We start from the raw sequence: 115,343 nt of genomic DNA, 5'->3' as shown, positions 1-115,343 counted from the left end.
AGTTAGCGGCCAGCCCCACACCCAAGACGGCGGGTACCAATAGTCAATACCCCAGTCCATGAGGAATTTCGAATGTGCTTCGAAGTCGGGGTGTGATGCAAGGCGCTGCTCGTGAGGAACGCGTGCTAAGCGGTTGCAGAAATCGGCCTGCTGCTTGATGAACTTTTCATTTCTGCGCAAAAATTCCCACGCCCATCTGTCACCGCTTACGGACGCTGGTGGGTATGCGGACGGGTTACGCCAATCTGGGATTTGAAACCAACTCCGAACGCGTCGCCGCGCTTGGACGGAACCAAGTCGTCTACCGTTAACGACAAACAATGAGAGTTCTCCCTACGCCCTTCAGAACCGGCGTCGAGCCGGCCGGAGAAGGCGTCCGGTTTTCGGGGGCCACCCTAGGCTCGGCGATCTGCATTTTCGCACGAGCAAGAGGGCATGGGCATCGCCAGGCAGCGATGCACGCAATTGAAAATTTGCGAGATGTTGAAGGACGATGAACGCGGAGGGGAATACTCCCTCCGCGTAGCCGGATAGCGCAAAACTACCTTGCGATATTGAGTCGTTGAGAGATCGGGTTTGCAGTCCAGTTCGATGTGGCAAGCGCTCGAATGCCGTCCGCATAAACAGGCAAACCGTCTTCGAGTGCGCGTAGCGTCACCAAAATGACGGCACGCTGCGGCTCGGGGGGGATCAACTCACCGAAGCGTCGAGTTATGCTCGCTTGCAACGCCCAATTCGCGGCAGTAATACCGTTTCGGAAGCGCTCGCGATACACCTTAACCGGCGACCACTTATAGCCGTTTTCGATTCGAGCGGTTTCGTACAGATCGGCGAGGTTTTCGTCCTGTTCCAATGGAACAAGCCCTTTTATGCTTAGGCGGCCATCCACCACTGATGCGCGGCCAAAGCTAATGTCGACGTTTGCTCGCACGTATTCAGCCCCTTGACTTGCGTCGAGCGGAGGGCTGTATACGAGGGTGACGAATGTTTCTCCACGGAACTTGTCAGGTTCAGGGCGCAGGCATGCGGGTATCGGGTAGTTCAGTCTTGTCCATTTGCGTCGATCAGCAACATCGACTTCGAACAACAACGTAAATGAGTCATCGTCGCAAAAGAGCGTGTCCAGCAACGTGGACGGCACCCCTGCACCGTAAAATCTCCGTGCGCTTGCATCGCGCTCTGGTGAGCGTACTGCGGCGCTATGAATGAGCAGCGCCTTCACGAGGGCAGGATAGGCGGCGGTGCCGCGTTGCTCAAGTTCCTGCCAGAGCTGCGCCGCTTGTGCGGCGACCATCGGAGCTGAGAAGCTTGTCCCGAGGGTCATGCCTAGGCGATCGCCCGGTAATACCGTATGGACTCCAGCTCCGACAACCTGAGCCATTTGATTGCAATTGCCACCATAGTGAACAACGTCAGGTTTGGGCGTCCGTACCGGCCCCGGCCCGCGTCGACTGAACGGTGAAGGCTCTTCTTCGTGAACCAACGTATGAGGAGCATTCTCCCGGTGGGCGAGGGCGCCGACTGTCAGGCTTCTTACCGAATCGCCGGGGCTACTGATGCGATGGCGAGGATTGTCTGCACCGGGAGGCCAACCGCGTAGATTGGGCGGCCCTTCGTTGCCCGCGGACACGACAAACAAAACATTGAATTCGTCAGAGATTCTATCGAGTTGCTGTGCAAGCCACCCGAACTCATCTTCAGGAGCCGGATCTACGGTGCCGAGCGACAGGTTCCAAACTTTGACTGCCGGATGGGCTTGAACTGCTGCGCGGAGGCGCTCGATGATGTCATCAGCATTCGCATTGGCGACTTCCATTCCTGCGACATCGAGTATTCGAGCGCGAGCATCAGGCAAGCGAATGTCGTTACCGTTTAGGGGACGCGCCGCACAAACTATCGACGACACCATTGTGCCATGTACATAGTCTGTATCCGGAGGAAGGACATAAGTTTCACGTCCAGCTACCCACGGGCCCAGTGCGACAGAATTTGGAAACATGCCCGTGTCGAAGACTCCGACGATTGGCAAATTTTCAGCTTCGTTCGGAATGTCAACTAGAGCACCCGGAAGTGGGCCATGATCCTCTGCCATTGGAGCGACATCTAGGACAGGAGCAATCATTGGGGCCGCAAAAATGCGTCTGATTCCGCTGAACAAACTAAGAGCGTGCAAACTGTCGAGATTCGCATTCCGCACCCGATAGCTTCGCCCAACTAATCCGGGGTGGCGCTCCGAAATATCTAACCCGAGTTGGTTTGATACTCTCTGGAACAATTCTTCCGCCACTTGCTGCAAGTGAGCGTTGGGCTGATGAAAAAGCTCGATGAGTATCGGTATATCGGCGTTTCGCCAAGCTTGTAGACGTTCAAGAGCGGCTGGGTTGCGAAGCTCTGCGTCTAGCACGCGATCGATACCCCACGCCTCAAATCCACTGATCGCCGAAAGATTCGCTTTGATTTGCCTTGTGGTGCGTGTGGCAATGACTCGGTCCATCGCATCGAAGCTACCGAGGCTAGTCGCCAACAATACTTCGCCAAGTGCGGCGTTTCCGATCGGTATGGTTTGTCCCTCTTGTGCGAGGGTGGCCGGGCGGTGGCTTTTTGCAATAGCGGTGTCCCGCAGATGCATCACCATAACGGCCGGCAGTTGAGGATATCGTCGGAGCGTCTCGCTGAGAGCCTGTCTCACTCCGGCGAGAGAGGCTCTTAATTCGTTACGCAACTGCGGAGTTATTGGCACAAGCTCCTTGGGCCCTCCTCCTCCGCCGCCCGCGTCGCGATAGTCATGCTCCGATAAATCGACCCGCAGTATCGGGTTCTCCATTTGCGCCATCAAACGCCCCCGTAATATTTCGAATTTGTCGTGTGGATACCTTGTACAGATTCGCTAGTGCCCGTTGCGAAAACAATGACGGCTGCCACTGACGCAGCCATCGAATTTCATCCTGTACATTTGATAAGGTAACACGTTGAGTAGCGGCTATGGTAAGTCCGAGACGACGCAGCAACTCTGCTTCAGTCACGAAATCCTCTCCACTGAGAACCGCATTGCGCATGGCATCTTGAGCCACAAAATCGATTGCTGCGCCCGACATCCCATCAGAGAGCGTTACCAACCGCGACCAATTTATGTCCTTCGGAGCAAACGTCTTGAGCCGGCGACGCCACAAACCTTCTCGCAAGGTGGCATCAGGTAGTTGAAAGTGAATGCGAAACGCGAAGCGCCGCCAGACCGCCGAGTCGAGAAGTTGGTCATGGTTGGTTGCGGCGATAACCACCGTGTTCGGCGGCAGAGAGTCGATATTCTGCAGTAGAGAAATTACAACTCGCTGTAGTTCGCCGATCTCCCGCTCGTCGGCACGCGATTTTGCGAGCGCATCAAACTCATCCAAAAACAGGACGCAGGGTTGAGTCTGAATGTGATCAAACACCCTTCTCAGGTTTTTGGATGTCTGCCCAAGAAGCGACGAAATCAGCGTGTCGCAACGGACGGTGAATAAGGGTAGCTCAAGGTTCGCGGCAATCCATTGCGCGGATAGTGTTTTTCCGCACCCGGGGGGGCCATGCAACAGTAGGCGCGTCGGTAATGCTACGCCAGCGGCGGCTAGCTTCTCGAACGATCGGACCGACTGGATAAATTCTCTCAAGCGGCCTTCGACGGCGTCGGGAAGGACCAAATCCAGATCCTCGATGCGCGGATATAGAACATCGACAGTCGACAGGCGTGAGTCTTGATCAACCGGTAGCGTTCCAACCAATGCACCCTGTGGCGTGACGAACTGCTGAGGGGCACGAGCCAATCGGTCACGAATTCGTCGAGCTTGGTCGCGCGATCCCTCATCTTCCAGTTTCTGCGCCAGCAGCCCGGCATAGTCCAGCGCCATCCGGACGTTCGCACGGAGCGCGCCGTCGAGAATCTTGAGGACCTCGGACATATGTTCCATCTGTACCCCTTTTTATGATGCGGCAATATGTATCTCTGATCCGAATGTGGGCGGAATTGATTCGCTTTTTCGGAAATTCGATCCGAATTTTAGCCTAGACGGTACGACCTTGGGTTGGGTGTACGAAACCGATCCCTTACGGACATAGTGTTCAGGGCTGTACGAAAATAAGGCTTTCTCGTATACGGACATAGGGTATGATTCGGACATCCTTTTCGAACATTCTTGAAGAGAGCAGCATGTCCCGAACCTTCGCATATGCCCGCGTCAGCACGACCGACCAATCGACAACTAATCAACTTCGCGAGATCGAAGCGGCCGGTTTCTCCGTCGACAAGCGCCGGGTTATTACGGAAAGCATTTCCGGTAGCGTCAGCGCGAACCAGCGACCGGGGTTTGCGGAACTGCTCCTCAAAATGGAAGAAGGTGACGTCCTGATCGTTACGAAGCTCGACCGACTTGGTCGGAACGCGATGGATGTGCGCGCAACCGTCGACGCTTTGGCCCTTCGCGGTATCCGAATTCATTGCCTTGCCCTTGGCGGTGTCGATCTGACCAGTGCAGCCGGCCGGATGACGATGCAGGTTTTGAATGCCGTTGCCGAGTTTGAGCGCGACCTGTTGATCGAGCGGACGCAGGCTGGTATTGCGCGTGCAAGAGCGGAAGGGAAATCGATGGGCCGTCCGTGTGCACTAACCAAACAACAGCAGAACGAGGTGCGACAGCACCTGAACGAAGGGGCGAGCGTAGCGGGTCTCGCAAAGCGCTACGGCACGAGCCGTCAGACGATCATGCGGGTGCGTGACGTGGCCTAAATCCCGTATCGCTCAAAGTTACTTTTCGCGAACCTCGACAATCCGAGGCTACGTGCCACACGGCAGCGGCGGGCGGGTATCGCCAGGCCAACAATCTGAGGCAAAGGTACAGCCGCGACAACAAAGGCTCGCGTCGATCATGCGTATCTGACAACGGGGCTCTCGGCGGTCCATGACATCGCGGTGGGCGCAATGGTGAGGCGTTTCGTCGATGAAAAGGGCCCGCGGGACCGACAATGCAGGCTTAGAGACCGCAGATGGCCCTGCCGCCAGGCGAGCGAAATTGCAAACACTCCATTTATGGAACCGGCAGTCCACATCGGGGACAGTTTTGACAAAGTGAGTCGCTTGGCCAGTGACGATGATCCAATTATCGCGCTCTCTGGGATTCGAATGCGCGAGCGCCCGTGTGACTGACGGCTTGTTCATCGGCTTGTGCGGGAACCCAGGAAAATCGACAATCGGCGCGGGGCGAAGCTCAATATCGAGCTGTGCTGCTGTTCGTGCCAGGAGCGTTGCGGCGCCGGCAGCAAGTTTTTCGACGTGCGGACCTAGAGAGAGTTCGTCCGTTGTCTCGTCCTTCGTGTACTCGAGCAACGATTCCTCAGATTCTTCGAGCACCGTCAGGAGCATGTTGTCCGCTCCACGCAGTACCAGCGCGGGATAGACCAATACGCGCGGCTTTCGCCCGAAGATTGGCGTTCCAGTTGCTTCATAGCTCACATGAACCGCGTGAAAACATGCGACGACCAAGTCCTTTGTGAGGTAGTTCAAGACCTGAGTAGGTCGCACGTTAAAGGGTGTCTCTGCGGCGAGAGCGTTCTTCGATATCAGTCGAAATATTTCGCTGGCTTGAGCCTTGAAATTCTGCTTATGAAAGATCTTGATCTTGACGTCTTCGACGGTGCCCTCGATGAAGGCCTGCACTGGGTCAACGAACACGACGATCCATTGCCCACTTGTGATCACGGCTCTGGGCAGCGTGTGTTCATGTTTGTCTTTCAGACCTTTAACGTAGCCGCCCACCTGATCGATGTAGGCATGCCATTGTCCCGCCAGCGGAGAGTTTTTCGCCTCCCCACCGTTTCTCCAGTGATTGATTCCCTCACCCAATAGGGTTGTGGCTTCAAAAGCTACCTTCCCTCGTGGTTCCAGAAACGCCTTGTCCCACGCTTTCGCCTCAATGAGTAAGGCTGGTGAATTGGTGTCTACCCTGACGCCGAGATAGTCCATGAACGTGGTCGTTTCGCCCTTGAGACGGACCTCTTCTGCCATGTCCCCACCCAATCCGAGGGACCAACCAAGCAGTTCGATGAGTTCATCGAGAAAGTGAACGCGAGTCGTGTGTTCGTGAGGATCGCCTACCTCCGCGCCGGCAAATTCCGGGCGCGCGTCTGCGGCGATCGACGCGTCGAAGCGATCGATCAGATTAGCAAATCGTTCGATGAAATCTGCCTCAGTCACTTCGCGAATCACTGGAGCAGCTCCGGCAGGCGGTAGAGCAGCTTTCTTGCCGACGGCCACCCTGCTTCCATGAAGATCTCAAGGCAGTCCACGAGCGCCTGGCGCCGTTCTTCAGCCCCAAAGATTTCCTTGCTATCCGCTAGGAAGCTGCTTATCAGGCGGACCATCAGTTCGGTACCCAACGGTTCGTATTGGTAACCGCCCTTCGCCCCGCCTCCGCGAATGGCACGCGCGGTCAGATCGAAGGCCCGTTCCGGGTCCTGCGGGGCTAGAATCTCCACCAATTGGAGAAGTTGGTAAATTGTATGCGGCTGTGCTTGATCGGCGATCAGCTCGAGGGTCGACGCTACTTCGCCCAAGTAAATTTCACACCCCGCATCGTCGATTCCCGTACCGCCGTTGGCTCGACCGGTCGCGAAATAGAGCTGCATGGCTGCCTTGTCGATGAGCTCGATGCACGCTTTCAACCTCGGCACCTGGTCATCCGGAACAGCGACTCTCGGGTTGTACGTTGCAAGTGGTCTGCTGGCAGCAACGACGATTCGGTGAAGGAGGGCTTGAGCCCGATGCCTAAGCACACTGTCCTCTGACTGACCAGGATACAGGCCCAGCACGACTGCATCACGGAGCGTGAGCAGAATCGTTCCGAGCGGTCCGCTGTGCAACGATGGGTTGTCCAGCCATCTCGAGAGTACGGCGTCCGCTGAGGCTTTCTGATGGGTCACCGAAAGGATCGCAACGATGTCAGCCACGGACTCTTCAAGATCGGCTTGCCTTGCCGTACCGCTGTACCGCGCAAGGAGTGCGAGAATCAGCCGTTCGCTGCGGTCGGGCTCGACGTGAATGACCCTTCGTAGCACATTGACGGCGGAGCCCAAGACCGCAAAGTTTCTCTCTCGTTCAAGACGAAGTTCGAGGCGTCGCCAGAAACCGGCCCGATCGAGTTCCCACAATCGAATAAGATGCTCAACCGACTGAGACCGCGCTGCAGGATGGCGATCATCTAGCAGGCGATCAATATCCTCGGTAAGTCGCGGGTACAGATCGGCCCGCTGCAGACAAACGTCCAGCACTGCCGTTGCGGCTTCAATGCGAGCGGCCGGGCCGCCCCAGGACTGGGACTGTTCGTATTGAGACTCCGTTTCGTCGCTAACCTCCGGGTTGTCAGAGGTGGCTGCTATCCGAACAAGCGTGAGATATCGATCAGTCGGATCGAAGTCCTCCCTGACAACTAAGCGCTCGCCCTGCGCAAGTTCTCCACACCCCTGGCCGATGACCCCTTCGCCATGGCTACGCAGCGTTTCGTCCAAGTCGGGAGCAACTAGGCCGCGAGCGATTACCTCGAGCAAGTCCAGCGTGTGTGCTGTATCGATTTCGTCAGCCGATGGGCGACCAGGCTTGGCCTGGATGTAGTCCCGGGCCGCCTCGATGGCTTCCATGACGGTGATATTCGACGGCTTATCTCGGTCCAGGCCTTCGATCCAGAAGAAGGGCTTGGACTCGCCAAATCCGCTCGTGATCCGAAATGGGCGCTCGTTTTGACGGGCGCGCTCGACTAATTCTGCCGGGGTGTTCGCAAGAATCGCACGCGCACTCTCGGTGACGAGCTGATCATGTCCGATGACGCTATACAAGCGCTGGATCAGGCGCTCCCTAGCTGCCTCCGGTGCAGTGTACGCTTCCATCGTGAAGGTCGTCACCGAGGTTTCGAGAGCCGCCCGCTCAGTAATGCTGCGTCGCCCGTACCCGTGGGCGACGAGGTCGATCGCATCCTTCTGAGTATCGATATTGGAGAGCCAGGCTTCATCCGCTGCGATCGGCCAAAGCAGATCAATCAAGCTATCGTTGCGCCGCACTGCTGCGACGAAGAGTCTCGCCCATGTCAATGCCCATGGCGATGAGGTCAACATCTGCTCTGCGACCAAGCGAGCATCGGACTCCGGCAATGCAACAAATGCAGGAAGGAACTTCGCAATCAGGGCGTCGCCATCTTGGCCATACGTGTTATCAGGGTCGCGAGCCCAGATGTGACTTAGGTCTGTGTCAAGTCGGACAGTCCGGCCAGCGATCGTTCGGGTGATAACTTCGCACTCTGCTGGCTTGTGCTCCTGTCGTATGTAGTGGTCTACCGATTCCACAAATGCTCGAGTAGCCGCTGGAGGGTGATTCTGTAAAAACGTCGGGAAGAACTCGCACAGCGAGAACAGCGCCATGCGATAGTCCTGCCTGGAGTTCGACGTCAGAGATAGAATCTGACTTCGACCGCCCACGCTGGTAGTGACATCGTCCTTGACCGTGCCTGCGTACGTTCTCGAATACACGGTTGCGGCGAAATCAGGATCGGCGTCGGTCAGTTTGGAAATCTCACGGCAGAGCGCTGGAACGTCCTCCCAGTTGTGTGCGTCAGCGCGCTGAGGCTCAAAGATTCGTTCTAGGAGCTCTCGAGACTCCGAAGGCGCGGTCGCGTAAGTGGCGACGACAGCGGGAATGACTTGAGCAGCATCGATTCTCGACTCAGGATTGTCGAACACGAATTCCAACAGCGCTCTTGCTGCAAGACCGACGGCCTGGCCTGTCTGGGACGGACGCGCCGTGTTGATCAAGAGGTAAAGCAGCGTCCTCAACGGGAAAGGAACTCGCTCGACGTTGGCAGCGAGTTTGCCGGCGAGCGAGACCCACGGTGTGAGACTCACATTCGGATGGTCTTCTAGCCGTAACGCCAGCGCAGACACCACATGCCAAAGTGCCGTAGGCGTCGTGTCTCGACCGTCGGCGACATGCTTTGCGATGGCATGAGTGTCTGCAGCATTCTCCGGCAGCTCTGCGCTGAGTCTCCCAGCTACGCTGCGAAGGATTGGGTCTCCTTCCGGATTGCCGACCATTCGTTCGACGGCGATCCAATAGCGCTCATGATCCGGCTGTGCTCCCCAGAGCTCCTGCAGCAAGAAGCCCATCGCCGGCGCAAGCATCAGGCCAAGCGTCTGAGCTTTCAGGTACTGCACCTCGCCTGAAACGAGCCCATCAACGTCCATAAGAAGTCGCGAGGCGGCATAGTCGAACAGAAGATGGTGACGGAATTGGATAAAGCGCTCGTTCTCAACCTTGGCTAACACGCCTTTGAGGAGAAGCGCATCCAGTGCATCGGGCGACTTGGCAGCGATGACATGCGTCTGGGTCCGCAGCGCTCGGCTATTGACCATCGTCTCAACAACGAGGCGCAAGCAGGCATCGGCGCGCGAGCCCAACGGCGTCACCCGGTGCTCCCAGTACAGCTTTAGCAGGCCCGCTTGGTTGGCCAGTTCGCGAAGGGCTGCGGCGCCCATCCCCGTACGGAGCAACTCGCCGATGAGACGCGTGTTGAAAGGCACAAGCGCAAGTTGTTGAAGCTTCGTTGGCGTGCCATCGAGGGCGGTACGGAGTTCTGGCGCTTGGTTCAGTACCTGCTCGAACTCCTCCTCTGACCAATGAGGCACAACGAGATGCCTCACCGTTGGGAATGCGGCATCCCGGTAGTCCGGGTTGGCAGGACGGCCCGCGAACAACTCACGGAATCGGACGCCCATACGCAGGTCGAACGTTCGTATCGAGGCGATGACTTTCCAGCGGCCCTTCAATGCAAGAACGCGCTCAATTAGCGTTCGAAACGCGCCTTCTCCCTGGCCGCCGCGAGTAGCGTCGAGAGCATCGACCACTAACCATCCCCCGGATGGACCGTCCCAGGCTTCAAGCACTTTGACCAGATCGTGTTCGAGATTCAGTTCGTTCTTCAGTCCAACGAGGTCTTGGACGCTATAGCGGTCGACTGCGAGTTCGACAACATCGCCATGGTTCCTCAGCTCACGGGCCAGCGCGTTAATGACTGCGCTCTTGCCGGCACCGGGCTCGCCAATCAAGAGGAGCGAGCCATCCTGAGCCGCGGCTAAGGCGGCTGCCTGGCATTCCCGGGTGATTCGGATGACACCCTCGGATCGCTCGATCTGTTCATAGGGGCGCAAGTCGGCGGCAATTTGCGCCGAGTGTTCCCTTAGCTTGCGGATATCGTCTTCGAAGCGCGGCGGCGCAGACAGCTGCACTTGCGCATGCATGACGGCTTGCCGCAGTGTAGGTAAGTCGCCGCCGCTCCGCTCGGTCATCCAGCGCTGGCTTATCTGGGTCAGCGCAGTAATCAAAGGTCGAGCCTGATCCGTTGTCGTAGCTGTCCCCGCTAGCCCTTCCATGACATTGGCGTACGCCCCTGCCGGGTCAAACGTCATCACTCTCACAAGCTGCGCAACGCTTCGAAGCACGGTCGGGCTCCATGGTTCGGCCGTGGTGTTGCTCCAAGCCTCACGCATGCATTCTTCGAACACCTCGAGTGCCTTTTGCTGATCCTGCGTCAGCGCACTTGGTGATGGTTGCGAGTGAGACCTTAGCGCTGCGGGGAGATCCAAGCGAATCGAAGCGGGCGTGGTTGGCCCTACTGCCAGCACGAGTCGATCCTTGCTCGGATCAAGGCAGCGATTCCAAAGTTGTTCGCCCTGACCATCGCGGCAGACAAGCCAGTGTCGTACGAACTGCTGGACGGTCTTTGCCAAGCCGCCATTAGGCCCGGACGAGAGGTTCACGGTCGTCTTCGCTTGCACCGCTATGAACCCACCTTCCGAGGTTGCCACCAGGATGTCGTCCACCGGTGCCTCGGTCTCGAAGCGAATCCAGACAGGAACGGCTGCCCCCAATTCCAGTACATAGTCGACAGGAACTTGGGCAAGCAACTCCAGGCCGAAAAGCGCCCCAAGCTGGGCCTGAAACCCAATACCCCCTGCGGCTGCAGCGCCACCGCTGGAGATACCTCGGGAACTAGTCGGATGCTGTGAAGTTGCCAAGTTGACTCGCTTAAGTTGACTTCGGGGTATAGCCACCATGATTGTACAAGGCGAACTGCCCTCAGGCGGTTAGATGGGCGTGCCCCGTCCAAATGAGGTGTCCACCAAACCGGCGACAGCGTAGCGGAAAAGCTTTCGACCACTACGAACGCCGCGCGGTGATAAGTAGGGGGGGGGCTGCGGCACGGGAGTTTCTTTGCGCGCAGCGTTCCAGACGGCAGGGTCCTTCTCCACACGGCTGGCGTCATGCGACGTATTTGCCGGCTATCTCCAACTTTGTCTCCAAGTAAATGAGTGTTTTGGAGATACACTTGGAGATAGGCGGGCCCTTGACCAATAAGGCTTCCGGGGTGAATTGAGGATATATCTCCAAATCTCCAGAAGTTTTCTGTTCGGGCGGCCGACGATCGGCGACTTACGCCACAATTTTTCGCTCGGTGGCCTCATTCACATGGGTTCAACCGATTGGGGGTATGTTTGGGGGTTCAGATTCCAATCGCCGATTCCATTTTCGTTTTGAACCAATATATTGGATAAGGATTGTTGATCCTGCAGCCGCACCAATGCTGAAGCGGGTCCCAGAGATGGGGCCCGCTTTTTTTTGTTCTACAAAATCGCATACGTTCTACAAAACGACAGAAGGCATGTCGGGATGGCATACTCCCCATGTAAGTGACCGACCAACAATTGATAAGCGTCATCGACATGGCAGAGACCTACAACATCGGGGAAATCGCGACGCGCGTATCCGAAGATATCTTCGAGTACTTCAGGTGGAACATTCACCCCGCCACCAACCACAATTTTGACTGCCTGAACGGCGACCATAAGACCGCGGGTGGATCAAAGAAGCAGACGCACCCAACCGATGTCGTCTTCTATTATGACGATCCGTATCTGGGCCGAAAGGTCTATTTGAACACCGATCTCAAAAGCTACGGACAGTCATCTATCAACCAGAGCACTTTGCGCAATGCGCTGCGTTCCTTAGCGATTTCCGTCCAGTGTGCGTGTGCTTCGGACGAGTGGCGAACGAGGCATGTGGTTGACGTCTCAGAGCCCTATGAGGTTCGTGGGTTGCTCTTTCTGCATAACCACGATCATGACTTCAAGCATGACCTTGCGGAAACCATGCGCAAGATCGATGTTTCCGCCCTGCCCATCGCGGAAAACACGTACCTGCATGTGCTTGGTCCACTTGATATCAATCGACTGTACTCAGTTGCAAACGACCTAAGTCGACTATTGCAGCGCAAAGAAATATCCGACGACTACACGTTCTATTACCCAGACCTTGTTTTATGGCGTCGGCACGGCGAAGTTTGGGGGCAAGCTGCGACAGTCGAGACCCTGAACGCGCCGTACTGCGTGATTAAGCACAATGGCACGGAAAAGGGAAAGCCAGGCTATGTGATCTATTACAACCGGCCAGGTGATTCGGCCATGGAGTTCGAGTATTTTCTCGATAGTCTGTCTCGACTGCAATTGCTGGACAAAGATGCACAGGTGCGCGTTCGCGTGAGCCATAAGCAGCCGAGCGATCAGATTCAAAGTAATTTTTTGGTAGCCAAGCACCGATACAGTAAGGCATGGGGTTTCGAGGCGACGAGGGCGGCAACACTGGACGCCATTAAGCTCGAACACGTTGTTGCGGTCACGGACAATTATTCTCCTGCAAAGCTCGGTTGGCGCGATGGAGAAAATGAATGAAAAAGCCTCTTCATGGACCCTCAATTTATTACGCAACGGACAAGAATGTGTTCGATGCTTTGAATCAGCATCGGGTTGATCAAGCGACGATACGGCAATTGTTTGCCGACAGAAATGTTTTGGTTTCCAAGCATACGGATAAGTCGGAGCTCGCGAAATACTTTAGTAGGCTTGTGCATGATTATCAGGATCATCAGCGAATAGCGGCTCGCCTTGGCGTCGCTAATCGCCGTGAAAAGGTGACTGCGGTAGAAATCACAACGCCCATTGATGTGAATCAGATTGAAGTGGCCATTTCCACAATTAAGGTCGAACTTGAGAAGGACGGTGACGTTGTGTTGGTCACCAGAGACGGAGACGATATCGCGTTGGTTGTCCAGTATTCTGAGGTGGATTATGCCAAAACTGAATTCAAGCAGGTTCAGCATAAGGACGGTGTAATTCAGTTCAAGAAGGAAGGTGGTGTATATGTTGTTAGAAATTCACAAAATGAATATATAAATAAGGTTCGTGAGGCTGTCTTTTCTTCGGTCGAAAAGAGAAATTCCATAAAACTGGATCGTCGTGTTGTTTCATTGTATGACGTGGTGCTTCCTGGCTTGAGAAGTGAGTTTTTCTATAATCTGATTCACGGCATCGAAGGGATGGGTAAGTACGATGTGACCGAGCTCTACGTATACCGCAGTACTCCAGATGAGTCAGACGAAGACGATGAGCAGGAGCTTTCCGACGATGACGTTGGCAACAATGAGGTGCAGGACAGCCGAATCGAGCGGATTGCGTTGCGCGGGAAAGGTGTGGAGCAGTCGCAGGAGCTGAAGGACATCATTAGCAAGTCCGCAGATTTCTACACGATTCGAGCCGTGTGGAAGGTCAGGGAAGCAATGGGCGAGGGGCACGTCTTCGAACTCGATGCACATTTTGCAAATGCGCGAGACTGCACTGGATTCTCATATCTTGTTCGTGGCGTTTACCCGTGCGAAGACGGGATGGTCAGCAAAAAACGCCGCACTCCGAGATCAGACGAGGTTGAGCGGTTGTCGACACTCATCGAGAAAGCATCCAAGAAATGCGCGGAAGACATTTGGACTAAATCGACCCCTCCCAAGGCTTGATATCATGACCCTGCGATTCAAATGGTATAGGCTCACGCTTCCTTCCGGAGTGTCGAACTTGGTTCGTGAGCTTCTCAATTTTCCGCTCACATTCGAATCGGATTGCGGATTTCGCCCGAAACAATCAGACGAGACCGGTGATTGCCTTCGTTTCGCATGGCGCTCGACAGTATCTGCGGTTGCATTCGATGAGGATGGCAATCCTCGGACCGAGTCTGTATCTACGATTAACTTTGTCGATCTCAAATTTTTTTCGAGAGGTGATGTGGTGTTTCTGCGGGTGGACAATCCGGGGAAGTCGGTGAAGATGCTTATGAACGAATTGGGACGAATCGCGGGATATGGATTTTCAATTCAACCGATAGTCTTCGGCGATTCCACGACTCCGCCATTCTTTAATAAGTTTGACCAAATTCGCTTAGTGGGTTTGAAGCTAATCAACGTAGTATTCGACCGGCATGTGGTCGGGCGAGTCGAGCTTGCCTCCAAGGAGGGAATCGACCTCAAGGCAATTTGGGAAACAACGGGCAAGACCTATGTGGTCGACACGGCGACCTACGAAGTGACGGCGCGTATGATCAAAGGTCAATTGTCATTTAGCAAAGGCGGGTTGGTAAAAGTGACCGAACGGCTTGCCCCGCAATTCCTCGACTTCTTTGAAGGCGCGATAGAGGAAATCGCCGAGTCCCGCTAAAGCGTCGAGCCAGCTGGTCTCACCGGCAGCCGAGCTTGCAAGTAGTTCACCTCGTTGGCGTGACTTTAGCGCTGCGCTTTCGTACATAGTGCTCGGTCATCCCGTCGTAGCCAGCAGCGCGCAACCCCTCGTACATCTGTGTTGCTGTCCGTCGATCCCGTTTCGGACGGCGTGAGTCAGCAATCAACCACTGACGCAGTTGTTCTGCCCAAGCGCCGATAACGCTCTTGCTGGCACGTTTCGGATACTTTGGCTCGCCAGTGGATGGCTCTCGGAGCCATCGCCGGATCGTGTTTCTGGACAGCCCAGTACGTCAAGAAATGTCCCGGAGAGGGACGCCGTCGCGGAAGTGCATCCGCCGGATTTTGGCCAACATACTCACCGTAATCACTCCGGTTCTCCTGCTCGGCATCCCAAGCCGGCATTCGAAAATGTGGGTCAATTTTCGATGAGAAAACTTGCCGCAAACGGGTCAGTTTTGCTCGGCAATCAACATATACGCAACACGAATGCGGCCCTTTTTTATTCTCTGTGTATCCCAGGTCGCTTCCGAACGCCCGGACGACACTCCTAAGCGCCTTTCCAGTCTCACTAACGCCATGGTTGAAACTATAACTTCCGACTACTACGATAGGAAATTGCCGCTAGTGTGGTGATCTATCTCTGTTTGAAATTGCCAATGTATTTCGCGAAGTCAAACTAACTCAAGGAGACCGGGAATGGCATATTACAAAAATGGAAACTATCTGTCGCAGCAGCAGGGTGCTGAATTCGATGTTTTGCACGCCCCGGGCGGGCAGACACCGCATTCCGGGATTTATCGGTGCGAGGGCTGTGGGGGAAGCGCGGTATCGACGCTCGGGAATGCGCTGCCACCTCAAAATCATCACCAACACCAATATGGCCAAGGCCCAGTTCAATGGCGCCTCGTTGTCAAGGCACATTGGCGTTGATGCCCAATTTTTGTTCTACAACCCAAACCGGAGCCTTGAAGGCATTAAGTTTCAGCCTTGCGCTTACAACGTCCTTGTAGAACGAATTTTGATCTAACACGTTGATTTTCCGTGATTCTTCCGAAGCATTGTAATCATCAGGTGGCGGGTTCAACTCCTGCAGCCGGCACCAAATCCGAAAAGGGGTTACGGAATTTTCCGTAACCCCTTTTTCGTTCATGGGTCGCGCGCCGCGATGTCGCGAGCGCCGTCGTTACCCCTTTTTCTTGTCACGCCCGCGTCACGCCGCACCTCTAACGTTGCACATTCCCATCGCGGCAGCGTTTTCACGAGCCGAGTGTGCGTGACCGCATCCGACGCCGTGCCCGCGTCGCGCAGGCTCACCCGGGATCTCACTCCCGGCAGCGCATCGGCTTCCGCCTCGCATCCATTCCATTCAAAAACGCGATCGACGCCGATCGAACTGCATCGCGGACGATCAGGAGACACGAACCATGCTGAGCCCGCACGAATTCTCGATGCTGCTGCGCATTGCGCGTGCGCCCGACAGTGTCGATCTCGCGAACCCGGCCTTTGCCGTGCTCGTCGAAAAGCGGCTGGTCGACGACACGCAGCTACGCGTGAACAAGGTAGCGGCACGCCCGGCGCTGACGCCGATCGGCCAGATGCTGCTTGCCCGTTTCGACGACGCGGCCTGACGGAAAAGGCAAAGGGGGAAGGCTGCAACCGCGCGTCACGCCTTCGCCGCAGCGAAAACGTGACGCATCGAACGCGCGGCGAACCGCTTACTGCGCGACCGGCACCGTCACGTCGCTGCCGAACCAGTGCATCGAGATCTTCTTCAGCGTGCCGTCCTTGCGCAGCGAATCGAGCGCGTCGTTGATCGCCTTCTCGAACTTCGGGTTGCCCTTGCGGAACGGGATCGCCATCTCCTGCTTGCCGCCGTTCAGCACCGCACCCGAGCGCAGCGGCAGGTTCGACGTCTTGATCATGTACGGCAGCATCAACCGGTCGTCGAGCGTCGCCTCGATCCGCCCCGCGGCGAGGTCGCGCAGTTTCTCCGGCGCGCCCGGATACGTCTGCACCTCGATGCCCGGCACGCTGCGCGCCATCTGGTCGTAGTTGGTGCCGAGCGTTACGCCGAGCTTCTTGCCCTTGAAATCCTCGAGCGACTTGAAGTTGCGCGTATCGTCCTTGCGCTGGATCAACTGCGCGGCCGAGTACGTGTACGGCTGGCTGAAGTCGAGCGCTTCCTTGCGCTGCGGCGTGATCGTGACCTGGTTGACAATCACGTCGAACTTGCCGGCCTGCAGGCCCGCGATGATGCCGCTCCATTCGGTCGGAATGAATTGCGTCTTCACGCCGAGCTTGCCGGCGACCGCGTTCGCGACGTCGACGTCGAAACCCTCGAGCTGGCCGGACGTGCCGCGCGAGTTGAACGGCGGATACGTGCCTTCGAGGCCGACGCGCAGCACGCCGGCTTTCTTCACGGAATCGAGCAGGTCTTCCGCATGCGCGGCGACGGCCGTGAAGCCGAGGGCCGACGCGAGCAGCAGGCCCGACAGCAGGAACTTCGAACGTTTCATCGCGGATCTCCAGTGGTCAGTAGGGTGTTGTGGTGAGCGACGGGCACCGGGCGCTGGCTGGCCTCGATGGGCCGCAATACGGGCACGTAGACACTACTCGCAACCGCGCCGCACCGGAAGTCGAATTGGCCCTGATTGCAATCGATTTCAGCGGATTGAAGGCGGCAATCCAGCGCGACGGCATGGGCTGTGCACGGCGACTGCCTGGTCGAACCGTTCGCCGCGGGCATTCTGGATCCACTTAAAAATACTCTTTTAAATCAGGTCATTTTTCCGATTCGGGCCGTAATTTGTCTGTAAAATCGCGCGAGCGAAACCGCTCAGCGCGCCATCCGAGGGCGCGTCAAAAGAAGAAAAGGCCGTAGCCATGAACATGCAGAACACGATCGCCGCATTGCGCGGCGGGTTGCTTCAGCAGGACCGGTTGCTGAAGCTCGAGACGCCATTGGGGAGCAACGTCCTGACCGTACAGCGGGCAGTCGGCCGCTCACGCATCGGGCGCGCGTACGAGTTCACGCTCGACGTGCTGTCGACCGACAGCGATCTGGAACTCAAAAAACTGATCGCGCAGCCGGTCACGTTGTGGATCCAGCAAGGCGACCGCAGCTACCGGCCGGTGAATGGCTACGTGCACACCGCGCGTCGCCTGGGCGCCGACGGCGGGCTCACGACCTATCAGCTGACGTTTGCCGATTTCACCCATTTCCTGAAGTTCCGTCGCGACCAGCGGATCTGGAACGATACGACCGTCGATCAGATCATCAGCGACGTGCTGGACCAGCATCCGCAGGCGAAGGGCCATTTCCGCTTTGCGCTGTCGAAGCCGCTGCCGAGCCGTTCGTACACGCGTCAGCACGATACCGACTGGCATTTCGTGCACCGGCTGATGGAGAGCGAAGGCCTTTACACCACGTGGCAGCAGGCCGACGACGGCAAGTCGCATACGCTCGTGATCACCGACAACCTGCAGGCGTTCGCGCCGCTGTCGCCGCAGGCCGTGCGCTTCTATCACGGCGGCGCGGCGAGCGAAACTGACGCGCTCACGCAATGGTCCGGCACGCGCACGCTGCAGAGCGTGACCCGAACGACACGCACGTTCGACTACAAGAATCCGTCTCAACCGTCGAATCCGAAAGGCACGTCGCTGCCGACGATGGCCGGCCAGGGCGAATTGCCCGACCAGCTCGAAGTGTACGAGTACACCGGTGCGTACACGTATCTGGATCAGACGCGCGGCGATCATCTGACGAAGATCCGGATGGAGCAGTGGGAGTCGGAGGCGAAGCGCTTCCACGGCGCGGGCGGCGTGCGTGCAATGGATGCTGGCCGGCGCTTCACGCTGGCGGACCATCCCGAACACGATCGCGATCCGGCCGACCAGCGCGAATTCGCGGCGATCGGCGTCGAATGGTGGATCGAGAACAACCTGCCCGTTGCCAGCAGCAGCGCCGATTTCCCGTACAGCCTGCGCGAAGCATTGACGCAGGCGCAGGACGGCTATGGCGCCGACCCCGCGTTTCGCGTGCCGCACGACGACGGCTCGGTCGGCTTCTATCTCGTCGAGGTCGAAGCACAGCGCGTGAGCGTGCCGTATCGCAGCCCGTTCGAACACGAGAAGCCGAAGATGCATCTCGAGACGGCGATCGTCGTCGGGCCGCAGGGCGAGGAAGTCTATACCGACGAGCTGAACCGGATCCGCGTGCAGTTCGTGTGGGACCGCCTGAACCCGGGTAACGAGAACGCGTCGTGCTGGGTGCGCGTCGTGCAATCGGATACCGGCGGCGGCTACGGCGGCGTGCACGTGCCGCGCATCGGCGAGGAAGTGCTGATCGACCATGTGGGCGGCGACTGCGACCGGCCGCTCGCCGTCGGGCGCGTGTACAACGGCGCGAACCAGCCGCAGTGGCATAGCGACGGGATCCTGTCCGGGTATCGGTCGAAGGAGTATTCGGGCGGCGGCTACAACCAGCTCGTGATGGACGACGCGACCGGGCAGAACCGCGTGCAACTGATGAGCAGCAGCGCGAACAGCCTGCTGCATCTCGGCTACATCATCGACCAGAACGGCAATGCGCGCGGGTCGTATCTCGGTAGCGGCTTCGATCTGCGCTCGGATGCGTACGGCGCGGTGCGGGCGAGCCAGGGCTTGTACGTGACGACCCATCCGAAGGCGGCGAACAGCCAGCCGCTCGACGTGAAGGAAGCGCAGCAGCAGCTCGTGACGGGCGAGAGCCTGATCGAAGCGATGTCGGGCGTGAGCGAGCAGCATCAGGCGGAAAGCCTGAAGGAGGCGCACGAAACGATGCGCGCGTTCACCGACGCGACGCAGGACAGCAAGTCGGGCAACGCGTCCGGTGGACGTACGGCGGGCGGCGGCACGGGCAGTGCGAATGCGTTCAAGGAGCCGGTGATGCTGTTCGGCAGCCCGTCGGGGATCGGGATGTCGACGCAGCAGTCGCTGCACGTTGTCGCGAACGATCACGTGAACGTGGCGAGCGGACAGAGCGTGCACGTGGCCGCGGGCAAGTCGCTGATCGGGAGCATCGGGCAGAAGCTGAGCCTGTTCGTGCAGAACGCAGGGATGAAGCTGTTCGCGGGCAAGGGCAAGGTCGAGATCCAGGCGCAGTCGGACAACGTCGAGGTGACCGCGCAGAAGGCGGTGAAGGTTGTGTCCGCCACCGACCGGATCGAGATCGCGGCCGATCAGGGGATTCTGCTGACGAGCGGCGGCGGGTATATCCGCATCAAGGACGGCAACATCGAGATTCATGCGCCGGGCGCCGTCGATGTGAAGGGGGCGTCGCACACGTTCGCCGGGCCGGCGAGCATGGGGTATCCGTTGCCGAGCCCCCGGCCGGATCAGCCGGGGCAGCTCGAACTGTTTCACAAGTACGTGAACGGCGAGGCGGTGAAAGGCGGACTGTTCACGGTGAAGGACGTGAACGGCGCCGTGCTGAAGAAAGGCGCACTCGACGACAGCGGTCATACGGTTGTGAGCGGGTTGCCGCCGGGCGCGGTGCGCGTCGAGTTCGGGAAGGATCCGCGCGAGTCGGATCAGCCGGCGAACTATTTCAAGCGGGCGAAGTGGCCGGCGGAGCCCGTGCAACCGTCGCCGGAAGCCGCGCAGGCCGCGGCAAGCGGACAGCTCGCGAGCCAGCTGCAGGGGATGGCGCCGGCCGCGACGACAGCGGCGATGGGGCTGGTGAGTGGCGGCAACGCGGGCGCGGCCCTCGGCGGGCTCGCGAGCGCCGCATTGCCGGCCGCTGCGACTGCGTTGGGTGGTGCCGGCGTTGCGTCGGCGTTGCAGACGGCCTCCAGCTTGAGCGGTGCGGCGAAGCAGGTGGCCGGGATGGTTCAGGCCGCACGTCAGGGCGGGCTTGCCGCGCTGGCCGCGCCGGCTGCGAATGCGGCGTCTGGCGCATTGCAGGGCGCATTGCCGGGCGTCGCCGGTATCGCGGGCAAGGGCGCCACGACCGTGGCGTCGGCCACGGGCGCGACGGGCATGAAGCTGCCGACGAGCGGGTTTGGCGGGCCGTTGAAATCCTGAGAGAGCGCGGCTTGTCAGCCGTCTTGAAAAAAAACGAATTGAACGAAGAACGACATGGCACAACAACTTCCACCGGGCGCTGAGAAGGAACAGGCTGTTACCTGGCTCAGCGATGTTTCCGCCAAGGATGTCGCCGCGGTCGGCAACCGCTTCGATGCGTGGTTGCGACGGATCAGCGGCAACCACATCACGTTCGAGGACGTGAAGACGTTTGCCGGTGCGGTGCCGATCATCGGCAACATCATGGCGATGGTCGACGCGCTCGGGGATATTGCCGAGATCATCGAGAAGCGCGGCGGCCAGGTACTCGATTACATGAGCCTCGCGATCAACCTGCTCGGCATCATTCCGATTCCGCCGACACTCGCGCCGTTCCGGATGTCGGCGCGCCCGCTGCTCGCGCTCGTCCGTCACGAATTGCTGGCGACCCGCAACAATCTCGGCGCGGCGATCATCTCCGTGCTGGTCACGCATATCAACGCGACGTGTGCGACCGAGATCGAGGATTTTCTGAACAAGCTGAAGGCTGGCCTCGTCGAGCTGCTCGACGGATGTGCATCGACATGCCAGGAAATTATGCTCGCGCTGGCGACGGGCATGGACAAGGCGCTGCACGGTCAGCTCTTCGACGCCAACGCGAATCTGAAGCGACAGCAGCAGCTCGCAGAGAAGATGGCCGACGACCGGCCGTGGTACAGCCCGAGCCGCGTCGGTGACGGCATTCAATTCGCGTACGAAGGAACCAAGGCGCTCGGAAAGAAGGTCATCAACAAGACTGCGGGCACCGTGGCGACGCTCGCGCCGGATGCATGGCTCGAGCCGTTTCGAAGCACGGTGACTTTCCTTCGGACCGAAGCGCCGAAGATTGCGTCATCGATTCGCTCGCTTGCAGGCAGTGAAGAAGGCAAGATGATGTGGCTGGTCTTGCAACTGATCGAGGCAGTCGGGCGCGTCAAGGCACGCGCAAAGCTTCATGAGCAGACTGCGGACGTCAAGGCAAGCGGGAAGAGCCAGGCGAAGAAGACGCGCGGGCAGGAGGGGCTCGAGAAAACCGACGGGCAAGCGCCGGCCGAAGGACCGGGGAAGAGCGCGTGCAAGGCATGCGGGCTCGGGGCATCACCGGCATCCATCGATTTCGCGTTCGGCGACGAAACGTTTTCGCACGTGGATTTCGACCTGCCGGGCGCCATGCCCGTCGTATGGGAGCGTACCTATCGTTCCCGGCTGTCAGCCTATGACAACGGTGAACTCGGTGCACGATGGATCACGCCGTATACGACGCGAATCGACGTCAAGAACGGTCAGTGGATCTATCGCGATGCGGAAGGGCGCAGCATCGAGTACCCGGCGCTTGCGGCCGGTGCGGTGCACGACGATCTGTCCGAGAACCTGACGCTGTCGCGGCTCGACGATACCTGGGTGACGATCGCATACGGCCATGACGTGCTGCATGTGTACGAGCGCCGCGGCGACGCGTTCCGGCTTGCGATGCAGAAGGACCGCGCCGGCAACACGATCACGCTCGACTACGATGCGCTCGATCGCGTTGCGCGCCTGATCGATGCGAGTGGCAATGTGCTCGCGTTCGAACACGACAGGCACGGCCGTATCGTGCAGATCGAGCACGTGCTCAAGGACGGTGCGCGTCGCACACTGGCGAGCTACGAATACGATGCGGACGGGGACCTCGTGCGCGCGGTCGATCGTCATGGCAATGCGCGGACGTATCAATATCACCGCCACCTCGTGACGCGTTACACGGACCGAACCGGCCGCGGAATGACGCTCGAATGGGACGGCGCGGATGCTGAAGACAATGCCGACGCGAAATGCATTCGCGAATACGCCGACGACGGCAGTCTGGATCTCCGGCTCGCGTGGAATCCGAACATCCGTCTGACCTACGTGACCGACGCGCTCGGTCAGATGACGCGGTACTACTTCAACATCCACGGCTACGTGTATCGGATCGTGTATCCGGATGGTAACCAGGAGTGGTTCCGGCGCGACGCCCATCACAATCTGGTGCTGCATATCCGGCAGGACGGCAGCATCGAGCGTCGCGAATACGACACGCGCGGCAACCTGATTCGGCACGAGCGGGCGGACGGCAGCGTTGTCGAGATGGCGTATGACGACAAGGATCAGATGATCCGGCTCGTCGATCCGAATGGTCATGTATGGCAGCGCAAGTACGACGACGCGGGCAACGTCGTCGAGGAAATCGATCCGCTCGAACATTCCACGAAGTACGAATACAACGACAAGGGTTTGCCGACGCAGATCACCGATGCGAAGGGCGGCTCGAAGACGCTCGAGTACAACGATGCCGGGCAGATGACGAGGTATACGGACTGCTCCGGAAAGACGACGGAGTGGCGGTACGACGATATCGGGCGTGTGATCGAGACGAAAGATGCGGCCGGAGGCGTGGTTGCCTATCGTTACGGCCCGAACGGACAACCGACGGAAGTGCGTTCGCCTGCCGGTGTCGAGCAAGTCCAATACGACGCGGAAGGCCGTTTGCTGCGGCATACCGATCAACTCGATCGTTCGACGCGATATGGCTACGATGCGGCCGGCCGCATTGCGAGTCGCGCCGATGCGCTCGGGCAGACGGTTGCGTATCGCTATGACCGTCTCGGCCGCTTGTCCGCGCTGACCGATGCGAACTTTGCGACGTACCTGTTTCACTACGATCCTGCGGGACGGCTGATCGAGGAGGTGGGCTTCGACGGCAAGTCGACGCGCTATCAGTACGACAGCGTGAGCGGCAGTCTCGTTTCGATCGATGAAGCGGGTTGCGTGACTTCGGTCGAAGTCGATGCAAACGGCCGGCTGCTGAAGCGCGCCGCGGGGGAAAGCGAAGAGCGGTTTGCCTACGATCGGAGCGGCAGATTGATCGACGCGGTGAATCGGTACAGCCGCGTGCAATTCTTCTTCGATCCGGTTGGCAATCTGGTGCGTGAACATCACGCCTACGATCTGTTCGGCGACCGGCGCAGCTACGTATGGCATCACGAATACGACGAACTCGGCAATCGGCGGCGTACCGTTCGGCCGGACGGGCATGTGGTCGACTGGTTGATGTATGGCTCGGGGCATGTGCACGGAATGCTGCTCGATGGCGAGGAGCGCGTGCAGTTCGAGCGTGACGATCTTCATCGCGAGACGGTGCGCGTGTTGTCGAGCAAGGTTGGGCAGCGCACGCACTATGATCCGGCCGGACGTGTGTTGCAGCAGACGATCCAGCGGTCGACGTCACCTGCGCCGCTTGCGGAGCGGCGGTATCGCTATGACGCGGCGGGGCAGTTGTCGCGGATCGAGGACAGCCGCAAGGGCGGGACCGACTATCGATACGATCCGGTCGGACGGTTGATCGAGGCAATCAGTCCGGTCGCGAAGGAACGGTTTGCGTTCGATCCGGCAAGCAACATCATCGATCCGGTGCGAACGGCGGAGACGCCTGCATCGCGTCCGAGCCCGGTGCGGCCGGAAAGCACGTTGCCGGTCGAGGTGCCGAAGGTGCTCGGGAACCTGCTGAAGGCGTATGCGGGGATGCACTTCGAGTACGACGCGCGCGGGAATCTGGTGCGCAAGCGTACGCCCGCGGGTGAGCAGGAATACGAGTGGGATGAGTTCAATCGCTTGCTGCGCGCGCGGGTTGCCGAGACGTCGCGGCAGAGTCAGGCGCGGTATTTCTATGATGCGTTCGGGCGACGTATCGCGAAGGAGGTGAACGGCGCGCGGACGGTGTTCGGGTGGGACGGTGACACGCTGGCGTACGAGAGTGATGGCGAGCGTGGCACGCATTATCTCTACGAGCCGGGGACGTTCGTGCCGCTGGCGCAGTATGTGGCGGAGCCCGTCGATGGGATCGCGACGCCGGAGTGGAAGAGTACCGACCGCTATGTGCCGGAGGAGGATCCGCTGCAGAAGGTGCCGGAGCGGCGGAGTGACGCGGCGGTGTTCTATTACCACTGCGATCAGATCGGTACGCCGCAGTTGCTGACGGACGACGACGGCGACGTTGTGTGGGAAGCGTCGTACAAGGCGTGGGGCGAAGCGCGGGAGGTGATTGCGCGGGCGTCGAAGGCGGCGGGGATCGCGCCTAAGAATCCGTTGCGGTTTCAGGGGCAGCAGGTCGATGACGAAACAGGGCTGCATTACAACCGGTATCGGTACTACGATTCCGGAAGTGGGCGCTTCGTTGGCAAAGATCCGATTGGGCTCGCTGGCGGGATCAACGCGTATCAATATGCTGACAACCCAACAGGGTGGATCGACCCGCTCGGCCTTGCTCGCTGTCCTTGCGATCCGTGTGGTAAGTCTCGTCGGTCAAGTCTGAGAGATATTCGTCGGCAGCTCGGCATCCCCTTGTCTCAGCAGCCCATCAGCCAGAAAATGGTCCCGTTGACGGATTCCAGCGGAAATTGGCTTCTTGGCGACAACAACAAGCCCGTCATGACGCGGGAATTGACCTATCAGGTCGGTGGTAAAAACGTGGTCATCCAAGACCATTCCGCAGGCCACGTATTCGGAGAAGGGGGGATCGGCGATCAACCGTCACACCACAACGTACGCCCCGAAGAAAACACCCGCACAGGAAAGATTCAGGGAATGGATGATCACTATTACTTCGACTGCCGGAACAAGAAATGAACCCGATACAGCGGATCATGAATCCACAAGCCCTTACGGCGCTTTATGGGAGCGAAGCACCACTTGATGGTGCCGAGATCCTTGAGGTCCAACTCAAGCGGGACGAACCTCGACTGTCGGTGAGAATCATGACCACTCAGAAGCCTGTTTCGCAGCCGAACCGATGGCCGAAAGACTATGACGTCGTCTATCTGAGCTTGTCATTTATCGGTGTTTCCGGCCTCTCCATCGGAGGGTGGGGGTACGATAACATTGTTGCGTCGTTTGTATCGACCGTCGCCGATAATGTTGCTGCGATAACGATTAATTGCAAGGAAGGCGCGTCGATTGCGTTGAAGTACGACTGGGTTCGCGTAGAGGGAATCACGTACGGCAATCTAGGTAGCGCCTAACTTTTCCAGTCCGCGCATAACTCGATGCGCTGAATCGACCCACTTGGGCTGGCTCGTTGCTCTTGCGAGCGCTGCTCAAAATGGGACGTTGGTCAGTACGACGAGCTCAAGAGGCGTTCAGCTTCAGGTGCCAATCGCGCAAGCGTACATTTACGACGCCGTTCCTGAGGACCAGCGTTCTCCATTTACTTATGGCTATTGTGGGGAACCCGATGCGCTCAGTCACATTGCCGCGAGCAATAATGTCAAATCGGTCGATGAGTTGAGGGGTATTACTCAAGGCGCAACATCAACAACTATCAGAAATGACGGAAAGCATTTGAAGTTCTGTCCCTCTTGTGCTCAAGTGATGCGGAAATTGGGAGTGTGTGACGGAGTGAAGGAATGATTGATCATCGGGAAGTGAGCGAAGTCGAATCGCTTGAGGTAAGGCTGCTCGAAAAGAATGCTTCATTCAGCGAAATCACGAATCATTATGCAAAATTTCTGCTTGATCTTGTTCAAGGAGAGGTGCTGGGAAATTTAATTCGTGATCGAGAGAAGCGGATTGCTGCGGCGTATTTAAAAATGGTTCCAATCATTGATGATATAAAGTCGCCGCGGTTAACAAGAAGGCAGGTGCTTGCGAGGCTATGGCACCTGGAAAAGGTGGCGCGGAAATCAAATACCGCATTTTCTGCTCTGGTTCGATGTGTAATTTGCTGCTTTGGAAGTGAGGGGCAATGGCTGCAAGATGATATCCGGGATGAGACACCGCTCTATGTCTATTTGTTCTTTTTGAAAATAGTTGGGCCGGAGTTGGCAAAATATTTTATTGAATATTTTGGCCGAGTGGGAGGACATCTGATGGCATGCGAGTGTGACACTTGAGCGGGTGTGCCGATTTGCGACCAGATCGATACACCGCGATGACTGACGAACAATTGCGATGATGTGGTGTGGGATGCGTCGTACAAAGTTTGGGTGAAGCGCGAACGGTGATTTCGCAGGCGTCGAAGGCGGCCGGGCTTGTGCCGAAGAATGTGTTCGGTTTCAGGGGCAACAAGTCGACGAGAAGACGTTACGAATGGGAAACGTCAATGAGACGAAACATGGGCACGATACTGTGTAAATCGCATGGCGCGACCGATCTGATACACGTTTCAAGCGATATCGCGGCCGACATAAAAACGGATGCGGGGCGCCTGGAAATGCTCCGTTATGACATCGACTGGCTGGGAGACGGACGCCCCGACATTTCGTACTTCGTCTCGACGGAGGTGGCGAAACAGTTCAGTCTGCCAGAGCCTGGTGATGCGCCATTTGGGCCGGATTTCGAGGAGCGGCATGCGGCTGTCTTCGGCAAGCTTGCCGCTGTTTGCGCCAAGTGTTTTGGCGAGTATCAGAGCAGAGTTGCCTGACCGGTTTGGGAAATAGGTATTGCGATATCGTGAATCTCTGGCAGCCGATATAGCCGGCATGGGCTCGTCAGACGGTTGACCCGACGGTATTTTTCGATCCACATGCAGCGCGCACCCCCACCCGCCTGCAACGGAAACCTGCCGATCGCGCTCGCTTGAAATTGGCATAATCACGGCCTGCCGTGAGGTTCTCGCGGCCGATGCAACGCAATCATCCGGATACCACCGCAATACCCATGTCGATCGACTCCCCGACCGAAGTGTCGCTACAACATATTCTCGAACGCCCCGGCGATTTCTCCGGGTGGCTTTACCTGCCGCCGATGCCGTGGGCGCTCGATACCGAGGGGGCGTTTTTCGAAGACGTCGATGACGCGGCAGCCGACGTTGCGCCTGCCATGGCGGCCCAGCCCGGCTGGAAAGTCACGCTGGACAGCGCGACGATCGAGGACATCGTGATCAACGCACACGATCAGGTGGACGAGCCGAGCGTCGCGCAATTGCTCGACGCGTTTGTCTTCTATGTCGAGAACGATGCATTTATCCTGTTTTGACGCCACGCATAGCGAATGCGAACGACGACAGTGATCGAGGAAACAACCATCGGCAATCGTTCACACGTGACGGAAGCGCCGTGCGACGACCCTGCGCAAGCGATCGCGGCCGTCGAACGACTGAACGGCCGCGATCGCTCGACCGTCGCCTTCGACGCGAGCGATGCAACGGTGATGACGATTGGCGGCGGCCACGACGCCGATACGTCGTCTTCATCGCATCGGAGATCGATGCCGCATTACTGAACCTGACGACGCCCGGAGTGTCGGCGGACGAAACGGTCGAACTCGTGGCGGGCGGCCAGAGAGGCCGCTATCCGGCGCGACAGTGCGTCGACCTCGCGACGGCGACGCGGGCGGCAGCCTATTTTGTATCGACTGGCGGCGCCGATCCGCGGTTATGCTGGCAAGCCGGCTGACCCTCCGCGCGAGGGGAAGGACATGAACATGGCGGACGATTTGGCAGCGCTGCGCGCACAACAGGACGCCGTTTGCGCACGCTACGGCCTGCATGCCGTCGAACCTGAAGACATGGTTGCCGTCGCGATGTCGACGCTCGGGCGCATGCCCGTCTACGGCACGCGCGTCGCACTGTCCGAAGGCGACAACGTCGGATGGTTCTTTCATTGCGGCGAATATTCCGACGCCGCCGACTTCTATCAGCCGTTGCATGCGGCGCACCTGTCGACCTATCTGCCATCGGTTCTGCCATATCTATGGTTGCCGGCCGGCGCACGCTTCATCATCGACGATGCCGGCTATGAAGACGTGTGGATGGAGTGAGGCACCGACACGCCGCCGATCTTTTTCAGTTGTTTGGACAAAGCGGGCAGAAGCGAAAAAGGACCGCAAGCGGTCCTTTCACCATGAAGCGTTGCTGAAAAACGCGCGCCTGTTACGGCAACGAAATCGTCAAATTAGCCGATTCCGGCCCAACCTTGATGACTTGCGAATAAGGCGCCAACGCCTGCAGCGTCTTGTCCTTGAGATAAGTATTGAGCCCGAGATACCCGAGTAGCGCCACGAGCGCGAACACGGCCCCGATCGCCCAGACCGGCACCTCGCGCTTGAGTCGATGCGCGATCTGGTCGGGCAGCGGCCAATGCGGCGCGAACGGCGCGCGTTTGCCCTTCATGTGCGCGATCTCGTCGCCGAGCCGCGCGGTGAGATAAGCCAGCTTCTCCGGCCCTTCGAGCAGATACTTGCCCTGGAACCCGAGCAGCAGGCACATATGGAACACCTCGAGCGACTGCAGCCGCGCCGCGCCCTGCGCGCGACATTCCTCGAGATACTGGAAGAATTTCTCGCCCGCGAGCTGTTCGCCGAACAGCACGAGCTGCAGCGGCCGGCGCTCCCAATCCGCGCGGATCTTGAACTGCGACGACAGCACCATTTCGTCGATCGCCGCGCAGAACGCGAACTTCGCGCCGTACACGTCCTCGGCGGCGATGTTCAGCTTCTTCGCGCCGCGCTCGAAATCGGACAGGAATTCCTGGATCCGCGTGCTGAACTCGCTGGCGCTGTCCGGCTCCCGCCCGTTCTTGAGCAGGAACAGCATGAAGAACCCGTCGTACAGCAAATCGAGCAGCGAGCGGGCCTGGAACGCGGAATCCGTCGACGCCGGGCTGTGCAGGGGCGGCGGCACGTTGTCGCCGAACAGGGAAGGCGCGTAGCTCATGATGTGACCGCGATCAGTTCGAATTTCAGGTCATTGATGCCAGTCGGCGCGTAGATCATCGCGGACTGGGCCTGCAGCATGCGCTCGTACAGCGGGCTGCGCGAATCGAGCGCGAAGTAGCACGCGCCGGGGCGCACCGGAATCGCGGGCGGCACCTGCGGCGTGTACGACAGCCGCACGCCGGGCATCGCCGACAGCACGAGCTTGTCGACGTCGTCGGGCGCGCCGACCTTGAAGCGGGCCGGCACCGCATCGACGAGCTCGACGCTCGGCATGTCCGCGGACACCGCCAGATAGAACTCGGTCTTGTCGTCGATCTTGCCGGAATCGAGGCGGCCGAGGTGGAACGACGGGCGCACCTCGTCGAGCGTGATCGCGAAATAGCGCGTCGAGATCACGGTGTCGAGCAGTTCGCGCAGCATCAGGTCGAGACGCGCGAAGCTCGGGCCCGGATCGTCGTGGCGGTACACGGGCAGGTCGGCGAGCGTGTAGCCCTTCGAGAACGTCATCAGCTGGCCCGCGAGGCGCAGCAGCTCTTGGAACAGCCGCTCCGGATGCAGCGCCGCGTGCTGGTGCAGGTGCGCGAGCGTCGCGAACGCGGCATTCGCGGTGTGCAGCAGCCAGAACGATGCGATGTCGCCCGAGCGGAACTCGATGATGTTCTTCGACGGCTCGCGGTGGAAGCCGTACAGCGCGTTCACCTTCGCCTGCAGCGCGTCGACGAGCTGGCGCAGCCGCTGGTGCAGGATCGGCGACGCCTCGATCGCGAGGCACGGCGGCACGAAGCTGTCGTCGATCTCGAAGCCGGACGTCGCGGTGCGGCGCACGCGCACGAGCGGCACGGACAGCAGCTGGTCGCGCGGCTCGCTGTGCGCGATCAGCTTGACCTGCGTCTTCAGGAACGTGATGTCGGCTTCGGCGGCGTCGGTGAAATTGTCGGCGACGCTCGTCTGCTCGCTGACGAACCGCGTCATGAAGCCGGCGGCCGGATCGTCGCTGTAGTTGGTGCCGTTCTCGCGCAGCGGATGCAGCGCGAGATAGAACACGAATTCGTTGATGCCGTCGGGCAACGTATCCAGCGCGATCGGCGGCGGCAGGTCGTCGGCCTGCGGCGCGGCATACAGCGCGCCGTCCGGAAACACGAGCGCGAGGTCGGCTACCCGCAGCACGTTGCTGCCGAGCGCGTCGCGGTCGATGCGCACCGAGCGCACGCCCCAGTTGTACGGCTGGATCGCCTGGATGGACTCGAACAGGCGCGCCTCGTGGTACGCGTCCTGCCGCTGAAAGTGTTGAGGCCGGAGGAACAGCCCTTCCCCCCACAGCACCTTGGCCGAATAACTCATGTCAAATCCGGTTAATGTGGCGTTGCGATGTAATCGATTTGTTCGTGCCCGAATTAAATCGCCAATTGTTAACTCTTGTTAATTGACATTCGTGCGTCATGTTTAACCGCAGGACACCGAAGACAGCATATTCAGCGGCTGCGAAGGCGCACCCTGTTGCGGTGCGATGACCGTGCCGCCGGTGACCGTCATCGCGCAGTTATGCAGGCCGATGATTATGCCGGATTTCTCCGACTTCGCCGGATCGAACGTCAGTTTCCATCGTTGCAGCGCGGGATCGCGGAACAGCGCGACGATACCGAATGCCTGCGCTTCGCGCGACACCTTCTCGGTCGCCGTATAGCGCTGGCCCGGAATCAGCGTGATTTCGCGCACGTTCAGCAGGTCGGCGCCGAGTGCGGCTTTTTCCTTGGTCGGATCGGTAAATGCGTCGAACGGCGCTTGCTGGAACGAGGTCGGGTCTTTCAGCGCATAGAGCCGGACGACGAGCGCGAGCGGCTTGTTGTCGGTCGCGGCGTTCAGGTTCGGCGCGGCGGCCAGCGTCAGCCCGATGTTGCGCGGCGGCTTCTGCGCATCGGGCACCTCGGGCTTGCCGATGCCGGCCGCGGACATCACGGCGCTCGCGGCCGAGCCGAGCAGCGGGGCGGCCGCGCATCCGGCCAGAAGGGCGCAGGCGACCAGCGGCAGCGCGTAGCGAATCATGGACGATCTCATCGTGTTTCCGGCGTGCCGCCTTTATCCCTGTCAAAACTGCCGGGTATTACCACGTTCGCTGCGGGTCCCCGACACTGCACCGTTCAACTATTAAGCACGCTCGCGTCAAGGCGAGCGCTCGGAAATTTTTTCCGCCGCTGGGGCGGCGCGCCGTGCGACCAGTAAAACTTGCGCTTCCCGGCCCGACGAAAAACCGCCGCGAGCCCGCCACGAGCGGTCATTCGAGGGGGTAGCGCCCGGTTTTAAAAGGAATTACTCTTCACACGACGATTGAATTATGAAAAATTGATCGGTACTATACCCGCGCGCTTCTTGCAAAGCAAAAGAACCAGATTCTCAACGATTTAAAACTCACGCGCCGGTGGATATAACGATGAAAGACCGTCTGTTCGCAAAACTGTCTGGGGTAGTGGTGGCTTGCGGCGTGATCGCCGGCTGTGCGAGCCAGCCTCCCGCGCCGCCGACTGCGGAAGTGTTCAACAAGTCGCTGGCCGATGCGGACGCCGTCGCGAAGGCGGGGGACCAGGACAAGGCGCTCGGCCTGTACCAGCAGCTCGCGAAGTCGGATCCGACGCGCGAGGAGCCGTGGTCGCGCATCGCCCAAATCCAGTTCGCGCAAAACCATTACGGCCAGGCGATCGTCGCCGCGCAGGAAGCGCTGCAGCGCGACGCGACCGATCGCCAGGCGAAGAGCGTGCTGGCCGTCGCCGGCCTGCGGATCGCCACGCAGTCGCTCGGCGAGCTGCGTCAGGATGCGTCGCTCGCGGGCGACGCGAAGTCCGACGCGCAGGCGCTCGCGAAGCAGCTGCGCGACACGCTCGGCGAGTCGGCGCTGTTCCCGCCGGAGCAGCGGGCGCAGACGAGGAAGTACAGCGGCCGCCGTACGGTGCATCGTGCGAAGGCCGGAGCCGCACCGGCCGCGGACACGGCCGCGAGCGCCGCCCCGACTCCGACGCCCCCCGCGGCGCAAAAGGGCAGCGCGGATCCGTTCGGCGCACTGCGCAACTGAAACCGCAACTGACGCGATAACCACAACTAACCTGGGAGCCGTCGAGATGGCCAAGAAAGAAAGCATTCAGAAAAGCTTGCAGAAAATACGGCCGCCGCGCGTCCAGCTGACCTACGAGGTCGAGAAGGGCGATGCGATCGAGGTGAAGGAACTGCCGTTCGTCGTCGGGGTCGTCGGCGATCTGGCGGGCCAGTCCGAAATCGAGCAGCCGAAGCTGCGCGACCGCAAGTTCGTCAATATCGACCGCGACAATTTCGACGACGTGATGAAGGCGATCGAGCCGCGCGCCGCGTTCCAGGTGGAAAACCGCCTGAGCCCGGAAGGCGGCAAGTTCGCGGTCGACCTGAAGTTCCGCTCGCTGTCGGATTTCAGCCCGGACGAAGTCGTCGAACAGGTCGAGCCGCTGCGCCGCCTGCTCGAGGCGCGCTCGAAGCTCGCCGACCTGCGCAACAAGCTCGCCGGCAACGACAAGCTCGAGGATCTGCTGTCCGAGGTGCTGAAGAACACGCAGCAGCTGCAGGAGCTCGCGAAGGGCACCGGCAGCGACAAAGACGGCGAATGACGACGGAGTGTTGAGATGAACCAGCAAACGGCTGCGGCCCAAGCGAGCGGCGCGGAATACGCCGCCGGGACTTCGCTGCTCGACGACATCGTCGAGAAGAGCAAGGTCGCGAAATCCGATTCCGAGCATGCGCGTGCGAAGGACCTGATCGGCGAACTCGTGCACCAGGTGCTCGACGGCACGGTGATCGTGTCGGACAACCTGTCGGCCACGATCGACGCGCGCGTCGCGGAACTCGACCGCCTGATTTCCACGCAGCTTTCCGCCGTGATGCACGCGCCGGAATTCCAGCGCCTCGAAAGCACGTGGCGCGGGCTGGACTATCTGGTCAAGGAAAGCAACACGGGCCAGACGATCAAGATCAAGGCGCTGCACGCGCCGAAGCGCGACCTCGTGCGCGACTTCAAGGGCGCGAGCGAGTTCGACCAGAGCGCGCTGTTCAAGAAGGTCTACGAAGAGGAATTCGGCACGTTCGGCGGCTCGCCGTTCGGTGCGCTGATCGGCGATTACGAGATCTCGCGCCAGCCGGAAGACATGTACTTCATCGAGCAGATGTCGCACGTCGCGGCGGCCGCGCATGCGCCGTTCATCGCGTCGGCGTCGCCGGAGCTGCTCGGCCTGGAGTCGTTCTCCGATCTCGGCAAGCCGCGCGACCTCGGCAAGGTGTTCGACACGGTCGAGTACGCGAAGTGGAAGTCGTTCCGCGACGCCGAGGATTCGCGCTACGTCGGCCTGACGCTGCCGCGCTTTCTCGGCCGGCTGCCGTTCAATCCGAAGGACGGCCAGACCGCGGAGAATTTCAACTTCGTCGAGGACGTCGACGGCACCGATCACGACAAGTACCTGTGGTGCAACGCGGCATGGGCCTTCGCGGCCCGCCTGACGGCCGCGTTCGACGACTTCGGCTGGTGCGCGGCGATCCGCGGCGTCGAAGGCGGCGGCCTCGTCGAGGATCTGCCGACCCACACGTTCAAGACCGACGACGGTGAAGTCGCGCTGAAGTGCCCGACAGAAATCGCGATCACCGATCGCCGCGAGAAGGAGCTGAGCGACCTCGGCTTCATCCCGCTCGTCCATTGCAAGAACTCAGATTACGCCGCGTTCTTCGCCGCGCAGTCGGTGCAAAAGCCGAAAAAGTACAGCACCGACAGCGCGAATGCGAACGCCGTCCTGTCCGCCCAGCTTCAGTACATCTTCTCGGTATCGCGCGTCGCGCATTACCTGAAGGCGATGATGCGGGACAAGATCGGCAGCTTCGCATCGGCGCAGAACGTGGAGACTTTCCTCAACCGGTGGATTTCGCAGTACGTCCTGCTCGACGACAACGCCTCGCAGGAACAGAAAGCGCAATTTCCGCTGCGCGAGGCATCCATACAAGTGTCGGAGATTCCGGGCAAGCCGGGCTCGTATCGTTCGGTCGCGTTCCTGCGCCCGCACTTTCAGCTCGACGAACTCTCGATTTCTCTGCGACTTGTCGCTGATCTGCCCAAACCGGCAAATTCATAAGCGAGTAAATCGCCCGGGCGGGCCGCCTGGGTAGGACGTTAAAACCACCTCTTTGGGGAGTCGAAGGGCCATGTTACATATGCACTTGCAGTTTGGTAGTCCCGCGGTGAAGGGCGAGTCCGCGGACAAGGACCACCAGGGCTGGATCGAACTGAAATCGTGGGATCACTCGATCGTTCAGCCGCGTTCGGCAACCGCATCGACCGCTGGCGGTCACACGATGACGCGTTGCGAGCACGGCGACATGATCTTCACGAAGGAAATCGATTCGTCGAGCCCGCTGCTGTACCAGCACGCTTCGGGCGGTACCACGTTCGACGAAGTGACGGTCCATTTCTCGCGCGCGGACGGTGAAGGCAAGCGCGTGCAGTATCTGGAAGTCAAGCTCAAGTACGTGATCATCTCGAGCATCGCCCCGAGCGTTCGCGAGGAAGGTCTGCCGATCGAGACGTTCTCGCTGAAGTACGCAGCCGTGCAGTGGAAGCAAACCCAGCAGAAGATCGGCGGCAACCAGGGCGGCAACACGCAGGGCGCCTGGAGCCTGACGAAGAACGACAAGACCTACGCGGTCTAAGGTCGGTTGCGGCAACGGGGCGCTCGCGTCCCGTTGCCGTTTTCGCTGTCAACACCGGCCGATGAAACGATTCGAACCCAGTTTTCTCGACAAGCTGTTCGACGACGAACCGCATCTGCCGGCCTCGGCCGCGATGCGGCAATTGTCGCTGGACGAGCTCAAGACCACGGTCGCCCGCGACGTCGAGGCGATCCTCAACACCCGTATCGCGCACACCGAGAACGAGCTGGCCGCGCTGCCGGAATGCCAGAAATCGGTGCTGACCTACGGGCTGAACGATTTCGCGGGGCTGAGCCTCGCGAGCCACTACGATCGCGCGTTCATCTGCAAGTCGATCCAGCAGGCGATCGCGCGCCACGAGCCGCGCCTGCAGCAGGTGCAGGTGACGTTCGAGCTGAACGAGCAGGCCACCAACGCGCTCTATTTCGCGATCCAGGCGTTGCTCGTGGTGCACCCGGCCGAGGAGCCGGTGAATTTCGACGCGATGCTGCAACCGTCGACGCTGCAGTATTCGGTCACGCGCGCACGCGCGGCACGCATGCAGTAAATCAAGCCGCCGAGCGGGCCGGACCGCCCGGTGGTGAATCAGGTCCGGCAGGAAATATTGAGGTTCGGGGTCGTCGATGGAAGAATTGCTGCCGTATTACGAACGCGAATTATCGTTTTTGCGGCGCTATTCGCGAGATTTCGCCGAACGCTATCCGAAGATCGCCGCGCGCCTCGCGCTGTCCGGCGAGCATTGCGAGGATCCGCACGTCGAGCGGATGATCGAGTCGTTCGCGCTGCTCGGCGCGCGCATCAACAAGAAGCTCGACGACGACTACCCGGAATTCACCGAAGCGCTGCTGGAAGTGCTGTATCCGCACTACCTGCGGCCGTTTCCGTCGTGCTCGATCGCGCAGTTCACGCCGGCTTCGCCCGGCCAGCAGACCGAACCGGTCGTGATCGATCGCGGCACCGAGCTGAAGAGCCGCCCGATCCGCGGCGTGCAATGCCGGTTCCGCACCGCCTACGACGTGACGCTCGCGCCGATCCGCATCTCGGAGGCGCGCTACACGCCGGTCGCGCTCGCGCCGAGCGCGACGGTGCTGCCGTCGAATGCGACGGGCGTGATCTCGATCACGTTCGAATCGCTCGCCGCGCAGCTCGATCTCGGCGCGCTGAAGCTGCCCACGCTGCGCGCGCACCTGCACGGCGAGCAGTCGTTCGTCGCCGCGCTGACCGACTGCCTGTTCATCAACGTGCTCGGTGCGTATGTCGAGCCCGAACGCAACGGCCGCTGGACTGCGCTGCGCAAGCTGCCGATCGCGCAGGCCGGCTTCGCCGAGGACGACGCGCTGATCGACTATCCGGCGAAGTCGCATCCCGCGTACCGTCTGCTCACCGAGTACTTCGCGTTCCCCGACAAGTTCGATTTCGTCGATTTCGACCTCGCGGCGATCGCACGCGCGTCGGGTCGCTGCCAGCGCGCGACGCTGCATCTCGTGCTGCAGGACGTGCGCGGCGATTCGCACGTCGCGCGCCTGCTCGAGCTGCTGACGGCGAGCCATTTCCGGCTGTTCTGCACGCCGATCGTCAACCTGTTCCGCCAGCACGGCGAGCCGATTCGCATCACGCACCGCGCGGTGTCGTATCCGGTGATCGCCGAGGCGCGGCGCGCGTTCGCATACGAGGTGTATTCGATCGACTCGGTGAAGCTCGTCCGGCAACAGGCGCACGAGGAATCGGTGATCGAGTTCCGGCCGTTCTATTCGCTGCATCACGGCGAAGCGGCGCGCATCGGCCACTACTGGTTCGCGCGCCGCAATGACTGGGTCGCGCAGAAGAGCCCCGGCTACGAAACCGAGATCTCGATCGTCGACATCGACTTCGAGCCGACGTCGCCGCAGACCGACACGCTGAGCCTCGACCTCACCTGCACGAACCGCGACCTGCCTTCGATGCTCGCGTTCGGCCTCGAAGGCGGCGACCTGTTCCAGGAGGGCGGCGCGCAGACGAGCGGCATCTCGCTGCTGCGCCGGCCGACACAAAGCGTGCGCTTCGAGCGCGGCCGCGCCGCGCACTGGCGGCTCGTGTCGCATCTCGCGCTCAACCACGTGTCGCTCGTCGCGCACGGCCTCGCGCCGCTGAAGGAAATGCTGACGCTGTACGACCTGCGGCGCACGGCCGTGTCGATGCGCCAGATCGACGGCCTGGCCGGCGTCGAACAGCGCGGCGCGGTGCAGTGGCTGCCCGGCAAGCCGTTCGCGACCTTCGTGCGCGGCATCGAGATCCGGCTGACGATCGACGAGGAGCACTTCGTCGGCGCGAGCCTCGCGTCGTTCGTGCGGGTGCTCGACAGCTTCTTCGGGCTGTACGTCCACCTCAACAGTTTCGTTCAATTGGTCGTCGTGTCGAAGCGCACCGGCGAGGAGATCATCCGATGCAAGCCCCGAACCGGCGAATCGATCCTGGCGTAGTCGACGCGCTGCTCGACGAGCCGCACCGCTTCGAGTTCTTCCAGGCGGTGCGCGTGCTCGAAGGGCTGTTCGCGCGGCAGGCGTCGGATGCCCCCGGCGCGTGGCGGCAGGGCGACGTGGTCGCGCAGCGCATCGAATTCCGCAACACGCTGTCGCTCGGCTTCCCGCCGAGCGAGATCGAAGGCGCGCGCTCGTTCGACGACGGCGGCGCGCCGCTGAACTCGGGCGAGCAGCGCGGCGCCGCGCTGGCCGCCGGCGAGCTTGGCCGCGTCGAGCTGACGCCCGCGTTCTTCGGGCTGCTCGGCGGGCAGGGCGCGCTGCCGCTGCACTACACCGAGCAGATCGTCGCGCGCGAGCATCTGCGGCGCGACCACGCGGCGCGCGCGTTCTTCGACGTGTTCTCGAACCGCGCGACCGCGCTGTTCTACGCGGCGTGGAAGAAATACCGGCTGCCGTTCCATTACGAACTCGACCGCGACGAGCGCTACCTGCCGCTGTTGCTCGCGATCGCGGGCGTGCCGAGCGACGAGGTGCGCGACAGCCTCGCGGCCGGCCCGGGCGGCGTGCTCGACGAGGCCGTGGCCGGCTACGCGCTCGCCGCGCGGCACCGGCCGATGTCGGCCGCCTACCTGCAGCGCACGCTGTCCGACTACTTCCGCGTGCCGGTGAAGATCGACCAGTTCGTCGGCAAGTGGTACGACGTGCCGCCCGATCAGCTGAGCGTGCTCGGCGAAGTCAACGCGGTGCTCGGCGCGACGGCGCTCGTCGGCGAGCGCGTGTGGCAGCGCGACATGCGCGCGCGGATCGTCGTCGGCCCGCTGTCCAAGCGCGACTACGAGGCGTTCCTGCCCGGCGGCGCGCACGCCGTCGCGCTCGAGCGAATGCTGACGCTGCTCGCCGGCGTCACGCTCGAGTACGAGGTGAAGCTCGTGCTGAAACGCACGGAAGTCGGCGCGAGCGTGCTCGGCGCGGGCTCGCGGCTGGGCTGGGACGCGTTCCTCTGCACGCGCGACGCGGCCGAGGACCGGTCCGATGCCCGCTACGAACTGCACGTGATTCACTGATCCCGAACGACAACAAACACGCAAACGAACCTGAGACCGACGCCATGAGCACGCCTCTGAAGACCCTGATCACGAAACTGAACCCGCTGTGCCGGCACGCGACCGAGCGCGCGGCGAGCGCGTGCCTGGCGCGCGGCCACTACGAGGTCGATCTGGAGCACCTGTTCCTCGCGCTGCTCGACGAGGCGACGGGCGACCTGCCGCTCGCGCTGCGCGCGAGCCGCGTCGATCCGCACGCACTGCACGCCGATCTCGAACGCGAACTCACGCGCCTGAAAACGGGCAACACGCGCACGCCGGTGTTCTCCGTCCATCTGATCGCGCTGTTCGAGCAGGCATGGCTGATCGCGTCGCTCGATTCGCAGCTCGGCCGCATCCGCTCGGGGCACCTGCTGCTCGCGCTGCTGACCGCGCCGGATCTCGCGCAGTTCGCGCAACGGATGTCGTCGCGGTTCGCGGAAATGAACGTGACGGACCTGAAGCACAAGTTCGACGAAATCATGGCCGGCTCGAGCGAAGCCGAGCCGCGCCAGGCGGACGACGACGACAGCGACGTCGCGCCGGCCGCCGACGGCATGGCGCCCGCGGCCGGCCCGTCGAAGACGCCCGCGCTCGACACGTACACGACCAACCTCACGCAGCGCGCGCGCGACGGCAAGATCGATCCGGTGATCGGCCGCGAAGCGGAGATTCGCCAGGCGATCGACATCCTCATGCGCCGCCGCCAGAACAACCCGATCATGACCGGCGAGGCCGGCGTCGGCAAAACGGCGGTCGTCGAAGGGCTCGCGCTGCGCATCGCGGCCGACGACGTGCCGCCGCCGTTGCGCGGCGTCGCGCTGCACGTGCTCGACATGGGGCTGCTGCAGGCCGGCGCGAGCGTGAAGGGCGAGTTCGAGAACCGGCTGAAGAGCGTGATCGACGAGGTGAAGAAGAGCGCGCACCCGATCATCCTGTTCATCGACGAGGCGCACACGATCATCGGCGCGGGCGGCCAGGCCGGCCAGAACGATGCGGCGAACCTGCTGAAGCCGGCGCTCGCGCGCGGCGAGCTGCGCACGATCGCCGCGACGACGTGGAGCGAATACAAGAAGTACTTCGAGAAGGATGCGGCGCTCGCGCGGCGCTTCCAGGTGGTGAAGGTCGAGGAGCCGAGCGAGCCGCTCGCAGCCGCGATGCTGCGCGGGATGTCGGGCCTGATGGAGAAGCATTTCAACGTGCGGATCCTCGACGATGCGATCACCGAGGCCGTGCGCCTGTCGCACCGCTACATCAGCGGCCGCCAGTTGCCGGACAAGGCGATCAGCGTGCTCGACACCGCATGCGCGAAGGTCGCGCTCGCGCACAGCGCGACGCCGGCCGCGATCGACGACACGAAGAAGCGCATCGAGCGCATCGATGCGGAAATCGCGTCGCTGGCGCGCGAGGCGGCGGGCGGCGCGGCGCACGACGAGCGGCTCGGCGAGCTGCGCGCCGCGCGCGACACGGCGCTCGAACAACTGGCGAAGGATGAAGAACGCTACGAAGCCGAGCGCGTGATCGTCGCCGAGATCACCGAGCTGCGCGACACGCTCGACAAGGCGCGCGGCCCGTCGGAAGACGGCGAACCCGTCGATGTGCACGCCACGCGCGAGAAGCTGGCCGAACGCGTCGCCGCGCTGCACGCGCTGCAGGGCGGCGAGCCGATGGTGCCGCTGCAAGTGGACGGCCATGTCGTCGCCGAGATCGTCGCCGCGTGGACGGGCATCCCGCTCGGCCGGATGGTGAAGGACGAGATCGACACCGTGCTGAACCTGCAGCCGCTGCTCGCCGCGCGCGTGATCGGGCAGGACCATGCATTGGAGGCGATCGCGCAGCGCGTGCGCACCGCGACCGCGAACCTCGAGGATCCGAACAAGCCGCGCGGCGTGTTCATGTTCGTCGGGCCGTCGGGCGTCGGCAAGACCGAGACGGCGCTGGCGCTGGCAGACATCCTGTACGGCGGCGAGCGCAAGATGGTCACGATCAACATGAGCGAGTACCAGGAAGCGCACAGCGTGTCGGGCCTGAAGGGCTCGCCGCCGGGCTACGTCGGTTACGGCGAGGGCGGCGTGCTGACCGAGGCCGTGCGCCGCAACCCGTATTCCGTCGTGCTGCTCGACGAGGTCGAGAAGGCGCACCCCGACGTGCTCGAGATGTTCTTCCAGGTGTTCGACAAGGGCACGATGGACGACGCGGAAGGGCGCGAGATCGACTTCCGCAACACGCTGATCATCCTGACGTCGAACGTCGGCTCGGCCGCGGTGATGCAGGCGTGCCTGAACAAGCCGGCCGAGGAGCTGCCCGATCCGGACGCGCTCGCCGAGACGCTGCGTCCGCAGCTGTACAAGACGTTCAAGCCGGCGTTCCTCGGCCGGATGAAGGTCGTGCCGTACTATCCGATCTCCGACGACGTGCTGGCCGAGATCATCGAGCTGAAGCTCGAACGCATCCGGCGCCGGATCGACGCGAACCACAAGGCCGCGTTCGAATGGGACGAGTCGCTCGTCGACGCGGTGCTCGCGCGCTGCACCGAGGTCGATTCGGGCGCCCGCAACGTCGACCACATCCTGAACGGCACGCTGCTGCCGGAGATCGCGGGCCACGTGCTCGGCCGGATCGCCGACGGCGCGGCCATCGCGCGCATCGCGGTGCGCGCGGACGAGGCCGGCGAATTCGCGTACACCGTCGAATGAGCGCGGCCGCGCCCAGTCAAGCATTGATGAACTGACCGAACCATGCCGATCAATCTCCCCGAGCTGCTGACGCCGATCAGCGATGCGTCGCCCAGCGGCGACGACCTGCTGTTTTCGAACGAATTCGACGCGATCCAGGACGCGCGGCGCTATGACGACCCGACGCTCGACCAGGGCGAATGGGTGACCGAGATCAAGGAGGCCGACTGGGGCTTCGTCGTCGACCATGCGGGCGAACTGCTGCGCACGCGCACGAAGGACCTGCGGCTCGCCGTGTGGCTGACCGAGGCGCTCGCGCTCGAGGACGGCATCACGGGCCTCACCGAAGGCTATGCGCTGCTCGAGGGCCTGTGCCGCGACTTCTGGGACACCTTCCACCCGCTGCCCGAGGACGACGACATCGAGCACCGGCTCGGCAACGTCGCGTGGCTGTCCGGCCGCACGGCCGAGCTGCTGCGCGCGGTGCCGCTGACGGACGGCGCGTCGAACGCGTTCAGCACGCTCGACTGGGAAGTCGCGCAGCACGTCGCGCAGGCGATCAGGCGCGACCCCGAACACGCGGACGACATCGCGCGCGGCAAACCGTCGATCGAGCAGATCGATGCATCGCGGCGCGTGACGTCGATCGCGTTCTACACGGCGCTGCTGGCGAACCTGAAGGCGTTCGAATTCGCGCTCGATGCATTCGAGGAGCGGCTCGTCGAGCGTGCGGGCGATTCGGCGCCGAGCTTCCGGCAGGCGCGCGATGCGTTCGAGACCGTGTACCGGCTCGCCGAGCGCTTCGCGCGCGAACAGGGTTATACGGGCAGCGCGCCGCACACGCAGGCGGCGCCGCAGGCGCAGCCCGAACGCATCGAGCCGGTGTTCGGCCAGCCGATCCAGACCGAGGAGACTCACGTGCAGCAGCAGACCGCTTCGCGTCCTCCGGTGACGCAGACGATCGCCGGCATCCAGAACCGCGCGCAGGCCGTCGACCAGTTGCGCGCGGTGGCGCGCTATTTCCGCCAGACCGAGCCGCACAGCCCGGTCGCGTATCTCGCCGACAAGGCGGCCGAATGGGCCGACATGCCGCTGCACAAGTGGCTCGAGAGCGTCGTGAAGGACGACGGCTCGCTGTCGCATATTCGTGAGCTGCTGGGGGTGCGGCCCGACGAGCAGTCGTGAAGGACCGTTGTTTGACCTGAGAGCGCGGGCCCGGCGGGCTCGTGATGAACGAGAAGAAGGGTGACGCATGAACGTGACCGAACTGGCACAGGCGATTCGTGGTGGCCTGATCCAGCAGGATCGGCTGCTGAAGACGGACATCCCGTCGCTGCCGAACAATGCGCTCGTGCCGCGCCGGGCCGTAACCCGTTCGAAACTCGGCCGTGATTTCAGCGTAACGCTCGATTTGGTGTCCACCGCGAGCGACGTCGAGCTCAAGACGCTGATCGCGCAGCCGATCACGCTGTGGATCCAGCGGGCGGACAAGTCGTATCTGCCGATCAACGGTTATATCCACACGGCGCGGCGGCTCGGCGCCGACGGCAGCCTGTCGAGTTACCAGCTGAGCTTCGCGTCGTGGATGCACTTCCTCAAGTTCCGCAGCGACATGCGGTACTGGCAGGACCAGCCGGTCGACGCGATCCTCGCCGACGTGTTCGACATGCATCCGCAGGCCAGGGGGCGATACCAGTTCGCGTTGTCGAAACCGTTGCCGTCCCGTTCGTACTGCCGCCAGAGCGAAACCGACTGGAACTTCGTGCATCGGCTGATGGAGGACGAAGGGCTGTTTGGCTTCTGGCGGCACAGTGAAGACGGGAAGGCGCACACGTTCGTCATCACCGACGACCTGCATACGGTCGACGCGCTGTCGCCGAATACCGTCAGGTTCGATCGTTCGGGCAGTGGCACCGAGACTGCCGGTTTCACCCAATGGACCGCGTCGCGGACGTTGCAAAGCACACTGCACACGACGCGCACGTTCGACTACAAGTCGCCGTCTGCGGCGGCCAATCCGAACGGCACGTCGCTGCCGACGAAGGCTGATCAGGGCGACCTGCCGGGTCAGGCGGAAATCTACGAATACACCGGCGCGTACACGTATTCGGGCCAGGACCGCGGCGAACATCTGTCGAAGATCCGCCTCGAGGAATGGGAGTCGCGGGCGAAGCGTTTCTTCGGCGTGGGCGGCGTGCGTTCGATTGACGCCGGCCGGCGTTTCACCCTCGTCGACCATCCGGAGCACGATCGCGATGCGGCGAGCGACCGCGAGTTCGCGGCCATCGGCGTCACGCGTTACATCGAGAACAATCTGCCGGTCTCGGATCACGAAGCGAGCTTCCCTCATAGCTTGCAGGCCGAGCTGGCGCAGGTGAAGGCTGGTCGCGGGGAAGTGGCGGCGTTCGAGGTCGGGCATGACGACGGCTCGGCCGGTTTCTATCTCGTCGAGGTCGAGGCGCAGCGCGCGAGCGTGCCGTATCGGAGCCCGTTCGAGCATCGGAAGCCCGAGATGCAACTCGAGACGGCGATCGTCGTGGGCCCGAAGGGCGAAGAGGTCTATACGGATGAACTGAACCGGATCAAGGTCATGTTCGTGTGGGACCGGCAGAGCGAAGGCCGAGAGACGGCATCGTGCTGGATGCGCGTCGTGCAGTCGGATACCGGTGGCGGTTACGGCGGTGTGCATATTCCACGCGTCGGCGAGGAAGTGCTGATCGGCTATATCGGTGGCGACTGCGACCGGCCGATCGTCATGCATCGCGTCTACAACGGTGTTGCCAAGCCGCAATGGCATAGCGACGGGATCCTGTCGGGCTTCCGGTCGAAGGAATATGCGGGATCGGGGCACAACGAGATGGTGCTCGACGACGCGACCGGGCAGAACCGCGCGCGCCTGTTCAGCAGCAGCGGGAATTCGCTGCTTCATCTCGGCTATCTGATCGAGCAAAACGGGAATACGCGCGGTGCGTATCTTGGCTCCGGTTTCGATCTGCGCACGGATGCGTACGGTGCGATGCGTGCCGGGCAAGGCCTGTACGTGACGACGCATCCGAAGCGGGCGAACAGTCAGCCGCTGGACGTGAGTGAAGCGAAGCAGCAGCTTGCCAATGCGGAAGGATTGATCGAGTCGATGTCGCAGGTCGGCGAGATGCATCAGGCGGAGAGTCTCGGCGCGGGGCACGACGCGCTGAAGCAATTTACTGACGCGACACAGAGTAGCGTGGCGGGTGCGACGACCGGCGGCGGCAGGACCGCAGGCGGCGGGACGGGCAACGCGAATGCGTTCAAGGAGCCGGTGATGCTGTTCGCGAGCCCGGCGGGGATCGGGGTGGCGTCGCAGCAGTCGGTGCATGTGGCCAGCGACCGGCAGACCAATATCGTCAGTGGCGAAAGCACGTTCATTACCAGCGGGAAATCGCTGATCGCCGGCGTCCGGGATCGCATCAGCCTGTTCGCGCAGAACGCCGGGATGAAGCTGTTCGCCGGGAAGGGCAAGGTCGAGGTCCAGGCGCACGTGGACAACGTCGAACTCACGGCGCAGAAGACCGTGAAGGTGATGGCGGCGACAGAGGCTGTCGACGTGGCTGCGAAGCGGGAGATATTGCTGACGTCGGGTGGCGCTTACATCCGGATCAAGGGCGGCAAAATCGAGCTTCACGCGCCAGGGAAAGTCGATTTCAAGGGGGCGCAGCACCAGTTCAGCGGACCGACGAGCATGCAGTATCCGTTGCCCGCGATGCCGGGCGGCACGTGCAAGCAATGCGTGCTGAACGCGCACAGCGGTCGTGAGTCGATGGTCGAGGCGGATTGATGGACGAAGTCAACGATACGGGCGACCGGAACGACTCGGTCGGCGCGAGCGAAGCGGCTGACGCGGAACCGAATCCACGCGAGCTGGAGTGGCCGGCGTTTCTCGAGACGCTGAAGGCTTCGGTCGCGCGTACGGACGACGCTGGGAATTCGATGCGGCTTTACGTACTCGTCGATACGCGCGGTTATCAGGAGTTGGATGTGCAGCTCGCGGCAGTGCCCCGCCTGCGCTATGCGTCGCTTTGGACGGATACCGGGCTCGATGCTTATACGGATATCGCGCCGTACCTGATCGCGTTCGATCGCGACGCGATCAACGACGAGAACGCCGAGCAGTATCGGCTGCTGCGCCAGCTGTGGTTGGAGGCGGTCGACCTGCATGCGGTGACGTGGCTGTGGTCGACGTGGTCGTTCGATGCGCTCGATCAGCATTTGCGCCAGTACGTGCAGTACAGGCTGCCCAACGGCCGCGCGTACTACCTCTTCTTTTTCGACAACCATGTACTGGGGCGACTTCGACAGGTGTGGCGCGATACGCAGGCGCAGCGGTTCGTCGCGCCGTTCGGCGAGATCCGGTATCGCGACCGGCGGCTGGGCGAAGTCGTGTGGCGCAATGACATGCACGCGAATGAAGGTGCGGTACCGGTGGGTGATGCGCCGGGTCTCGACGAGCAGCAGCATGCGCGACTGATCGAGCTCGGGTATCCGGACAAGCTCGTGCTGAAGTTCCGCGAGACGATGGGGGCGATGGTTGATCACATGTCCGATGCGGAACTGCATGATCGAGTAGTCGAGCAACTCGATCGCGCTGCCGCGCACGGGATTGCCGAAGAAGCGGGGTTGCAGTGCTACGTGATGTCGGGAGTGCTGGTTGCGCCGCGGTTCGACGAGCATCCGGTCGTGAAGTCGCGTCTCGAGGCCGCTTCGCGCGGAGAAACGAGCGTGGATGCGGCACTGGCCTCGATCGACGATGCGACGTGGGACGCGATTCGCGATGCGCACGAGCGGGGATTGCTGGAGGCGCGTAGTGACGTGGCGTAGGTTCGGGCTCGTGGCGATGCTTGACGACGCGCGACTGCCTATTGTCGATGTCGTCAGGTGGGCGAAACGGTATCAGACGCAACTGGACAAGCGATATGCCGAGCGCGAGGATCAGCGGTTTCGTCGTATCGCTCGTGTTGTCGCGTCGGCGTGGTTGAAATACCGTCTGACCGATCGGGATGATATCGAGCAGTATGCGTATTACGCGGTGCTCGTGAACAGCCGGTTCGATGTACCTCCTGAGGTGCAGCGCATCGTGCAAACGGCCGCCGGCAAGCCGGGGATGTTCGCGAAATCGATGCGATCGCTGCCGAAGCGTGTGTTGTTCTCGCTGTCGAACAACGCGTTCGAAGCAGCGGCGGTGCCGGTGATATTCGATGGTTTGCCGCCACCGCCGCGTGCAAAGGATGCGCTGCATGGGGGATCGTACCGGGTACGTATTGGACGCGATTTGCGACACAGACGACCGGATTCTTCTGGAGGAACTCAGCGGTGCGGCGTAAGTCTGCGCTTGCCGTTTGCGACGGCAAGGTCGACACACTCTCGGAGTGAATGCTGCAGAAACCGCTGTTCGAACCGACGAACGAAAATATCAAGCTGGTCGCCGTGCAGGCCCGTTCCCGACGTCATGCTGCGGCGGCCATATGAAGAGAGTGCTTATGCCTGATTTCATGCAATACGCTGCGCCGAAAGTCCGCACGATCGTTCCAGACCGTCACGGCGCACGCGCAACTCGCGGACGGTTCCTCGCCGCGTTGCGACTCGCCGCCGCAGGCTTGCTATTCGTGTCGATGGCGGCGTGCAGCAAGTCCGATCCGACCTACACTAGCATTTCAACGGAGGCGCTGAACTACCTGCCATACAACCTCGTTCGGTTCACGATCACCGACCAGTTCGGCAACAAGGCACGCGGCGGCGGCGACCTGGAACCCGGGGCCGGGGAGGGCAGCATCTCCTGCTGTTACTTGCTGAAGGGCAACGATTTCAAGGTTCAGTGGACGTATTACGATGCGGACAACTGGCGGCCGGGTGAGCAGGTGAAGAAACAGCAGGCGGAGACGAACGTTTCGTTGCCGCCAACCAAGGAGCCGGATTCGATTGGCTCGCGCATTCTCGAGGTCCACTTCTACCCCGATCATCATGTCGAACTGGTATTTCCTGGAGAGATGCTGGGCAGTACCAGGTTGCCGATCGTGGACGTGTCGCGTGACTTGACGAAACGGTACGGCAAGCGCCTCGACAAGAAGTACGAGGACAATGACGCCCAGTCGCACCGCAGGATTTCGAGAACCGTTGCGGAGGCTTGGATCAAGTACCGCTTCACAGATCGCAGCGACCTTGAGCAATACGCCTATTACGCGCTTCTGGTGAATCCCCGGTTCGACGCGCACCCGGCGGTGCAGAAGATCATCCAGTCGAGCAAGGGGAAACCGGGAGCATTCGCGAAGGCGGCGGCCGCCCTGTCACCGACCGTTGTGAAGGAGCTTGGGCAGAACCGATTTCAGGCGGTTGCGGTACCGTCCATTCCCGCGGGCCTGGTGCCACCGCCACGTGAGGAGAATAGCCATGGCGGCAGCTAACGATCGAAACGCCATTCGACTCGATCCGGACGACGCTACGCCACAGAGCGTGCGAATGGCAGTCGACAAGATGGCGACAGCCAACTATCCAAAGGGAGATTGTCTGCCGTGCGGAGCAACGATCCGTATCGGCGTATTCTTCGATGCGTTCGGTCGAAGCAGGGACGAAGACGATCCGGACAGCGGACTGTACTCGAACATCTCGCGTCTTTTCGATGCGCACCGCACCAACCTAGACGTCGATCGTCCGGTGAATCAGTTCTGGTTCCGCCTTTACTATTCGGGCCTCGGGACGGATCTCAACGCGGATGCCAAGTCGAACGACTGGCTCAATGCTGGCCTGGCCGCGGGGAAAATGGTCGGCAAGAAGGTGCTCGCCGCAACGAAGGGCGTTGTGGAGTCAGTCGCACGTGTGAACCAGCCGATCAAGCAACTGGACGTAAAAGGTCGCGTGACGACGGCAGCCAAGCAGTCCGCCTCGGAGTTCTCGTTTCGGCCGATGCTGAATGCTTTCAACGACTTTAAGAAGGATATCCAGAACATCCCCCGAACCGCACGCCGCATCGCGAACGTATTGGACGCGTCGCCGGAGCGGATCTGGGAGCGCACGAAAGCAGGCGGCATCGCGGTATTCCGGAACGCAAAAAACGACGCGAAGCGCAATCCGCTCAAGATCGTGCAATCGACAGTCCGTCAGGTCATTACGGGAATCGCGATCGAAAACGTACCGATCGTGCGCGATGCGCAGGTGATGAGCGCGTACTTCGGCACCGGCGTCGATTCACGGCTCGTTGCCGCGAAGGACCAGCTGGAAAAAGCGGTTGAGGCGGTCAAGGGACAGGTGTCGAAGATTCGAAAGATCGAAGTATCGGTGTTTGGCGCCGATCGCGGTTGCGTGCTGGCACGCGCGTTCGTCAACGATCTGGCGACCAAGTACAAGCGTCGCGACGATCAGGACCTTGCACTCAACGGCATTTCGCTCGAAATAAAGTTCGTCGGTCTGCTGGATGCGGTGTCGTCGATTATGTCGGAAGAGGCCGGCGAGATTATCGGCATCCTGCCGTTTCTCGGGACCATCAAGCCGAATTACAAGGACCGGTCGCTTGCCGTGCCCGCAAGCGTGCAGCGGTGCGTGCATTTCGCTGCCGCTCACGAGATGCGCATGTACCAGCGACTCGACAGCCTGGAAAAGACTCGTGCCGAGCAACGGCTCTATCCGGGAACGAGCAGCGACATCGCCGGCGGTTCGTTGCATGGTTCGCTGGGCTTCAATGCAGAGCTGATGCGTATCCCGCTACGGGACATGCTGTTCGAAGCGCTCAAGGCTGGTAGTGCGCTTCTCGACATGGAAACGCTAGCCAAGCGGCGGCCTGACGTATTCAGTCGCTTCTCGATTGCGACGCCGATCACCTACGAAGGCAAGCAATACAGGATCAGGGCGCTAGTCGATGCGTACCGCAAGGTTGTTCCGGACACGCAGGGCGTGAACTTTCTGCCGCATGCGGAGGTATTCCTGCGCTGGATCGCCGTGCGATACCAGGATCCGGAATTCCGTCATTCCGTGACCGACCCGGCAACCGAGTGGCGCAAGGACGTCGAAAAAGCCGACTACGACCGGCGCGACGCAAAGGCGAAGCTCGACTGGGCGATGATGGGCAGCCAGCGGATGGACTCGCCCGAGATCCAGAAGCTGAAGCTCGCGAAGCAGGCGGCGGACAAGCGTTACAACGATTTATGGAAGGATGTCCCGCCGAGCAATTACACGACGGTCTGGCAGCGTCTCGACAAGGAAGCGAGGGAGATGACTGGCAAGTGGGAGAAGATGCGGCCGGAATACGAGGCCGAGCAACGGCGCCGCTTCACGCAGTCGTTCAACAACAAGCCGACTTATACGCCGCTGTTCCTTGCGCCCGCGTTTGCACGCCGTGTTGAGCTGAACGAGGACGAGGTTGCGCTGGTCAAGGCCTGGGAGCAGGGGTATGCGGGGAAGAACCCGCTTCCGCCCGAGGTGATGGCGATGTTCGACATGCTCGTCCACGATACGTTGCTGACGAGTTGGCAGGATCACGTGCTCGCGCCTTCGCTGTACTTCAGGACGCGGGACAAGGACGTGTTCGGAAAGACGGACTATGCGAAGGAAGACAAGCAGCGCAAGAGCGACGATCTCACTGCGAAACGGGTCGACCAGGCGAGCAAGCAGAGCCAGCAATGGACGAGAGGTTACCAGGGCACGCCACCGACACATTGACGTCCTTCTGTGGCACGCAACCGCCTACCGCTGACACTCGGTGGCACCGGGGGCGGATCATCCGAAGCCGCCCCCCGCCAACTCACTGCCCCACCCGGAACTCGATCCGCCGATTCCTCGCCCTGCCATCCGCCGTATCGTTCGGCGCGATCGGCTGATCCGGGCCCACCCCCGTCGTCGTCATCTGCTGCGGCGGAATGCTCTTCGTGATCAGATAACCCTTCACCGCATCCGCGCGCGCCTGGCTCAGCGCGATGTTCGACGTGCGGTTCCCCGAGTTGTCGGTGTGGCCGATGATGTCGACCGTGCGGTTCTGCATCTTCGCGAGCGCGGCCGCCATCTGGTCGAGGATCAGCTTGCCCTGCGGCGTCAGCGTCGCGCTGCCGGTCTCGAACTCGATCGTCCGGTTCGCGAGCGTCTGGTCGAGCACGCCCTGTTCGGACGCCGACACGCGCAGCCCGTTCTTGATCGTGTACGTCGGGTTCAGCGTGTTCGCCATGTCGCTCGCGAGTTGCTGGCGCTGCGCCTCGTTGTGCACCTCGCCCTTCATCTCGATCTGCGTGCCGTTGATCTTCAACTGGCCCTTGCTGATCTGCTTGAGCTGCGCGCCGAGCAGCTTCTGCACGTTCGCGCTCCAGTTCGGCGGCGTCGCGACGTCGCCCACCTCGATCTGGTCGACGACGTTCGTCGCGCCGTACGTGTCGCGCAGCTTCTGCAGCACGGCCGCCTTGGTCGCCTCGTCGGGCACCTTGCCGCCCACCACCACCTGGCCGGGCGTCGCGTTCGCGGGCGGCGGCGCGATCGTGGCGGCGGTGCCGTGCACCACCGTGCCGGACGCGCCGCCGGCGTTCGGACTGGCCTGCGGCAGCGCGGTCGTCGCGACCGTGCCGTTGCCGACCGGCGTGACGGTCGCGCCGGTGTTCTGCGCGAAGGCCGCGCCGCTCGCGACGAGGCCGGCGGCGAACAGTGCGGCGAGGGCGGGCGAGACGGCGGCCGAAAGACGCGCGCGCCGGGCCTGAATCGTGCGATGCATGCCGTCAGCCTCCGATGAACGCTTCGCGGAACGCGTCGATGGCGACGCGCAGCGAGAGTTGCGGTTGGTCGAGGTAGCTGACGAGCTTGCTGATCTGGTGATCGTTTTGCGCATGGGCGTCGATCCATTCGGGATCGTCGATGTCGATGTTGTGGGCGGCGTAGGTCTGCGGGTCGACGACGCTCAGCAGCGTCTTCGCCGACGCGCCGTTGAAGCCGATGATCAGCCGTTCGCGTTCGGCGATCGTGCCGATGAAGATCGCGAGCTCGAAGTCGGCCTGCGCGACGAACGGCGCGATCAGCTCGAGCCAGAACGCGGCGACGAGGCTGCGGTAGAACGGATCGACCGGCAGCGGCAGCGTGAGGCCGCGTTCGATGTGCGACGAGCCGCTCTGCATCACCGGCCGCAGCAGCGAGCCGAGCGCGAGCATCGCGCCGCGCAGCCGCACCGGGTGACCGCTTTCGAGCAGCATCTGCTGCAGGCCGTACAGCGACTGGTGTTCGACGAAATCGTTGAAGGTGCCGTCATGCGACGTGCCGGGCCCGCCGATGTCGATCGGCACCTGCGTGTCGCCGAGCGCCTGCAGCGCGCCGGGCGGCTCGTCCTTGCCGAGCAGCGGCGGGATCTGCGCGGCGACGCGCGACCACAGCCGCGCGAACGCGAGCGGGCTGCGCGCGAGGAACGCGAGCGGCCGGTCGACCTCCAGCGCGGTGGCGCCGAGGAACGGGAAGCGGCGCATCGACACGTCGTGGCTCGCGACCATGTGGCCCGCGATCGCGAGCTTGCTGCGCGAGCCGAGGAACGCGAAATGCATCGGCTTCGCGTCCTCGTAGACGATCTTCCAGCGCGGATCTTCCGCGAGCAGCTCCAGCGCCTGCGCGATCCAGCGATCGAGCGTCTGCAGCAACTGCGGATTGTGCGCGCTCTTCACGAAGTCGCCGCGCGACGGAATCTTGCCGAAGTAGGCGATTTGCGCCTGTACGGTTTGCGTCATTGCGCCCTCTGTGCATTCGTTGCGTTGGCGGCCGCGACGGCCGGCGCGGCGCCCGGCGTGCCGGTGCCGGCTTGCGTCGCGTTCTGCGCGGCGCCCGCGCTCGCGTCGGCGACCGACGACGGCAGCTGCAGGCCGCGCAGGCTCTGCTGCTGCGGCTGGTCACCGCTGCCGGTCGACGGTTGCGACGTGCTGATGATGCGCATCGTCACCGACACGTTCACGCTGCCCTGCGCCCACGTCAGGTCGAACGTGCCGTCCGGACGGCGCTTGCGCTGTGCCGAGTTGATCAGCTTCTCGAGACCGTAGCGGCCCGGCTCGTTGACGAGCTGCACCGTGCGGCCGTCGAAGGTCGTCGCGGACAGCGTCGCGCCCGGCGAGCCCTGCGGGTTCGGCCACACGAAGTTGGTCCACTGCGGCGGCGTGTTGCGGTAGCGCAGTTGCTGGCCGTCGATCGCGATCGTGTATTCCGTCGTGCCCGTGCTCGGTTGCGGCAGGATCTGGAACACGGTCTGCGGCTCGGACGACGCGGCCGCGCTGCCGGCGGCGCCGCCCGCGAGCGGCGCGACCCAGCGTGCGAAGCCGTTCGTGAAGTCCGGCGTGAGCCCGATGCCCATGTCGCCCCACGTGCGGGCGGCGAGCGTGTCGCCGCGGCGCACCGCGAGCGGCCCGAGCGTCGTGCCGACGAACTTCGCGATCGAGCCGTCCGGGCCGAACACCTGCGCGATCTCGCCGGCGCCGGCCTCGACCTTCGCGTTCGCCGCGAACGGGTACTTCGTTGCAAGCGAGTTCTGGAACGGCTGGTAGACCTGCGCGTTCCACACCTTGTTGACTTCGGCGCTGGCCGGCTGGATCACGACCGCGAACGCCTGCATCAGCGGCCGCACCAGCAGCGGGCGCAGCGACTTGCGTTGCGAATCGGTCAGGCCCGTCAGCATCTGCTCGTCGACGAGCTTCAGCGAATCGGCGAGTTCCGAACCGCTGCCGTCGAGCGTTTGCTGCATCAGCTGACGCGCGCCCGGCCCCGGGTCACCCTGGTTCTTGATCACGTTGAAGCGCGTGCGGACCTTCGACAGCGACTCCATGTAGCCCTTCAGCATCGACGTGCCGTCATGCGTCGCGACGATCCGCGCGAGCCCGACGAACTCCTGGCCGATCGGGCCCATCGGCACCTCGGCCGGATTGCCGTTGATGTCGATGTTGGCCGCCGCCATCTGGCCGGCCTGCGAGCGCGTGAACAGTTGCTTGACCCAGTTCACGACGCCCGTCTGCGCCTTCTTGATCGCGACGTTTGCGAGCGACGGGTTGTCCCACGACGTCTGGTCGTACGCGGTCTCGAGGATCTTGCGGATCGGCGAATCCTGCGGGTCGCCCAGGCGGTTCATGCCGTCGACGGCCTGGCCGAAGCTGGTGAAGCCCTGGACCGCGATGCCCTGCATGAACTTCTGCCAGTGCTGCGCGTACTCGGTCTTGTACATGCCGACGAGCGTCTTCTGGATCTGTTCGGGGCTGCCCTCGAGCGTCAGGTCGTCCTGCGTCGACGTGTTGAGCACCCAATCCTTCGCCTGCAGTTCCTTGGTCGCCGCATCGCGGATCGCCGGCTGCACGTAGTCGAACCACGCTTCGCGCGTGAACGTGCCCGGAATCGCGTAGCTGCCTGCCACGAGACCCTGGTTGCCGTCGCCGACGATGCGCGCGATCGTCATCGGCGCGAAGCGGGTCGACGCGCGCGCCTTGATTTCCTCGTACACGCGCTGGCGGGCCGGCATGCCGCGCACCACGCGGCGCAGGTTCTCGCGGGTCTGGTCGACGAGCGCGAGGTTCGCGTCGATCATCGGCCAGTCGTTGTCGTTCACGCGCGACAGGTAGAACGAGATCATGCGCTCGGCGCTCCGGATCATCTCGTCGCGCGGCATGTTGCCGCGATTCGTCTCGAGCCAGCCGCGCCAGAAGCGGGCGAGCTGGTCGGTCAGGTGCGCCTGTTCGACGTGGCGCTTGTCGGACAGCATCAGGTACGTCTTGAGCGCGTTGTACGCATCCTGCACGTTGGTCGGCGACGCGTCGCTGTAGAGGCCGCCCTGCGGCGCGGCTGCCTGTTGCGGGGCGGCGGCCGGCGCGGTGCCGGACGCGGCCAGCGCGGCGCCCGCCTGCGGCGCGGCGCCTGCCGCGTTTGTCGAGACCGGCATCGTACCGCCCTGCACGGCGCCCGATTCGGGCGGGCGCGTCATCGGCACGAGCTGCTCGGGGTGCGCGTTCACGTCCTTCATGAACGACGCGAGGTTCTGCGACACGGGGGCCAGCAGGATCTGGCGCACGCCGCCGTAGTACTCGGTCAGCAGGTGCTGCTCGAGACGGTCGCCCTGGTACAGGCCGAGCGACACCGACAGCGGCTTGTCGCGGCGGAACTGTTCGAGCTGCTCGATCCGGTCCTCGAGGATGTCCATCGCCTGCAGGCGCGACTGCAGGTCGTTGCGGCCCTGCTGCAGGCGCGTGACGTTGTCGAGGTCGGCCTGCACGTTCGCGACGAGCTGCTGGTTGCCGATCGTCGACCAGGTCCAGCCGCCCAGCGCGAGCGCGAGCGCCGCGACGAAGCCGAAGAAGGTCGCGTAGCGCAGCCGCGTCTTGGTCGGGCTCGCGAACTGGCGCACCGTCTGGCGGTCGGCGAAGATCACCTTCGAGAACAGGTCGCGCAGGAAGAAGCCGTTCTTCGAGAACGCGCTGTGCGGTTTCGGCAGCGCGCTCGCGTCGAGGCCGAAGCGGTGCGCGATGCGCTGCGCGGCCGCGCTGTTGGTTTCGCCTTCCTGCAGCGCGCTGGTGAAGTAGAAGCCGCGGAAGATCGGCTTGTACTGGAACGGGTTGTTCTCGAACAGCGTCGCGAGGAACGCGCGCAGCGACGGCTTGATCGTCGAGAATTCGAGCGGGAAGCTCAACTGGCCCGGCGACAGCTGGTTGCCGCGCGACAGCGACAGCTGCGCGACGCTGATTTCCTTCAGCCCTTCGTAGAGTTCCTCGAAGTGCGTGTCGAACTGCGCGACGACGTCGCGCTTGTCGTCGGGCTCGTAGGGCAGGGTGGCGCCCCACACGCGGTCATACTCGTGCTTGTCGCTGCTGCTGAAGAATTCGGTGAAGCCGGTGATCAGGTCGGCCTTCGTGAACATCACGTAGACCGGCGCGAACACTTCCAGTTTTTCCGTCAGCTCCTGAACGCGCTGGCGGAGATTCTTCGCGAGGTTGATCGCGAATTCGGGGCGGTTGCCGGTGAGCTCGGCGATGCTGGCCGTGACGATGATGCCGTTGATCGGCGCCTTCGGGCGGTAGCGCTTGAGCAGTCCGAGGAAGCCGAGCCACTCGCTGCGGTCTTCCTCGTGCACCGAATAGCGGCCGGCCGTGTCGAGCAGGATCCCTTCGGTCGTGAAGAACCAGTCGCAGTTGCGCGTGCCGCCGATGCCGTGGATCACGGCGCTGTTCTTGTCCGCGAACGGGAATTGCAGGCCGGAATTGAGCACGGCGCTGCTCTTGCCGGCGGCCGGGTTGCCGATCACGATGTACCACGGCAGTTCGTACAGCGCGGAGCCGCCCGACACCTGGCCGATCTTCGACGTCTTGATCGTCTTCACCGCATCCGACAGGCGCGTGCGCAGCACGTCGAGGTCGGCCGTCTTCGCGTCCGGCGCGAGCGCGGCGGCGGCCGGCGCGGCGATCTTGCCGGTTTCCGCCTGCTCTTCCAGCACCTGGCCCAGCTGCTGGTTCGCGCGCTTCACGCGCCAGCGGCGCCACAGCGCGACGGCGAGCCACAGCGCGAGAACCGCCGCGAACGCGATCGCCGCCCACAGGAGCGGCAACTGCAGCATGTCGGCGACGATGAACAGGATGGCCGCTAGCGCGACGATCCCGACGATCGAGAGCGTACGCGGATGAGTCAGCACGTTGAGGATGCGTTGCATAGGACGTTCAGGTTCCGGTGCGATTCGGTGAGGCGACGCAGGCGCGTCGAGCGGCAAGGGTGGCGCCGCGATGTGTCGCCATGCTGTCAAACGGGATGAAGGAGGCTGGCATCAATACGCTCGCGGCATCGGAGAAGGCGCGCGCATTAACGAAAGGACGCTGTGAGATTTAAAACGGAAGCGGCGGCCGGAAAAAATCGCGCACCGGAATGCCCGATTGTTTGCGCCGCCCAAATCGTTTCCTGCCGGGTGATTAAAAAGCCCCATGCCGCCCTCATTATTTCTTGTCCGGCAGCCCTGACTAGCTGCCGCGTCCCAGTTTAAAACCGGGTTTATGGTATTCCACGTGCCCGAGATCCATCATTTTCCATCGGCCGCCCCAGGTCAGGCCGACTTGTTCGGCGACCTGGCCGTACAACTGGTAGCCGCGCATCGCCCACGGGTCTTTCTCGGAAATGACCAGCTTGCCGTCGCGCAGGAATGCGTTGTCCGCCGCCAGCCCGAACTGGTGATAACTCTGGAAGGCTGCCGCGTTGGTCACGTTGCTGCCCATCTGCGCCAGCCGGTTCTGCCGTTCCGGGCTCCGGTAACCTTCCAGCAGCGCCATTTCATAACCGTGCTGTTCGTGCATGATCTTGTAGACCAGCAGCAAACGCGTGCGGAAATCCGGGTCCAGCAGGTTCCAGTCGCGGCTCGCATCCTTCAGCGCCGGGCGGACCTGCTCGACTTCCTTCGTGGCGAAGACTTCCGGCGGCAGCGGCGGCGGCGGCACGAGCTGCTCGCCCTGCAGCAGCGCGGCGATTTTCTCGTCGGGCACGCGCGCCGTGTCGTCGTACTGGAACAATTGCCGGCCGCGTAACGCAATGGCGACCAATGGCGGCGTCGCAAGAATACCTGCCGATACCATAATCATCAAGCGCCGTCGAACCAGTAAATTTTGCACATCGCTTAATGCGCCGCGCGTCACGCTTGCCGATTTAACAATCTGACTGCGCGCGCGCGCGGCGCGATCGTTGGCCCGGCGCGTGAGACGGCCGTGAAACTGGGCAACGGATTCGAAAACGGTCGCCCGGATACCCGGTAAAAGCAACAGTGCCGCAACGGCGACGGCAAGGGCGAAATAGGCGACGAGTGCGACGGCAATCAAAGAAATCCCCGGAAATTGGAATTGATTGTGTTTTGCAATGCTTGCTCTTAGAATCAGGCTGCTTCGAGAGGCCAGGCTATATTATCGCGGTGAATTAAACCAGGATTCAATGAGACGCTGAATGAGTGCGCCGGAAAATTCAAATTCGAAAACTCCGCCCAGCCTGCTGTCCGATACCAAACCGGCAGGCGAGGGAGGACCTCGGCAGTCGCGCATTCTCGCGGATCTGGAAGGGCGTGTCACGCCGCCCGCCGAGCCGCCGCGCCGTTCGCTGAAGGGGCCGATCGCCGCCGTCGTGGCGCTGGTCGTGGCCGTCGGCGGCTGGGGCGCGTGGCGCATGCAGCAGTCGTCGGGCGAACAGCCCGCGGCGGTGGTGGCCGCCACGGCACCCGCGGCGGCGCCAGGCAAGGCCGCCCCGGCCAGCGGCGCCGCCGCGCAGGTCGCGCAGAACGGCGCGTCCGCCGCGCCGGCCGCGCAACCGGCCACGATCGTCAACGACGATTCGGCGTCCCAGGCCGTTGCATCCGCGTCCGCCGCGGACAACAGCCGCCTGTCGCGCGCGCTCGCCAACGGCGCCGACGACGCATCGGGCGCGGCCACGGCCGGCGCAGCCGCAACCGCCGCGGCCGCCACGGCGGCGACGGCCAGGTCCGCGAAGGCCGACGCGTCGAAGAGCGCGAAGGTCGCGGCCCACGGCAAGACCGACACGAAGGCGGACACGAAGGCCGACGCCCGCAAGCATCGCAAGGAACAGCAGGCCGAACTCGCGCAGGCGAAGAAGCGCCGCGACGCGACGGCGGCCCGTACCGCGAAGGCCGGCGCGAAGGACGATCCGGATGCCGATCTGCTCGCCGCGCTCGTCGCGCGTACGAAGCCGGCCGACAAGACGCTCGCCGCGCAGAAGGCGCAGGCCGTGTCGACCAAGACGGCGGCGGCGACCGGCGGCTCGCTGGCGTCGCGCGTGAAGGCGTGTTCGGAGCGCGGTTTCTTCGAGGATCAGCTGTGCCGCTGGCGCGTGTGCGACGGCCACTGGGGCAAGGACCCGGCGTGCCCGAGCGCCGCGCAGTCGGAGACGCGCCAGTAGCGCGCGCCGCGCCCGCCGCGACGTGTTGCGTGTCCGCGCCGCCCCGATGGGCGGCGCGTTTGTTTTCGGGGAACGGAAAGCTGCCGGCATGATGCCGCGTGACACTGTCACGCGCGTGTCATGGCCGTCGGGCATACGTCTTCTTTCTTTTCCCGGCGCGGGCCCGCGACCCGCGATGTGCGGCGCGCCGCGCGCCGCACGACCTTCGACACGATGGACCTGATCGTACAGACTTACGGCGCCGATACGTCCGGCATGGTGTGCGGATTCCGCTTCGTTCCGGGCGGCGCCGGCGCGACGCTCGATGCCGACGCGGCCGCCGCATGGCTGCGCACGTGCCGCGAACAGGGCGCGGCCGCACCGGGCGATTTCGTCTGGCTGCACTTCAATCTCGCGCACGGCGCGAGCGAGCGCTGGATGCGCACGCATCTCGGATTGTCGGACAGCTTCTTCGAATTCCTGCACGAAGGCTCGCGCTCGACGCGCATCGAGCAGGAGGACGGCGCGTTGCGCGCGATCGTCAACGACGTGATGTTCAACCTCGAACTGACGCCGTCGGAGATCGCGACGCTGTTCGTCCACGTCGAGCGGCGCATCATGGTGACCGCGCGGCTCAAGCCGCTGCGCTCGGTCGACACGCTGCGCGCGTGCGTGCGCGACGGCGAGTCGTTCCGGTCGCCCGCGGAGCTGCTCGTGCATCTGCTGCGCGACCAGGCCGACCTGCTGATCCAGATCATGCGGCGCACGAGCGTCGACGTCGACCGCATCGAGGATCGCTTCCTGTCGCAGCGGCTCACGTCGAGCCGCATCGAGCTCGGCGCGATGCGCCGTACGCTGACGCGCCTGCAGCGCATGCTCGCGCCGGAGCCCGGCTCGATCTTCCGGCTGCTCGCGAAGCCGCCCGCGTGGCTGCATACGGAAGACGTGCAGGAACTGCGCGAGTCGACCGAGGAATTCTCGCTGGTGCTCGCCGATCTGGCGGGGCTCAACGAGCGCATCAAGCTGCTGCAGGAAGAGATCGGCTCGCGCCTGGACGAGCAGAACAACCGGACGCTGTTCACGCTGACGCTCGTCACCGTGATCGCGCTGCCGATCAACATCGTCGCCGGGTTCTTCGGGATGAACGTCGGCGGCGTGCCGTTCGCGGAGAACAAGCACGGCTTCTGGCTGATGGTGCTGCTCGTCGCGGGCTTCACCGCGCTGGCCGCGTGGTGGGCGTTCCGGCGCCGCGACGATCGCTAGCGCGGCACCGGGCGTCGCATCGACGCGTCACCGCAGCAGCGCGATCGCGCGTTCGCCGATCACCATCCCGAGCAGGCCGACGAGCGCAACGAGCGGCGGGGCCGGCGAGCGCACGTGCAGTAGTGCGTACAACACGCCGACACCGACGCCCACCGCGAGCGAAATCACGTAGTCCATCATGGCGGTCTCCCGTGTGGTCCGGTATCAGGGTTTGAGGATCACGCGTTCGCGCGCACCGGCCAGCACCGCGCGATACGCATCGTGCGCACGCTCGAGCGGGTACACGTAGCCGTCGCCGATCGGAAACGGGCGCAGCGTGCCGTTGCCGAAGCCGGGCGCGAGCGTGTCGAGGATCCGCGCGACCGCGGCCGCGCCGAGCTGCAGCGAATCGATGCCCACGAACGTGTGCTGGCCGCGATAGAACGCGAAGATGTCGAACGGCACGCTGCGCTCGATCGTCGAGATGAAGATCTGCCGCGCGCCGATTGCCATCGATGCGTTCGCGGCTTCGAAATACGGGCTGCCGACCGTGTTGTAGACGAGGTCCGCGCCGTGGCCGCCGGTCATCTCGCGCACCGCGTCGGCCACCGTCCGGCTCGATGCGTCGATCATGCGGACCTCGCCCGATGCGTGGCCGCGATAGCCGCCCGGGCCGCGCTCGACGCCGATCACGGTCGCGCCGCGCGCGGTGGCGAGCTGGATCGCGGCCTGGCCGACCTTGCCGTTCGCGCCGAACACGAGCACGACGTCGTCGGCCGTCGGCATGCCGGCGCGGCGCAAGCCTTCGTACGCGGTGACGAACGGCACGCCCACGCCGGCCGCTTCGTCGAGCGTCAGCACGGCCGGCTTGCGGCGCACGTGCGCGGCATCCAGCACGAGCCATTGCGCATGCGAGCCGTCGCGGCCGACGCCGAGATCGCCGCCCGATCCCCACACCGGCGCACCGACCCAGTCGTCCGGGCCGCCGCGTACGATGCCGGCCCAGTCGCGCCCCGGCGTGCGCGGCCACACCGCATGCGGCATGCGGCCGAGCGCGGCCTTCACGTCGCTCGGGTTCACGCCGGCCGCGCGCACCTCGATCAGCATCTGGCCGTCGGCCGGCACGGGCGGCGGAATGTCCCGGACCCGCGCGTCGAGCGACTCGATGTCGGCGGCGGGGGTGTCGAAGCGGATGCTGCGCATGAGATTCTCCATGAACGAGGGCCGCCGCGGCCCGGCGGGCCGGCGCGTGCGGCGGATGAAAGCGATGAAGGCAGTCTAGTGGGCCCGATTTGACGCGGAAACGTGCAAAGGCGGATGATTGCTTTGCGTTTTTCGCACAGCCAGACCCCAGGCCCCTGAATGGACGACTTCCTTTCCCCGCACCTCGCGCTGTTCGTCGACGTGGTCGATCAGCAGAGCTTCTCGGCAGCCGCGCGCCGGCTCGGCGTCGCCGCGTCGTCGGTCACGCGGCGCATCGACCGGCTCGAGACGCAGCTCGGTATCCGCCTCCTGCATCGCACCACGCACGCGCTCCGGCCGACCGAGGCCGGGCAGTTGCTGTACGGTCGCGCGACACGGATGCTGGCCGAGTTGCGCGGACTGCAGGAAGACCTGCACAGCCAGCACGACGAACCGGGCGGGCTGCTGCGCATCGACTGTCCGGCGCCGTTCGGCCGGCGGCATCTGATGGGCGCGCTGGCCGCGTTCATGCAGCATCATCCGGCGTTGCAGGTCGATCTCGTGCTGACCGACAGCATGGTCGATCTGCAGGGTGCGCGACTCGGTTCCGACGTCGATCTCGCGGTGCGCATCGGGCCGCTGGAGGACACGCGTTTCGTCGCGACCGTGCTGGCGCCGCAACGGCGCGTGCTGTGCGCGAGCGCGGCCTACCTCGCACGGCGCGGCGAGCCTGAATCGCCCGACGCGCTGGCCGGCCACGACTGTCTCGCGTGGCATGGCGCGCCGCCGCCGGGCGCATGGCGTTTCGGCGAGCGCCGTCACGCGCCCGCGCAGCCGCGGTTTCGCAGCAATCATTCGGAAGCGTTGCGCGAGGCGGCCATCGACGGGCTCGGTCTCGCGCACCTGCCGACCTGGCTCGTGGCGGACGCGCTGCGCGACGGACGGTTGCGCGCGGTGCTGCCGCAGTACGCGGCGGCGCCCGAGCCGGCGACGATCCACGTGTTGCGCCAGCAGGCGCGCGGCAGTGCGCGCACGTCGCGGCTCGTGGCGTTCCTCGCCTCATGGTTCGCGCAGCCGGCGTGGGATGCCGCGTGGGCGTGATCGCGAACGGGCGCCGCGCGGCATGAAAAAAAGGGCCTCGCATGCGAGGCCCGTCAACAGGTCGGAGAAACCGGTACGCCGGCCGGCGCCGCGGGTCGCGCGGCACCGGCCGGGTGCGCACCGTTACTGCGTCACTACCTTGCGCGGCTTGAAGATGCCCTGGTAATGCAGCGCCGGGCGTTCCTTCGTCACCGCTTCGATGCCGCCGAAGCTCGGCGTCTGGCGCAGCTTCATCGCGGCCGGCGAAGCGACCGAGCCGATCGACGTCGAGCGCGAGGCCGGCGCGAGGTTGTTCGCGACGAGCAGCGCCGCTTCGCTCTTCAGGTTCGCCAGCAGCACCGGATCGGTCGAGCCGTTGACCTGCGTGAGCACGCCGCTCCAGGCCGCGTCGCTGTAGTTCACGACGTAGTAGTCGAGACCGCTCGGGTCGGCCACCACGCCCGTGCAGCCGTCGATCCGCGTCTGCGCCTGCGTATCCTTCAGCGCGAGCGTCGTGCGTTTCGCGAGACCCTGGCCGTACGCGAGCGTGATCGGCACCGTCCACTGCAGGCCCGGATACGCGTTCTTGTTCGGGAACGGCTGCTGTTTCAGCGTGACGACGGTCTGGTTCTTCGTCAGGTCGCACTGCGTGTCGAGCGAGATCAGCGGCACGCCGGTCTGACGCACGTAGCTGTCGCCGATCGGGCCGACCGCCTGGCCGCTTTCCTTCGACAGCGCATCCCACAGACGCTTCGGCGTCCCGTTGCCGAACGAGTAGTCGACCAGGTACTGCTGCAGACCCTTGCGCAGCGTCTGCTCGCCGAGATAGTTCTCGAGCGTCTTCAGCACGTGGCCGCCCTTGTCGTACGTGAACGCGCTGGCGCTCAGCACGAAGTCGTTCGACGCCCAGTCGTTGAAGTTCGGCGCGACCGGGAACGCGTTCGGGCCGATGTCACGATTGATCACGCGGTACTTGTTCTTCACCTGGTCGAGCCAGCTGAACTCGTCGGGGAAGAACTGGATCGTCGTCTTGTTCTCGAAGAACGTCGCGAACGACTCGTTGAGCCACACGTTGTCCCACCAGTCGGTCGTCACGAGATCGCCGAACCACTGGTGCGCCACTTCGTGCGTCAGCACTTCATTGCCGTAGCGCGACATCGGCTGGCCCGGCTGCGGCAGGATGTCGTCGGCGAACTCGAGGATCGAGCCCCAGTTCTCCATCCCGCCGAAGTTCAAGTCCTTCTGCTCCTTGAACGCGTCGTTCGCGGCGACCGTGTCGAACTTCGTCAGCGGCAGCGGGATACCCGTGTAGCGGTAGTAGTAGTCGAGCGCCTGCTTGGTGCGGTCCATCGCCGGCTTCGCCCACTCGCTCATGCCCGGCGGCGTGAACACGCGCAGGTGCAGGCTGCCCTTGGCGCCCGGCAGCGGGCTCGTGAAGTCGTCCTCGTAGGTGTCGAACATGCCGCCGCCGAAGAACAGCAGGTACGACGGCATCGGCGGGGTCTTCTCGAACTGCACGAGCTTGTAGCCGCCGCCGACGTTGGTCGACGGCTTCTCGGCCGCGTTCGACACGACGCGCCAGCTTTGCGGCACTTCGGCCGTCACTTCATAGGTCGGGCGGAACGCCGGCTCGTCCCAGCCCGGGAACCACTGGCGCGACAGATTGGTTTCGCCCTGCGTCAGGATCGCGCCGCTCGTCTTGCCGTCGGTGCCCTTCAGGTCGACGCGGAACACGCCTTCCGCGGCCGAGCAGCCCGGATACGGATCGTCGCCGCAACTGCCGCCGGTCTGGTTGACCGGATCGTCATACGACTTGAAGTTGATGATGCCCGACCACTCCATGTGCAGCGAATAGTTGCCCGGTGCGATCGTGCCGGCGACGGGGCGCAACTGGTAGAAGTCGCCCTTGTCCTGCGGCGTCGCGATCAGCTGGATGTTGCCCGGCTGCAGCGTGATGCGGCCGTTCGTGAACTTGATCCGGTGGCCGGCGACCACGATGTTGTTGACCGGCTTGAGCACCTTGATCTCGACGTCGGCGCGGCCGTCGAACGCATTCAGCGCGTCGTTCGGGCGGAACCACAGCCGGTAGTTCACGGGCACCACGGTGTCCGGCAATTCGACAGGCGAGACGCTCTTGTCGACGTTGGATGCGCTCGGGGGCGCGGTGACGGCGGGCGACGAGCCCGTGTGCGGCGCGCCGGCGGAGCTCAGCGCGGAAGCGGAGCCCGCACCGCCGTCGTCGCCGCCGCAACCGGCGAGCGCGAGTGCGGCGACGAGCGGCAGATAACGCATCTTGCGAATATGAATCGACATGACTGAAACCTCGATCGTTGAAAGAATCGTTCAGTGCTGCGAAAACGCCGGCAAAAGCAATCCCCTCGCCGTTTAATCAACGGCGAAAAAATGGCAATGACGGATTATTCGAAAAGACGGCGGCCGACTACGTGAAGGTAATCATGGTTTACTGCCCCCTCTGAATTTCCGGATGTCGGTTAACTGGCCGGTTCAAAATGGCCGTGCGCGTGTTGTACTGAATTGATTTCGCGCGCACGACACGGGGCCGCACGCCCGGCGCGGGCGCGCAATCCCTTTGAACCGACGACCTACGGGGCTGGCCGGGCCAGGCCGCAGGACGGAAGGACAGCGTGTCGCCGTCCCGGAAATACGCCGTCATGCGGCTTCAAGGTGTGTCGGCTTGCTCCAAGGATGCGTAAATATACTTGATGGTTTTGGGTAAAGGAAACGAAAAATTTAGAAAGAACGTCTATTGAATTTCCGGCGCTTCATTGAACGCTGGAAGTCATTAATGCGCTTTCCGTTTGTCTGGCGATTTCGTAGTTTTAATCTATTAACGATCTGGTGGCGCTGCCGAAACTACGAAATCCGGTGAAGGATGGCGCGGTCGGTACAATGCATTGACGACCCGTTCACCGATCACCGCGAGGAGGCCCTTCCATGTCACGCGCCCTTTTCCGTATCGCGCCGCTGCGCGCCGTGCTGCTGCTGTTCGCGGCCGTGTTCCTGCTGGGCGGTTGCGCGGGGTTCACGCGCGAGCCCGTGCGCGTGTCGGTCGCCGGGCTCGACCCGCTCGTCGGGCAGGGCCTCGAGATGCGCTTCAGCCTGAAGTTGCGCGTGCAGAATCCGAACGATGCGCCGATCGACTACGACGGCATCTCGGTCGCGCTCGACCTGAACGGTGCGCCGTTCGCGAGCGGCGTCAGCGATCGGGCGGGCACCGTGCCGCGGTTCGGCGAGGCCGTGCTCGACGTGCCCGTATCGGTATCGGCCTTCGCCGCCGCGCGGCAGGCGTGGAACCTGCCGGGCGCGGCCGCGAACGGCGAGTTGCCGTATGCGCTGCGCGGCCGGCTCGCCGGCAGCGGGCTGGGCGCCGTGCACTTCAACGACGCGGGCACGCTCCGTCTGCCCGCCATGCCGGGGTGGGGCGGCTAGGTCGCCGGGATGCATTCAACGTCGGCTAAATGTGTCGAAAAATTCACCATTTGACAGTCTTTAATGCTTATCCGCGCGAGATCTCGATTTTTGTCGACGCGACCCCTTACACTTGCCGATGTCCGAGGGTCGGACATTCTTTTAGGGGAAATTCATGGCGGCAAAATTCGAGCTCAAGAAGGCCACGAACGGCCAGTACTACTTCCACCTGAAGTCGGCGAACGGCGAGATCATCCTCGCGAGCGAGCGGTACGAGGAGAAAGGCGGCGCGAAAAACGGGATCGCGTCCGTGCGGGAAAATGCGCCGCTGGACGAGCGCTACGAGCGCAAGCTCGCCCACAACGGCGAGCCGATGTTCAATCTGAAAGCAGCGAACCACCAGGTCATCGGTACGAGCGAAACGTACAGCAGCGTGCAGGCACGCGAGAACGGCATCGCGGCCGTCAAGCGCGATGCGCCCGGTGCGGAAACCCACGATCTCGCCTGATCGACGCTTGCGCCGCAACGAATGCCTTCGGGCGGCCGTCGCGGCGCCTGTTTTGCCGGGTCGGGCAAAGCGCGGTATGGTGTGGTCCGCGCGGTGAATTCTCGCCGCCGTTGAAGCCAACCGTAACCGAGTTCGCGTGACCGATTCCCCCGTTTTCCACTGGACCGACGCCGACGGCGTCGATCATGCCGTGCGCTGGCGCTCCGAGGCCGGCGTGCAACCGCCGAAGCGCGCGGTGCCCGCCGACGACGGCCTCACCGCCGACGCGGCCTACCGCCTCGCATGCGAGGGCACCGCGCTCGTCTGGCAGGGCGACTTCCAGAATGCGCGCCAGCTCGTGCAGGCGATGGCGCGCCGCGTCGAACGCAAGCCGAAGAAGGCGAAAGCCGCGGCCGGCGTCGACGCCTTCAATCTGCATCGCCTCGCGCAATCGCAGCGTGCCCGCACGCTCGGCATGTTGCTGATCCCGCTCGACGCCGATTACACGATCCCGCTGCGCCGCGCGCCCGACGTGCGTGCCGCCTGCGAGGAAGCATACGGCCCCGGCGGCGCGCCGTCGGTCGTGTCGCTGCGCGAACTGCTCGGCCTCGTCGGCGCGCACGAGTGGCGCAAGAAGGGCGTGCCGATTCCGGCGCTCGGCGGCGCGCCGATCCATCCGCACTACGGCGTGTTCTCGCCGGTGCGCGGCGAATACGTCGAGCTCGTCGCGCGCGCGCCGCTGCCGGCGACGTCGCTCGCGTTCGATATCGGCACGGGCACCGGCGTGCTGGCGGCGGTGCTTGCGTCACGCGGCGTCGAGCGCGTCGTCGCGACCGACCAGGATCCGCGCGCGCTCGCCTGCGCGCGCGAGAACGTCGCGCGGCTCGGTCATGCGGGCCACGTCGAGATCGTCGAGGCCGACCTGTTTCCGTCCGGCCGGGCGCCGCTCGTGGTGTGCAATCCGCCGTGGGTGCCGGCCCGGCCGAGCGCGCCGATCGAATACGCGGTCTACGATCCTGACAGCCGCATGCTGCGCGGTTTCCTCGCGGGGCTGGCCGCGCATCTGGAGCGGGGCGGCGAGGGTTGGCTGATCCTGTCCGATTTCGCCGAGCATCTCGGCCTGCGGCCGCGCGAAACCTTGCTGCAATGGATCGACGAGGCCGGCCTCGTCGTGCTCGGCCGCGACGACATCCGCCCCGCGCACCCGAAGTCGACGGACGCCGACGATCCGCTGCACGCGGCGCGCCGCGCCGAGGTCACGTCGCTCTGGCGCCTCGGCGCGCGGGCCTGACCGCGTATTTTCGGTAAACTGTCGCCATTCCTCACGAATTTTCGCCGCCGGGCCGTGGTCGACCGACCGTGGCCCGGCGCCGCTTCACGATGTCGAACAAGACCCACGAAATCCGCCCGGAGCAGTCCGTCGAGCTGCTGAAGGAACTGCACATCCTCACCCGCGACGGGAAGCTGAACCAGGACAGCCGCCGCAAGCTGAAGCAGGTCTATCACCTGTTCCAGTTCATCGAGCCGCTGCTCGCCGGCGTGCAGGCCGACAAGGGCCACGTGACGCTCGTCGATCACGGCGCCGGCAAGTCGTATCTCGGCTTCATCCTGTACGACCTGTTCTTCAAGCAGCAGCCGGGGCACGGCACGCCGGCGTTCGCGTCGCACGTGTACGGCATCGAGACGCGCGAGGAACTCGTCACGCGTTCGACCGAGCTCGCCGCGCGGCTCGGGTTCGGCGGCATGTCGTTCCTGAACCTGTCGGTTGCCGATTCCATCACGTCGCCGCAACTGCCCGATATGGTCGACGTCGTCACCGCGCTGCACGCGTGCGACACCGCGACCGACGACGCGATCCGCTTCGCGCTCGCGAAGCGCGCGCAGCACATCGTACTGGTGCCGTGCTGCCAGGCGGAAGTCGCGGGCGTGCTGCGCAAGAACAAGGGCAAGTCGCTCGCGAATGCGCTGACCGAGGTGTGGCGCCATCCGCTCCATACGCGAGAATTCGGCAGCCAGATCACCAACGTGCTGCGCTGCCTGCAGCTCGAAGCGCACGGCTACCAGGTCAGCGTGACCGAGCTGGTCGGCTGGGAGCATTCGATGAAGAACGAGCTGATCATCGCGCAGTACAAGAACCTGCCGCGCCGCAGGCCCGGCGAGCGGCTGAACGAGCTCCTCGGGATGTTCGGGCTCGCCGAACTGAACGAGCGTTTCTTCGTCGCGCAGGCCTCGGCGGCGGGCGACGCCGCGGCCGAGCCGGCCGAAGGCTGACGGGCGAACGCGCGGCCGGGCGGGCATGGCGCCCGCGCCGCGCGCGTTGCACGCCGCACGTTGCACGTTGCACGCCGCGTCACACGTCGTCGCCCGGGCGGCGCATCCATTCGCGCCAGCCTTCGTGGCCGAGGCGGCGCAGCGTTTCCTGATTCTTTTCGTAGATCGCGGACGCGTCCGGGAACGCATCGACCGCGCGCGCGATGCTGTCCTCGCGCAGCAGGTGCAGGATCGGGTAGGGCGCGCGGTTCGTGTAGTTCTCGATGTCGTCGGGTTCGGTGCCGTCGAACCGGTATTGCGGATGGAAGCTCGCGATCTGCAGCACGCCGTCGAGTCGCAACTGCTGCACGAGCCGCTCGGCGAAGAACAACGCATCGTTGTAGTCGACGAAATCGGCGAACGCGTGCGGGTAGATCACGAGCGTCGTGTCGACCTGCCGCGGATCCGCCGCTTCCAGCGCGCGCAGCTCGGTTTCGAGTTCGGCGAGCGCGTCTTCCAGCGTCGTCGCTTCGCTGATCGCGTAGCGCACCTGTTCCTTCACATAGACGCTTTTCGCGAACGGGCACAGGTTGAGCCCGATCACCGCGCGTGCCAGCCAGTGCCGCGTGGCGGCGAGGATGTCGTCGTGCGAGTCGGGGCGGGTGTCGGTCATCGTGATACCAGTCGGGCGCAAGGGCGAAGAGGGCCGCATTGTAGCGGGCGCGCCGGCGACGAATGCATGCGATCCGTCACGCGCAGGCCGCTTCGATCAACTGCGTGACGAGCGCGGGCGCGGTGCCGATCGGCGTTTCGCCGTGCCGGTAGGTCTGGCTCGCCGCGTAGATGCCTTCGACCACCAGCGCGAGCGCATCGGCCAGCGCCTTCGGTTGCCGCGCGCCGGCGCCTTCGCACAGCGCGACGAGCCGTTTCATCAGCTGCTCCTTGTTCTGCGCGACGCGTTCGCGCGCCGGGTGCGATGCATCCGGGAATTCGGCGGCCACGTTGACGAACGGGCAGCCGCGATAGTCCTTTTGCGTCGCCCGCTCGGCGAGGTCGACGAAATACTGGATCAACTGCGCCTTCGGTTGCCCCGGATGCTTCGCGGCGCTCGTATCGAGCCGCTCGAAGAAGCACGCGTCCATCCGCTCCAGATAAGCGAGGATCAGCTCGTCCTTCGACGCGAACTGGCGGTACAGGCTCATCTTGTTGACCCCGGCGCGCTCCACCACCGCCTCGACGCCGACCGTCCGCACGCCTTCCTTGTAAAACAATTCCTCGGCGGCACGCAGCAGGTGTTCCTGCGCGGTGGCGCCGTCGATCGGCCGGCGCGTGCGCCGCGCCGACGGTTTGGCGACCTCGATGCCCGACATGATGACCCTCGACGACATAATGGATTGCTTGACATGTTACCGACTGGTAACTACGATCGCAACACGGTTGTGACCGGTCGGTAACAATCGCATCCGGATCAACAGACGAATGCCGAGCGTCGGCCCGGGTCAGCCGATGTTGAAATGCGTGGCGGAGGTGGCCTGGTCGGGCGGCGCGGGTGCGATGGCGCCGGCGCCCGCCAACTGGAGAACGCGAAAATGAATTGGGCAGTGACACGAATCGGCGGGCGCTTCCATTACGGATGGCTCGCGGCGGCGGTGGTATTCCTGATCCTGCTGGCGGCGGCCGGCACACGCGCGACGCCGAGCGTGCTGATGGTACCGCTCGAACGCGAGCTCGGCTGGAGCCGCGCGGCGATTTCGCTGGCGATCTCGGTGAACATCGCGCTATATGGGCTGACGGGCCCGTTCGCGGCCGCCGCGATGCAGCGCTTCGGGCTGCGCCCGACGATCCTCACCGCGCTCGTGACGATGGGCGCGGGCGTCGCGCTGTCGTCGATGATGACGCAGAGCTGGCAGATGGTCGTGATCTGGGGGCTGATGGTCGGCTGCTCGACGGGCGTCGTCGCGCTGACGCTGTCCGCGACCTTCGTCACGCGCTGGTTCCATGCGCGGCGTGGCCTCGTGATGGGGATCCTGACCGCGAGCACGGCCACCGGGCAGCTCGTGTTCCTGCCGATGCTCGCGGCGATCGCGCAGCGCCATGGCTGGCGGCCGGTCGTGCTGGTCGTCGCGGTGGCGGCCGCGATCGTGATTCCGCTCGTCGCGTTCCTGCTCCCGGAGCGGCCTGCCGACGTGCAACTGCGCCCGTACGGCGAGCCCGCCGATGCGCCGCCCGCGGCCGACACGACGAAGGAGAACCCGCTCGCGGTCGCGTTCCGCACGCTGTTGACGGCGAGCCGCTCGCGCGACTTCTGGCTGCTGTTCTTCAGTTTCTTCATCTGCGGCGCGAGCACCAACGGCTACGTCGGCACGCACCTGATCGCGATGTGCAGCGACTACGGGATGACCGAAGTACAGGGCGCGTCGCTGCTCGCGGCGATGGGCATATTCGACCTGTTCGGCACGACGCTGTCGGGCTGGCTGTCCGACCGTTACGACAACCGCGTGCTGCTGTTCTGGTACTACGGGCTGCGCGGGCTGTCGCTGATCTATCTGCCGCACGCGTTCGGGATCGATTTCTTCGGGCTGCCGCTGTTCGCGATGTTCTACGGACTCGACTGGATCGCGACCGTGCCGCCTACCGTGCGACTCGCGACCGACGTGTTCGGCAAGGCGGCGGCACCGGTCGTGTTCGGCTGGATCGTCGCCGGCCACCAGCTCGGCGCGGCATTCGCGGCGCTCGGCGCCGGGCTGCTGCGCGCGAGCCTCGGCACCTACACGATCGCGTCGATGATCTCGGGCGGGCTGTGCATCGTCGGGGCGCTGATCGTGTTGCGGATCAACCGCGGTCCGTCGCGCGCGGCCGCGCAGGCAGCCTGATCGCGGTGGATCGACCGGCCGCCTGCACCGCGGCCGGCCATTGCACGCAAGGAGATTTGCATAGCGCGGCAGGATCGGGCGCGCAACCGTTCAAGCAGGTATGCTTGCTGTTCGCCGGGGCGTTCGCGCCCCTTCATCGATGTCAGCGAGGAACCGCATGTCCGTCAAACCTGCTCCCACCACTGTTTCGATTCACGATCTGATCGCGGGCCGCTGGAGCCCGCGCGCGTATTCGGATGAACCCGTCAGCGCCGGCGATCTCCACGCGGTGCTCGAAGCGGCACGCTGGGCCCCGTCCGCGTACAACGCGCAACCGTGGCGTTTCATCGTATTCGATCGCACCCAGGACGAAGACGCGTTCAAGCGCGCGTTCGCGACGCTGGTGCCGTTCAACCAGGGCTGGAATGCGCCGGCGCCAGTGCTCATCGCCGTGACCGCGCACACGCTCACGCCGAAGGGCGAGCCGGCGCCGACCGCGCTGTACGACGCCGGCGCCGCCGCGATGTCGCTGGTGCTGCAGGCGCACGCGCTCGGCCTCGCCGCGCATCAGATGAGCGGTTTCGACGCGAAGGCATTCCGCGACGCGTTCGCGATTCCGGCGGACGTCGCGATCGTGTCGATCATCTCGCTCGGCCACTACGGCAACGTCGACAAGCTCGATCCCGTGCTGCGCGATCGCGAGAAGGCGCCGCGCACGCGCCATGCGATCGGCGAAGTCGTCTACGCGGGTGCTTGGAAGAAGAGCTTCGACGCGGCAGCCTGACCGCGCGGGCGGGCAGGGTGCGTCGCCGCGCATCCTGCACCGCGCAGGTTCCCCCGGCGCGCCACGCGGCGCGCCGTCGCCGCCGGCGACCGTTGCGCGGCGCCGGCGGCCGGCCCCGGTTGTGATCCCGCGGGCTTCATGTTAAAAAGCCCGTCCTTTCCGTTTTCGCGCCGGCCCTGCTGCGGCAATTTCCCATGACTTACTGCGCGATCGATTTCGGCACGTCCAATTCCGCCGTGGCGCTGCCCGACGGCGATGGCATGCGCCTCGCGCCCGTCGAGGGCGACCACCTGACGCTGCCCACCGCGATCTTCTTCAACAACGACGAAGAGACGGTCGAATACGGCCGGGCGGCGCTGGCCTCCTATATCGACGGTTTCGACGGCCGGCTGATGCGCTCGATGAAGAGCATCCTCGGCTCGCCGCTCGCGGAAACGACCACCGATCTCGGCGACGGCAGCGCGATCGCGTACACCGAAATCATCGCGCGCTTCCTGATGCACCTGAAGCGCAAGGCCGAAGCGTGTGCGGGCGCGCCGATCGGCCGCGCGGTGCTCGGCCGGCCGGTGTTCTTCGTCGACGACGATCCGCGCGCCGACCGCCTCGCCCAGGATCAGCTCGAGGCGGCCGCGCGATCGGTCGGCTTCGCGCACGTTTACTTCCAGTACGAACCGATCGCCGCCGCGTTCGACTACGAGTCGCGCCAGTCGGCGGAGCGCCTCGTGCTCGTGGCCGACATCGGCGGCGGCACGTCCGACTTCTCGCTCGTGCGTGTCGGCCCGGAGCGGATGGCGCGGCTGGAGCGCAAGGACGACGTGCTGGCGCACCACGGCGTGCACGTCGCAGGCACCGACTACGACCGGCGCGTCGAGCTCGCGGCGATCCTGCCTGCATTCGGCTATCGTTCGCTCGACCCGGAAGGGCGCGAGCTGCCGAACAAGATCTACTTCGATCTCGCGACCTGGCACCTGATCAACACCGTCTATACGCCGAAGCGAATCGGCGAGCTGAAGCTGATGAAGCACCTGTATCAGGACGTGCGGCAGTACGACCGGCTCACGAGCGTGGTCGAGCAGCGGCTCGGGCACGCGCTGATGGCGCGGGCGGAAGAAGCGAAGATCGGCGTCGCGGCGGGCGGGGAGACGATGATCGACCTGAACGACGTGGAAGAGGATCTGCAGATCGCGTTCGACGCCGATCGCCTCGTCGAGGCGAGCCGCGACGACACCGCGCGCATCGTCGACGCCGCGCGCGAGACGGTGCGGCTCGCGGGCGTGGCGCCGCGCGATGTCGGTGCGCTGTATTTCACCGGCGGTTCGACGGGGCTCGCGTTCCTGTCGGGGGCGCTCGCCGGCGCGTTCCCGGATGCGCAGCCGGTGTTCGGCGATCGCCTCGCGAGTGTCGCGACGGGCCTCGGCATTCACGCGCAGCGATTGTTCGGCTGAAGGGCGGGCGGCCAAAAGGTCGCCACGCCGGCCGGACGATCGGCGCCCAAAAACAAAAAGCCCCGCCGAAGCGGGGCTTTTTTACACGAATGATCGCGCCAAGCTTAGACCGGACGGATGTTCGCAGCTTGCAGACCCTTCGGGCCCGTCTTCACTTCGAATTCAACCTTCTGGTTTTCTTGCAGCGTCTTGAAGCCTTCGACGCGGATTTCCGAGAAGTGCGCGAACAGATCGTCGCCGCCGCCTTCCGGGGTGATGAAGCCGAAGCCCTTTGCGTCATTGAACCACTTGACGGTACCGGTTGCCATGTTACTTGTTCCTAAAAAGATAAAACGGGGCCGAAGCCCATGGGGTGCGGAAAATCAAGGAAGGGGTAATAGGACCAACCGGAGTACCGTTGATGGGCGAACTACGAAAGAACCAATTCACTCGCCACTTGAAATCCTGCGAAGTCCTTTATACGGCTAATCCGTCTGACGGTCAACCGTATTCCCATGCTATCAGGGTTAATGCGGAGATCAGGTTTACAAAGCTTGCAAGCGATGCGAATTTTTTGTAGGGGGCGATCGATTTTGGCGCCACGTTTAAGGTGCAACCGTTAAACTACGCGCCGCGTGGACGGGTTGCCCCGATCGGGTAACCGTCCCCCCAAGAATGCGTGCGCGGTGCAGTCCGAGCCGATCCCGGACAGCAGGCCGACCATGCTTTTTGAGACACAGGAGAGGATGTGAAGAGTTCTATTCAACGGAACATCGGCCCGTTTGCATTGATGCTGACGGGGCTGGGTTCGATTATCGGCTCGGGCTGGCTGTTCGGTGCCTGGAAAGCCGCGAAGATCGCCGGTCCGGCGGCGATCTGCGCCTGGATCATCGGCGCTGTCGTCATTCTCGCGATTGCGCTGACGTATGCGGAACTGGGCGCGATGTTCCCCGAGTCGGGCGGCATGGTGCGTTACGCGCGCTACTCGCACGGTTCGCTGGTGGGTTTCATCAGTGCATGGGCCAACTGGATCGCGATCGTATCCGTGATCCCGATCGAGGCCGAAGCGTCGATCCAGTACATGAGCACGTGGCCGTATCCATGGGCGCACGCGCTGTTCGTGAACGGCGAGTTGACGACCCCAGGCCTGCTGCTGTCGGCCGTGCTGGTCGTCATCTACTTCATGCTGAACTACTGGGGCGTCAAGGCGTTCGCGCGGGCGAACACCGCGATCACGATCTTCAAGTTCCTGATCCCGGGCCTCACGATCCTCGGCCTGATGCTGACGAGCTTCCATTCGGAGAACCTCGGTACCGCCTCCAACGCGAGCTTCGCGCCGTACGGCTGGTCGGCCGTGCTGACCGCGGTCGCGACGAGCGGCATCGTGTTCGCGTTCAACGGCTTCCAGAGCCCGGTGAACCTGGCAGGTGAAGCGCGCAATCCGTCGCGCAGCGTGCCGTTCGCGGTGATCACGTCGATCCTGCTCGCGCTCGTGATCTACGTGCTGCTGCAGATGGCCTACATCGGCTCGGTGAACCCGGCGGACGTCGCGAAGGGCTGGGCGCACTTCGACTTCTCGTCGCCGTTCGCGGAACTCGCGATCGCGCTGAACCTGAACTGGCTCGCGATCCTGCTGTACGTCGACGCGTTCATCAGCCCGAGCGGCACCGGTACGACCTACATGGCGACGACGACCCGCATGATCTACGCGATGGAGCGCAACAACACGATGCCGAAGATGTTCGGCAACGTGCACCCGATCTACGGCGTGCCGCGTCAGGCGATGTGGTTCAACCTGCTCGTGTCGTTCATCTTCCTGTTCTTCTTCCGCGGCTGGAGTTCGCTCGCGGCGGTGATCTCGGTCGCGACGGTGATCTCGTACCTGACGGGCCCGATCAGCCTGATGGCGCTGCGCCGCGCGGCGACCGACATCGAGCGTCCGCTGTCGATTCCGCTGATGAAGCTGATCGCCCCGTTCGCGTTCGTGTGCGCGTCGCTGATCCTGTACTGGGCGAAGTGGCCGCTGACCGGCGAAATCATCCTGTTGATGATCGTCGCGCTGCCGGTGTACTTCTACTTCCAGGCGAAGTCGGGCTGGACCGGCTGGGGCGCCGACCTGAAGGCCGCGTGGTGGCTGGTCGCGTACCTGCCGACGATGGCCGTGCTGTCGCTGATCGGCAGCAAGGAATTCGGCGGCTACGGCTACCTGCCGTACGGCTGGGACATGCTGATCGTCGCTGCGATCTCGCTGGTGTTCTACTTCTGGGGCGTGAATACCGGTTACCGGACCCAGTATCTCGACGAGCGCGAGTCGCACGACGAGATTCTCGAAGGCGTCGGTGTCTGACGCCCGGCCTGCCGCCGGATTCGGCGGCGGCAGGATGCAGTGAAAAAAGCCCGTCCGAGCGATGCTCGGACGGGCTTTTTGCTGGCCGGCGGTCGCGCCGCCGTCCAGGTTCAGGCGCCGGCGTTCGCGAACACGTAGTTCGTCATCGCGAGCACGCGCTGGTAGGTGCCGAGCGACTGGATACCGAGCCGGTAGTCGTCGTCCGCCGCACCGAGTGCCGTGAAGACCGGCAGCAGGTGCTCGTCGGTCGGATGCATCAGCGCCGCGTGCGGTGCCTGCCGGCGGTAGTCGAGCAGCGCGTCGACGTCGCGCGACGCAAGTTTCGCCTCGAACCAGTCGGTGAATTCCGCGACGCGCGGGTCCGCGTCCTCGGGCGCCGCGCCGAAGTCGGCGGCGCGCAGGTTGTGCGTGATCTGGCCCGAGCCGATCACCATCACGCCTTCGTCGCGCAGCGGCCGCAGCGCGCGGCCGAGCGCGAAGTGATGCGCGGCGTTCGCGCGCGGCTGGATCGACAACTGCGCGACCGGCACGTCGGCTTCCGGAAACATCAACAGCATCGGCACCCACGCGCCGTGATCGAGGCCGTGCTCGGTCGTCGCGGTCGCGATGCCGGCCGCGTTCAGCAGGGCGGCCGCGCGCTCGGCGACGTCGGGGGCGCCCGGCGCCGGATAGCGGATGTCGTACAGCGCCTGCGGGAATCCGTAGAAGTCGTGAATCGTGTCGGGACGCGCGGCGACGCTCGCGACCGGCTGTTGCGTGCCCCAGTGCGCGGACAGCATCAGCACCGCACGCGGGCGCGGCAATTCGGCGCCGAGGTGCGTGAACGCGCCGGACGGCAGCGTCGGGTCGATCGGCAGCGTCGGGGCGCCGTGAGACAGGTACAGCGAAGGCAAGCGGTTCATGATGGTGACCTGCAAAAGGGTTTGCCGCTGACTATAGGCGCGTACCGTGAATTGATAAACTGGCGTTCCGGAATTTGATTGACGCCTGAGCGTTGATAATTGCGTCGAGGTCCGGCTTTCGGGTGCCAGTTCGCATCGGATCGCGTGAAATAGAAGGCGTTGCGGTGCGGATCGGCGGAAATGCGCGCTGAAGAGGCGTAGCTTACTGCGCGTGCCGGATACCGGCCCACGGCGTCGTTTGCGGAGCGCTGAGCGCGAACAGGTCGAGTACACGCGTGACGGTCTGGTCCACGAGTTCCTCGATCGTCTTCGGCATCGCGTAGAACGCGGGCAGTGGGGGGAACACGATGCCGCCCATTTCGGTGACGGCGGTCATGTTGCGCAGATGGGCGAGGTTGAACGGCGTTTCGCGCACCATCAGCACGAGACGGCGGCGCTCCTTCAGCGTGACGTCCGCCGCGCGCGTGATCAGGTTGTCGGACAGCCCGTGCGCGACGCTCGCGAGCGTCTTCATCGAACAGGGCGCGATTACCATGCCGTCGGTCGCGAACGAGCCCGACGCGATCGTCGCGCCGACGTCGCGCACCGAATGCACGACGTCCGCACGGCCTTCGACGTCGGCCTTCGGCAGCTTCAGTTCATGCTGGATGTTGAGCCAGCCGGCGTTCGAAATCAGCAGGTGCGTTTCGACGCCGCCGGCGGCGCGCAGCAGGTCGAGCAGCCGCACACCGTAGATCGCGCCGGTGGCGCCGGTGATCGCGATGATCAGCCGGCGTGGCGGCGCGCTGGGAGATGCCATCGAAAAGGGGGCGGGTGCCGCGCGTCAGGCGGCGGCGAACAGTTGCTGCAGTTCGCCCGACTGGTACATCTCCATCATGATGTCCGAGCCGCCGATGAATTCGCCCTTCACGTAGAGCTGCGGGATGGTCGGCCAGTTCGAGAATGCCTTGATGCCCTGGCGGATTTCGTCGTCCTCGAGCACGTTGACCGTCTTGAACTGGTCGACGCCGCAGGCCTTCAGCACCTGCACGGCGCGGCCCGAGAAGCCGCACATCGGGAATTGCGCGTTGCCCTTCATGAAGAGCACGACCTGGTTTTCGTCGACGATTTGCTTGATACGTTGTTGGGTGTCCATGACTGACCTTGCGTTTGCGGGGCGTTAGATCGAAATGATAGCGGATTTCAACCGGGCGGGCCGGCCATCAGCCCGGCCGGCGGCCGCCGGTCGTGCGTTCGATGGCGGCGAGATCGGCGCGCGATTCCACCGCGACGAAGCCGTGCGACGCCAGGATCGCGCGGACGGCTTCGGCCTGGTCGTAGCCGTGCTCGATCCACAGCGTGCCGCCCGGTTTCAGACAGGCGCCGGCGCCCGCGACGATCGTGCGGATCGCGCTGAGGCCGTCGGCATCGTCGGTGAGCGCGCCGCGCGGCTCGAAACGCAGGTCGCCCTGCGCGAGGTGCGGATCGTGCTGCGCGATGTACGGCGGGTTGCTGACGATCGTATCGAACGCGAGCGCCGGATCGAGCGCCGCGTACCAGTCGCTCTGCAGCCAGCGCAGCGGGCCGCCGGGGCGGTGCGCGTCGAGCAGCTTGTCGGCGTTGCGTTGCGCGACCGCGAGCGCGGCCGGCGAACGGTCGAGCGCCCACACGCGCGCGTCGGGGCGCTCGGCTGCGATCGACACGGCGATCGCGCCGCTGCCGGTACCGAGATCGAGCACGGCCGCATGCGGCAGCCCGTCGATCGCATCGAGCGCCGCTTCGACGAGCAGCTCGGTCTCGGGGCGCGGGATCAGCACGTCGGGCGTCACGTCGAACGGGCGGCCGAAGAACTCGCGCATCCCGACCAGTTGCGCGACGGGCTCGCCGGCGACGCGGCGCGCTTCGAGCGCGCGGTAGCGTTCGACCGCGGCCGCGTCGAGCGGCGCGTCGCCGCGCGTGATCAGTTGCGTGCGGGTCCAGCCGAGGGCGTGCGCGAGCAGCACGCGTGCATCGACCGGGTCGAGCGGCGAGGTGCGCAGCAGGGCGTCGGCGGTGGCGTCGGACATTGCGGCCTCAGTCGGTGTCGCCGAGCGACGCGAGCAGCTCGGCCTGATGCTCGGTGACGAGCGCGCCGATCAGTTCGTCGAGATCGCCGTCCATGATCGCCTCGAGCCGGTACAGCGTCAGGTTGATCCGGTGGTCGGTCATCCGGCCCTGCGGGAAGTTGTACGTGCGGATTCGCTCCGAGCGGTCGCCGGAGCCGATCAGGCTCTTGCGCGTCGCGGCTTCCTTCGCGTGCTGCTCGTGATACTGCTTGTCCTTGATGCGCGCGGCGAGCACCTTCAGCGCGCGATCCTTGTTCTTGTGCTGCGAGCGGTCGTCCTGGCACTCGACGACGATCCCGGTCGGGATGTGCGTGACGCGCACCGCCGAATCGGTCTTGTTGATGTGCTGGCCGCCCGCGCCGGACGCGCGGAACGTGTCGATGCGCAGGTCGGCCGGATTGATCTCGACCTCGCCGATCTCGTCGGCTTCCGGCATCACGGCGACCGTGCACGCGGACGTATGGATGCGCCCCTGCGTCTCGGTGGCCGGCACGCGCTGCACGCGATGGCCGCCCGATTCGAACTTCAGGCGCGAATACGCGCCCTGGCCCGCGATCCGCACGATCACTTCCTTGTAGCCGCCGAGATCCGACGGGCTTTCCGACATCATCTCGACCTGCCAGCGCTGGCGTTCCGCGAAGCGCAGGTACATGCGCAGCAGGTCGCCCGCGAACAGCGCCGATTCGTCGCCGCCCGTGCCCGCGCGGATTTCGAGGAAGATGTTGCGGTCGTCGTTCGGATCCTTCGGCAGCAGCATCTTCTGCAGCTCGGTCTCGAGGCGCGCCATGCCCTCGCGCGCGCTGCGGATTTCGTCTTCCGCGAAATCGCGCATCGACGGATCGGCGAGCAGTTCCTGCGCGGCCGTCTCGTCGCTGCGCGACTGGCGCCATAACGCGTATTGCTCGACGACCGGGCCGAGTTCCGCATGTTCGCGCGTCAGCTTGCGGTACTGGTCGAGGTCGGCCGTGACGTTCTCGCGGCTCAGCAGGTCGTTGAGTTCGGCCAGCCGGGTGGAAAGCTGGTCGAGCTTGCGTTGCATGCTCGTCTTCATGGTGTGGAGCGGCGCTCCCGGGCAAGGGGTATTCGGAAAGGATAGGCCGGCGGCGGGACAACGGCCGACGGCGGCAGGGCGACCGGGCGGCGCTAGTGGCCGGACTGGTCGTTCGAGCGCGGCGCGTGCTGGTAGAAGCCGCGCATCAGGTCGATCAGCGAATCGCGATCGGCGCCGTTGACGCGGTTGAGCGCGCTCGTCGGACCGTGGATCAGCTTGTTGGTCAGCGCCTGCGACAGTGCTTCGAGCACGGCGGCCGGATCGTCCCCGCGCGCGAGCAGCTTCTGTGCCTTCTCGACTTCGGCCCTGCGCAGCGCGTCGGCCTGCGTATGCATGTGACGGATCACCGGCACGACGCTGCGCGTGTCGAGCCATTGCATGAAATTCTGCACGCGCGTCTCGATGATCGCCTCGGCTTGAGCGACCGCGGCCTGGCGCGACGCGTTGCCTTCGCGCACGATCGCGCCGAGATCGTCGACGGTGTACAGGAACACGTCCTTCAGCTTGCCGACTTCGGGCTCGATGTCGCGCGGCACCGCGAGGTCGACCATGAAGATCGGCCGGTGGCGGCGCGCCTTCACCGCGCGCTCGACCGCGCCGAGGCCGATGATCGGCAGCGTCGATGCGGTGCACGACACGATGATGTCGAATTCGTGCATGCGGGTAGGCAGATCCGCCAGCGGCATCGCGCGACCGTTGAAGCGTTCGGCGAGCCGCTGGCCGCGTTCGGCCGTGCGGTTCGCGACGACGAGTTCGCGCGGGCCCTGCGCGGCGAAGTGCGTCGCGCACAGCTCGATCATCTCGCCGGCGCCGATGAACAGCACGCGCTGATCCGACACCTTTTCGAAGATCCGTTGCGCGAGGCGAACCGCGGCGGCGGCCATCGACACCGACTGCGTGCCGATTTCGGTCGTGCCGCGCACTTCCTTGGCCACCGCGAACGTGCGCTGGAACAACTGGTTCAGATAGGTGCCGAGCGCGCCGGCTTCCGTCGCGGTGCGAACGGCGTCCTTCATCTGGCCCAGAATCTGGGTTTCACCCAGCACCATCGAGTCGAGGCCGGACGCGACGCGGAACGCGTGCCGGACCGCTTCCGACTGCGGCAGCGCATAGACGTGCGGCGCGAGCTCGTCGACCGGGATCCGGTGATACTCCGACAGCCAGCGGACCGCGCCTTCGCGGGCCGCGCGATCGTCGGTCGCGCAATACAGTTCGGTGCGGTTGCAGGTGGAGAGGATCGCCGCTTCGGGCGTATTGGGCGCCTGCGGGCCGAGAAACACGTTCTTGAACGTGGCGAGAGCCGGCTTGATCTGCTCGAGCGGAAACGCCACGCGTTCGCGCAGGGCGACAGGCGCAGTGTGGTGGTTGATTCCGATCGTGAGGAGTTGCATATCGAGGGCTATCGTTTAGCCCCATATTATAGCGTTTCGGTGATTTCCTCACTCGCTGCGTACCGGCCATCGGCGTGGCGGGGCCGCGAATTTGGGGGTTCGATCGGCACGCGGTCGAGCTGATAGCCGAAGCCGTAGAGCGGCAACAGCCGGTAGCCGCGCTCCGGAAGCAGTTGCAATTTGCTGCGCAGCCGGGACGCGTGCGTGTCGAGCGTGCGCGACTTCATGTCGCGGCGGCGCCCCCACACCGTTTCGAGGATATGGGCGCGCGACACGGGCCGCGATACGTTCGTGAGCAATAACTGCGCGAAGCGGAACTCCTTCGGCGTCAGTGAAACGATTGCGTCGTCGAAACGCACGAGGCAATGCGTGGCGTCGAATGCGTATTCGCCATACATTTCGCGCGAGCGGGCGGGTGCGCGGCGTACGCCGGCGCGCCGGATCAGCGCGTTGACGCGCGCGAGCAGCTCGGGCCCGCTCACGGGGCGCACGAGACAATCGTCGGCGCCCGCGTGCAGGCACGAGACGATTTCGCTCTCTCGCGCCGACGGCATCACGGCGATGGCCGGCAACCCGGGCAGGACCGCTTGCGCGCGCGGAATGACTTCCTGCGCCGGCTGGTCGCCGGCCCAGTGCCCCGTGACCAGCATGTCGCAGGTGTTGTCGGCGGCGAGCCACGCGAAGAATGCGGCGCTGGACGCAAATGCGTGACACACGTGACCGCCCGCGAAGAGCAGGCGGTTCAGGAGTGCGGCATGGCGCGACTCGGGATCGATCAGAGCGATTCGCATGAGAATTTCTTCAATACGGCAGCAGGCGCGCGCTTGCCATAACGTCGAGTCGGCCCCTACACTCGAACGTTCGCGGCGCCCGGTTGGTCTCGGGTTCGATGAATGAATCGATGCTAGCCGCTGGCAACGTTCACGCCTATGGGACGAATCTGAATTTATAGAAGGCGTCGAATGAACTGGTTTGGAATCCTTGTCCTGGGAGCGGCCGTCGGGCTGTTCGGCCGCTGGCTGCACCCGATGCGGCGCACGGGCCGGCCGGCGTGGTGGATCGCGGTGCTCGTCGGCATCGTGGGCGCGGCCGCCGCCCGCATGGTCGGCAATCTCTCGGGACTGTTTTACGATGGCGAGACGCTCGAATGGCCGGTCTGCACCGGCGTCGCGTTCGTCGCCGTAGCCGTGACGGTCGCGTTGTCGGCCCGTCGCTGAATGCTCTCAGGTGAAATCATGAATGCCCGTCTTCCCGAAGTCTCGCCGGTGCCGGCCCGCCTCGCGCTGCTGCGCGGCGCCATGGCCCGCGAGAATCTGGCCGCCTATCTCGTGCCGTCCGCCGATCCCCATCTGTCCGAATACCTGCCCGAACGCTGGCAGGCGCGCCGCTGGCTGTCCGGCTTCACGGGTTCGGTCGGCACGCTGGTCGTGACCGCGGATTTCGCGGGGTTGTGGGTCGACAGCCGCTACTGGGTGCAGGCCGACGCCGAGCTGGCGGGCACCGGCGTGCAGCTGATGAAGATGACGGGCGGACAGCAGAGCGCGCCGCACGTCGACTGGCTCGCGCAGAACGTGGCGGCGGGCGCGACGGTCGGCGTCGACGGCGCCGTGCTCGGCGTCGCGGCCGCGCGCGCGCTGACGGCCGCGCTGAGCGCGCGCGGCATCGCGCTGCGTACCGACGTCGACCTGCTCGACGCGATCTGGCCCGAGCGGCCCGGGCTGCCCGGCGATGCGGTTTTCGAGCACGTGGCGCCGCAGGCGGACACGACGCGCGCGAGCAAGCTCGCCGAAGTGCGCCGCGCGATGCACGCGCAGGGCGCGCAATGGCACTTCGTGTCGACGCTCGACGATCTCGCGTGGCTGTTCAACCTGCGCGGCGCCGACGTCAACTTCAATCCGGTGTTCGTTGCGCACGCAATGATCGGCGCCGATCGCGCGACGCTGTTCGTCGCCGACGGCAAGGTGTCGCCGGCGCTGGCCGCGTCGCTCGCGCAGGATGGCGTCGACGTCCGCGCCTACGACGCCGCGCGCGCGGCGCTCGCGGCGCTGCCCGACGGCGCGACGCTGCTGATCGATCCGCGCCGCGTGACGTTCGGCACGCTCCAGGCCGTGCCGGCCGGCGTGAAGCTCGTCGAGGCCGTGAATCCGTCGACGTTCGCGAAGTCGCGCAAGACGTCCGCCGAGATCGAGCACGTACGCGTGACGATGGAGCACGACGGCGCCGCGCTTGCCGAATTCTTCGCGTGGTTCGAACAGGCCGTCAATCGCGAGACCATCACCGAGCTGACGATCGAGGAGAAGCTCACGGCCGCGCGCGCCCGCCGGCCCGGCTATGTATCGGCGAGTTTCGCGACGATCGCCGGCTTCAATGCGAACGGCGCGATGCCGCACTACCACGCGACGCGCGAGTCGCACGCGACGATCGCCGGCGACGGCCTGCTGCTGATCGATTCGGGCGGCCAGTACGTGACGGGCACGACCGACATCACGCGCGTCGTGCCGGTCGGCACCGTCAGCGACCTGCAGCGGCGCGATTTCACGATCGTGCTGAAGTCGATGATGGCGCTGTCGCGCGCCCGCTTCCCGCGCGGCATCCGCTCGCCGATGCTCGACGCGATCGCGCGCGCGCCGATGTGGGCGGCCGGCCTCGACTACGGTCACGGCACCGGGCATGGCGTGGGTTACTTCCTGAACGTGCACGAGGGCCCGCAGGTCATTTCGCACTATGCGCCGGCCGAGCCGTACACGGCGATGGAAGAGGGGATGATCACGTCGATCGAGCCGGGCGTGTACCGTCCGGGCCAGTGGGGCATCCGGATCGAGAACCTCGTCGTGAACCGGGCGGCCGGGCAGACGGAATTCGGCGATTTCCTCGCGTTCGAGACGTTGACGCTGTGCCCGATCGACACGCGCTGCGTGCTGATCGAGATGCTGCACGACGAAGAGCGCGCGTGGCTGAACACGTATCACGCGACGGTGCGCGAGCGCGTCGGCCGGCACCTGAGCGGCGACGCGAAGGCGTGGCTCGACGCGCGCACGCAGCCGATCTGACGCAACGTGCCGGATCGCGATTCGGCAACGATCGAACGACGGCCGGACGATCACAGCGAGGGAAGGCAATGGCGGACACCGCGGTGATCGTAATCGACATGCAGCGCGGGCTGGTGGAGCGGGCGCAGCCCGCGTACCGGCTCGACGACGTGGTGTCGGGCATCAACCGGTTGACGGCGGCGGCGCGCGCGGCGAACGCGCCGGTGTGCTTCGTGCAGCACGACGGCGACGCGGACGACGACATCGTGCCCGGCACGCCGGGCTGGGAACTGCATGCGGGGCTGGTCGTCGGTCGAGCCGACTGGCGCGTGCGCAAGCAGGCAAGCGATGCGTTTCACGACACGCCGCTCGCGGCGCAGCTCGATCGCCACGGCATCCGTTCGGTGCTGATCTGCGGCTATGCGACCGAGTTCTGCGTCGATTCCGCCGCGCGCCGTGCCGCGCTGCTCGGCTACCGGACGACCGTCGTGTCCGACCTGCACACTACGAACGAGCGCGCCCATCTGTCGGCGGCGCAGATCGTCGCGCACCACCACTTCATCTGGAACAACAATTCGCTGTCCGGCAACGCGGTGACGCCGCGGCCGCTCGCGGACGTGCTCGCCACGGAGTTCGCATGACGATCAAGGCAGTGGTGTTCGATTTCGGCGGCGTGCTGATCGACTGGAGCCCCGAGTACCTTTACCGTGAGCTGATTCCCGACGATGCCGAGCGCCGCTGGTTCCTCACGCACGTGTGTGCGATGGACTGGGTGGTCCGCCAGGACGGCGGGCAGACGATCGAGGAAGGCACGGCCGAACTCGTCGCGAAGTTTCCGGAGCACGAGGCGCTGATCCGCGCGTTCTACGCGCGCTGGCACGAGATGATCGGCGGCGTGCTGGACGAGGGTGCGGCGCTCGTCGACCGGCTGGACGCGCAGCGGATGCCGCTGTTCGGGCTGACCAACTGGTCCGCGCAGACGTTTCCGTATGCCTGGGACAACTTCCCGGTGCTGCGCCGGTTCAAGGACATCGTCGTGTCGGGCCGCGTGAAGCTCGTGAAACCCGATCCGGCAATCTACCGCGAGATGCATGCGCGGATCGAGCCGCACCTGCCCGGCATCGCGCCGCACGAGCTCGTGTTCATCGACGACAACGCACACAACGCGGCGGCCGCGACGGCGCTCGGCTGGCATGGCATTCATCACACGAGCGCCGCGGCGACCGAGGCGCGGCTCCGCGAACTGGGCGCGCTCGCGTAAGCGTCGGGGCGAGCGCCGGGCGGGATAAAGAAAGCGGGCCATGAGCCCGCTTCTTCGTTGTGCCGTGCCGGTTGCGGCCCGCTTCGGCGCCGGCCCCGCGTGAGCGCGGCGCCGGTTGCCTGGGCCGCGCCGCTCAGCGGCTGATCGGCTTGTAGCGCAGACGCTTCGGCTTCGCGGCTTCCTCGCCGAGGCGCGCACGCTTGTCGGCTTCGTACTCCTGGTAGTTGCCGTCGAAGAACGTGACCTGCGAATCGCCTTCGAACGCGAGGATGTGCGTCGCGATCCGGTCGAGGAACCAGCGATCGTGCGAGATCACCATCACCGAACCCGCGAATTCGAGCAGCGCGTCTTCCAGCGCGCGCAGCGTTTCGACGTCGAGGTCGTTCGACGGTTCGTCCAGCAGCAGCACGTTGCCGCCCGAGATCAGCGTCTTCGCGAGATGCAGGCGGCCGCGCTCGCCGCCGGACAGGTTGCCGACGATCTTCTGCTGGTCGCCGCCCTTGAAGTTGAAGCGGCCGATGTACGCACGCGACGGCGTTTCGTACTTGCCGACCGTCAGCACGTCGGCGCCGCCCGAGATTTCCTCGAACACCGTCTTCGACCCGTCGAGCGCGTCGCGGCTCTGGTCGACGTACGCGAGCTTCACCGTCGGGCCCATCACGACTTCGCCCGAATCCGGCTGTTCCTTGCCGGTCAGCATCTTGAACAGCGTCGACTTGCCGGCGCCGTTCGGCCCGATGATGCCGACGATCGCGCCGGCCGGAATCTTGAAGCTCAGGTTGTCGATCAGCAGGCGGTCGCCGAACGACTTGCTGACGTTCTTGAACTCGATCACTTCATTGCCGAGGCGTTCGCCGGCCGGAATGAAGATTTCCTGCGTTTCGTTGCGCTTCTGGTATTCCTGGCTGCTCAGTTCCTCGAAGCGGGCGATACGCGCCTTCGACTTCGCCTGACGGCCCTTCGGGTTCTGGCGCACCCACTCCAGTTCCTTCTTGATCGCCTTCTGGCGTGCCGATTCCGACGCTTCTTCCTGCTTCAGGCGCTCTTCCTTCTGGTCGAGCCAGCTGCTGTAGTTGCCCTTCCACGGAATGCCGTGGCCGCGGTCGAGTTCGAGAATCCATTCGGCCGCGTTGTCGAGGAAGTAGCGATCGTGCGTGACCGCGACGACGGTGCCCGGGAAGCGCACCAGGAACTGCTCGAGCCAGTCGACCGATTCGGCGTCGAGGTGGTTGGTCGGTTCGTCGAGCAGCAGCATGTCGGGCTTTTCGAGCAGCAGCTTGCACAGCGCGACGCGGCGCTTTTCACCGCCGGACAGGTGCTCGATCTTCGCGTCCCACGGCGGCAGGCGCAGCGCGTCGGCCGCCACTTCGAGCTGCTGCTCGGGGCTGCCGCCGTCGCTCGACGCGAGGATCGCCTCGTACTTCGCCTGCTCGGCCGCGAGCGCGTCGAAGTCGGCGTCCGGTTCGGCGTAGGCCGCGTAGATTTCTTCCAGCTTCTTGTTGGCCTGGAACAGGTCGCCGAGGCCTTCCTCGACGGCTTCGCGCACGGTCTTCGTCGGATCGAGCTGCGGTTCCTGCGGCAGGTAGCCGATGTTCAGGTTCGGCATCGGCGTGGCTTCGCCCTCGATGTCCTTGTCGACGCCCGCCATGATGCGGATCAGCGTCGACTTGCCCGAGCCGTTCAGGCCGAGCACGCCGATCTTCGCGCCGGGAAAGAACGACAGCGAGATGTCCTTCAGGATCTGGCGCTTGGGCGGCACGATCTTGCCGACCCGGTTCATCGTGAAAACGTATTGGGCCATTTCGGTGTGAAAGTCAGAAGTGGTTGAGACGGCCGCGCAGCGCGCGCGGGCGTGGCGGCGTCGGGTGATTCGGTACGGAGCGTGCCGCGCGGGGCGCGGCGGTGCGAGCGCGTATTGTACTTCGCTGCGGGCTGCCGCTGGCACGGCGCAGGCCATTCGGCCGACCCGCGCTCACAGCCACGCGGCGACGCCGCCGTGCCCCGAGCACGTGCCGCGCCGGTGGCGGCTGAAGCTGTACGTGCCGTCGCGGCAGCGTGCGCTCGCGCCGTCCGGCACGCGGCCCGATTTCGAATGCGCGGGCGCATGCACGGTTTCGCCGTCGCGGTTGCGATACGTGTCGTGACGGTCGAGATCGGCTTCGTTGCCGTGGCCGGGCGACGCGCGATAGGCATGTGCCGGCGTGGGTAACGCGGCGCCCGCGGCGAAGAGCGCGGCGGACAGGGTCGCGACGTGTGTCGCGCGGCGGAGCAGGGCACGCATGGTCTCTCTCGTTCCGTTCGTTGTTATCGATACCGGGCGATGTCGAGCCGACCGCCCGCGCCGCATGTTAGCGGATCGGCGCCGTGGCGCCGCGCGACGCTACGCCGCGCCGGACATCGACGCCGCGCCGTCGGTCTGCGCGGCATCGAGAATCCACCGGCGGAACGCCGCAACCTTCGGCCGTTCCGCATGATGCGGCGGATAGACGAGGTAGTACGCGAAATCGTCGAGCCATGCGGTATCGGCAAGCTGCACGAGCCGGCCGCTCGCCAGCTCGCCGCGCACCATCGCGGCCGGCAGCAGCCCGGCGCCCTGGCCCGCGACGATCGCCTGCAGCAGCAGGCCCGAATCGTCGAACGCGGGGCCGCGCGGCGGCCCGAAATCGTCGATCCGCTGCGCGCCGAACCAGATGTGCCAGCCCTTGCGTTCGGCGTCGTGCAACTGCGGCCAGCCGACGAGCGCGGCCGGCGTCGCCGGCATGCCGAGCCGCGCGACGAGTTCGGGCGACGCGAGCGCGACGATTTCCACCGTCAGCAGGCGTTCGCCGCACAGCCCGATGTAACGCCCGAGGCCGTGGCGGATCGCGACGTCGACGCCGTCGCGCGCGAAATCCGCGAGGGCGTGGCTCGTGACGACCTGCAGGTCGACGTCCGGGCGCGCCTGCCGGAACTGCGCGAGGCGCGGGACGAGCCATGCGGACGCGAAGAACGGCGTGACGCTCACCGTCAGCACGCCGCTGTCGGCGGCGCCCGACACGCGCTGCGACGCATCGGCGATCTGCCGGAACGCGTTGCGCACGGGCGGCAGGTAGTCGCGGCCGGCGGCCGTCAGCAGGATCCCGCGGTTCACGCGCTCGAACAGTTGCACGCCGAGATGCGTCTCGAGCACGCGGATCATCTGGCTCACCGCGCCCGGCGTGACCGACAGCTCCTCGGCCGCCGACTTCACCGACAGGTGGCGGGCCGCGGCTTCGAAGGCGCGCAGTGCGTTGAGCGGCGGCAGGCGGGAACGATTCATTCAGTTTTTCTAAAGCGAAAGGTCGACGAAATATCGTTTGAGGCGGCGCGTGCGCGCGAGTACCGTTGATGCGTCTGATCGCTTGTTTTGCGGTCGCATGTCGGCAGTCGCTGCGATCAACATAGTTCAACTATATCCACGGAGCAACCCGGCTGCCGCGCGGCAGCCGGTCGAACCTGAGAGGAGCATCGTCATGAACCGCCCGGGCGCGTCGCGCCTTTTCTACGGCTGGTACGTGGTGGCGGCCGCGTTCGCCGTCACGTTCGTCGGATTCGGCAGCGCGTATACGTTCAGCGCGTTCGTCGAATCGTTGCAGCGGGATTTCGCCGCGTCGCGCGGCCAGATCTCGCTCGTGTTCTCGCTCGCCGGCTTCCTGTACTTCGGCTTCGGCATCGTCAGCGGGCCGCTGGCCGATCGTTTCGGCTCGCGACGGCTCGCCGTCGCCGGGATGCTGCTGACCGGCGCGGGGCTCGCGGCCGCCGGCGCGGCGCATACGCTGCTGCAAGTCTATGTCGCGTACGGGCTCGGTGTCGGGTTCGGCGTGGGCAGCGCGTACGTGCCGGCCGTCGGTGCGGTGCAGCGCTGGTTCGTGCGCCGGCGCGGGTTCGCGTCGGGGCTCGCGGTCGCCGGGATCGGCGTCGGCACGCTGGTGATGCCGCCGCTCGCGTCCGCGCTGATCGCGCAGGTCGGCTGGCGCGGCGCGTACTTCACGCTGGCCGCGCTCGTGATCGTCCTGGGAGCCGGCATGTCGCTGCTGATCGAGAACGATCCGCGCAGGCGGGGATTGCTGCCGGACGGCGACGCACCCGGCGGCGGCAGTCGGGATGCCGCTGCTGCGTCGACCGGTGCGAACGTGCATGCCGGCGCGACGGTCCGCGAAGCCGTCACGTCGCGGCCGTTCGCGAGCCTGTACGCGGCCTGCCTCGTCTGCTCGTTCGGCGTGTTCGTCCCGTTCGTTCACCTCGTGCCGTACGCGCTCGATCATGGCGTCGCGCCGTCGACGGCCGTGCTGCTGCTCGGCGCGATCGGCGTGGGCAGCACGGCCGGCCGCTTCTTCCTCGGCGGCCTCGCCGATCGCTTCGGCCGCCGCGCATCGCTGCTCGCGATGTTCGCCGGCATGGCCGTCGCGCTCGTCGCATGGGCGGGCGCCGGCACCGTCGCGACGCTGGCCGCGTTCGCACTCGTGTTCGGCGTGTTCTACGGCGGCTGGGTCGCCGTGCTGCCGGCCGTCGTGATGGACTATTTCGGCGGGCGCAACGTGAGCGCGATCATCGGCATTCTGTACACGAGCGTCGCGTTCGGCACGCTGATCGGGCCGGCCGCCGCCGGCTTCATCTACGACGCGGGCGGCGGCTATCTCGTGCCGATCCTCGCGAGCGCCGCCGCGAATGCGATTGCGTTCGCGATCGTCGCAACCACCGGGCGTGCGCCGGCCGCCGCGCGTGCGACCGGCGCATAGCGCCGCGCGGCTGGGCGTGTCGCGCGGTTTCCGGTAGGGTAGCCGGACCGTCAACCATCGGCGTACGGTCGGGGAGGCATCGTGACATTCGACGAAGTCCGGCAGATCGCACTGGCATGGCGCGGCGTCGAGGAAGGCACGTCGTACGGCACGCCCGCGCTCAAGGTGAAGGGCAAGCTGCTCGCGCGGCTGCGCGAGGACGGCGACACGCTCGTCGTGAAGGGCGTCGGCCCCGACGAGCGTGCATGGCTGATCGAGTCGGCGCCCGACGTGTACTACGTGACCGATCACTATGTCGGCTGGCCGATCGTGCTGGTGCGCCTGTCGGCCGCGCGCCCCGACGCCGTGAAAAAACTGCTTCTGCGCGAATGGCTCGCGATCGTGCCGGCGAAGTGGCGGGACGAAGCTGCCCGCGACGCGAACTGAATGGCGCGCCCCGCGCTCGAGCCGGCGCCGGAACCAATCAAACCTTGCATCGGTGCGTATCGATGCAATGAGTGGTTCCATCGAAATTCCTCAATTGGTTCTTAGTGAAGAACCGTTTGGTGCTTACACTCCTTCGCTTCGAAGGCGGCTGACGACAGCCGACGGAACGGGCGTACGCGATGCGCCGGCGCTTGGCGCGCCGCATCGCACCCGCAGCTTCGCAGACTGCGCGGACGACCCCACCGGAGCGGCCCCATCCGGCCCATGCCCACGTGCGACGCATGCGCGGCCGCGGCCGGACCCAAGAACGACAACTCCCCGCGCCGCCTTCACGCGACACCGGTCGTACCGGAACCGTTTTTTGGAGAGAGACAGATGAGTGGAAGCAACACGGGCCTCGGCACGGGCCTGAAGCAGCGTCACGTAACGATGATGTCGATTGCCGGCGTGATCGGCGCGGGCTTGTTCGTCGGCTCCGGGCACGCGATCGCGGAAGCCGGGCCGGCATCGATACTCGCGTATGCGATCGCGGGCGTGCTGGTCGTGCTGGTGATGCGCATGCTCGGCGAGATGGCCGTCGCGCATCCGGACAGCGGGTCGTTCTCGACCTATGCCGATCGCGCGATCGGCCACTGGGCCGGCTTCACGATCGGCTGGCTGTACTGGTGGTTCTGGGTGCTGGTGATCCCGATCGAGGCGACCGCCGCCGCGACCATCCTCAATGCGTGGTTCCCGGACATCGCGACGTGGATTTTCGCGCTCGGCATCACGCTGCTGCTCACCGTCACCAATCTCTTTTCCGTCAAGAACTACGGCGAATTCGAATTCTGGTTCGCGCTGATCAAGGTCGTCGCGATCATCGTGTTCCTGTGCATCGGCGGCGCGGCGATCGTCGGCATCATTCCGGCACCGGCCGTGTCGGGCGTGTCGAACCTGTTCGTGCATGACGGCTTCATGCCGCACGGCGCGAGCGCGGTGCTGGCGGCGATGCTGACGACGATGTTCTCGTTCCTCGGCACCGAGATCGTGACGATCGCGGCCGCCGAATCGGACAACCCGCAACGCCAGATCGTGCGCGCGACGAATTCCGTCATCTGGCGTATCACGCTGTTCTATCTTGGCTCGATCCTCGTCGTCGCGGCCATCGTGCCGTGGAACGACCCGCTGCTGCCGAAGCACGGTTCGTATCAGCGCGCGATGGAACTGATCGGCGTCCCGAACGCGAAGGCGATCATCGACGTGATCGTGCTCGTATCGGTCGCGAGCTGCCTGAATTCGGCGCTGTACACGGCGTCGCGGATGCTGTTCTCGCTGTCCCGGCGCAAGGACGCGCCCGCGTTCCTGCATCGCACCGATTCGACCGGCACGCCGCGTGCGGCCGTGCTCGCGTCGACCGCGTTCGGTTTCCTGACCGTGATCGCGAACTACCTGATGCCGGAGCAGGTGTTCGGGTTCCTGCTCGCGACGTCGGGCGCGATCGCGCTACTCGTGTATCTCGTGATCGCGGTCTCGCAACTGCGGATGCGCAAGACGCTCGAATCGGGCGGCGCCGACCTGACGCTGCGGATGTGGCTGTTCCCGTGGCTCACGTGGGCCGTGATCCTGTTCATCTGCGGCACGCTGACCGTGATGTTCGTCAGCGAGGATCATCGGATGGAAGTGGGCGCGACGGCCGTGCTGGCGTTGCTCGTGCTGCTTGCGTCGTGGTTGAACAAGCGGGGGCGCGATGCGCGGGCGGGTGAAGGGCGGCGCGTGTCGGCGACGTGATGGCGTGACGTGATGGCGGGCGGAAAGCCCGCGCCGTGAAACTTGGCCCGATCGGTGTTTGCCGGTCGGGCCGTTTTTATTCCGCGATTGGCAGGATGTCGTTGCGGGATCAACGATCGGGCAACGCTACTGAAGCGCGCCGGATCAAATCCGATTCGTCGCGCCCGTCGCGGTAATTGAAGCGGCCGACGGGCTATGCTCTGCGTCGGCCGGTATCGAAGCGCGGCTGCTGTGCCGGTGCGCAGTAGCGACCACGTTCGCGTGTGTTCGCATCTTTACATCAGGATGGGGCCTGATCCCGCGTCGAGGACAGTGTCTTCGTCATCTTCTTCGTCGATGCCGTCGCACAGATCGCTACCGCCGCAGGAAGCATGGATCCTCCACCCCATTCCTTGCGTGCGGACCTTTCGCATGAGGCGTCTCGCGCCTTCTTCCATTTTGAGATCCGCGCCTCGAGCGACGTTTTGCGCTCCGGGTGCGCGCGGACCTCTTCGTCGATAACGTGCTGCAATTCGCGTTCGGCAACGATCTGATCGCGCCAGGCGCAGAAATTCATGCCGGTTTGGCTCGAGTCGCAGTGGTTCAACAGCGCGGTGACTTCACTGGCCGGCAAACCGCTGCGCGCGGATATCTCGTCGGCCGGTGTCGGGTCGGCGAGTGCGGCAGCCGAAACCGCCATGAACAGCCATAGGCAGTGCTTCGTCATCGTGGCCTGCTAGCGGAATGATGCTGGGAGCATTAAGCGGAAAACCCCTTGCGGCACTATGGCCGCAAGGGGTTTTCCGTGAATTGCCTTACGCCTGGGAGATTCGCTCAAACGTTGAACAGGAAGTTCATCACATCCCCGTCGTGCACGACATATTCCTTCCCTTCCGCGCGCATCTTGCCGGCTTCCTTCGCGCCTTGCTCGCCCTTGTACGTGACGAAGTCGTCGAACGCGATCGTCTGCGCGCGGATGAAGCCGCGCTCGAAGTCGGTGTGGATCACGCCGGCCGCCTGCGGAGCGGTATCGCCGATGTGGATCGTCCACGCGCGCACTTCCTTCACGCCCGCCGTGAAGTAGGTCTGCAGGCCGAGCAGCTTGAAGCCCGCGCGGATCACACGGTCGAGGCCCGGCTCTTCCATGCCCATGTCGGCGAGGAATGCCTCCTTGTCCGCGTCGTCGAGATCGGCGATTTCCGCCTCGATCGCCGCGCACACGGCGACCACCGGCGCATTTTCGCTTTCCGCGTACTTGCGCACCGCCTCGAGGTGCGGATTGTTCTCGAAGCCGTCGTCCTTCACGTTCGCGACATACATCGCCGGCTTCGCGGTGATCAGGCAGAACGGCTTGATCAGCGCCTGTTCGTCGTCCGACAGCGCGAGGCCGCGCACGGCCTTGCCCTGGTCGAGTTGCGCGCGCACCTTCTCGAGCACCGCGACGAGCTTCGCCGCTTCCTTGTCGTTGCCCGACTTCGCCGCCTTCGAATAACGCGTGAGCGCCTTCTCGATGGTGCCGAGGTCGGCGAGCGCGAGTTCGGTGTTGATCACTTCGATGTCGTCGATCGGGCTGACCTTGCCGGCGACGTGAATGACGTTCTCGTCCTCGAAGCAGCGCACGACGTGCGTGATCGCGTCGGTTTCGCGGATGTTCGCGAGGAACTGGTTGCCGAGGCCTTCACCCTTGCTCGCGCCCGCGACGAGGCCCGCGATGTCGACGAACTCGACGACGGCCGGCACGACACGCTCCGGCTTGACGATTTCGGAGAGCGCCTTCAGGCGCGTATCCGGCACTTCGACGATGCCGACGTTCGGCTCGATCGTGCAGAACGGGTAGTTCTCGGCGGCGATGCCGGCCTTGGTCAGCGCGTTGAACAGGGTGGACTTGCCGACGTTGGGCAAGCCGACGATGCCGCATTTGAGACTCATGGAATCCTTCGGACGGGTGAGGCGGCGCGGCCGGACAGGGCACGGCGGCGCGGGAAAAAAGGGCGGCCGGCGCGTGGAGCGCGGCGGGCCGACGGTCAAAGACGCTATTGTACCGTGCCGGCGCCCCGGATTCCGGGCTGGCGCCGAACGGCCGATGCGGCGCGCCGCCGCGCCCGCGCACCGCGCCTGCGATTCTGCTGATTTCCCGCAAAGTCCGGCCGCGTAAGGGTTTGGCCCCGCGGCTATAATGCCCGCCATGACTGCCCACCACACCTTCGACGTCGCCGTGGTCGGCGGCGGGCTCGTCGGCAAGACGGCCGCGCTCGCGCTGACCCAGTCCGGCTACAAGACAGCCTTGCTCGCCCAGCCGGCCACGCCGCGCCCCGCCGATCTCGCGTTCGACACGCGCGTCTACGCGCTGTCGTCCAGTTCACAGGCGTTGCTCGAGCGGCTGCGGGTGTGGCAGGCGCTCGACCACGGCCGGCTCGCGCCGGTCTACGACATGCGCGTGTATGGCGACGCGCATGCCGAGCTGCATTTCTCCGCCTACCAGGCGTCCGTGCCGCAGCTCGCATGGATCGCCGAGTCGTCGCTGGTCGAGGCGTCGCTCGACGCCGCGCTGCGGTTCCAGCCGAACCTCACGTGGTTCGAGGCGCGCGCGCAGGGTTTCGACGTGCGCGACGACGCGGCCGTGCTCACGCTGTCGTCGGGGCAGGTGCTCGAGGCCGATCTCGTCGTCGGCGCCGACGGCGCGCATTCGTGGGTGCGCTCCCAAATGGGGGCCAGGGTGGAGCGGCGCGACTACCGGCAGACGGGCGTCGTCGCGAACTTCAAGGCGTCGTGGCCGCACCGCGAGACGGCTTGGCAGTGGTTCCACGAAGGCGAGATCGTCGCGCTGCTGCCGCTGCCGGACGGCCACGTGTCGCTCGTGTGGTCCGCGCACACCGCGCATGCGGATGAATTGCTGGCGCTCGATCCGGCGCAGCTCGCGGCCGAGGTCGAGCGCGTGTCGCACGGCCAGCTCGGCACGCTCGAATGCGTGACGCCGGCCGCCGGCTTCCCGCTGGCGCTGCAGACGGTCGACAAGCTGATCGCGCCGCGCGTCGCGCTGGTCGGCGATGCCGCGCACCTGATCCACCCGCTCGCGGGGCAGGGGATGAACCTCGGCCTGCGCGACGTCGCCGCGCTCGCCGACGCGATCGCGGGCAAGGAAAGCTTCCGGAATCTCGGCGATACGGTGCTGCTGCGCCGCTACGAGCGTTCGCGCCGCGAGGACATCCGCGCGCTGATGGTCGCCACCGACGGCCTGCAGCGGCTGTTCGCGGTGCCCGGCTCGCTCGCGAAGGCGGTGCGCAATGCGGGCATGGCGTTCGTCGGCGCGCAGCCGCTCGTCAAGCGCTGGCTCGTGTCGGCCGCGCTCGGCTGATCGAACCTTCTGCCGCTGCACGGGTCGGAGACGGTTCCATAACGGCGTACACTGTGCCGAGCACTCCGATTGAGCTGAAGGAAGATTTCGATGAAAAAAACGATCCGCATCGCATCGCTGGCGCTGGCCGTCGCGATGGCGACGCTGGGCTGCACCGCGCAGGCCGACCAGACCACCGACAAGCTGAAGGCCACGCTGCAAGCCCGTCTCGGCAACGACGCGCCGATCAAGAGCGTGTCGAAATCGCCGGTTGCAGGGCTTTACGAAGTGAACCTCGGCTCGCAGATCATCTATAGCGACGCGGCGGGTGACTACGTGCTGCTCGGCGATCTCGTCGACGCCAAGACGCACAAGAACCTGACCGACGCCCGCCTGTCCGAAATCAACAAGATCGATTTCGCGAGCCTGCCGTTCGCGAATGCGATCAAGGTCGTCAAGGGCAACGGCGCCCGCAAGATCGCGGTGTTCTCCGATCCGAACTGCCCGTACTGCAAGAAGCTCGAGACGACGCTGCAGTCGGTCGACAACGTGACCGTCTACACGTTCCTGTACCCGGTGCTGTCGCCGGATTCGACCGCGAAGTCGAAGGCTATCTGGTGCGCGACCGACCGTGCGAAGACGTGGGCGAGCTGGATGCTCGACCACCGCGCGCCGTCCGGCCCCGGTACCTGCGATACCAGCGCGCTCGACAAGAACCTCGCGCTGGGCCGCGGGATGAACGTCACGGGCACGCCGACGATCTTCCTGCCGGACGGCCGCCGCCTGCCGGGCGCGGTATCGGCCGACCAGCTCAACCAGGCGCTCGCCTCGAGCAAGTAACCGACTGCACGCCGGGCGCATGGCCCGGCCAGCGAGGGGCGCCCGCACGATCTGCCGGCGCCTCTCTTCGTTTTCGCCGCCGTATTCGACCGACCGATTGCCACGATGACCCAGCCGATCCGCTATTCGATTGTCCCGAAAGATCTTGCCGCGCACCTGTTCGAAGTGACGGTGACGGTTGCCGATCCCGATCCCGAAGGCCAGCGTTTCTCGCTGCCGGTATGGATTCCGGGCAGCTATCTCGTGCGCGAGTTCGCGCGCAACATCGTGACGCTCGGCGCGTTCAACGACGCGGGCCGCAAGGTGCGCATCGCGAAGACCGACAAGCATACGTGGCAGGCCGCGCCCGTCACCGGCACGCTGACGCTGCGTTACGACGTGTATGCGTGGGACCTGTCGGTGCGCTCCGCGTATCTCGACGAATCGGGCGGCTTCTTCAACGCGACGGCCGTGTTCCTGAGCGTCGCGGGCCGCGAGGAGGCGCCCTGCGAAGTCGACATCGCGAAACCGGCCGGCGCGGCGTTCCGCACATGGCGTGTCGGCACCGCGCTGCCCGAGGCGCGCGGCACGAAGCGCTACGGTTTCGGCGCGTATCGCGCGGCGAACTACGACGAACTGTCCGACCATCCGGTGACGATCGGCGAATTCGCGCTCGCGACGTTCGACGCGCACTGCGTGCCGCATGACATCGTGATCGCCGGACGCGTGACCCAGCTCGACCTGGAGCGGCTGCGTACCGATCTGAAGCGCGTGTGCGAAGCGCAGATCGCGCTGTTCGAGCCGAAATCGAAGAAGGCGCCGATGGACCGCTACGTGTTCATGACGCTTGCAGTCAGCGACGGCTACGGCGGCCTCGAGCATCGCGCGTCGACCGCGCTGATCTGCAACCGGACCGACCTGCCGGTGAAAGGGCGCCCCGAAACGACGGAAGGCTATCGCACGTATCTCGGGCTTTGCAGCCACGAGTATTTCCACACGTGGAACGTGAAGCGCATCAAGCCGGCGGCGTTCGTGCCGTACGACCTCACGCGCGAGAACTACACGTCGCTGTTGTGGCTGTTCGAGGGCTTCACGTCGTATTACGACGACCTGATGCTGGTCCGCAGCGGGCTGATGTCGCAGGACGAATATTTCGCGGCGCTGGGCCGCACCATCGGCGGCGTGCTGCGCGGCACGGGCCGGCTCAAGCAGAGCGTCGCGGAAAGCTCGTTCGACGCGTGGATCAAGTACTACCGCCAGGACGAGAACGCGACCAACGCGATCGTCAGCTATTACACGAAGGGCTCGCTCGTTGCGCTGGCATTCGATCTCGCGATCCGTGCGCGGACGCGCAACCGGAAGTCGCTCGACGACGTGATGCGCCTGCTGTGGCAACGCTACGGCCGCGATTTCTATCGCGGCAAGCAGGCGGGCGTCGAGGAAAACGAAGTCGAGGTGCTGATCGAGGAAGCGACGGGCGTCGCGCTCGGCCGCCTGTTCGCCGACGCCGTGCACGGCACGCGCGATCTGCCGCTTGCCGAACTGCTTGCGCCGTTCGGCGTAACGCTGGCGCCCGACGTCGCGACCGGCGCGGCCGCGAAGCCGACGATCGGCGCGCGTTTGCGCGGCGGCGCGGACTGCACGCTCGCGGCGGTCTACGAAGGCGGCGCCGCGCATCGCGCGGGGTTGTCGGCCGGCGACACGCTGATCGCGGTCGACGGGCTGCGCGTGACGGGCACGAACCTCGATGCGCTGCTCGCGCGCTACCGGCCGGGCGACAAGGTCGAGGTTCACGCGTTTCGCCGCGACGAGCTGCGCACCGCGAAACTGAAGCTCGACGGCCCGGACGTCACGCGCTACCGGCTGACGGCGGCCGCGAAGCCGGCTGCGGCCACGAAGGCCCGCGAAGCCTGGCTGAAGGGGTAATCGTCCGAAAGCGGGTATCGGGGCGCGATCAAGGATTGTTCTGCTGCTGCAACAATCCGTCGCCCTGGGCCCGCTTTTTCGCGGTCATGCGGCCACGCACAATGGCGTCACTCGCGCTACCGAAGCGCAACCCTACCGGAGCCTGACATGACGACCATTCTGCAAATCAATTCCGCTGCGCGTTCGCAAGGCGCGCAATCCACGCTGCTGGCCAACGAACTGACGGCAAAGCTGCAACAATCGAACCCCGGCGCGAACGTCGTGGTTCGCGATCTGCTGGCCGACGCGCTGCCGCACCTCGACGAATCGGTGCTCGGCGCATTCTTCACGCCGGCCGACAAGCGCACCGCGGAACAGAATGCGATCGTCGCGAAGAGCGATGCGCTGATCGCCGAGTTGCAGGCTGCCGACATCATCGTGATCGGCGCACCGATGTACAACTTCGGCATCTCGTCGCAATTGAAGACGTATTTCGACTGGATCGCCCGCGCAGGCGTCACGTTCCGCTACACCGAGAACGGTCCGGAAGGCCTGATCAAGGGCAAGAAGGTTCACGTGGTGACGGCCCGCGGCGGCAAGTACGCCGGCACGCCGAACGACAGCCAGACGCCTTACCTGCGCACGTTCCTCGGCTTCATCGGCCTGACCGACGTGAGCTTCATCTTCGCGGAAGGCCTGAACCTCGGCCCGGATGCGCAAAGCGCCGCGCTCGCCAGCGCGCGCGAGGCGATCGCCGCCGCGTAACGCGTGAGGTCGACGCGGGTGCGACGCACCGGCTGCGTCACCCGATAAAAAACGCCGCGCCCCGAAAGGGGCGCGGCGTTTTTGCATTCGGCCGGCGAACTCGCCGCCTGGGCCGTTACGCGAGCGTTTCGGCCACGTCCGGCAGACGCCAGTCGATCGGTTCGCGGCCTGCTTCGACCAGATAGTCGTTCGCGAGCGCGAAATGGCGGCAGCCGAGGAAGCCGCGATGCGCGGACAGCGGCGACGGATGCGGCGCCTCGAGCACGCAATGCGCGTTCGCGTCGAACAGGGCGCGCTTGGCCTGCGCGTGCGCGCCCCACAGCATGAACACGAGCCCGCGATGACGGCCGGCGAGCTCGCGGATCAGCGTGTCCGTGCATTGCTCCCAGCCGCGCTTAGCATGGCTCGCGGCCGCGCCGCGCTCGACCGTCAGCACGGTGTTGAGCAGCAGCACGCCCTGGCGCGCCCACGTGTCGAGGCAGCCGTGCCGCGGCGTGTCGTGACCGAAGTTCGCGGCGATTTCCTTGAAGATGTTGCGCAGCGACGGCGGCGTGCGGACGGCCGGCGGCACCGAGAACGCGAGGCCGTGCGCCTGCGGCGTGCCGCGATCGTCGCCGTGGTACGGATCCTGGCCGAGGATCACGACCTTCACGTCGTCCGGGCTCGTCAGGCGCAGCGCGCGGAACACGTCGGTCGGGTAGACCGTCTTGCCGGCCGCACGCTCCTCATCGACGAAGCGGCACAGCGGCGCGTACGCGTCGCTGTCGGTGAACGGTTTCAGCACGTCGCGCCAGACAGCCGGCAGCGCGTCGAATTGCGCGGCGAGATGCGGTACGTCGGCGGCGACGGGGCGCGGCGCCGCGGCGGCCGAGGCCGGCTCGGGCATGGGCGCGGGTGCTGCGGTTTTCTTCGCTGCTTTGCGCCGAGCGGCAGGCGGCTCGGACGCCGCGGACGGAATATCGGCCTGCGCCGTTTCCGGCACGGGATCGTCGAACAGCGACGCCTGTTGCGGCGCGCGGGAAGTCTTGCGGGTTGCCATGCGTGATGCGGGTTTATTGCGCGCGCAGCCGGTAGCCGCGCTGCGCCTTGCTGATGTTTTCGGGAACGAGGCCCGGCAGCGCCTGCTGCAGTTCGGCGGCGAGCGTCGCCAGCGCCGTTTCCGGGCCGTCGATCAATTCGAGTTCGATTTCGCTGATCGGTTCGCTGCGCGTTTCGTGTTCCGCCTGGACGACGATCTCGCCGAGGTCCACCGCGGCCTCGACCGTCGCGCCGCCGATGGCGATGCGCCACAGCGTACGCGAAAAATCCGTGCGGAACAGCGCATGCAGCGCGCCGGCCGCGTCATTCAGCGCGGCGGCGGCTTCCGGCACGTCGCAGGCCGCGACGAGCGCATCGATTTCGAGCGCGTCGCCCGCGACCGGCAGTTCCCATTCGTGGCGGCTATGCAGGCCGCCTTCCGCGCTGCCGACCGTCTTGAACGTCTGCAGCCAACCGTCCGGCGTGCGGCGCACGCGCACCGCGCTCTTCGAGTGCGCCAGCGCGAGGTCGGGCGTGTCGTAATAGACGTTCGCGAGCGTGATCGCGTGACCGGGTTCGCCGGTCAGCGTCTCGAAGAAGCGGCGCGCGGCATCGGCCTGGCCGGCCGGCAGCGCGAGCTTGATTTCCTTTTCGATCGCCATCAGAAGAACATCCGTGCGAGTTCCTCGCCCGGCTGATCGGCGCGCATGAACGCCTCGCCGACGAGGAACGTGTTCACGTTCGCCGCGCGCATCGTGTCGACGTCGGTACGCGACAGGATGCCCGATTCGGTCACGACGATGCGGTCCGCCGGAATCATGTCCAGCATGTCGAGCGTGGTCTGGATCGACGTCTCGAACGTGCGCAGGTTGCGGTTGTTGATGCCGAGCAGCGGCGTCTTGAGCGTCAGCGCCTGTTCCATCTCGTGGCGGTCGTGCACTTCGACGAGCACCGCGAGGCCGAGCGAATGCGCATAGGCCTCGAGATCCTGCATCAGCGGCGTGTCGAGCGCGGCGGCGATCAGCAGGATCGCGTCGGCGCCCATCGCGCGGGCTTCGACGATCTGGTACGCGTCGACGATGAAGTCCTTGCGCAGCACCGGCAGCGTGCAGGCCGCGCGCGCTTCCTCGAGGTAGCGGACGCCGCCCTGGAAGAACTGCTCGTCGGTCAGCACCGACAGGCACGCGGCGCCGTGCGCCGCATACGAGCGCGCGATGTCGGCCGGCACGAAATGCTCGCGCAGCACGCCTTTCGACGGGCTTGCCTTCTTGATTTCGGCGATCACGGCGGCGTTGCCGGCCGCGTGCTTCGCGCGCAGCGCGCCGACGAAGTCGCGCAGGTCGCGCGCGGATGCTTCGAGTTTCAGTGCCTCGAGCGGCGTGCTGCGCAGGGCCGCCGCGATTTCTTCGCGCTTGACGGCGATGATTCGGTCGAGAATGTCGCTCATGTGGGTTCCTGCTGGATTCGTAAGAGGGTCAGCGCTTGAACTGCTGCGTGAAGCGCACGAGTTCGTCGACTTTCGCGCGGGCCTTGCCGCTTGCGATCGCTTCGCGGGCGAGCTGGATGCCGTCCGCGATCGACTCGGCGATATTGGCCGCATAGAGCGCGGTGCCCGCGTTCAGCGTGACGATCTCGCGCGCGACGCCAGGCTGGTTGTCCAGCGCGCCGAGCAGCATCGTGCGCGATTCGTCCGCATTTTCCACCTTCAGCGTGCGGTTCGACACCATCTGCAGGCCGAAATCCTCCGGATGGATCTCGTACTCGTGCACCTTGCCGTCGCGCAACTCGCCGACGAGCGTCGCGGCGCCGAGCGACACCTCGTCCATCCCGTCCTTGCCGTACACGACGAGCACGTGCTGCGCGCCGAGGCGCTGCATCACGCGCACCTGGATGCCGACGAGGTCGGGGTGAAACACGCCCATCAGCTGGTTCGGCGCGCCGGCCGGATTGGTCAGCGGGCCGAGGATGTTGAAGATCGTGCGCACGCCGAGCTCGCGGCGCACGGCCGCGATGTTCTTCATCGCCGGATGATGGTTCGGCGCGAACATGAAGCCCATGCCGGTTTCGGCGATCGACGCGGCGACCTGGTCCGATTGCAGATCGATGTTCACGCCGAGCGCTTCGAGCACGTCGGCGCTGCCGGATTTGCTCGACACGCCGCGGTTGCCGTGCTTCGCGACCTTCGCGCCCGCAGCCGCCGTGACGAACATCGACGCGGTCGAGATGTTGAACGTGTGCGAGCCGTCGCCGCCGGTGCCGACGATGTCGACGAAATTCGAGTTGTCCTGCACCTCGACGTGGTTCGCGAATTCGCGCATCACGGTCGCGGCGGCGGCGATCTCGCCGATCGTCTCCTTCTTCACGCGCAGCCCGGTGATGATCGCGGCCGCCATCACGGGCGACATGTCGCCGCGCATGATCAGCCGCATCAGGTGGAGCATTTCGTCGTGGAAGATTTCGCGGTGCTCGATCGTGCGCTGCAGCGCTTCCTGCGGGGTAATCGTCATCGTGCGTCTCCCGTCACGCGGCCGGTGCGGCGGCATGGGCCGCTGCGCGATGCTGCTTCAGGAAATTCTCGAGCAGCGCGTGGCCATGCTCCGAGAGAATCGATTCCGGGTGGAACTGCACGCCTTCGACCGGCAGCGTCTTGTGGCGCACGCCCATGATCTCGCCGTCGTCGGTCCACGCGGACACCTCGAGGCAGTCGGGCAGCGATTCGCGCTCGATCGCGAGGGAGTGATAGCGCGTGACGTCGAAATGCTTCGGCAGATCGGCGAATACGCCGCGGCAATCGGTTTCGATCCGGCTCACCTTGCCGTGCATGATGGTCTTCGCGCGCACGACGCGGCCGCCGAATGCTTCGCCGATCGCCTGGTGGCCGAGGCAGACGCCGAGGATCGGCTTCCTGCCCGCGAATTCGCGCAGCACGTCGAGCGTGATGCCCGCGTGCTGCGGATTGCTCGGGCCGGGCGACAGGCAGATGGTGTCGGGGTTCAGGCGCGCGATGTCGTCGAGCGTGATTTCGTCGTTGCGGCAGGTACGCACGTCCTCGCCGAGTTCGCCGAAGTACTGGACCAGGTTGTAGGTAAACGAGTCGTAGTTGTCGATCATGAGCAGCATGGTCAGTCTCCGGTCAGAAGTCGCTATCGAGGCCGTCCTGGACCTGTTCGGCCGCACGCAGCACCGCGCGCGCCTTGTTCTCGGTCTCTTGCCATTCGGATTCGGGCACCGAATCGGCGACGACGCCGGCCGCCGCTTGCACGTACAGGTTGCCGTTGTGGATCAGGCCCGTGCGGATCGCGATCGCGAGATCCATCTCGCCCGAGAACGACAGGTAGCCGACCGCACCGCCGTACAGCCCGCGCTTGACCGGCTCGAGCTCGTCGATCAGTTCCATCGCGCGCACCTTCGGCGCGCCGGACAGCGTGCCGGCCGGGAACGTCGCGCGCAGCACGTCGTAGTTCGTCATGCCGGGCTTCAGCTTGCCTTCGACCGAGCTGACGATGTGCTGCACGTGCGAGTACTTCTCGATCACCATCTTGTCGGTCACCTGCACCGAGCCGATTTCCGCGATGCGGCCCACGTCGTTGCGCGCGAGGTCGATCAGCATCACGTGCTCGGCGATCTCCTTCGGATCGTTCAGCAGCTCGGTCGCGAGTTCCGCATCACGCTCGGGCGTGTTGCCGCGCGGGCGCGTGCCGGCCAGCGGCCGGATCGTGACGATCTGGTCGTCGCCGCGCTTTTCCTGGCGCACCAGGATTTCCGGCGACGCGCCGACCACGTGGGAATCGCCGAAGTTGTAGTAATACATGTACGGCGACGGGTTCAGCGAGCGCAGCGCGCGGTACAGCGACAGCGGATTGTCGCGGTACGGCTTCGTCAGCCGCTGGCCGACCTGGATCTGCATCAGCTCGCCGGCCGCGATGTATTCCTTCGCCTGGCGCACGGCGGCCAGGTAATCCTCCTTCTTGAATTCGCGGAACGTCTCGGTGCGCACGCTCGCCGACGTGACGGGCGGCTGCACGGTCGTGCGCAGGCGCTGCTTCAGTTCGCGCAGGCGCTGTTTCGCCTTCGCGTACGCTTCGGGCTGGCCCGGATCCGCGTAGATGATCAGGTAGAGCTTGCCGGCGAGGTTGTCGATCACCGCGACTTCCTCGGTCAGCAGCAACTGGATGTCGGGCAGGCCGAGATCGTCGCGCGGCGCGGTGTTCGCGAGCTTCTTCTCGATGTAGCGCACCGCGTCGTAGCCGAAGTAGCCGGCGAGGCCGCCGCAGAAACGCGGCAGGCCCGGGCGCTGCGCGACCTTGAAGCGGGCCTGGAACGATTCGATGAACTGGAACGGGTCGCCTTCGTGCGTCTCGACGACCTGGCCGTCGCGCACGACCTCCGACACGCCGTTGCGGGTGCGTACGAGCGTGCGGGCGGGCAGGCCGATGAACGAGTAGCGGCCGAAGCGTTCGCCGCTGACCACCGATTCGAGCAGGAACGAGTTGGCGCCCGCGCGTTCGGGCTGGGCCAGCTTCAGGTAGAGGGACAGCGGCGTTTCGAGATCGGCAAGGGCTTCCGCGATCAGCGGGATGCGGTTGTAGCCTTCGTTCGCGAGCGATTGGAATTCGAGTTCGGTCATGTTCCGGTCCTGTTCGGGACGAGCGGCGCGTGCGCCAGGGATCACTTGACGCTGCGCGGGTGGCCGTCGGCGAAAGGGCGGTCGATCGAGAAGTGCCTGTTGCCGGCCGGCACTCCGGGCGTGAACGTCGCGAGCCTGCGGCGGATCCTGAACGCGAGCGTTCGGACGCGGTGGAACTCGAGGTGGTGCGACGGTCGGCGCGCGGATGCGCAGCGAGATAAAAAACGGCGCTGAAGACGTGCTTCAGCGTACCTCATCGAAGAGGTTAGCGCGACCAGCGACGCCAGGGCCAGGCTCCCCGGTCGATGCTGCTCAGACTCCGTTTTTTATTCAGAAACATGCGGATGGAAGAAATAATCAGACGGTTGGCCGGCCGGCATTGTGCGCGGAAATTGCGCGAGCCGCGACCAGCAACGAATCGACTATACCATCCGAATTTATCGTTTGTATAGCTTTGCCGTGGTTGTAGCCGTACGGCACCGTCAGCGTCGCCATCCCGGCCGCGCGGCCTGCCAGCGCGTCGTTTTCCGAGTCGCCGATCGCGACCGCGGCGCCTGGCGCGACGCCGAGCGCGTCGCAGGCTGTCAGCATCGGCAGCGGATCGGGCTTCTTGCGCGCGACGCTGTCGCCGCCCAGCACGATGCCGAAGCAGCCGGCCAGCCCGTATTGTTCGAGCAGCTCGACCGCGAAGCGGTGCGGCTTGTTCGTCACGCACGCGAGCCGGATGCCGGCCGCGCGCAATGCGTCGAGGCCGGCTGCCACGTCCGGATAGAGACGCGTGTGGCGGCCGTTGATCTTCGCGTATTCGGTCTGGTAGATCGCCAGTGCGTCGTCGAAGCGCGCGTGCGCTTCGTCGGCCGGCAAGCGCGGCTTCAGCACGCTCTGGATCAGGTGTTCGGAGCCCTTGCCGACGTAGCCGATGACTTCGTCGCGCGACGTGGCCGGCGCGCCAAGCTGCGCGAGCATCCCGTTCAGGCCGGCCGTGAAATCGTCGGCCGTGTCGACCATCGTGCCGTCGAGGTCGATCAGCGCGGCATCGATGCGCGGTGCGGCAAAGCGGATCGGGGCCGCGTCCGTGGCGGCCCCGGCCGGCGCGTGGCCGGCGAACGACGAGTCGGCCACGGTGTCAGCTCCGCTCGACGGTGGCGAGCGCCGCGCGCATCTCGTCGATCACCTTGCGGTAGTCGGGCTTGCCGAAGATCGCCGAACCGGCGACGAACGTGTCGGCGCCGGCCGCCGCGATTTCCGCGATGTTGTCGGCCTTCACGCCGCCGTCGACCTCGAGCAGAATCTCGCGGCCGGTGCGCTCCGTGTACGCGTCGAGGCGCGCGCGCGCTTCGCGCAGCTTGTTCAGCGTTTCCGGAATGAACGACTGACCGCCGAAGCCGGGGTTCACCGACATCAGCAGCACGAAGTCGAGGCGGTCCATCACGTGGTCGAGGTAGTTCAGCGGCGTGGCCGGATTGAACACGAGACCGGCCTTGCAGCCGTGGTCGCGGATCAGCGACAGCGTGCGGTCGATGTGGTCGGAGCCTTCCGGGTGGAAACTGATCAGGTTCGCGCCGGCCTTCGCGAAATCGGGCACGATCCGGTCGACCGGGCGCACCATCAGGTGCACGTCGATCGGCACCTGCACGTGCGGGCGGATCGCCTCGCAGACGAGCGGGCCGATCGTGAGGTTCGGCACATAATGGTTGTCCATCACGTCGAAGTGGATCCAGTCGGCGCCGGCGGCGACCACGTTGCGGACTTCTTCGCCGAGCCGGGCAAAGTCGGCCGAGAGGATGCTGGGAGCGATGCGGAATTGAGTCATGGCAGGGGAGCGGGGACGTTGCGGCGCAAAACCGTCATTCTACCGTCCGGCGACCCGGTGCGCGGCGGCAGGCTGTGCGGTTGCCGCCCGATTGCGCATAGAATGCCGAACCAATGCGGCGCGCCCGCGGCCCGGCCGCTCGAATCGGCGCGCGCGGTTACCTACAGCGGACACACCATGAGTCAGTATCAGTTCACCGTTTCGGTGAAAACCAGCTACTTGCCGGAACAATCCGACCCCGATCACCGTCAATACGCATTCGCGTACACGCTGACGATCCGCAACACCGGACAGGTCGCGGCGCAGCTGATCGCCCGTCACTGGATCATCACGGACAGCGAGAACCACGTGCAGGAAGTGAAGGGGCTCGGCGTCGTCGGGCACCAGCCGCTGCTGCAGCCGGGCGAGCATTTCGAATACACGAGCTGGGCCGTGATCGCGACGCCGGTCGGGACGATGCGCGGCGCGTACTTCTGCGTGGCCGAGGACGGCGAGCGTTTTGAGGCGCCGGTCGACGAGTTTGCCCTGCACATGCCGCGCACGCTGCATTGAGCGTGCGGCGCGCGTCAGCGCGGCTGGCGGTCGTTGTGGCGGGCCGGCTTCTTTCTGCCCGACGACGTCCAGACGACGATGAAGATCAGCAGGGCAAGCGCTACGAAGGCTTCGAGCGCGAAGATGAGCATCGGATATTGGTCGAGAAAATCTGACATGGCGGTTTCCATCAAGAACGGACATTGTATGTGGTTTGGGCCCCGGCTGGCCGGGTGGATGGCCGCAGCCGCGGCGGCGGCGCTGCTCGCCGCGTGCGGCGGCGCGCCGACGCGGACCTCCGCGCTGAAGCCGCCGACCGGCGCGGCGATCGTGCCGGGGCAGGTCGCCGCGAAGCGGCTCACGCCGGTCGCGTGGCAGCAGGTGCCGGGCTGGCAGGACGATTCGCTGATCGGCGCGACGGCCGCGTTGCGGCAGAACTGCGCGCGGCTCGCACGCCAGCCGGCCTGGACGCGCGCTTGCGCGGCCGCCGACCGGCTAGACGAACTCGACGTCAGCAGCGCACGCGCCTTCTTCGAAACGTATTTCACGCCGTTCCAGTTCGCGAATACCGACGGTACGCTCGACGGGCTCGTGACTGGCTATTACGAGCCGCTGCTGCACGGTTCGCGCGTGCGCCGCGGCCCGTATCAGTACGCGCTCTATCGCTGGCCGGCCGGCTATCGCGCGGGCGCCGCGCTGCCCGCACGCGCGCAGCTCGAGCGCGCCGGCATCCTGAACGGCAACGAACTCGTATGGGTCGACGATCCGATCGAGGCGTTCTTCCTGCAGGTGCAGGGCTCGGGGCGCGTGCTGCTCGACGACGGTTCGGTGATGCGGGTCGGCTTTGCCGGTACCAACAACCAGCCGTACCGTTCGATCGGCAAGTGGCTGCTCGATCGCGGCGAGCTGACGCCCGCACAGGCGACGATGCAGGGCATCAAGGCCTGGGCGAAGGCGAACCCCACGCGCGTCGACGCGCTGCTCGACACGAATCCGCGCTTCGTGTTCTTCCGCGACATGCCGACCAAGGAGGATGCGCCGCACGGCGGCGCGGACGGTCCGATCGGCGCGCTCGGCGTGCCGCTGACGCCGGAGCGCTCGATCGCGGTCGATCCGTCGTCGATTCCGCTCGGCACGCCGGTGTTCCTGCAGACCACGCGTCCGCTGACGAATACGCCGATGAACCGGCTCGTGTTCGCGCAGGATACGGGCTCGGCGATCAAGGGCGGCGTGCGGGCAGACTATTTCTGGGGGCTCGGCGACGACGCCGGTGACCAGGCTGGCCGGATGAAGCAGGTCGGCCGGATGTGGCTGCTGTTCCCGAATTCGTGATTTGGGGCAGGGCGGGCTGCCCGGATGGTGGCCCGCGCATGAGACGCGGCATTCGCGGTGCGTCTCCTGCGCGTGGCGCGTGCCGGCCTGATCGCCGGTGTGACCACGTGATTTCAGTTCGCGTGATCCGGTGAGTGTCACGTCGAACGACGCTTGGAGTAAAGCAGCCCGATCGGCGTTGGCCGACCGGGCTGTTTCGTTTGCAGGCACGCGCTCGCCGCCGCGCGCCGTACGTGCGTCGCGCGACTTTAGCCCTTGCGTTTGTCGACGACGCGGCGCGCCTTGCCGACCGAGCGCTCGATGCCGTTCACCGGCAGCACGTTGATCACGGCCGTCACGCCGATCAGCGACTTGATGTCGTACGCGAGCGCCTGTTTGGCCGCCTGGATCGCCGCGGTATCGGGCGCGGTTTCCGGGCACGGCTCGACGTTGAGCGTCAGCACGTCGAGCGGGCCTTCCTTCGTCAGCACGATCTGATAGTGCGGCGCGAGCGCGCGCTGCTTGAGCAACTGTTCCTCGATTTGCGTCGGGAACACGTTGACGCCGCGCACGATCATCATGTCGTCCGACCGGCCGGTGATCTTCTCCATCCGGCGCATCGTCCGGGCGGTGCCCGGCAACAGGCGCGTGAGATCGCGCGTGCGGTAGCGGATGATCGGCAGCGCTTCCTTCGTCAACGACGTGAACACGAGCTCGCCGAGCTCCCCATCGGGCAGCACTTCGCCGGTTTCCGGGTCGATGACTTCCGGATAGAAGTGGTCTTCCCAGATGGTCGGACCATCCTTGGTCTCGACGCATTCGGACGCCACGCCGGGGCCCATCACTTCGGACAGCCCGTAGATGTCGACCGCGTCGATGCCCATCCGCTGTTCGATTGCGACGCGCATGTCGTTGGTCCACGGCTCCGCGCCGAAGATGCCGATGCGCAGCGAACTCTTGACGGGATCGAGGCCCTGGCGCTCGATCTCGTCGGCGATCGACAGCATGTAGCTCGGCGTGACCATGATGATGTCGGGCCGGAAATCCTGGATCAGCTGTACCTGCTTTTCGGTCTGGCCGCCGCCGAACGGGATCACGGTGAGGCCTGCGCGCTCGGCGCCGTAGTGCGCGCCGAGCCCGCCCGTGAAGAGCCCATAGCCGTAGCTGACGTGCACCTTGTCGCCGCGGCGCGCACCGGCGGCGCGGATCGACCGGGCGACGAGGTTTGCCCACGTGTCGATGTCGGCGGCCGTATAGCCGACGACCGTCGGCTTGCCGGTCGTGCCGGACGACGCGTGGATGCGCGAGATCTGGTCTTGCGGCACCGCGAACATCCCGAACGGATAGCTGTCGCGCAGGTCGCCCTTGGTCGTAAACGGAAAGCGCGACAGGTCGGCGAGCGTCTTCAGGTCGTCCGGATGCACGCCCGCTTCGTCGAACTTGCGGCGATAGACGGGCGAGTTGTCATACGCATGCCGGAGCGACCACTTGAGGCGTTCCAGCTGCAGCGCGGTCAGCTCGTCGCGCGAGGCGGTCTCGATCGGCTCGAGCGGTAGCGGGGTAGTCATGCATGTCTCCAGTGTTTGTTATGGGCGAGCCGTCGACGTCAGCGGTCTTCCGGGATGACCGTGCCCTTGATCTGGGCGGATTTGCCGCGAAACATCGCAACCGTGTCGCCTGTCTGGTTCGTGACGCGGATGTCGTAGATGCCGTGGCGGCCGGCGCGCGCCTGTTCGACCGCCTCGGCCGTCAGCACGTCGCCGCCGTGCACGGGGCGCAGGAATTCGATCGAGCAGCCGGCCGCGACCGCATTCACGTTGTACGAGTTGCATGCAAACGCGAACGTCGAATCGGCGAGCGTGAAGATGATCCCGCCGTGGCAGGTCTGGTGACCGTTCAGGAATTCGGGCCGCACGCGCATCTGCAGACGGGCGTAGCCGGCGCGTACTTCGGCGATTTCCATGCCGAACGCGCGACTGCACGCATCGGCGTCGTACATGGCCCGCGCGGTGGCGCGGGCGAGCGAGTCGGGGTCGAGCGTGGCGGTCGCGTTCGTCATGTCAGCGCCCCTCGAAGCGCGGTGCACGCTTCTCGATGAAGGCCTTCACACCTTCCGCGTAGTCATGCGACTGGCCGAGCTTGCGCTGCAGGTCGCGTTCCAGATCGAGCTGCTGATCGAGCGTGTTCGTGATGCCGTCTCGCATCGACTGCTTGATCGATGCGATGGCGAGCGTCGGCTGCTGCGCGAGTTGGGTGGCGAGCTGGCGGGCCGTCGCGACGAGTGCGTCGTCGTCGACTGCGCGCCAGATCAGGCCCCATTGTTCGGCCTGTTCCGCGCCGAGCTTGTCGCCGGTCAGCGCGAGCCCCAGCGCGCGAGCCATGCCGATGCGTTGCGGCAGGAACCAGGTGCCGCCCGAATCGGGTACGAGCCCGATCTTGACGAAGGCTTGAATGAAACTGCTCGAGCGCGCGGCGAACACGAGATCGCACGCCAGTGCGAGATTCGCGCCGGCGCCGGCGGCCGTACCGTTGACGGCGGCGATCACCGGAATCGGCAGACGCTGCAGGCGGCGGATCAACGGATTGAAATGCTCGTCGATCAGTGTGCCCAGATCGCTGGACGCGCCCGGTGTGAAGTCGAGGTCGGCCAGGTCCTGGCCCGCGCAAAAGCCGCGCCCCGCACCCGTCAGAATCAGCGCGCGTGCACCGGCCGCCTCGACTTCATCGAGCGCCGACTGCAGTTCGCGATGCATCGCCCGCGTGAAGCTGTTTAGCTTGTCGGGGCGGTTGAGCGTGATCGTGGCCACGCGCGCGGCCTGATCGATATCCAGCTGGATCGCCTGATAGGACATGCAGTATCTCCGTCATGACTTCGTTATAGGCGCGCGGCGCGTCGGTTACACGCGTTCGATCGCGAGCGCGATGCCCTGGCCGACGCCGATGCACATCGTACAGAGCGCGAAGCGGCCGCCGGTGCGCTCGAGTTGATGGAGCGCCGTGGTGACGAGCCGGGCGCCCGATGCGCCGAGCGGGTGGCCGAGCGCGATCGCACCGCCGTTCGGGTTCACGCGTGGATCGTCGTCGGCGACGCCGAGCATGCGCAGCACGGCGAGACCTTGCGACGCGAACGCCTCGTTCAGTTCGATCACGTCGAACTGGTCGATACGCATGCCGAGCTGGTGCAGCAGTTTCTGCGTGGCCGGCGCGGGACCGATGCCCATCACGCGCGGCTCGACGCCGGCGGTCGCCATGCCGACGACGCGCGCGCGGCGACGCAGGCCATACTGGTCGGCTGCCTGCGCATTGGCGAGCAGCAGCGCGCAGGCGCCGTCGTTGACGCCCGATGCGTTGCCGGCCGTCACGGAGCCGTCGGGGCGTACCACGCCCTTCAGCTTCGCGAGCGCTTCGAGGGATGTTTCGCGCGGATGCTCGTCGCGCGACACGACGACGGGCTCGCCTTTCTTCTGTGGAATCGTGACCGCGACGATTTCCTCAGCGAGCGTGCCGTCCTGCTGGGCCCGTGCGGCCTTCTGCTGGCTGCGCAGCGCGAAGAGGTCCTGATCGGCGCGGCTGATGTGGTAGTCGACCGCGACGTTCTCGGCCGTCTCCGGCATCGAATCGACGCCATACAGCTGCTTCATCAGCGGATTGACGAAGCGCCAGCCGATCGTCGTATCGAAGATGTCGGCCTGGCGCGCGAACGCGCTCGCGGCCTTGCCCATCACGAACGGTGCGCGGGTCATGCTCTCGACGCCACCTGCGATCATGAGGCGCGCTTCACCCGCCTTGATCGCGCGCGCGGCCGTGCCGACCGCGTCCATCCCGGAGCCGCAGAGCCGGTTCAGCGTCGCGCCGGGCACGGCGGTGGGCAGGCCCGCCAGCAGCGCCGACATGCGTGCGACGTTGCGGTTGTCCTCGCCGGCCTGATTCGCGCAACCGTAGATCACATCGTCGATCGCCGCCCAGTCGACGTCGCGATTGCGCTCGATCAGCGCCTTGAGCGGCACCGCGCCGAGGTCGTCGGCACGAACATCTTTCAGTGCGCCGCCGTAGCGGCCGATGGGGGTGCGAATCGCGTCGCAGATGTAGGCGTCTGTCATGGGCGTATCGATGAGTGACGAACCCGCCGGGTGGCGGATTCGTTCATGGTAGAGAACATGGCGGCGTTTGCACGTCGGCCATTAGGGCTATGCCGTCTGGCCAGCTTCCGCAGGTACCGCCTTCGGGGCAACATGGACCCGGCTTTGCACCACGCGGAACCGGTTGGCGACGAACGCGGGGTCGGCCAGCGCCGCGTTGGCCGCCGGGTTCGCGCCCGTTCCGTGGAAGTCGGAGAACGCGGCCGACTGGTTCACGAATACGCCGCCCGTCAGGTTGATCGACAGCGCGACGCCGCCACGCACCGCCGCGTCGTGTGCGGCGTCGAGGATTGCGTCATCGGTGCTGTAGACGGAAAGGGTCAGCGCGCCGTGTTCGGCGGCGATTTCACCGGCCAGATCGAGCGATTGCGCGGTCGAGTCGGTCGCGATCACGAACGAGATCGGGCCGAACCATTCCTGCGTGAATTTTTCGCGGTCGGCCACGTCGAGCTGCAGCACGAGCGGCGTGCGCACACGCGCATCGGGGAAGGCGGGATGCTGGAGAGCCACGCTATCCGCAAGCACGCGGCCGAGCTTGCGCGCGTCGTCGATGCGCGCGGTCACGCCTTCGTTCTGGATTGCGCCGGTCAGTTCGACCGAGCGTGCCGGGTCGCCAGTGAGTTTTTGCACGGCAACCGCGATTGCTTGCGCGACTTCGTCGAAGCTCGCATGGCCGTCGTCGGTCCGGATGCCGTCGCGCGGCACGTAGATATTCTGCGGGGCCGTGCACATCTGGCCGGAGTACAGCGCCAGCGAGAACGCGATGTTTTTCGCGGCGGCTTTGAGGTCGTCGGTCGAGTCGATCACGATCTGGTTGACGCCCGCTTTCTCGGTATAGACCTGGGCCTGATGGGCATGGTGTTCGAGCCACGTGCCGTTTTGCGTGCTGCCGGTGAAGTCGATCAGCTTGATCTCGGGGCGCAGCGCGAGATCCTGGACGAGGGCGCCGTCGTTGGGCTCGGTCGCGAGGAGCGTGACGACGTTCGGATCGAATCCGGCTTCGCGCAGCACGTCGCGGGCGATTCGGACCGTGATGGCAAGCGGCAGGATCGCGCCAGGGTGCGGTTTGACGATCACGGTATTACCGGTTGCCAGATCGGCGAACAGGCCCGGGTAGCCGTTCCAGGTCGGGAACGTGCAGCAGCCGAGCACGAGGCCGGTGCCGCGCGGCACGATCGTATAGCGCTTGTGCATCGCAAGGGGAGGGTTCTTGCCTTGCGGCTTTTCCCAGTGTGCATCGGCCGGAATGCGGCGCAGTTCGTCCCATGCATAGGCGACGGCTTCGAGCGCGCGGTCCTGTGCGTGCGGGCCGCCGGCCTGAAACGCCATCATGAAGGCTTGCCCGGTGGTGTGCATCACGCTGTAGGCAATTTCGAAGCTTGCGCGGTTCAGGCGCGCAAGGATTTCGAGGCTAACGCCGATCCACGCGCTCGGGCCGGCTTCGCGCCACGTACGTTGAGCGGCGGCTGCGGCAGCGATCAGTGCGTCCGGCGTGGATTTCGGATACCGGATGCCCAGCGCGATGCCGTATGGCGAGCGCTCGGCGCCGACCGTTTCACCGGATGCGGGCTGGTCAAGCACGAAGGTCTTGTGGAGGTGCGACTTGAACGCCGCCTCGCCGTCTGCGCTTGCGCTTTCCCCGTACACTTTGGGGCTCGGCATTTCGGCGAACGGGCTCCAGTACCCGCGGCTCTCGATGGCGGCGAGTGCGTGTTTCAGCGTGTCTTCGTGCTTCGTGAGCAGGGCATGGGTCATGACGGCGGCCTGATGAACGTTGAGAGGGATCGGATCGATTAATTAACCGACCGGTTGGTCGGAGAATGGTAGCATCAAACTATTCGCATGTGCGAGGCGTTTCTCATTTCATTGATCGAGGAGAAATAGATGGCTTACGAAAACATCCTGGTGGAGACCCGGGGGCGCGTTGGTCTGGTGACGCTCAACCGCCCGAAGGCGCTGAATGCGCTGAACGATGCATTGATGGACGAGTTGGGTGCCGCGCTGAAGGCGTTCGATGCGGACGACGACATCGGCGCGATCGTCGTGACGGGCAGCGAGAAGGCGTTCGCGGCCGGCGCGGACATCGGCATGATGGCAACCTACTCCTATATGGATGTTTATCGGGGTGACTACATCACGCGCAACTGGGAGGCGGTCCGCGAGATCCGCAAACCGATCATTGCTGCGGTTTCGGGCTTTGCGCTGGGCGGCGGCTGCGAACTCGCGATGATGTGCGACATCATCTTCGCGGCGGACACGGCCAAGTTCGGCCAGCCGGAAATCAAGCTGGGCGTCATGCCGGGGGCGGGTGGCACGCAGCGCCTGCCGCGCGCGGTGTCGAAGGCGAAGGCAATGGACATGTGCCTGACCGCGCGGTTCATGGACGCCGTCGAGGCCGAACGTGCCGGGCTCGTCTCGCGCGTGCTGCCGGCCGACAAGTTGCTCGACGAGGCGATTGCCGCCGCGACGACGATCGCCGAGTTCTCGCTGCCGGCGGTCATGATGGTCAAGGAGTCGGTGAACCGCGCGTACGAGACGACGCTGGCTGAAGGCGTCCACTTCGAGCGCCGGTTGTTCCACTCGTTGTTCGCAACGGAAGACCAGAAGGAAGGGATGGCGGCATTCGTCGAGAAGCGGAAGCCTGTTTTCAAGCACCGCTGATCGGACTGCGTCGGGGCGGGTGTCCGATGGCTGGCCTGTATCGGTTGCGGGCGGGATCGCCTTGTCCGGTTCATCAAAAAAGGCCTCCGTGCGCGACAGCGCACGGAGGCCTTTTCAAACTTTCTTCACAAAGAGCTTGCCTGGATGGGGGCGGGTGCTTAGAATCACGCCTCTTTCGCGCTAACGGAAACGCGGCGCGGGAGGAAGGGAAGCGGTGCTGTTGAGGTTCGGTGGTAACGAGCCTCGGCGGCGCAGGAAGATGGGCCCCGCAGTCGCAACGAAGTCGTTCAGAAAGTTGTTGACGAGCTGCGAAACACGGCTCATAATCTCGCTTCTCTGCTGCTGAAAACGCAGCGCTGCTGGGAAACACGAAGTTTCTCGCAGACGTGCTCTTTAAAAATTAACAGCCGATAAGTGTGGGCGCTTGATGAAAGCGAGCTGATCCTCGGATCAGATAGCGAAAGTATCAAGAGTCTCACACTAAAGTAAGTCAGGTTTATGAAGTGATTCATATTCCTGTCAGCTTTGAGTGAGCGA

General features: G+C 64.6%; 98 protein-coding genes and 3 pseudogenes (1 of these 101 running past the window's edge). 53 read left to right on the top strand and 48 right to left on the bottom strand.

The features are described from left to right. The 4 genes and pseudogenes from C5F75_RS36375 to iteA all read right to left on the bottom strand — a co-directional run. Positions 1-60 carry the start of a hypothetical protein gene (locus tag C5F75_RS36375; RefSeq protein ID WP_144030052.1) on the bottom strand. 471 nt of this gene lie to the left of the window's left edge, so 60 of the gene's 531 nt are visible here — the first part of the coding sequence; it begins with the start codon at positions 58-60; the stop codon falls past the left edge of the window. A 45-nt stretch (positions 61-105) separates the two neighbouring features. Continuing rightward, positions 106-186 (bottom strand): annotated as a pseudogene (locus C5F75_RS37640) (hypothetical protein); the annotation flags it as partial. Between the two features lie 355 nt (positions 187-541). Continuing rightward, positions 542-2,824: a S8 family peptidase gene (locus C5F75_RS16985; RefSeq protein ID WP_181035432.1), complete on the bottom strand. Its 2,283-nt coding sequence runs from the start codon at positions 2,822-2,824 to the stop codon at positions 542-544. Then, on the bottom strand, positions 2,784-3,944 hold the full coding sequence (gene iteA / locus C5F75_RS16980) for an anti-phage ATPase IteA (protein WP_258048566.1): 1,161 nt from the start codon (positions 3,942-3,944) through the stop codon (positions 2,784-2,786). The genes C5F75_RS16985 and iteA overlap by 41 nt, the downstream gene beginning before the upstream one ends. Before the next feature lie 239 nt (positions 3,945-4,183). Here iteA and C5F75_RS16975 point away from each other — a divergent pair, with 239 nt between their 5' ends. Then, positions 4,184-4,759 (top strand): recombinase family protein, encoded by a 576-nt coding sequence (locus C5F75_RS16975; protein ID WP_104012469.1) that lies wholly within the window; start codon positions 4,184-4,186, stop codon positions 4,757-4,759. A 48-nt stretch (positions 4,760-4,807) separates the two neighbouring features. Here the strand turns inward: C5F75_RS16975 and C5F75_RS36370 are convergent, their stop codons facing one another. Both C5F75_RS36370 and C5F75_RS16965 read right to left on the bottom strand, forming a co-directional pair. Next, positions 4,808-6,283, bottom strand: coding sequence for a hypothetical protein (locus tag C5F75_RS36370; protein ID WP_146075212.1), 1,476 nt, complete (start codon positions 6,281-6,283; stop codon positions 4,808-4,810). Continuing rightward, positions 6,232-11,085: a DEAD/DEAH box helicase family protein gene (locus tag C5F75_RS16965; protein WP_181035430.1), complete on the bottom strand. Its 4,854-nt coding sequence runs from the start codon at positions 11,083-11,085 to the stop codon at positions 6,232-6,234. Before C5F75_RS16965 ends, C5F75_RS36370 begins: the two co-directional genes overlap by 52 nt. A 705-nt stretch (positions 11,086-11,790) precedes the next feature. On the opposite strand from C5F75_RS16965, the gene C5F75_RS16960 reads away from it, so the two are divergent. The 3 genes from C5F75_RS16960 to C5F75_RS36360 are packed head-to-tail and all read left to right on the top strand — an operon-like array spanning position 11,791 to position 14,604. Further along, positions 11,791-12,795, top strand: coding sequence for a hypothetical protein (locus C5F75_RS16960; RefSeq protein ID WP_059577223.1), 1,005 nt, complete (start codon positions 11,791-11,793; stop codon positions 12,793-12,795). Continuing rightward, entirely contained in the window at positions 12,792-13,910 is a 1,119-nt protein-coding gene (locus C5F75_RS36365) for a hypothetical protein (RefSeq protein ID WP_063892422.1), read from the top strand. Before C5F75_RS16960 ends, C5F75_RS36365 begins: the two co-directional genes overlap by 4 nt. Positions 13,911-13,914: 4 nt before the next feature. Further along, positions 13,915-14,604, top strand: coding sequence for a hypothetical protein (locus tag C5F75_RS36360; protein WP_146075210.1), 690 nt, complete (start codon positions 13,915-13,917; stop codon positions 14,602-14,604). 100 nt (positions 14,605-14,704) lie between these two features. On the opposite strand, the pseudogene C5F75_RS37240 reads toward C5F75_RS36360, so the two are convergent. Both C5F75_RS37240 and C5F75_RS36355 read right to left on the bottom strand, forming a co-directional pair. Next, positions 14,705-14,986 (bottom strand): annotated as a pseudogene (locus C5F75_RS37240) (IS21 family transposase); the annotation flags it as partial. A 551-nt stretch (positions 14,987-15,537) separates the two neighbouring features. Further along, a complete protein-coding gene (locus C5F75_RS36355; RefSeq protein ID WP_146075209.1) occupies positions 15,538-15,777 on the bottom strand; it encodes a hypothetical protein in 240 nt (79 codons plus the stop codon). A gap of 274 nt (positions 15,778-16,051) precedes the next feature. Between C5F75_RS36355 and C5F75_RS16930 the strand changes: the two genes are divergently transcribed. Then, positions 16,052-16,255: a hypothetical protein gene (locus tag C5F75_RS16930; protein ID WP_059577208.1), complete on the top strand. Its 204-nt coding sequence runs from the start codon at positions 16,052-16,054 to the stop codon at positions 16,253-16,255. A gap of 87 nt (positions 16,256-16,342) precedes the next feature. On the opposite strand, the gene C5F75_RS16925 is transcribed toward C5F75_RS16930, so the two are convergent. Continuing rightward, positions 16,343-17,143: a cystine ABC transporter substrate-binding protein gene (locus C5F75_RS16925; RefSeq protein ID WP_059577205.1), complete on the bottom strand. Its 801-nt coding sequence runs from the start codon at positions 17,141-17,143 to the stop codon at positions 16,343-16,345. Positions 17,144-17,510: 367 nt separating this feature from the next. Here C5F75_RS16925 and tssI point away from each other — a divergent pair, with 367 nt between their 5' ends. From tssI to C5F75_RS16885, 9 genes are all read left to right on the top strand, one after another. After that, a complete protein-coding gene (gene tssI / locus C5F75_RS16915; protein ID WP_104012466.1) occupies positions 17,511-20,690 on the top strand; it encodes a type VI secretion system tip protein TssI/VgrG in 3,180 nt (1,059 codons plus the stop codon). A 54-nt stretch (positions 20,691-20,744) separates the two neighbouring features. Continuing rightward, complete coding sequence (locus C5F75_RS16910) at positions 20,745-25,352, top strand: RHS repeat-associated core domain-containing protein (RefSeq protein ID WP_081066462.1); 4,608 nt, start codon at positions 20,745-20,747, stop codon at positions 25,350-25,352. After that, a complete protein-coding gene (locus C5F75_RS16905; RefSeq protein WP_059577199.1) occupies positions 25,349-25,744 on the top strand; it encodes an immunity 50 family protein in 396 nt (131 codons plus the stop codon). The genes C5F75_RS16910 and C5F75_RS16905 overlap by 4 nt, the downstream gene beginning before the upstream one ends. Before the next feature lie 384 nt (positions 25,745-26,128). Then, entirely contained in the window at positions 26,129-26,614 is a 486-nt protein-coding gene (locus C5F75_RS36350) for a hypothetical protein (RefSeq protein WP_146075208.1), read from the top strand. 221 nt (positions 26,615-26,835) lie between these two features. Then, positions 26,836-27,144 carry a hypothetical protein gene (locus C5F75_RS16900; protein ID WP_059577196.1) on the top strand — a complete coding sequence of 103 codons (309 nt, stop codon included), beginning with the start codon at positions 26,836-26,838 and terminating at the stop codon, positions 27,142-27,144. Between the two features lie 236 nt (positions 27,145-27,380). Beyond that, complete coding sequence (locus C5F75_RS16895; RefSeq protein WP_059577193.1) at positions 27,381-27,698, top strand: DUF7716 domain-containing protein; 318 nt, start codon at positions 27,381-27,383, stop codon at positions 27,696-27,698. 15 nt (positions 27,699-27,713) lie between these two features. Next, positions 27,714-27,944 (top strand): hypothetical protein, encoded by a 231-nt coding sequence (locus C5F75_RS36790; RefSeq protein ID WP_059577190.1) that lies wholly within the window; start codon positions 27,714-27,716, stop codon positions 27,942-27,944. Between the two features lie 17 nt (positions 27,945-27,961). Then, on the top strand, positions 27,962-28,117 hold the full coding sequence (locus C5F75_RS37635; RefSeq protein ID WP_181035428.1) for an Imm1 family immunity protein: 156 nt from the start codon (positions 27,962-27,964) through the stop codon (positions 28,115-28,117). Beyond that, on the top strand, positions 28,068-28,481 hold the full coding sequence (locus C5F75_RS16885; protein WP_226094288.1) for an immunity protein Imm33 domain-containing protein: 414 nt from the start codon (positions 28,068-28,070) through the stop codon (positions 28,479-28,481). Before C5F75_RS37635 ends, C5F75_RS16885 begins: the two co-directional genes overlap by 50 nt. Before the next feature lie 112 nt (positions 28,482-28,593). On the opposite strand, the gene icmH is transcribed toward C5F75_RS16885, so the two are convergent. The 3 genes from icmH to tssJ form a co-directional block, all read right to left on the bottom strand. Beyond that, complete coding sequence (gene icmH / locus C5F75_RS16880; protein ID WP_059577187.1) at positions 28,594-29,376, bottom strand: type IVB secretion system protein IcmH/DotU; 783 nt, start codon at positions 29,374-29,376, stop codon at positions 28,594-28,596. Next, positions 29,373-30,719 (bottom strand): type VI secretion system baseplate subunit TssK, encoded by a 1,347-nt coding sequence (gene tssK, locus C5F75_RS16875; RefSeq protein ID WP_059577185.1) that lies wholly within the window; start codon positions 30,717-30,719, stop codon positions 29,373-29,375. The genes icmH and tssK overlap by 4 nt, the downstream gene beginning before the upstream one ends. A gap of 102 nt (positions 30,720-30,821) precedes the next feature. Then, complete coding sequence (gene tssJ, locus C5F75_RS16870; protein ID WP_059577183.1) at positions 30,822-31,433, bottom strand: type VI secretion system lipoprotein TssJ; 612 nt, start codon at positions 31,431-31,433, stop codon at positions 30,822-30,824. 373 nt (positions 31,434-31,806) lie between these two features. Here tssJ and C5F75_RS16865 point away from each other — a divergent pair, with 373 nt between their 5' ends. From C5F75_RS16865 to C5F75_RS16800, 14 genes and pseudogenes are all read left to right on the top strand, one after another. After that, complete coding sequence (locus tag C5F75_RS16865; RefSeq protein ID WP_059577181.1) at positions 31,807-32,442, top strand: tetratricopeptide repeat protein; 636 nt, start codon at positions 31,807-31,809, stop codon at positions 32,440-32,442. Between the two features lie 46 nt (positions 32,443-32,488). Further along, positions 32,489-33,004, top strand: coding sequence for a type VI secretion system contractile sheath small subunit (gene tssB, locus C5F75_RS16860; RefSeq protein ID WP_027783377.1), 516 nt, complete (start codon positions 32,489-32,491; stop codon positions 33,002-33,004). A gap of 15 nt (positions 33,005-33,019) precedes the next feature. Beyond that, on the top strand, positions 33,020-34,510 hold the full coding sequence (tssC, locus tag C5F75_RS16855) for a type VI secretion system contractile sheath large subunit (RefSeq protein ID WP_006484397.1): 1,491 nt from the start codon (positions 33,020-33,022) through the stop codon (positions 34,508-34,510). 70 nt (positions 34,511-34,580) lie between these two features. After that, positions 34,581-35,084, top strand: a complete 504-nt coding sequence (locus C5F75_RS16850) for an Hcp family type VI secretion system effector (RefSeq protein ID WP_059449787.1) — start codon at positions 34,581-34,583, stop codon at positions 35,082-35,084. A 61-nt stretch (positions 35,085-35,145) separates the two neighbouring features. Further along, on the top strand, positions 35,146-35,631 hold the full coding sequence (gene tssE, locus C5F75_RS16845; protein ID WP_034183677.1) for a type VI secretion system baseplate subunit TssE: 486 nt from the start codon (positions 35,146-35,148) through the stop codon (positions 35,629-35,631). A 76-nt stretch (positions 35,632-35,707) separates the two neighbouring features. After that, positions 35,708-37,543 carry a type VI secretion system baseplate subunit TssF gene (tssF, locus tag C5F75_RS16840; RefSeq protein WP_059577179.1) on the top strand — a complete coding sequence of 612 codons (1,836 nt, stop codon included), beginning with the start codon at positions 35,708-35,710 and terminating at the stop codon, positions 37,541-37,543. Continuing rightward, the gene (gene tssG / locus C5F75_RS16835; protein ID WP_059577176.1) at positions 37,507-38,607 is read left to right on the top strand and encodes a type VI secretion system baseplate subunit TssG; all 1,101 of its coding nucleotides are present in this window, start codon (positions 37,507-37,509) and stop codon (positions 38,605-38,607) included. The genes tssF and tssG overlap by 37 nt, the downstream gene beginning before the upstream one ends. Positions 38,608-38,651: 44 nt before the next feature. Then, entirely contained in the window at positions 38,652-41,321 is a 2,670-nt protein-coding gene (tssH, locus tag C5F75_RS16830; protein WP_059577174.1) for a type VI secretion system ATPase TssH, read from the top strand. A 42-nt stretch (positions 41,322-41,363) separates the two neighbouring features. Further along, entirely contained in the window at positions 41,364-42,485 is a 1,122-nt protein-coding gene (gene tssA / locus C5F75_RS16825) for a type VI secretion system protein TssA (RefSeq protein ID WP_059577172.1), read from the top strand. Positions 42,486-42,552: 67 nt separating this feature from the next. Next, positions 42,553-45,114 carry a type VI secretion system Vgr family protein gene (locus tag C5F75_RS16820; RefSeq protein WP_104012465.1) on the top strand — a complete coding sequence of 854 codons (2,562 nt, stop codon included), beginning with the start codon at positions 42,553-42,555 and terminating at the stop codon, positions 45,112-45,114. Continuing rightward, positions 45,114-46,154, top strand: a complete 1,041-nt coding sequence (locus C5F75_RS16815) for a DUF4123 domain-containing protein (protein WP_104012464.1) — start codon at positions 45,114-45,116, stop codon at positions 46,152-46,154. The genes C5F75_RS16820 and C5F75_RS16815 overlap by 1 nt, the downstream gene beginning before the upstream one ends. 16 nt (positions 46,155-46,170) lie before the next feature. Then, positions 46,171-46,560, top strand: a pseudogene (locus C5F75_RS16810) (DUF3304 domain-containing protein); the annotation flags it as partial. A 253-nt stretch (positions 46,561-46,813) separates the two neighbouring features. Then, positions 46,814-47,734, top strand: a complete 921-nt coding sequence (locus C5F75_RS16805) for a DUF3304 domain-containing protein (protein ID WP_181035438.1) — start codon at positions 46,814-46,816, stop codon at positions 47,732-47,734. Next, positions 47,721-49,982, top strand: coding sequence for a DUF2235 domain-containing protein (locus C5F75_RS16800; protein WP_099316016.1), 2,262 nt, complete (start codon positions 47,721-47,723; stop codon positions 49,980-49,982). Before C5F75_RS16805 ends, C5F75_RS16800 begins: the two co-directional genes overlap by 14 nt. 82 nt (positions 49,983-50,064) lie before the next feature. Here C5F75_RS16800 and C5F75_RS16795 read toward each other — a convergent pair whose 3' ends face one another. The 4 genes from C5F75_RS16795 to C5F75_RS16780 all read right to left on the bottom strand — a co-directional run bounded on the left by C5F75_RS16795 (position 50,065) and on the right by C5F75_RS16780 (position 57,097). Continuing rightward, entirely contained in the window at positions 50,065-51,015 is a 951-nt protein-coding gene (locus C5F75_RS16795) for an OmpA family protein (RefSeq protein ID WP_059577151.1), read from the bottom strand. Between the two features lie 4 nt (positions 51,016-51,019). Continuing rightward, positions 51,020-52,009: a type VI secretion system-associated protein TagF gene (gene tagF / locus C5F75_RS16790; RefSeq protein WP_059577148.1), complete on the bottom strand. Its 990-nt coding sequence runs from the start codon at positions 52,007-52,009 to the stop codon at positions 51,020-51,022. Next, entirely contained in the window at positions 52,006-55,950 is a 3,945-nt protein-coding gene (tssM, locus tag C5F75_RS16785; RefSeq protein ID WP_104012463.1) for a type VI secretion system membrane subunit TssM, read from the bottom strand. The genes tagF and tssM overlap by 4 nt, the downstream gene beginning before the upstream one ends. 301 nt (positions 55,951-56,251) lie before the next feature. Next, complete coding sequence (locus C5F75_RS16780) at positions 56,252-57,097, bottom strand: M15 family metallopeptidase (RefSeq protein WP_059577142.1); 846 nt, start codon at positions 57,095-57,097, stop codon at positions 56,252-56,254. A gap of 121 nt (positions 57,098-57,218) precedes the next feature. Between C5F75_RS16780 and C5F75_RS16775 the strand changes: the two genes are divergently transcribed. Next, on the top strand, positions 57,219-58,181 hold the full coding sequence (locus C5F75_RS16775) for a hypothetical protein (RefSeq protein WP_059577139.1): 963 nt from the start codon (positions 57,219-57,221) through the stop codon (positions 58,179-58,181). Between the two features lie 213 nt (positions 58,182-58,394). Continuing rightward, positions 58,395-59,423 (top strand): transporter, encoded by a 1,029-nt coding sequence (locus C5F75_RS16770; protein ID WP_059577395.1) that lies wholly within the window; start codon positions 58,395-58,397, stop codon positions 59,421-59,423. Positions 59,424-59,450: 27 nt separating this feature from the next. On the opposite strand, the gene C5F75_RS16765 is transcribed toward C5F75_RS16770, so the two are convergent. Further along, positions 59,451-59,603, bottom strand: a complete 153-nt coding sequence (locus tag C5F75_RS16765) for a DUF1427 family protein (RefSeq protein ID WP_081059172.1) — start codon at positions 59,601-59,603, stop codon at positions 59,451-59,453. 24 nt (positions 59,604-59,627) lie between these two features. Continuing rightward, positions 59,628-60,605 (bottom strand): quinone oxidoreductase family protein, encoded by a 978-nt coding sequence (locus C5F75_RS16760; protein WP_059577136.1) that lies wholly within the window; start codon positions 60,603-60,605, stop codon positions 59,628-59,630. 159 nt (positions 60,606-60,764) lie between these two features. On the opposite strand from C5F75_RS16760, the gene C5F75_RS16755 reads away from it, so the two are divergent. After that, on the top strand, positions 60,765-61,685 hold the full coding sequence (locus C5F75_RS16755; protein ID WP_059577134.1) for a LysR family transcriptional regulator: 921 nt from the start codon (positions 60,765-60,767) through the stop codon (positions 61,683-61,685). 123 nt (positions 61,686-61,808) lie between these two features. Here C5F75_RS16755 and C5F75_RS16750 read toward each other — a convergent pair whose 3' ends face one another. Next, entirely contained in the window at positions 61,809-63,977 is a 2,169-nt protein-coding gene (locus C5F75_RS16750) for a M1 family metallopeptidase (RefSeq protein WP_059577131.1), read from the bottom strand. A 642-nt stretch (positions 63,978-64,619) separates the two neighbouring features. Here C5F75_RS16750 and C5F75_RS16740 point away from each other — a divergent pair. The 4 genes from C5F75_RS16740 to C5F75_RS16725 all read left to right on the top strand — a co-directional run bounded on the left by C5F75_RS16740 (position 64,620) and on the right by C5F75_RS16725 (position 67,851). Further along, a complete protein-coding gene (locus C5F75_RS16740; RefSeq protein ID WP_059577128.1) occupies positions 64,620-65,114 on the top strand; it encodes an LEA type 2 family protein in 495 nt (164 codons plus the stop codon). A gap of 154 nt (positions 65,115-65,268) precedes the next feature. Continuing rightward, positions 65,269-65,601, top strand: a complete 333-nt coding sequence (locus C5F75_RS16735; protein ID WP_059577125.1) for a YegP family protein — start codon at positions 65,269-65,271, stop codon at positions 65,599-65,601. Between the two features lie 136 nt (positions 65,602-65,737). Then, entirely contained in the window at positions 65,738-66,871 is a 1,134-nt protein-coding gene (locus C5F75_RS16730) for a methyltransferase (RefSeq protein ID WP_059577122.1), read from the top strand. 89 nt (positions 66,872-66,960) lie between these two features. After that, positions 66,961-67,851, top strand: coding sequence for a class I SAM-dependent methyltransferase (locus tag C5F75_RS16725; protein WP_104012489.1), 891 nt, complete (start codon positions 66,961-66,963; stop codon positions 67,849-67,851). A 79-nt stretch (positions 67,852-67,930) separates the two neighbouring features. On the opposite strand, the gene C5F75_RS16720 is transcribed toward C5F75_RS16725, so the two are convergent. Together C5F75_RS16720 and C5F75_RS16715 are read right to left on the bottom strand one after the other, a co-directional pair. Then, positions 67,931-68,503, bottom strand: coding sequence for a DUF1415 domain-containing protein (locus C5F75_RS16720; protein WP_059577119.1), 573 nt, complete (start codon positions 68,501-68,503; stop codon positions 67,931-67,933). A 76-nt stretch (positions 68,504-68,579) separates the two neighbouring features. Continuing rightward, entirely contained in the window at positions 68,580-69,200 is a 621-nt protein-coding gene (locus C5F75_RS16715; RefSeq protein ID WP_059577116.1) for a TetR/AcrR family transcriptional regulator, read from the bottom strand. Between the two features lie 219 nt (positions 69,201-69,419). Here C5F75_RS16715 and C5F75_RS16710 point away from each other — a divergent pair, with 219 nt between their 5' ends. From C5F75_RS16710 to C5F75_RS16700, 3 genes are all read left to right on the top strand, one after another. Further along, a complete protein-coding gene (locus C5F75_RS16710; RefSeq protein ID WP_059577114.1) occupies positions 69,420-70,703 on the top strand; it encodes an MFS transporter in 1,284 nt (427 codons plus the stop codon). A gap of 157 nt (positions 70,704-70,860) precedes the next feature. Beyond that, on the top strand, positions 70,861-71,466 hold the full coding sequence (locus C5F75_RS16705) for a nitroreductase family protein (protein ID WP_059577111.1): 606 nt from the start codon (positions 70,861-70,863) through the stop codon (positions 71,464-71,466). A gap of 194 nt (positions 71,467-71,660) precedes the next feature. Then, positions 71,661-72,911: an Hsp70 family protein gene (locus C5F75_RS16700; protein WP_104012462.1), complete on the top strand. Its 1,251-nt coding sequence runs from the start codon at positions 71,661-71,663 to the stop codon at positions 72,909-72,911. Between the two features lie 104 nt (positions 72,912-73,015). On the opposite strand, the gene C5F75_RS16695 is transcribed toward C5F75_RS16700, so the two are convergent. Continuing rightward, entirely contained in the window at positions 73,016-73,219 is a 204-nt protein-coding gene (locus C5F75_RS16695; protein WP_006477070.1) for a cold-shock protein, read from the bottom strand. A 419-nt stretch (positions 73,220-73,638) separates the two neighbouring features. On the opposite strand from C5F75_RS16695, the gene C5F75_RS16690 reads away from it, so the two are divergent. After that, positions 73,639-75,237, top strand: a complete 1,599-nt coding sequence (locus C5F75_RS16690; RefSeq protein ID WP_059577105.1) for an APC family permease — start codon at positions 73,639-73,641, stop codon at positions 75,235-75,237. Positions 75,238-75,347: 110 nt separating this feature from the next. Here C5F75_RS16690 and C5F75_RS16685 read toward each other — a convergent pair whose 3' ends face one another. The 7 genes from C5F75_RS16685 to C5F75_RS16655 all read right to left on the bottom strand — a co-directional run bounded on the left by C5F75_RS16685 (position 75,348) and on the right by C5F75_RS16655 (position 81,456). Further along, positions 75,348-76,139: a DODA-type extradiol aromatic ring-opening family dioxygenase gene (locus C5F75_RS16685; protein ID WP_099316025.1), complete on the bottom strand. Its 792-nt coding sequence runs from the start codon at positions 76,137-76,139 to the stop codon at positions 75,348-75,350. Positions 76,140-76,341: 202 nt separating this feature from the next. Further along, on the bottom strand, positions 76,342-76,938 hold the full coding sequence (locus C5F75_RS16680) for a UbiX family flavin prenyltransferase (RefSeq protein ID WP_059577100.1): 597 nt from the start codon (positions 76,936-76,938) through the stop codon (positions 76,342-76,344). A 24-nt stretch (positions 76,939-76,962) separates the two neighbouring features. Continuing rightward, on the bottom strand, positions 76,963-77,274 hold the full coding sequence (gene grxD, locus C5F75_RS16675) for a Grx4 family monothiol glutaredoxin (RefSeq protein WP_006477066.1): 312 nt from the start codon (positions 77,272-77,274) through the stop codon (positions 76,963-76,965). 67 nt (positions 77,275-77,341) lie between these two features. After that, the gene (gene prmC, locus C5F75_RS16670; protein ID WP_104012461.1) at positions 77,342-78,184 is read right to left on the bottom strand and encodes a peptide chain release factor N(5)-glutamine methyltransferase; all 843 of its coding nucleotides are present in this window, start codon (positions 78,182-78,184) and stop codon (positions 77,342-77,344) included. A 7-nt stretch (positions 78,185-78,191) separates the two neighbouring features. Further along, positions 78,192-79,274: a peptide chain release factor 1 gene (gene prfA, locus C5F75_RS16665; RefSeq protein WP_104012460.1), complete on the bottom strand. Its 1,083-nt coding sequence runs from the start codon at positions 79,272-79,274 to the stop codon at positions 78,192-78,194. Between the two features lie 92 nt (positions 79,275-79,366). After that, positions 79,367-80,665, bottom strand: a complete 1,299-nt coding sequence (hemA, locus tag C5F75_RS16660; RefSeq protein ID WP_059577092.1) for a glutamyl-tRNA reductase — start codon at positions 80,663-80,665, stop codon at positions 79,367-79,369. A gap of 26 nt (positions 80,666-80,691) precedes the next feature. After that, complete coding sequence (locus C5F75_RS16655; RefSeq protein ID WP_060965515.1) at positions 80,692-81,456, bottom strand: response regulator transcription factor; 765 nt, start codon at positions 81,454-81,456, stop codon at positions 80,692-80,694. Between the two features lie 171 nt (positions 81,457-81,627). On the opposite strand from C5F75_RS16655, the gene C5F75_RS16650 reads away from it, so the two are divergent. The 4 genes from C5F75_RS16650 to C5F75_RS16635 all read left to right on the top strand — a co-directional run bounded on the left by C5F75_RS16650 (position 81,628) and on the right by C5F75_RS16635 (position 84,955). Further along, complete coding sequence (locus tag C5F75_RS16650; RefSeq protein ID WP_059640126.1) at positions 81,628-81,882, top strand: DUF1129 domain-containing protein; 255 nt, start codon at positions 81,628-81,630, stop codon at positions 81,880-81,882. A gap of 18 nt (positions 81,883-81,900) precedes the next feature. Next, a complete protein-coding gene (locus tag C5F75_RS16645) occupies positions 81,901-83,715 on the top strand; it encodes an aminopeptidase P family protein (protein WP_059577083.1) in 1,815 nt (604 codons plus the stop codon). A gap of 68 nt (positions 83,716-83,783) precedes the next feature. After that, the gene (locus C5F75_RS16640; protein ID WP_059640129.1) at positions 83,784-84,335 is read left to right on the top strand and encodes a cysteine hydrolase family protein; all 552 of its coding nucleotides are present in this window, start codon (positions 83,784-83,786) and stop codon (positions 84,333-84,335) included. Continuing rightward, complete coding sequence (locus tag C5F75_RS16635) at positions 84,332-84,955, top strand: HAD family hydrolase (protein WP_104012459.1); 624 nt, start codon at positions 84,332-84,334, stop codon at positions 84,953-84,955. Before C5F75_RS16640 ends, C5F75_RS16635 begins: the two co-directional genes overlap by 4 nt. Positions 84,956-85,088: 133 nt before the next feature. Here the strand turns inward: C5F75_RS16635 and ettA are convergent, their stop codons facing one another. The 3 genes from ettA to gcvA all read right to left on the bottom strand — a co-directional run bounded on the left by ettA (position 85,089) and on the right by gcvA (position 88,253). Further along, on the bottom strand, positions 85,089-86,756 hold the full coding sequence (ettA, locus tag C5F75_RS16630; protein ID WP_006494122.1) for an energy-dependent translational throttle protein EttA: 1,668 nt from the start codon (positions 86,754-86,756) through the stop codon (positions 85,089-85,091). Positions 86,757-86,927: 171 nt separating this feature from the next. Continuing rightward, positions 86,928-87,236 carry a DUF3761 domain-containing protein gene (locus C5F75_RS16625; protein ID WP_059577075.1) on the bottom strand — a complete coding sequence of 103 codons (309 nt, stop codon included), beginning with the start codon at positions 87,234-87,236 and terminating at the stop codon, positions 86,928-86,930. A 99-nt stretch (positions 87,237-87,335) separates the two neighbouring features. Beyond that, the gene (gcvA, locus tag C5F75_RS16620; RefSeq protein WP_104012458.1) at positions 87,336-88,253 is read right to left on the bottom strand and encodes a transcriptional regulator GcvA; all 918 of its coding nucleotides are present in this window, start codon (positions 88,251-88,253) and stop codon (positions 87,336-87,338) included. Positions 88,254-88,446: 193 nt separating this feature from the next. Between gcvA and C5F75_RS16615 the strand changes: the two genes are divergently transcribed. From C5F75_RS16615 to gabP, 3 genes are all read left to right on the top strand, one after another. Beyond that, on the top strand, positions 88,447-89,712 hold the full coding sequence (locus tag C5F75_RS16615) for an MFS transporter (protein ID WP_059577069.1): 1,266 nt from the start codon (positions 88,447-88,449) through the stop codon (positions 89,710-89,712). An 81-nt stretch (positions 89,713-89,793) separates the two neighbouring features. Beyond that, entirely contained in the window at positions 89,794-90,138 is a 345-nt protein-coding gene (locus C5F75_RS16610) for an MmcQ/YjbR family DNA-binding protein (RefSeq protein WP_059577066.1), read from the top strand. Between the two features lie 375 nt (positions 90,139-90,513). Next, positions 90,514-91,905: a GABA permease gene (gabP, locus tag C5F75_RS16600; RefSeq protein WP_059577062.1), complete on the top strand. Its 1,392-nt coding sequence runs from the start codon at positions 90,514-90,516 to the stop codon at positions 91,903-91,905. A gap of 280 nt (positions 91,906-92,185) precedes the next feature. Here the strand turns inward: gabP and C5F75_RS16595 are convergent, their stop codons facing one another. Beyond that, a complete protein-coding gene (locus C5F75_RS16595; protein ID WP_059577060.1) occupies positions 92,186-92,611 on the bottom strand; it encodes a lysozyme inhibitor LprI family protein in 426 nt (141 codons plus the stop codon). A gap of 107 nt (positions 92,612-92,718) precedes the next feature. Continuing rightward, positions 92,719-93,813 carry a redox-regulated ATPase YchF gene (gene ychF / locus C5F75_RS16590; RefSeq protein WP_006482062.1) on the bottom strand — a complete coding sequence of 365 codons (1,095 nt, stop codon included), beginning with the start codon at positions 93,811-93,813 and terminating at the stop codon, positions 92,719-92,721. Positions 93,814-94,060: 247 nt separating this feature from the next. Here ychF and C5F75_RS16585 point away from each other — a divergent pair, with 247 nt between their 5' ends. The 4 genes from C5F75_RS16585 (at position 94,061) to C5F75_RS16570 (ending at position 98,707) form a co-directional block, all read left to right on the top strand. Further along, positions 94,061-95,239: a UbiH/UbiF family hydroxylase gene (locus tag C5F75_RS16585; RefSeq protein ID WP_059577057.1), complete on the top strand. Its 1,179-nt coding sequence runs from the start codon at positions 94,061-94,063 to the stop codon at positions 95,237-95,239. 90 nt (positions 95,240-95,329) lie between these two features. Next, positions 95,330-96,058: a DsbC family protein gene (locus tag C5F75_RS16580; protein ID WP_059577055.1), complete on the top strand. Its 729-nt coding sequence runs from the start codon at positions 95,330-95,332 to the stop codon at positions 96,056-96,058. Positions 96,059-96,163: 105 nt separating this feature from the next. Further along, the gene (locus C5F75_RS16575; protein WP_059577052.1) at positions 96,164-97,963 is read left to right on the top strand and encodes a M61 family metallopeptidase; all 1,800 of its coding nucleotides are present in this window, start codon (positions 96,164-96,166) and stop codon (positions 97,961-97,963) included. Between the two features lie 147 nt (positions 97,964-98,110). Further along, positions 98,111-98,707: an FMN-dependent NADH-azoreductase gene (locus C5F75_RS16570; RefSeq protein WP_059577049.1), complete on the top strand. Its 597-nt coding sequence runs from the start codon at positions 98,111-98,113 to the stop codon at positions 98,705-98,707. A gap of 115 nt (positions 98,708-98,822) precedes the next feature. On the opposite strand, the gene C5F75_RS16565 is transcribed toward C5F75_RS16570, so the two are convergent. From C5F75_RS16565 to rpe, 8 genes are all read right to left on the bottom strand, one after another. Further along, positions 98,823-99,746 carry a uracil-DNA glycosylase gene (locus C5F75_RS16565; protein WP_059577046.1) on the bottom strand — a complete coding sequence of 308 codons (924 nt, stop codon included), beginning with the start codon at positions 99,744-99,746 and terminating at the stop codon, positions 98,823-98,825. A gap of 13 nt (positions 99,747-99,759) precedes the next feature. Continuing rightward, positions 99,760-100,386: a CYTH domain-containing protein gene (locus C5F75_RS16560; protein ID WP_059577043.1), complete on the bottom strand. Its 627-nt coding sequence runs from the start codon at positions 100,384-100,386 to the stop codon at positions 99,760-99,762. Beyond that, on the bottom strand, positions 100,386-101,171 hold the full coding sequence (gene trpC / locus C5F75_RS16555; RefSeq protein ID WP_054928329.1) for an indole-3-glycerol phosphate synthase TrpC: 786 nt from the start codon (positions 101,169-101,171) through the stop codon (positions 100,386-100,388). The genes C5F75_RS16560 and trpC overlap by 1 nt, the downstream gene beginning before the upstream one ends. A gap of 28 nt (positions 101,172-101,199) precedes the next feature. After that, positions 101,200-102,231, bottom strand: coding sequence for an anthranilate phosphoribosyltransferase (gene trpD / locus C5F75_RS16550; RefSeq protein WP_059577389.1), 1,032 nt, complete (start codon positions 102,229-102,231; stop codon positions 101,200-101,202). A gap of 13 nt (positions 102,232-102,244) precedes the next feature. Then, positions 102,245-102,844: an aminodeoxychorismate/anthranilate synthase component II gene (locus C5F75_RS16545; RefSeq protein ID WP_059577040.1), complete on the bottom strand. Its 600-nt coding sequence runs from the start codon at positions 102,842-102,844 to the stop codon at positions 102,245-102,247. Between the two features lie 13 nt (positions 102,845-102,857). Continuing rightward, entirely contained in the window at positions 102,858-104,351 is a 1,494-nt protein-coding gene (gene trpE, locus C5F75_RS16540) for an anthranilate synthase component I (protein ID WP_104012457.1), read from the bottom strand. A 357-nt stretch (positions 104,352-104,708) separates the two neighbouring features. After that, entirely contained in the window at positions 104,709-105,473 is a 765-nt protein-coding gene (locus C5F75_RS16535; RefSeq protein WP_059576948.1) for a phosphoglycolate phosphatase, read from the bottom strand. A gap of 4 nt (positions 105,474-105,477) precedes the next feature. After that, complete coding sequence (gene rpe, locus C5F75_RS16530; RefSeq protein ID WP_059576943.1) at positions 105,478-106,164, bottom strand: ribulose-phosphate 3-epimerase; 687 nt, start codon at positions 106,162-106,164, stop codon at positions 105,478-105,480. A gap of 177 nt (positions 106,165-106,341) precedes the next feature. On the opposite strand from rpe, the gene apaG reads away from it, so the two are divergent. Continuing rightward, positions 106,342-106,716, top strand: a complete 375-nt coding sequence (apaG, locus tag C5F75_RS16525; RefSeq protein WP_034187476.1) for a Co2+/Mg2+ efflux protein ApaG — start codon at positions 106,342-106,344, stop codon at positions 106,714-106,716. A 14-nt stretch (positions 106,717-106,730) separates the two neighbouring features. Here the strand turns inward: apaG and C5F75_RS37235 are convergent, their stop codons facing one another. After that, positions 106,731-106,874, bottom strand: a complete 144-nt coding sequence (locus C5F75_RS37235) for a hypothetical protein (RefSeq protein WP_226094281.1) — start codon at positions 106,872-106,874, stop codon at positions 106,731-106,733. A gap of 28 nt (positions 106,875-106,902) precedes the next feature. Here C5F75_RS37235 and mltA point away from each other — a divergent pair, with 28 nt between their 5' ends. Then, entirely contained in the window at positions 106,903-108,027 is a 1,125-nt protein-coding gene (gene mltA / locus C5F75_RS16520) for a murein transglycosylase A (protein WP_226094280.1), read from the top strand. Between the two features lie 248 nt (positions 108,028-108,275). On the opposite strand, the gene paaK is transcribed toward mltA, so the two are convergent. From paaK to paaN, 5 genes are all read right to left on the bottom strand, one after another. Then, positions 108,276-109,574: a phenylacetate--CoA ligase PaaK gene (gene paaK, locus C5F75_RS16515; RefSeq protein ID WP_059576941.1), complete on the bottom strand. Its 1,299-nt coding sequence runs from the start codon at positions 109,572-109,574 to the stop codon at positions 108,276-108,278. Between the two features lie 38 nt (positions 109,575-109,612). Next, positions 109,613-110,065: a hydroxyphenylacetyl-CoA thioesterase PaaI gene (gene paaI, locus C5F75_RS16510; protein WP_059576938.1), complete on the bottom strand. Its 453-nt coding sequence runs from the start codon at positions 110,063-110,065 to the stop codon at positions 109,613-109,615. A gap of 1 nt (position 110,066) precedes the next feature. After that, positions 110,067-110,858 (bottom strand): 2-(1,2-epoxy-1,2-dihydrophenyl)acetyl-CoA isomerase PaaG, encoded by a 792-nt coding sequence (gene paaG / locus C5F75_RS16505; RefSeq protein WP_059576935.1) that lies wholly within the window; start codon positions 110,856-110,858, stop codon positions 110,067-110,069. Positions 110,859-110,903: 45 nt separating this feature from the next. Further along, positions 110,904-112,106 (bottom strand): 3-oxoadipyl-CoA thiolase, encoded by a 1,203-nt coding sequence (pcaF, locus tag C5F75_RS16500; RefSeq protein WP_059576932.1) that lies wholly within the window; start codon positions 112,104-112,106, stop codon positions 110,904-110,906. A gap of 87 nt (positions 112,107-112,193) precedes the next feature. Continuing rightward, positions 112,194-113,900: a phenylacetic acid degradation protein PaaN gene (paaN, locus tag C5F75_RS16495; RefSeq protein WP_059576929.1), complete on the bottom strand. Its 1,707-nt coding sequence runs from the start codon at positions 113,898-113,900 to the stop codon at positions 112,194-112,196. A gap of 129 nt (positions 113,901-114,029) precedes the next feature. Between paaN and C5F75_RS16490 the strand changes: the two genes are divergently transcribed. Beyond that, positions 114,030-114,806, top strand: coding sequence for an enoyl-CoA hydratase (locus C5F75_RS16490; RefSeq protein ID WP_059576928.1), 777 nt, complete (start codon positions 114,030-114,032; stop codon positions 114,804-114,806). Positions 114,807-115,343 lie beyond the last annotated feature (537 nt).

Source organism: Burkholderia anthinoferrum, assembly GCF_002925705.1.
In the GTDB taxonomy this organism is placed as follows: Bacteria; Pseudomonadota; Gammaproteobacteria; order Burkholderiales; family Burkholderiaceae; genus Burkholderia; species Burkholderia semiarida.
The sequence above is the reverse complement of the archived record's forward strand: the minus strand, read 5'-3'. Positions and strand labels throughout refer to the sequence as shown.

Coding starts and splice junctions, on each gene's coding strand:
- C5F75_RS16850 (WP_059449787.1), top strand. CDS start 34,581: ATGTTACATATGCACTTGCAGTTTGGTAGTCCCGCGGTGAAGGGCGAG.
- tssM (WP_104012463.1), bottom strand. CDS start 55,950: ATGCAACGCATCCTCAACGTGCTGACTCATCCGCGTACGCTCTCGATC.
- C5F75_RS16680 (WP_059577100.1), bottom strand. CDS start 76,938: ATGGCATCTCCCAGCGCGCCGCCACGCCGGCTGATCATCGCGATCACC.
- tssF (WP_059577179.1), top strand. CDS start 35,708: ATGGAAGAATTGCTGCCGTATTACGAACGCGAATTATCGTTTTTGCGG.
- C5F75_RS16895 (WP_059577193.1), top strand. CDS start 27,381: ATGTCGATCGACTCCCCGACCGAAGTGTCGCTACAACATATTCTCGAA.
- hemA (WP_059577092.1), bottom strand. CDS start 80,665: ATGCAACTCCTCACGATCGGAATCAACCACCACACTGCGCCTGTCGCC.
- C5F75_RS16685 (WP_099316025.1), bottom strand. CDS start 76,139: ATGAACCGCTTGCCTTCGCTGTACCTGTCTCACGGCGCCCCGACGCTG.
- C5F75_RS16655 (WP_060965515.1), bottom strand. CDS start 81,456: ATGCGAATCGCTCTGATCGATCCCGAGTCGCGCCATGCCGCACTCCTG.
- C5F75_RS16985 (WP_181035432.1), bottom strand. CDS start 2,824: ATGGAGAACCCGATACTGCGGGTCGATTTATCGGAGCATGACTATCGC.
- C5F75_RS16905 (WP_059577199.1), top strand. CDS start 25,349: ATGAACCCGATACAGCGGATCATGAATCCACAAGCCCTTACGGCGCTT.
- C5F75_RS16795 (WP_059577151.1), bottom strand. CDS start 51,015: ATGCATCGCACGATTCAGGCCCGGCGCGCGCGTCTTTCGGCCGCCGTC.
- C5F75_RS16545 (WP_059577040.1), bottom strand. CDS start 102,844: ATGCTGCTCATGATCGACAACTACGACTCGTTTACCTACAACCTGGTC.
- C5F75_RS16560 (WP_059577043.1), bottom strand. CDS start 100,386: ATGGCGATCGAAAAGGAAATCAAGCTCGCGCTGCCGGCCGGCCAGGCC.
- mltA (WP_226094280.1), top strand. CDS start 106,903: ATGTGGTTTGGGCCCCGGCTGGCCGGGTGGATGGCCGCAGCCGCGGCG.
- C5F75_RS36355 (WP_146075209.1), bottom strand. CDS start 15,777: ATGAACGAAAAAGGGGTTACGGAAAATTCCGTAACCCCTTTTCGGATT.
- C5F75_RS16800 (WP_099316016.1), top strand. CDS start 47,721: ATGGCGGCAGCTAACGATCGAAACGCCATTCGACTCGATCCGGACGAC.
- C5F75_RS37235 (WP_226094281.1), bottom strand. CDS start 106,874: ATGTCAGATTTTCTCGACCAATATCCGATGCTCATCTTCGCGCTCGAA.
- C5F75_RS16740 (WP_059577128.1), top strand. CDS start 64,620: ATGTCACGCGCCCTTTTCCGTATCGCGCCGCTGCGCGCCGTGCTGCTG.
- tssA (WP_059577172.1), top strand. CDS start 41,364: ATGCCGATCAATCTCCCCGAGCTGCTGACGCCGATCAGCGATGCGTCG.
- grxD (WP_006477066.1), bottom strand. CDS start 77,274: ATGGACACCCAACAACGTATCAAGCAAATCGTCGACGAAAACCAGGTC.
- C5F75_RS16700 (WP_104012462.1), top strand. CDS start 71,661: ATGACTTACTGCGCGATCGATTTCGGCACGTCCAATTCCGCCGTGGCG.
- icmH (WP_059577187.1), bottom strand. CDS start 29,376: ATGAGCTACGCGCCTTCCCTGTTCGGCGACAACGTGCCGCCGCCCCTG.
- C5F75_RS16595 (WP_059577060.1), bottom strand. CDS start 92,611: ATGACGAAGCACTGCCTATGGCTGTTCATGGCGGTTTCGGCTGCCGCA.
- C5F75_RS16910 (WP_081066462.1), top strand. CDS start 20,745: ATGGCACAACAACTTCCACCGGGCGCTGAGAAGGAACAGGCTGTTACC.
- C5F75_RS16640 (WP_059640129.1), top strand. CDS start 83,784: ATGGCGGACACCGCGGTGATCGTAATCGACATGCAGCGCGGGCTGGTG.
- C5F75_RS16900 (WP_059577196.1), top strand. CDS start 26,836: ATGGGCACGATACTGTGTAAATCGCATGGCGCGACCGATCTGATACAC.
- C5F75_RS16735 (WP_059577125.1), top strand. CDS start 65,269: ATGGCGGCAAAATTCGAGCTCAAGAAGGCCACGAACGGCCAGTACTAC.
- tssG (WP_059577176.1), top strand. CDS start 37,507: ATGCAAGCCCCGAACCGGCGAATCGATCCTGGCGTAGTCGACGCGCTG.
- C5F75_RS16765 (WP_081059172.1), bottom strand. CDS start 59,603: ATGATGGACTACGTGATTTCGCTCGCGGTGGGCGTCGGTGTCGGCGTG.
- trpC (WP_054928329.1), bottom strand. CDS start 101,171: ATGAGCGACATTCTCGACCGAATCATCGCCGTCAAGCGCGAAGAAATC.
- C5F75_RS16865 (WP_059577181.1), top strand. CDS start 31,807: ATGAAAGACCGTCTGTTCGCAAAACTGTCTGGGGTAGTGGTGGCTTGC.
- tssE (WP_034183677.1), top strand. CDS start 35,146: ATGAAACGATTCGAACCCAGTTTTCTCGACAAGCTGTTCGACGACGAA.
- C5F75_RS16930 (WP_059577208.1), top strand. CDS start 16,052: ATGCTGAGCCCGCACGAATTCTCGATGCTGCTGCGCATTGCGCGTGCG.
- C5F75_RS16710 (WP_059577114.1), top strand. CDS start 69,420: ATGAATTGGGCAGTGACACGAATCGGCGGGCGCTTCCATTACGGATGG.
- C5F75_RS16625 (WP_059577075.1), bottom strand. CDS start 87,236: ATGCGTGCCCTGCTCCGCCGCGCGACACACGTCGCGACCCTGTCCGCC.
- paaG (WP_059576935.1), bottom strand. CDS start 110,858: ATGTCCTATCAGGCGATCCAGCTGGATATCGATCAGGCCGCGCGCGTG.
- paaI (WP_059576938.1), bottom strand. CDS start 110,065: ATGACGAACGCGACCGCCACGCTCGACCCCGACTCGCTCGCCCGCGCC.
- C5F75_RS16490 (WP_059576928.1), top strand. CDS start 114,030: ATGGCTTACGAAAACATCCTGGTGGAGACCCGGGGGCGCGTTGGTCTG.
- ychF (WP_006482062.1), bottom strand. CDS start 93,813: ATGAGTCTCAAATGCGGCATCGTCGGCTTGCCCAACGTCGGCAAGTCC.
- tagF (WP_059577148.1), bottom strand. CDS start 52,009: ATGACGCAAACCGTACAGGCGCAAATCGCCTACTTCGGCAAGATTCCG.
- C5F75_RS16615 (WP_059577069.1), top strand. CDS start 88,447: ATGAACCGCCCGGGCGCGTCGCGCCTTTTCTACGGCTGGTACGTGGTG.
- C5F75_RS16705 (WP_059577111.1), top strand. CDS start 70,861: ATGTCCGTCAAACCTGCTCCCACCACTGTTTCGATTCACGATCTGATC.
- paaK (WP_059576941.1), bottom strand. CDS start 109,574: ATGACTACCCCGCTACCGCTCGAGCCGATCGAGACCGCCTCGCGCGAC.
- C5F75_RS36790 (WP_059577190.1), top strand. CDS start 27,714: ATGCGAACGACGACAGTGATCGAGGAAACAACCATCGGCAATCGTTCA.
- C5F75_RS16925 (WP_059577205.1), bottom strand. CDS start 17,143: ATGAAACGTTCGAAGTTCCTGCTGTCGGGCCTGCTGCTCGCGTCGGCC.
- C5F75_RS16715 (WP_059577116.1), bottom strand. CDS start 69,200: ATGTCGGGCATCGAGGTCGCCAAACCGTCGGCGCGGCGCACGCGCCGG.
- C5F75_RS16760 (WP_059577136.1), bottom strand. CDS start 60,605: ATGCGCAGCATCCGCTTCGACACCCCCGCCGCCGACATCGAGTCGCTC.
- ettA (WP_006494122.1), bottom strand. CDS start 86,756: ATGGCCCAATACGTTTTCACGATGAACCGGGTCGGCAAGATCGTGCCG.
- C5F75_RS36365 (WP_063892422.1), top strand. CDS start 12,792: ATGAAAAAGCCTCTTCATGGACCCTCAATTTATTACGCAACGGACAAG.
- C5F75_RS16575 (WP_059577052.1), top strand. CDS start 96,164: ATGACCCAGCCGATCCGCTATTCGATTGTCCCGAAAGATCTTGCCGCG.
- paaN (WP_059576929.1), bottom strand. CDS start 113,900: ATGACCCATGCCCTGCTCACGAAGCACGAAGACACGCTGAAACACGCA.
- tssJ (WP_059577183.1), bottom strand. CDS start 31,433: ATGAGATCGTCCATGATTCGCTACGCGCTGCCGCTGGTCGCCTGCGCC.
- tssH (WP_059577174.1), top strand. CDS start 38,652: ATGAGCACGCCTCTGAAGACCCTGATCACGAAACTGAACCCGCTGTGC.
- C5F75_RS16565 (WP_059577046.1), bottom strand. CDS start 99,746: ATGGCAACCCGCAAGACTTCCCGCGCGCCGCAACAGGCGTCGCTGTTC.
- tssC (WP_006484397.1), top strand. CDS start 33,020: ATGAACCAGCAAACGGCTGCGGCCCAAGCGAGCGGCGCGGAATACGCC.
- prmC (WP_104012461.1), bottom strand. CDS start 78,184: ATGTCCGACGCCACCGCCGACGCCCTGCTGCGCACCTCGCCGCTCGAC.
- gcvA (WP_104012458.1), bottom strand. CDS start 88,253: ATGAATCGTTCCCGCCTGCCGCCGCTCAACGCACTGCGCGCCTTCGAA.
- apaG (WP_034187476.1), top strand. CDS start 106,342: ATGAGTCAGTATCAGTTCACCGTTTCGGTGAAAACCAGCTACTTGCCG.
- prfA (WP_104012460.1), bottom strand. CDS start 79,274: ATGAAGACGAGCATGCAACGCAAGCTCGACCAGCTTTCCACCCGGCTG.
- C5F75_RS36350 (WP_146075208.1), top strand. CDS start 26,129: ATGATTGATCATCGGGAAGTGAGCGAAGTCGAATCGCTTGAGGTAAGG.
- C5F75_RS16975 (WP_104012469.1), top strand. CDS start 4,184: ATGTCCCGAACCTTCGCATATGCCCGCGTCAGCACGACCGACCAATCG.
- C5F75_RS16635 (WP_104012459.1), top strand. CDS start 84,332: ATGACGATCAAGGCAGTGGTGTTCGATTTCGGCGGCGTGCTGATCGAC.
- trpD (WP_059577389.1), bottom strand. CDS start 102,231: ATGACGATTACCCCGCAGGAAGCGCTGCAGCGCACGATCGAGCACCGC.
- rpe (WP_059576943.1), bottom strand. CDS start 106,164: ATGACTCAATTCCGCATCGCTCCCAGCATCCTCTCGGCCGACTTTGCC.
- C5F75_RS36360 (WP_146075210.1), top strand. CDS start 13,915: ATGACCCTGCGATTCAAATGGTATAGGCTCACGCTTCCTTCCGGAGTG.
- C5F75_RS16755 (WP_059577134.1), top strand. CDS start 60,765: ATGGACGACTTCCTTTCCCCGCACCTCGCGCTGTTCGTCGACGTGGTC.
- tssB (WP_027783377.1), top strand. CDS start 32,489: ATGGCCAAGAAAGAAAGCATTCAGAAAAGCTTGCAGAAAATACGGCCG.
- C5F75_RS16750 (WP_059577131.1), bottom strand. CDS start 63,977: ATGTCGATTCATATTCGCAAGATGCGTTATCTGCCGCTCGTCGCCGCA.
- C5F75_RS16585 (WP_059577057.1), top strand. CDS start 94,061: ATGCCCGCCATGACTGCCCACCACACCTTCGACGTCGCCGTGGTCGGC.
- trpE (WP_104012457.1), bottom strand. CDS start 104,351: ATGACCGAACTCGAATTCCAATCGCTCGCGAACGAAGGCTACAACCGC.
- C5F75_RS16720 (WP_059577119.1), bottom strand. CDS start 68,503: ATGACCGACACCCGCCCCGACTCGCACGACGACATCCTCGCCGCCACG.
- C5F75_RS16570 (WP_059577049.1), top strand. CDS start 98,111: ATGACGACCATTCTGCAAATCAATTCCGCTGCGCGTTCGCAAGGCGCG.
- C5F75_RS16805 (WP_181035438.1), top strand. CDS start 46,814: ATGCCTGATTTCATGCAATACGCTGCGCCGAAAGTCCGCACGATCGTT.
- C5F75_RS16960 (WP_059577223.1), top strand. CDS start 11,791: ATGGCAGAGACCTACAACATCGGGGAAATCGCGACGCGCGTATCCGAA.
- C5F75_RS16645 (WP_059577083.1), top strand. CDS start 81,901: ATGAATGCCCGTCTTCCCGAAGTCTCGCCGGTGCCGGCCCGCCTCGCG.
- gabP (WP_059577062.1), top strand. CDS start 90,514: ATGAGTGGAAGCAACACGGGCCTCGGCACGGGCCTGAAGCAGCGTCAC.
- tssI (WP_104012466.1), top strand. CDS start 17,511: ATGAACATGCAGAACACGATCGCCGCATTGCGCGGCGGGTTGCTTCAG.
- C5F75_RS16815 (WP_104012464.1), top strand. CDS start 45,114: ATGGACGAAGTCAACGATACGGGCGACCGGAACGACTCGGTCGGCGCG.
- C5F75_RS16775 (WP_059577139.1), top strand. CDS start 57,219: ATGAGTGCGCCGGAAAATTCAAATTCGAAAACTCCGCCCAGCCTGCTG.
- C5F75_RS16695 (WP_006477070.1), bottom strand. CDS start 73,219: ATGGCAACCGGTACCGTCAAGTGGTTCAATGACGCAAAGGGCTTCGGC.
- C5F75_RS16580 (WP_059577055.1), top strand. CDS start 95,330: ATGAAAAAAACGATCCGCATCGCATCGCTGGCGCTGGCCGTCGCGATG.
- C5F75_RS16770 (WP_059577395.1), top strand. CDS start 58,395: ATGGACCTGATCGTACAGACTTACGGCGCCGATACGTCCGGCATGGTG.
- C5F75_RS16725 (WP_104012489.1), top strand. CDS start 66,961: ATGTCGAACAAGACCCACGAAATCCGCCCGGAGCAGTCCGTCGAGCTG.
- C5F75_RS16820 (WP_104012465.1), top strand. CDS start 42,553: ATGAACGTGACCGAACTGGCACAGGCGATTCGTGGTGGCCTGATCCAG.
- pcaF (WP_059576932.1), bottom strand. CDS start 112,106: ATGACAGACGCCTACATCTGCGACGCGATTCGCACCCCCATCGGCCGC.
- C5F75_RS16650 (WP_059640126.1), top strand. CDS start 81,628: ATGAACTGGTTTGGAATCCTTGTCCTGGGAGCGGCCGTCGGGCTGTTC.
- tssK (WP_059577185.1), bottom strand. CDS start 30,719: ATGAGTTATTCGGCCAAGGTGCTGTGGGGGGAAGGGCTGTTCCTCCGG.
- iteA (WP_258048566.1), bottom strand. CDS start 3,944: ATGGAACATATGTCCGAGGTCCTCAAGATTCTCGACGGCGCGCTCCGT.